This window comes from Paraburkholderia caledonica (assembly GCF_000383275.1).
Classification (GTDB): Bacteria; Pseudomonadota; Gammaproteobacteria; order Burkholderiales; family Burkholderiaceae; genus Paraburkholderia; species Paraburkholderia caledonica.
Genome location: NZ_KB911049.1, coordinates 1 through 114140, shown reverse-complemented (window position 1 = coordinate 114140; position 114140 = coordinate 1). Strand labels below are relative to the sequence as shown.

Sequence of the window (114140 nt, the reverse complement as noted above, 5' to 3'; positions counted from 1 at the left end):
GCGACGCAGGCGCTTGCAGAGCCAATACGCGATGCCGTTGATGCTCGAGGCGTCGCTGCTTCTGATCTTCGGTGTTCTCGGCTCGAACCTCGAATCGCACCACGTGCTCTTCGTGCCGGCTACCGTCTGCCTTCTCTGTTACGTGATGGGACTGCAGAACGCTATGATCACGAAGGTTTCAAAGGCGGAAATCCGGACGACACACGTTACTGGTCTCGTGACCGATATTGGCATCGAGCTTGGTAAGCTGTTCTATTGGAATGTCGGGGCAATGCCCGGCAACCTGGTCTGCGGAGATCGGCAGAAACTAAAGCTTCTCGGATCGCTGTTACTGTCGTTCCTGGTAGGTGGACTTACTGGCGCAGTAGGCTTTAGACACCTGGGATTTGCGTCGACCGTTCCCCTTGCAATCGTCCTCGTTACTCTCGCCGTTGTCCCCATCGTCGACGATGTGCGTGGTTATCGAGGTTAGGCGAAACGCCAGGCTGCATGGCTTGACAGGTTTCTGCATTCGCACGCGAAGCGGACGCAGATCAGCGGTAAGTTCATGCGGACTTCGCCAATCGACCAATCCGCCGCCACGCCATCACGACGAAAGCCAGCCACGCCCGATAGGCCATGCCAGCAGCTTTCTATACACCGCTATGAGACCGCGAGTCAGTGCAGCGCCAGACATCTTCCATAGCGGAGCAACCAGCGCATAGGCTATGCATGCAACGGCGACAGCGCCTGCCATGTCCAGCGGAAAATGCACTCCTACAAACACGCGCGCCCATGCCACGGCCAGACCCGCGAGCAACATCGACAAACCGTAGCGGCGCTCGCCGGCGAGCAGCAAGGTCAGGGTCCCGCTTGCCAACACGGTCACGTGGTCGCTCGGAAACGATGAATCTGGCGCGTGCTCGATAAAGGTATGGCCCAAGCCGATCATGAACGGCCGCGGATGCATCCACCCAAGACCGATCAGCTGATTGATGCCGAGCGCCAGCAGAACCGCGCAACACACTCGCACTGCGGCGGCGCGTCGACGTTCGCCGCCCGAGAGCCACAACGCGGCGAGAAAAAGCGGCACGAGATAGATCACGTCATCGGCGATAAAGCGGGCTACGTCGATGATCCAGGCGGGCGCCGACGGTGTCGCGTTGATCGACAGAAAGAGTGCGCGGTTCAGCGCTTCCAGTGCATTCATCGGTCTAGATCGCAGTGAAAATTAGTCGATCTTAGCCGCCAAATCTTATGGGAAGCTTAGGGCGCCACCAGTACAGTTTCGTCGTCCGGCGAGACCCGGTGTCCGGCCGCGTGCTTCATCACATTAAACGAGTTGATGATTCGGCCTCCTACGGGAAAAGCGCGATCTCGAGTCATTTGGAATTTCGGTACCAAATCAACTGCGTCGAACACGGTATCGACAGGTTGCCAACGGTCGATCAGAGACATCCTTAAGAAAACCTTAAGCAAACCTAACGCTCGCACGCAATTAATTCTTGTGCAACCGGGCAAAATACAGCTAGTTGTAAGTCAACGTTCACGGACTCGACGCAAACACATTGCACATTGATGGTCCGGCAGGTTGTTCTGTTACCCATCAATAAGGACGAGACATGAACCGAAGAAGACCGCAATGGCCGTTGCAAAACGTGTTCTCCACTGTAGCCCTGACGCTGGCAGTATCTTGCGCAGCGAATGCATCTCCCGCCGAGGACCATCATCGCGGGCAAGACGGCGATCACCGCAGGCACAATGAGGTCGAACATGTGCTTCTCATCAGTTTCGACGGTTTGCACGAACAAGACGTAGCGCGATGCATCGCTTCTAACTCGTGTCCCAACATTGCGCTTCTTGCAAAGGCCGGCACCACTTATACGGACGCTCATACGCCGGGTTTGTCGGACTCTTTTCCGGGGCTCGCCGCACTAGTTACCGGTGGGTCGCCTAAGAGCGCAGGGCTTTTCTACGACGTGTCATACGACAGAACGCTATACGCGCCTTCGGATTCGACGTGCAGTGGTCCGCAAGGCTGGAACGTCGTATTCGACGAGACCACCGGCATTGACGCCGAGAATGGCGGCGCACTGACGCATCTCGATGGCGGTGGCGGATTCAATCCACAGGCTATCCCTCACGCAAAAATCGGTGGCGTCTGCAAGCCCGTTTATCCGCACGATTATGTGAAGACCAACACGGTCTTCGAAGTCGTCAAACAAAACCTTCCAGGTGCGCGCACGGCCTGGGCGGACAAGCATGCATGGGGCTACGACTGGCTGAACGGCCCATCCGGGCACGGTGTCGACGATCTCATGCGAACCGAGATCAATTCGATCGACCCCGCGACCGGCACCGACTACACGGACGTCTACAGCCATACCGAGAAATTTGACGACTTTCACGTCGCGGCAATCATCAATCAGATCGACAGCAAGACATCGAAGGGCGATGCAGCGGCCAGTGTGCCTGCGGTACTCGGCACGAACTTCCAAACGCTGAGCGTTGCACAGAAGGCGCCGGTGGCGAAGGGTGGTGGCTATCTGGACGCGAGCTTCACGCCCGGCCCGCAAGTTGCGGCGGCCATCGCGTACATCGACGCATCCCTCGGTCGAATGGTGACCGAATTGAAGCAGCGCGGGCTCTATCAGTCCACCGCGATCATCGTCACATCCAAGCATGGCCAGTCGCCCACGGATCACTCGAAGCTCGTGAAAAACGGCGACACGCTGTCGAAGCTCCTTGAATCGAGCAACTATTTCGATCCGGACGGCAACATTGGACAGGCGAGCACCAAAAGCGGCAACCTCAACGACGGGACCGGACTCACAGGTACGGGCTTCATACAGACCGACGACGTCGGGCTCGTATGGCTGCGCGATCAGAGTCAGCTCGCCGCCGCCGTCAAGACGCTCAAGGACAACCTGAGTTGCAATGCGCCAGGGATCTGCGCGGACGGCCCGCAGGCATATATTCTGTACGGCCGTCCGCTCGCTGCGCGCTTTGGCGATCCAGCGGGCGGTCGAACCCCGGACATCATCGTTCAGCCGAACCCCGGCGTCATCTACACGACGAGCACGAAGAAGGACGAGGAGCACGGAGGCAATGCGCCGGATGACAGCCACCTGGGCCTTGTCGTCTACATGCCTGGCGCGCCGGGTGCAGGCCGGGAGGTCAGTGAGCGCGTGCAGACAACGCAGGTCGCGCCGACCATTCTGCGCTTGCTCGGGCTCGATCCGAAGCTGCTCAATGCAGTGGTAATGGAGGGCACGCAGCCGTTGCCGGGTTTCGACGCGCGAAGGTTCTAGACGGTTCTGCTGCGGACGCCGCTCGCGGCGTCCGCAGCGGTCGGGAATAATAGCGATCCCGAACAACATGTAATCGCCAGCGCGCCGTTGGCGATTGGTCTCGCAGCGGTGCGGGTCCGTTCACTCCGGCCTCGGTTGCGGCCAATGCGGCACTGATCTGTCAGGATGCGCCCGGGGTTGATCGCGCGGAGGTGCATCGCCAGATCGACCATGAGGTCGTGGACTTCTTACGTTCAAATCTATAACTCATCGGGGCGGGTATCGTTTCACGGAGACGGCAGTGTCGACCGCGGCGCCATGACGCGCAGCACCGGACGTCCGTCGACGTTCTTCAGCGGGAAATAGGCACGATGCGTTGATGGATCGACAGCAACCACATGCGCGTTGGGTCCGATGCGGCCTTCGCCGATTTTCGACACCGTTGAAGACCCAACGGCAAACATCGACACGATGCCTGCCTCGCCGGCGATATAAAGCGTGCCCGCACCGGGATCGAATGCAATCACGTCGGGATCGGCGCCAACGTCGAATGACTGGACGACCTGCCTGGTGAGCAGGTTCAGCGTCAGCAGTCTGTCGTTGCCTTCGCACGCGACGAACGCGAGGTGTGGCTGCGAAACGATATAGAGGCCGTGATTGCCTCGCGCGCCCGGCAGATCGATCCGCGCGACGATTGCGTCAGTCGTTGGATCGATCTCGACGAGTTGTCCTCGTGACTGGACATTGACGAAGATATGACGGGACACTGGATCGTACTGGGTGTTGCCGACTTCGCCGCCCAACGGGATCGCCTTGATGCGGCGATTGGACTGGGTATCGATTACGGTTTCAGTCCCACCTGTCTCGTCCGATACATAAAGTTTCCGGGTGTCCGGTGCATAGGCCATTCCGTCCGGATAGACGCCTCCCGGCATGCGTGCAGTGATTTTCAGGGTGGTCTCGTCGATGGCAACAACTTCGTTCGTGCCGGTCGCGGACGCGTACACGCGCGACTGTTCACGTACTACCAGGACGCCATGAACGGCGGCGATGTTGCCAATTCGGGCGACAACGCGTGAGTGTTGCGTGTCGAAAACGATTACTTCGCTGTCGCCAAGGTGCGCGATGAACAGCAGATGTCGATCAGGATCGTAGCTTTCGTAATCGAGCCGGGTGGCGCGACCTGGCAGCGGGATGTCGGCGAGGTGGGTCAACGGTAGGTCGGCCGTGAGTGGAGTCTCCGCAGCGGCCGTGCTGTCATGGATGGCCATTGCAGCAAGTCCGATCATCGAAAGAACGCCGAGCAGCTTCGCAATGCAGCGACGATTCGAGAGAATACGGTCTTTCATGACGAATCTCCGCCGGACCTGGCATGACGAAATGCGGCGAGTACCAGTACCGGGAGAGCATAGGCAATTTTCAGCACAGCGCACGCGAATCGGACGGAATATTTCCAAGCCCGCTCACGTTCTATTACGGAGGTTCGCCTGCATTGGCGAGCACGGTCCTCATCCGCGATGAATTCACGCGCGCAACGCGTGCAAGTCTGCTTGCGCCGTGGCTAGCCTTCGGGGCCGGAGAACCCGGCACCGTGGTTCGACGAGTCTCGCGGCAGCGCGGCCCTTTCGCGGAGAAACATCATGAACGACAGAAGCCATACCGTTTTTGTCCTGGCGGCGCTTGCGCTCGGCGTTGTGCCGCTGAGCAGTCATGCGGACCAAACGATCCACGTCAAACTCTCGGACAACATGATTCAACTCGATCCCGGCACAGCGAAGGCCGGGCGCATCACGTTCGAGGTGAACAACGCAGCGAACGGCAATACCGAACATGAGTTCGTGGTGCTGAGGACAGACCTGGACGACGCGCATCTGCCGGTCCATAAAGGCCTGGTCACGGAGAGCCGGTTCAGGAAGATGGGCGAGGTGGAGGATCTTGCGCACGGTTCGACCAAGCGCTTGTCATTAAAACTTGCGCCGGGACGCTATGTGCTGATTTGCAACCGGCCGGGACACTATGAGATGGGCATGCACACATCGTTCGTTGTTGCGCGCTGAGGTTCGGGCCACAAGCGGCGTGACATCCGCCATGACTGCAAAGACGGTCTGGCATCAAAGGCGGTGATGTGGACATCAGCGTTACGGAACGAGCGGAGCAGGCAGGCACGGAAGGAATCGATGCCAATCCGGGTAAACTGCAGAGAGCCCACTGCCGCACACGGATCCGACAGATGAAAGATGAAAGATTGCTGGAGATGCGTGTCTTCAAGGCGGTCGTGGAGGCCGGGGGCTTCACCGCTGCGGCAAATATGTTGGGAGTGAGCCAACCGTTCGTCAGCCAAAGCGTCAACGCTCTGGAGCGAAGGCTCGGCGTGCAGTTGCTGCATCGTTCAACGCGCACGCAACGGCTGACCCATGAGGGCGAGCGCTTTCTGCTGTCTTGCAACGACATTCTCGAAAGCCTGGAGGAAGCGGAAGCGCAGGTCCGGTCCAGCGAGCCGAGCGGCAACCTGCGCGTCAGCGCGCCTCACGCGTTCGGCATGGATCAACTGGTGGCCGCGCTGCCAGGTTTTCTGTCGTCCTACCCAAAGGTATGCGTGCATTTTTCCCTGTCGGACTCCAACGTCAACCTGATCGAGGACAACTTCGACGTCGCAGTCCGCATGGGCCGGCTGCAGGATTCCTCTTTGCGCAGCCGAAAGCTTTGCGATCTCCAGCGCATCGTCGTGGCGTCTCCGGGCTATCTTGCCGCACACGGCACACCTGTGACTCCGCTCGGCCTGGCGAGGCACGCCTGCCTGACATGGGAGTCGCCGCGCGAGCATCTCAACCTGTGGCCATTCATGATCAACGGCAGGCTCGAACGGGTCGCGGTACAGGGCAGTTTCCGCAGCACCGACGGCACCACGCTTTTTCAGCTCTGCGTGGCCGGCGTCGGCATCATGCGCCTCGCCGAACACCTTGCATTGCCCGCGATCCGCCGAGGGGATCTGGTGCCGCTCCTCCCGGAGTACCAGGCGAAGGACGACACCGCGATCCATGTCGTCTATCTGCCCGAGCGCCAACTGGTGCCGCGCATTCGCGCTTTTATCGACTACTTCGTCGACGTCTTCCGCGAGCCGCCCTGGCAGAAGCCATAGGCGCCGGGGATTTATATGGCGGCGTAATAAATCCTATTGTCCGCCACGCCTAGATCGGCGGCCGGTCTTTCCTTATCGTTAGCGACACACGATCACCGCTACGACAGGAGACAGCATGAGCACCGGCACTGGAAAAATCGATATCAGCGCGCAGCAGGCCGAACTGCGCCGCACGATTTCGCATCCCTCGAACAATTCCATTTATCGCCCGAAGCAGGCAGGGCTGAAGTTTCCCGAGCTGCCCGACTTTTCGTCGTTCGCGCAGGAACGCCAGCACCGCAAGGAACGCCTCGTCGCCGCATGCCGCGCTTTTGCGCTGCATAAGCTCGACTATGGTTTCGCCGGCCACCTCACCGTGCGCGATCCTGAGTTTCCGGAGTTGTACTGGACCAATCCGATGGCCGTGCATTTCTCCCAGGTGAAACTTTCCAACCTGATTCTCGCTGACCATACGGGCAAGGTCGTGGAAGGCAAGTACGCACTCAACCGCGCCGGCTTCGTGCTGCACGCAGCGGTGCATGAAGCCAATCCCGACATTGTTGCGATGTGCCATGCGCACACGGTCTACGGCACTGCGTTCGCGGCGCTCGGACGGCCGCTCGACCCCATTACGCAGGACGCGGCGGCCTTCTATGAGGACCATGTCGTGATAAAGGACGAGGCCGGCGCGGTCGCGGTGGAGGAGGAGGCCGGGCTGTCGGTTGCCGACTATTTCAAGAACGTCAAGGCAGCCATTCACCAGAATCACGGCTTGCTGACAGTCAGCCGCCACAGCATCGAAGCCGCCGCGTTCTGGTTCATCGCGCTGGAGCGCTGCTGTCAGCAGCAGTTACTGGTGGAGGCGACCGGCATCAAGCCCGTCATGGTGCCGGAGCACAGTTCGCGCTACAGCCGTGAACACGTCGGCAGCGAATACATCGGCTGGCTGCATTTCCAGCCGATTTATGACCAGCTCGCGCAGACCAGCCCGGACATGTTCGACTGAACGGCCAACATAGGCCGTCACATACACAACAGACCGCACCGGCGCGACCAGAGCGCGCCGGTGCGGTTCAAGGAGACAACGATGTTGAAGTCCACTTACGGCGATGTCGTCTCGCCGGCTCACAGCGAAGACCGGACCTATGCGAAGGTGACATGGCGGCTGATTCCTTTCCTCTTTCTCTGCTACGTCTTCGCTTACCTCGATCGGGTCAACGTAGGCTTTGCCAAGCTGCAGATGCTGACTGACCTGAAATTCAGCGAAACGATCTACGGCTTAGGCGCGGGGATTTTCTTTATCGGCTATTTCATCTTCGAAGTGCCGAGCAACATCGCGCTGCATCGTTTTGGCGCGCGGAAATGGATCGCCCGCATCATGCTCAGCTGGGGTGTGCTTTCCGGCGCGATGATTTTCGTGAAGACGCCCACCGCCTTTTACGCGTTGCGCTTTTTGCTCGGCGTCGCCGAAGCCGGGTTCTTTCCAGGCATCATCCTCTACCTGACCTATTGGTATCCATCTTCGCGCCGCGGGAAGATTACCGCGATGTTCATGACGGGAATCCCAATTGCCGGCGTCATTGGCGGTCCGCTGTCGGGCTGGATTCTGAACAGCTTCAGCGGCGTGCACGGCATGGCGGGCTGGCGCTGGCTGTTCCTGCTCGAGGCGTTGCCTTCCATCTTCGGCGGCATTGCCGTGCTGCTGTATCTCGACGACAGGATCAGCGCCGCGAAATGGCTGACCGATGAAGAAAAGTCGCTGCTCGAGACGGGGCTAACGAAGGAGGCGGGGCACATCGAGGTGCATAGTGCGAGCGGTGCATTCACCAACAAACGCGTCTGGGTGCTGTGCCTGTGCTACTTCGGCATCATCATGGGCCTTTACGGCATCAGCTTCTGGCTTCCCACGCTCATCAAGGCATCCGGCGTAAGCGACGCTTTCAATGTCGGCCTGCTGACGATGATCCCCTACGGCGCCGCGGCCATCGCAATGGTGCTGCTGGGACGCAGTTCGGACCGGAGCAAGGAGCGTCGCTGGCATGTGGCGCTGCCGGCCGTGATCGGCGCGGCCGGCCTCGTGGCGAGCACGCTGGTACCGCACAACGTCACGTCGGCTGTCGTGTCCCTCACGTTCGCCACGATTGGCATTCTGGGAGCACTGTGCCAGTTCTGGTCGATTCCGCCCGCATTCCTCGGAGGCGTGGCAGCGGCCGCGGGTATTGCACTGATCAATTCGGTCGGCAACCTCGCGGGCTTCGTCAGTCCCTATCTGGTCGGCTGGATCAAGGACATGACGCATAGCACCGACATGGGCCTGTATTGCGTGGCGGTCTCGTTGGTCGTGGCGGCAGTCGTTGTGCTGACGATGCCCAAGGGCGTGGTCAACCGCTAAGGTTGTGCGGCAGCCGCTCGACCTGAAAAGCGCCCATTTCCGGGCGCCTGCTGCCGCAGCAACCGAGGAGCCGCGCTGGCACGAGCATGGCGTTGTGCGAATGCGTCCGCAGTCAGACGACGAACGGCTCGTCCACCTGAACCCTGCATTTGCCAAAGCGGCGATCAAATGCCGTAGATGTTCTCGCAGAATGCAACACTGGCGCCCAGCTTCCGGGACAGATCAGCGGCCGCATCCAGTTGCGGCCGATCCAGCTCGCCCGACGTGTGCGCCGCGCTAAGCCGCGACGCGGGACCGGAAAGCGTCAGCGCCGCCATGAACTTGTCGCCGGCGCCGAAGATCGGTACAGCGAACGCTGCTGTGTGCACATCGCGCGCACCCGCGGTGAAGACGGGCAGTGCTGGCGGCTTGTCGTAGATCGGTTCGCCGAGTCCCCAGAAACGTATCACCTGGCTGATGGCCGTGTCGTCGAGCGGCAGCGTCGTTCCGGCGAGCCGCGTTTCACGCAGACCTTCGGACGGCTCGACCCGAAACAGGCACAGCCGCTGCCCATTGTGGTGAACGTAGTACGATGCGCTTTCTTTCGTCACCGTGGCGAGCGCATGCAGCGCCGGTTCCACGACCGTCGAAAGATGGAACGACTGCTCGTACAGCTTGCCCAGGTACAGCACGCGATGTCCGAGCGAATAGTTGCCGGATTGAGCGCGCACGACATAGCCCATTCGCTCCAGCGAGTTCATCAGTCGATAGACCGTCGTCTTGTGCATGCCCGACGCTTGCGCGAGCATCGCGAGCGACTGTGACTCGGCTCCCGGCTTGAAGCAGTCCAACAGCGAAAGCGCTTTCTCGACTGCGACGACACCTTCGTTTCCCATTCCCGCCTCCCGTCATTCATCCCCGCTGATTGTACACAGTAAAACGACGGTTTATACCGTAAAAGGGTAAACGCCAGTGGATCGGCGTGCCTGCTCTGGCTATAGTGATTTCACTCCGTACACTACTGTTGTACACAGTAAAACTCACGAACTGAGGTTGAATCCATGAGCACTATGTCCGCAGGCACTTCTCCCATTAATCGCAATATCGAGCGCGTGTCGCCGGAACTGGTCGAGGCAGCGGCGCGATATCAGGCCGCCATCCTCGCCGACGTCGCCGGCCGTCGCGGCACGCTGCATGGCCGGGTCAAGCCGCTGTCGCCGACCATGAAAGTCGCGGGCCCGGCCGTCACGGTCGAAGTGCGTCCCGGCGACAACCTCGCCATCCACGCCGCGCTGTCCATCGCGAAGCCGGGCGACGTGATCGTCGTTGATGGAAAGGGCGATCTCTCGTGCGCGCTGATCGGCGAGATCATGGCGACGCAGGCAAAGGCGAGCGGTATCGCGGGCATCGTCATCGACGGCGCCGTGCGCGACGCCCACGAACTCGCCAGAGGCGACTACCCGGTCTTCGCGGCCGGCCTGAATCCCTGCGGCCCGACCAAAAGTGTCGCGGGCCTCGTCAATGCGCCGATCTCGGCGGGCGACACGGCCATCAACCCGGGCGACCTCATCGTCGGAGACGCGGACGGCGTAGTTGTGATTCCGCGTAACGACGTCGCACGCATCATCGAACTCGCGCAGAAAAAGCTCGACATGGAAACAGCGCGCATCGCGGCGATTCATAAGGGCGACGTGCGTCCGGGCTGGATCGAGAAGGAACTGCGTGCTGTGGGCATGCTGGCCGAAGGCGAGGCGCTGTGATGCAAACGGCTTCGCATAAACCCGTCGTCCTCGTGACGGCCGCCGATCTCGCGCCGCAAGCGCTCGACATGCTGACCCAGTTCGACGTCGTGTTCGCGGGCAAGCAGCCCACCGAAGACGACATCGTCGCGCTGTGCGCCGAGCACAAGCCTGTTGCGATCATCGTCCGATACGGCAAGGTGAACGCCCGCATCATGGATGCCGCCGAAAACCTGCAGGTGATTTCGAAGCATGGCAGCGGCATCGACGTGATCGATCAGGCAGCGGCGGCGGCGCGCGGCATCGCGGTGCGCGCCGCCGTTGGCGCCAACGCGGCCGCCGTCGCGGAGCATGCATGGGCGCTGATTCTCGCGTGCGCGAAGTCCGTGCCGCATCTGGATGCGCGCATGCGCCAAGGCCACTGGGACAAATCCACGCACAAGTCCGTCGAACTGGACGGGCGGACCCTCGGCCTCGTCGGACTGGGCGCGATCGGCCGACGCGTCGCAGCGATCGGCGCGGCGTTCGGCATGAACGTGCTCGCGTTCGATCCGTACGCGAAAGAAGCGCCCGCAGGCGTGAAGCTGGTGTCGCTCGACGAGTTGTACGCGGCTTCCGACGTCGTCTCGCTGCATTGCCCGCTGACAGCGGAAAACCGCCAGATGCTCAACCGCGACACGCTCGCGCGGTTCAAGCGCGGCGCGATCCTCGTCAACACCGCGCGCGGCGGACTGATCGACGAAGCGGCGCTCGCCGAGGCGCTCGCCAGCGGCCAGTTGCGCTTTGCCGGTCTCGACAGCTTCGACGTCGAACCGATGACGTACCCGCATCCGTTCCAGCAGATCCCGAACGCAATCCTGTCGCCGCATATCGGCGGCGTGAGCGATGCCGCGTACGTGAACATGGGTAAGGGCGCCGCCGCCAATGTTCTCGCCGTCGTCGAAGAACACGCCCGCAACGCAGCCTGAAGTCCGCAAGAGAAGACCCAACATGTTCTATCTCATCTCGCCCGAAATACGCACTGCGGAAGTCTTCACGCGTATGCCGGACAAATTCCGCAAAGGCGACGTCCAGACCGATTGGGCGCGTGCCAATCGCGGCGGCCTCGCCACGGACTCGTTTCTCGAAGGCCCCGTGTGGGACCCGGCGGGCTATCTGTTCGTCACGGACATTCCGCACGGCCGGGTTTTCCGGATTTCGCCGTCGGGCGAGTGGGAACTCGTCGTGCAATACGACGGCGAGCCGAACGGAATGAAGCGCTTCGACGATGCGCATCTGCTCATCACCGACTATCGCAACGGCCTGATGCTGCTCGACATCGCGCGCGGCGAAGTGCGCCCGTTTCTCGAGCGGCGCAATTCCGAGCGCTTCAGGGGCGTGAACGATCTCACGTTCGATTCGAACGGGAACCTGTACTTCACCGATCAGGGGCAAACGGGACTGCACGATCCGACGGGCCGCGTGTACCGGCTGTCGGCGGACGGCAGGCTCGACTTGCTGCTCGGCAATTGCCCGAGCCCCAACGGACTCGTGCTGTCGCCCGACGAAAAGATTCTCTTTGTCGGGATGACGCGCGGCAATTGCGTGTGGCGAGTGCCGCTTCAGGCAGATGGTTCCGTCAGCAAGGTCGGGCAGTTCTTCACGTCGTATGGCCCGAGCGGTCCGGACGGACTGACCATCGACACGCAAGGGCGACTCTTCGTCGCGAATCCGGGGCTTGGTCGCGCGTGGGTGCTGAACCATCGCGCGGAGCCCGTCGAAATTCTGACCAGTCCGGAAGGCGCTTCGCTCACGAATCTGTGTTTCGGCGGCGCGGACATGAAGACGCTGTTCATGACCGAGTCCGTTTCGGGAACGGTTCTCAAAGCTGAAATGACGATTGCCGGACCGCTTCCGAAACGGGCCGGGCGAACCGTCTGATCGCGCAGCGGGCGCGAGCGCCCGCCATACATCAATACATCTGCGCCGACAGAAGCGCGATGGAGGAGCAAGCATGACCATGTCGCACACCCTGCGCGCCGACGGTGCCACGCGCCAGACAGAAACGCCGCCCATTGCCGGCATGGCGAGCGAGGACTACGCGGCCAGCGAGCGCACGCTCGCCAAGGCGTTCCGGCGAATCCTGCCGTTCATCTTCATCTGCTACGTCATCAGCTATCTCGACCGCACCAATGTCGGGTTCGCCGCGCTGACAATGAACAAGGACCTCGGTCTGACCTCCGAGCAGTTCGGCTTCGGCGCAGGACTGTTCTTCATCGGCTATTTCCTGTTCGAGATTCCGAGCAACCTGATCATGCAGAAGGTCGGTGCGCGCGTGTGGATCGCGCGCATCATGATCACGTGGGGTCTCTTTTCGATGGCGACGGCGTTCGTCGTCGGACCGAAGAGTTTTGCCGCCGCGCGCTTCCTGCTCGGTCTCGCCGAAGCGGGCTTCACGCCCGGCATCTACCTGTATTTCACGCACTGGTTTCCGGGCAAGTGGCGCGCGAAAGTGACGGCCGCGTTTCTGGTCGGCATCCCCGTCGCGAACATGATCGGCTCTCCCGTTTCGGGCGCGCTGCTCGAACTCGGCGGCCTGCATGGATTGCGTAGCTGGCAGTGGTTGCTGCTGATCGAAGGCGGACCGGCCGTGTTGCTCGGCATCGCCTGTCTGTTCGTGCTGGCCGACCGCCCCGAAAAAGCGAAGTGGCTCACCGACGAAGAGAAGTCGTCGCTTGCGAAGCGTCTCGCGCTCGAGCAGGGCGACATCGGCGCACGTCACGGCAGCACGCTGCGCGACGCGATGACCAACTGGCGCGTGTTCGTGCTCGCGTTCATCAACTTCTGCGGCATTGTCGGGTCGCTCGGCGTCGGCCTGTGGATGCCGCAAATCATCAAGCAATTCGGCGTCGCGCACACGGTCGTGGGCTGGCTCACGGCGATTCCGTATGCAATCGGCGCAGTCGTGATGCTCTGGTGGGCGCGCGTCGCGAATCGCTCGCAGAACCGCATTCCGTATGTGGCCGGCGCGCTGGTCGTGGCGGCCGCCGCGCTGTGCGCGAGCACCTTCCTCGACGCGCCTGTGCTGAAGCTCATCGCACTCTGTTTCACGGTGAGCGGCATCCTCGCTTTCCAGGCGACCTACTGGGCCATTCCGTCCAGCTTTCTGACGGGGCGGGCCGCGGCCGGCGGCCTCGCGCTCATCGTTTCGGTGGGCAACCTTGGCGGCTTCGTCGGTCCGTCGATGATCGGCGCGCTCAAGCAACTCTCGGGCGGATTCACCGTGCCGCTGCTCGCCGTCTCGGGTGTGCTGCTGCTCGGTGCGCTGACCATCGCCTGGCTCGGTGACCCGGGCGCCGACGCAGGCGAAGCGCCGTCGGCTCACAAGGTCTGATCCACGCATTCAAAACCAATCCATAAAACTCTGTTTGGAGACTCCATGCTGTTCAAAAAAGCCAGCCACAACGTCAACACGAACGTCCGTTTCATGCTCGGCGCAGTCGCCGCCGCAGGCGTCAGTCTTACCTGCGGCGCTGCGCATGCGCAAAGCAGCGTCACGCTGTACGGGATCGCGGATGTTGGCGTCGAACACATCAACAATACGAGCGCTGGCGGCGCACAGACGCGCGAAGTGTCGGGCAACCTGTCCGGCTCGCGCTGGGGATTGAAGGGTGCCGAAGACCTGGGCGGCGGCATGAAGGCTATTTTCCAGTTGGAAAGCGGTTTCAACATCAATGACGGCACGACCGCTCAATCGACCAGAGGTCTGGGCGCCAACGCTGCGACGACCACCCGGCTATTCGGCCGGCAGGCGTGGGTCGGTCTTTCGTACAAAGGTCAGCAACTGACTTTCGGCCGGCAGAACTCGCTGCTCTACGAACAGGCCGTTGCGTTCGATCCGATGGGTGCATCGTCGCGCTACTCGGTGCTGTCGCTCGACTACGCGATGGCCGGACGCATCGACAACTCGGCGAAGTACACCGGCGTGTTCGGGCCGCTGACGGCGCAGGCGATGTACAGCACGCGCTACGACACCGGCTATGGCGCCGAAGTGCCGGGCGCGCAAATCACGGGGCGCTTCTTCAGCGGCGCGGTGACCTATGCGCAAGGTCCGTTCGCGGCGAGCGTGTCGTACGAGCAGCGCAACAGCAACACGGTCGCGACCAACACGGGCACCGAGCGTCGCGCGACGGCAGCCGCTTCGTATGTGATCGGACCCGTGAAGGGCTTCGCGGGCTACCGCTATCTGCGTGCATCTAATGCGTTCCTGCCGGTGAACCCGATCGTCGTTGCAAACGGCTCGCAAGCCAGCGCTGCAAACCTCTACTGGGCGGGTGCGCAGTACAACGTGACGCCCGCGTTCATTATCACGGCCACCGGCTACTACCAGGACGTGCATTCGACGGGTGCCGACCCGTGGCTCGCGGTGCTCTGCGCGGACTATTTCCTGTCGAAGCGCACTGACCTTTACGCAACCGCGGGCTTCGCTCACAACAAGGACAAGTCCACGCTTGGTGTCAATGGCTACGGTACGGTCGCGCCCGGATATAACCAGACGGGCATCACGATTGGCATGCGCCAGAAGTTCTGACGAGAAAGCGTAATGCAGATAGTCCATGCGCCCCATCTTCCGGTTCGAGAGGAGTGGCTTGCCTTGCGAAAGGAGCCTGTTCTCGAGCCTGAATTGCCGATTGTCGATGCGCACCATCATCTGTGGGACCGCCAGACCGGGCGGTATCTCGCGGACGAGTTCCGCAACGACGTGGCGAGCGGGCATCGGGTCGTGTCGACGGTCTACGTGCAATGCCGCTCGATGTTGCGCGAGGACGGTCCCGAGGCGATGAAGCCCGTTGGCGAAGTGGAGTTCGCCAACGGAATCGCCGCGATGTCCGCGAGCGGCGCGTATGGACGGACGCGCTGCTGCGAGGCGATCGTCGGCGGTGTGGATTTGACGTTGGGCGCGGAACTCGATGCGGTGCTCGAAGCGATGTTGCAGGTATCCGGCGGACGCCTGCGCGGCATCCGCAATCCGCTCGCGTGGCATGCGAGCCCTGAAGTGAGTTCGAGCCCCGTGACGCCGCCGCGCGATCTGATGGCAAATCCGGCTTACCGGCAGGGTGTGAGGGCGCTCGGCCGCTTTGATCTGTCGCTCGATGCATGGGTCTATCACACGCAACTCGACGATCTGTATGAACTCGCGCGTGCCGCGGATCGCGTGACGGTCGTTATCGATCATTTTGGCGGTCCGCTGGGAGTGGGTCCGCACGCCGGTCAACGTGCGGCGGTTCGCGCCGAATGGCAGCAAAAACTCGCGCGCCTCGCGAGTTTGCCCAACACGCGCATCAAGCTCGGCGGCGCGGGCATGAACGTATTCGGCTTCGATTTCGCCGCGCGCGAAGTGCCGCCTTCGTCCGAGGAACTGGCCTTTGCGTGGCGGCCGTATTTCGACACGTGCGTCGAACTGTTCGGCGTGAATCGCTGCATGTTCGAAAGCAACTTTCCCGTCGATAAAGGGATGTTCAGTTACGGCGTGCTGTGGAACGCCTTCAAACGACTCGCGTCCGCGATGTCCGCCAATGAAAAAGCCGCCCTGTTCAGCCGGACTGCGGCGGCAACCTATCGCCTCGCGATTGCCGGAGACAACACATGAAAACGAGTGCAACGGTTGCGACAACCGAATTCAAGGACGGTGCGGAAGCCCGAGGATTGAGGAACATCACGGGCATCGAGTGGCGCTCGCTAACACTTGCGGGACTCGGCTGGACGTTCGAAAGCTACGACTCGTTTTTGCTTTCGCTTCTGCTGCCGACGCTCGCTCTTCAGTTCGGTCTCAGCAAGGCGCAGCTCGGCCTATTCACGAGCATCACGGCGGCAGGGCAGATCGTCGGCGGGATTCTGTTCGGTTATGTATCGGACCGGTTGGGGCGTGTGCGTACCGCGTTGCTCTGCGTCGGCATCTATTCGCTGTTCTCGGGTCTGCTTGCATTCGCGCCGAACGAGCACTGGTTCGCGACGTTGCGCTTCTTCGGCGCGTTGGGCATGGGCGGCACGTGGACGGCGGGCGCCGCGCTGATTGCCGAGACATGGCACGCGAGCCGGCGCGGCAAGGGCGGCGCGCTGATGCAGATGGGATTGCCCATCGGCGCGATCCTCGCCATCACGATTTCGGGCATCGTTAGCGGCGTGAACGACGGACTCGGTGGAAATAGCTGGCGTCTGCTTTTTCTGATCGGTGCGTTGCCGTTCTTTATCCTCTTCTGGGTTGCGCGAAAAACGCCTGAATCGCCGATCTGGCTGGAACGCAAGCAGGCGAAGACATCGGTTAAGAACGTGCACGCGACGAGCAGCGACACGCTCAATGTGCGCGGACTGCTGACGGCATTCGGCTTCATCTTCTTTCTGCAGTACCTGTACTGGGGTGTCTTCACGTGGACACCGACGTTCCTCGTCACGGTGAAGCATCTCGACTTCGTGCATAGCCTGAAATTCGTGCTTGCGCTGCAGTTCGGCGCGATCAGCGGTTTCCTGCTGTTCTCGGCTTTCGTCGACCGGCTTGGCCGACGTCCGATGTTCCTTGCCTATCTGCTGGTCGGGGCGGGGGCCGTGGGCGTGTACATCGTGTCGTCGAATGCGCTGCTGCTGATGGTCGCGATCTTCCTGACGGGCTTCAGTGTGAACGGCATTTTCGCGGGAGCGGGTCCGTTCCTCGCGGAGATCATCGGCAATACGGCGTCGCGCGGATTCCTGATGGGCCTCGCGTATAACGGCGGCCGTCTGGGCGGCTTCATCGCGCCGTTGATTATCGGCGCGCTTGCATCGACTTCCGGCGGATTCGTGCTCGGACTCGCAACGACCATCGTCGCATTCGTCGCCGCCGCCGTCGTCGTGTTCTTCGCACCCGAAACGCGCGGCAAGGCGTTGTCATGACGATGGCCGCGCAAACCGGTTTCGTCAGCAGACTGTTTCCGGCGCTTGCCGAGGCGTCGCTGCGACGCTATCTGAGCGGACAGGTCGCGTCCGTGCTCGGAAGCTGGACGCAGAACGTCACGCTAAATCTGCTCGTGTATCACCTGTCGGGGTCGGCGGCGATTCTCGCGCTGCTCAATTTTCTGCTGTACGGACCGCAACTGATCGTCGCCCCGATCGCCGGCTCGCGCATCAGTTCGGCCAATGCGAAGCGCGCGACGCTGTGCGTGCTCACGGCGTCGCTGGTGCTGACGGCCAGTCTCTTCACGCTGTCGCTGCTCGGCGTGCTCGGCGTGAAGCTGATACTCGCGCATGCGCTCGCCATCGGCGTATCGAGCGCTGTTGAGACGCCCGCGCGTCAGGTTTTGCTGCTGACGAGTCTCGAAGATCCGACGCATACGTCGAACGCCGTGGCGATGAACACGATGGTCTACAACGTCGGCCGGATGGTCGGCCCGACGATTGCGGGTTTCGTCTATCCGACGCTCGGACCGAGAACATCGTTTGTGATTTATGCGGTGGCGCTCTGCTTCATGGCGACATGCGTGCGTTCGATCAGAACGGCCTCGGCGGCTCGGCCCGCGCGCGCGGACAGCAGCCTGCGCGACGCAGTCGGCTACGTGATGTCCGATGCGTTCTCCGCCCGCTATCTGCCGATACTCGCGTGCATCGGTTTGTTCGCCGGCAGTTACCAGACACTCGTGCCGCTGCTCGCGGACCAGGGGTTCCACGACGCGGCGCGCTTTACAGGCGTGTTCTTCGCGTGCGCCGGCGCGGGTTCGCTGAGCGCGGCAATTCTGCTTTCTTCGGCGATCGGCACGTCGGCGTCGCGAAGATTCATTGCGTGGGCGCCGTGGACGGCCGTCGGCGCGCTCGCGTTGCTCGCCGCGACATCGGAGGCGGCAGCCACGGTGCCGGCGTTTTTCGCACTCGGTTTCAGCCTCACGTTCGCGGCCACGTCGACGAACGCGACCATCCAGCGGCAATGCCCGGAACACGTGCGCGGCGGACTCGTCGGCATGTATGGGATGGCCTACAACGGCACGATGCCATTCGGCTATCTGCTCGTCGGGACCGCGTCCGAAGCGCTGGGCGTACGACACACATTTGCATCCATGGCGGTGGTGCTCGCCAGCGGTGTCATCGCCGTCATTGCATGGCAACGATTCACGAATCAGCGCGCAGGCGCACAATAAACGGAGACGACGATGCAAACTGGATTCATGGACAAGTCCGCGATCGAGCGCCGGACGATACGAAAGGTCGTCTGGCGACTCATTCCTTTTCTGATGGTGTGCTATCTGCTTGCCTTTATCGACCGGGGCAACGTGGGCATGGCGTCGCTACAGATGAATCATGACCTTGGCATGTCGGCGAAGGTGTTCGGCTTCGGCAGCAGCCTGTTCTTCATTTCCTACTTCTTTTGCGAAGTGCCGAGCAACCTCGCGCTGCAAAAGTACGGCGCGCGTATCTGGATCGCGCGAATCATGATTACGTGGGGCATCGTGTCGGCGGCGACCGCGCTCGTGCATAGCGCGACGTCGTTCTATGTTCTGCGCTTCCTGCTCGGCGCCGCCGAAGCGGGTTTCTTTCCCGGCGTGCTGCTGTATCTCTCGTACTGGATTCCGGCGTCGTATCGCGCTCGGATCGTCGCGACGTTCATGGTCGCAATTCCCGCCGCGAGCTTCATCGGCTCGCCGATTTCGGCGCTGCTCCTGCAGATGGACGGCTTCTGGGGGCTGCGCGGCTGGCACTGGCTGTTCATTCTCGAAGGCGTCCCGACCGTGCTGCTAGGCGTTGCGTGTCTGTTCATGCTGACCAACAAGCCGGAGAACGCGAAATGGCTCGACGACGACGAGCGCACATGGCTCGTCAATGCGCTCGTCAGCGAGCAAAAGGCTCCGAAGAAGGTGCCGTCGCTTCCGCTCACGCAACTGTTCCGCAATCGCTATGTGTTGTGTCTCGCACTCGTCGACACATGCGCGTCGGCGGCGGGGAGCACGCTCTCTGTGTGGCAGCCGCAACTGCTCAAGTCGTTTGGTTTGTCTGTCATGCAGACAGGCTTGCTGAACTCCGTGCCGTACGCGGTCGCTTCCGTCCTGATGGTGTACTGGGGCCGCCGCTCGGACCGGGTCGGCGAGCGTCGCTGGCACACTGTAGTACCGATGCTGCTGATTGGTGTGGGTCTGTTCGCGACGTCGCTGAGCGGCTCACTTGTACCGACGGTCTGCATGCTGTGCGCGGTACTCGTTGGCGCCTATTCGTTCAAGGGCCCGTTCTGGGCGCTCGCCACGGACATGCTGTCCAATAGTGCCGTGGCAGCAGGCCTCGCGACGGTGAACGCGATTGCAAATCTGCTTGGCGGCGGACTGATGGTGAACGTATATGGATGGGTGAAGGAGGCGACTGGAAGTTATGCGCTGGCGTTGATGCCGCTCGCCATCCTCACGCTCGTCAGCGTCGCGACTTTGTTGCTGTTGACCCGCAATAATTCGGCAAACCGTCTGGTTAGCAAGACGGGGACCGTCTGAGCATGACTGTTCCCACGAGACGCGAATTCCTCCAGTTCGCCGGCGCTGCACTGATTTCGGCAGCGCTGCCGAAGCTGGCCACCGCTGAAGAAACGTGGTCGAGCGGCACGGAGCGGCCGGCGTTCAGCTTGCCCGAAGGCGCCATCGACTGTCACATGCATATTTACGACGATCGTTTCCCGGTCGCGCCGGGCACGACGCTGCGTCCGCCGAATGCCACGGTCGCGCAGTACCGGCTGCTGCAGACGCGCCTGGGTGTGAAGCGCAATGTGGTCGTCACGCCGTCGACGTATGGAACGGATAACCGCTGTACGCTGGAGGCCATCCGGCAGTTCGGCGGCAACGCGCGCGGCGTTGCCGTCATCGACAGTTCCGTGACCGATGCGGAACTGCAGGACCTGGATCGAGGCGGCATTCGCGCGATTCGCTTCAACCTGAGCTATCCGGGCGCAACGACGCTCGACATGCTTGCGCCGCTTGCCACGCGCATAGCCAATCTCGGCTGGCATATCGAACTGGTGGTGCAGGGCGCGCGGCTGCCGGAACTCGAGCGGCATTTGTCGGCACTGCCTTGCCCGCTCGTCATCGACCATATCGCGCATGTTCCGGAACCCGGCGGCCTGTCGTCGGACGCTTTGCGCACCGCGCGGCGCCTCGTCGAGAAAGGCAATACGTGGATCACGTTGTCGGGGCCGTACGTCGACAGCAAGGCGGGCGCGCCAGCATACGGAGACGTTGAGCCTGTCGCGAAAGTGCTGATCGAGATGGCGCCGGAGCGGATGCTGTGGGGTACCGACTGGCCTCATCCGACGGAGAAGACGCATAAGCCGGATGATGCGAGCTTGCTGGACACGATCGCGAACTGGATAGGGCGGCCGGATTGGCAGCATCTGATCTTCGTCGCTAACCCTACGAAGTTGTATGGATTCGCGTAGCGCGCCTCGACCTCGGCACGGATGCGACGCAAAGCGGTGCGAGGCAGAGCGCGAGTCAGTTCGCCGTGAGTCTGGCGCCGGGCGGACCCCACGACGCGACCGACGGCCACCGAGGTCGCCCGATCTTCCAACCGGGACCGGACCGTAACATCAATCGCAAAGCAACGGCGGCATGGAGTCAGAAGGATAGGCCGCCGCACACACTTGCATCACTTCTGCGCGAAACCAGCGATGGGCCGGGTCCTGATCGAGGCGCGGATGCCAGATCGCCGAGACGCTGAAGGCGGGCGTGCGCACTGGAAGCTCAAAGCTGTCGAGGCCGTTTGCTAAGGCATGATCGGGCGTGAACGGGTTGGCCAGACACGAATGCGGGACGACGGCGAGCAGGTCCGACTGGCGAGCAATTTGCATCGCACTGGTATAGGTCGGCACCTCCATCAGCACTGTTCGCTGTACATCCAGTCGTGCCAAAGCCGCATCGACCGCAATGGTGCGTGAGGTGTGCACATGGCCGTATGCACTCCAGCGCTCGAGGCTGATTCCGGTTCCGTCCAGGAGCGGATGGCCACGCCGGCAGACGCCCACGTAGCGATCCCTGAAGAGCAGGCGCGTAATCATCTCGGGAGCCGTGGTCCTCACCGTGCCGATTTCCAGATCGATCGCGCCTTCCCGCAGCGGCTGCGCAGCCCAGTCCGGCTTGGGCGTGAATCGAAGCTGCACACCGGGCGCTGCCCGGTGAATCCTGTCCATCAAGGCCGCGCCGAGCAGGTCGATGAAACCCTCGCCCGCACGCACGACGAAGCTTCGATCCAAGGTAGTGGAGTCGAACCGGCGGCCGGCGGGACTGAGTGCCGCCTCCGCTTCGCGAGCCAGTGAAGAGACGCGCTCACGAAGCTCTTCGGCATACGGAGTAAGGATCAGCGCTCGACCGGCCTGCACCAGCAGCCGGTCTCCAGTGAGGGTGCGCAGCCTGGTCAGCGTGCGGCTCATTGCCGACACGCTGAGGTTCAGCTGCCGGGCGGCTCCTGTAACGCTGCGTTCGCTCAGCAGTGCGTCCAGGGCGGGAAGAAGGTTCAGGTCGACACGTGGCATCTGTCGAGGATAGTGCAAATCTGGCCAGGCAGGGCGTGCGGTGCAATCGTCGATTGCAGGCGAGGCGTCTGGTGCAAAGCAGACGCCTCGATCAGAATTCCTGAGACGAACCGACGAACCGACGAAGAAGGAAAGCCCTATGCCCGAAGCTGCTCAACCTGCTCATGTTCCTTCCATCCTGCTGATCGGCGCCTCTCGTGGCCTCGGTTACGCAATGGCCGCGGAGTTTCTCAAACGAGGCTGGCACGTCATGGGTACGGTACGTGGCGGGCGTACGTTGTTGCATGACCTAGCCGATGCGCATCCGGGACAGGTCGAGATCGAAACGCTGGACATCACCCGGCCAGAGCAGATCCGGGCGCTGCGCGAGCGCCTCGCGGGCCGCACGTTCGACGCGCTGTTCGTAAACGCCGGCACGACCAATCCGGATCCGACGCAAACAATCGGCGAGGTGTCGACCGAGGATTTCGTGAACCTGATGATCACGAATGCGCTCAGTCCCATGCGCGTTGTCGACAGCTTGTGCGACCTCGTCGATGCGGCGGGTTTGATCGGCGTGATGTCGTCGGGGCAGGGCAGCATTGCCGACAATGAGTCGGGCCAGCGCGAGGTCTATCGCGGCAGCAAATCGGCGCTGAACCAGTTCATGCGCAGCTTTGCAGCACGTCGCGCGGAACCGCCGCGTGCGATGGTGCTGATGGCGCCGGGCTGGGTACGCACAGACCTCGGCGGGCCGGAGGGGCGGTTGTCGGTCGAAGAGAGCGTTCCCGGCGTCGTGGATGTACTGCTGGCCAAACGTGGCCGCCCCGGCCTGGAATTTCTCGATTACCGCGGCCGTACCGTTCGGTGGTGAGGCGGGGGCGGCCGCTCGTTACGAAGACCGAGCGGCACCCTCCGCTGGGAGCCGGACGCAACTGTCGGAGCACGCTATTTTTTGCCGTCCACTATTGCGACCACTTCGTCGCGCGTGTACTCCTTGTTCGCAAGTGCGCCGCTCGGCGTTTTCGCAAGGACCGCATCGAGCTCGTCGGGCTTCACTTCCAGCACCGGCATGCGAATGTCGTGCGGCACCTTCTTGCCCGCGAGAACTTGCTGCGTGACCCAGAACGCGAACGACGACGCGCCTGGCGGTATCGTCACCGACATCGTTTCATAGCCGCTCTTGCGCTGCTCCGCCCACCACGCTAGCTCTTCCTGACGGTTACCGAGGATGATGACCGGCGTAGGCCGCCCAGCCGCCTTGATTGCCTGCGCGGCACCGTAGCCGTCGCCGCCTTGCGTGACGACGCCATCGATCTTCGGCAGTGTCGGCAGGATGCCCGCGACCTGTTTTTGCGCAACGGTTTGCGTCCAGTCGCCATGCACCGAGCCGACGATCTTCATGCCCGGATACTTTTTCATTTCGTCGACGATGCCCTGATGAATCTCGTCGTCGACAGAGACACCTGCAAGCCCGCGAATCTCCAGCAGGTTACCCTTGCCGTTCAGGCGCTTCGCCAGATAGTCGACCTGCATCCGGCCCATGCCCTGAAAGTCTACCGCGATGCGATACGCGCACGGCTCGGTGGCGATGCCATCGAACGACACGACGGTCACACCTGCGCCGCACGCCTGCTTGATGACGCCGTTGAGCGCGGTCGGCGATACGGCGTCGACGGCAATCGCCTTGAAGCCTTGCAGGATGAGGTTTTGTATCTGCTGGACCTGCTCGGTCGCCTGGCTTTCCGCGGTCGTGAAGCTGGGCGCAGCCGCGACGACCTTCTGTTTGACTGCGGCGTCCGCGACGTTGGCCCAGCTCTTGAGCATCTGCTGACGCCAGCTATTGCCGGCGTAATTGTTCGACAGCGCTATCTTCACTGATGATGTATCGCCGGTCGCGACCTGCGCCGACGCGGATGCAGCCGCCAATGCCATGCATGCCGCCGTCACTACCTTGATGAAAGTCTGCACGTACCGTCTCCTTTGTTATCGATCAGCGCGCCGCGCCCCGCACGCCTACATGCAGCGCATATACGGATGAAGTCGCGGTTATGAAAAGCCGATTGCGCCGCGGCCCGCCAAAGGTCAGGTTCGCAACGACTTCGGGAATCAGGATTTTGCCGAGCAGCGTACCGTCCGGTGCATAGCAATGCACGCCGTCTTCGGCGCTCGTCCATACGTTGCCGTGCTCATCGACACGCATGCCGTCGGGCACGCCGCTTTGCATCTCCACGAACACGCGGCCATTGCGCAATGCGCCGTTGCTCGCGACATCGAATACGCGTATGTGACGTGGCGCATTGTCGTCGTGCGATGCGGCCGAGTCGGCGATATAAAGCTTCGATTCATCCGGCGAAAACGCGAGACCGTTCGGTTTCACGAAGTCGTCGGAAACGAGGCGCACCTGCGTATCGCCGGGCGACACGCGATACACGTTGCATCGCCCAATCTCGCTGTCAGAGCGATATCCTTCGTAGTCGCTAATGATTCCATAGTCGGGGTCGGTGAACCAGATCGCGCCTTCGGAATCGACGATCACATCGTTTGGCGAGTTCAGCCGCTTGCCTTCGAAATGCGAGGCGATGACGGTGATGCTGCCGTCATGCTCGGTGCGCGTGACACGCCGCTCACCGTGCTCGCAACTGACGAGCCTGCCTTCGCGATCGCGCGTATTGCCGTTGCTGTAGTTCGACGGCCCGCGGTACACGCCGACGCCCATTCCCGGCGCCCAGCGCAGCATGCGGTTGTTCGGAATGTCGCTCCAGATGAGCAGATCGGTCGCCGGAAAATACACGGGGCCTTCGGCCCACAGACATTCGCCGGTTAGCTTGTCCATCGACGCGTTCGGCTGAAGCAGCAGCCTGAAGCGTGGATCATGCACTTCGTATTCGTTGTTTTTCATGTCTCCTTTTCCTTTTTTGCTGTTTGGACTCAGCGCACGCCCTTGCCGCCCGCCGCCACCGTCACGGCGATGATGAGCGCGCCATATACGATGGAGCGCACGCCCGCGTCCGCGCCAACCGCGTTGAGCACGGCGTTGGTGAGAAAGAGGAACATCGATGCGCCCCAGACGCCTGCGATCGTCGCTTTCCCGCCGGCCACGAGGGTGCCGCCGATCACGACGACCGCAATCGAAATCAGCATGTATTCGACGCCCATGTCGAGCGATGCGCCGCCGGACGTCGCCGATATGAGCAACGCAGTCAGCGATGCGATCATCGACGACATCACATACGCGAGGCATCGCGTGCGGTGCACGTCCACGCCCGCAAGCCAGGCGGCGCGCGCATTCTGGCCGATGGCCGACAGCCTGCGTCCATAGACCGCGCGATGCAGCAGCACGGCGAGCGCGATCGACAACGCGAGCGCGAGCAGCGCAATGTACGGCACGCTCAGGAAGCGGCCAGTCGCGAATGCGCCGAGCGCCGGCGGTGGCGGCGGAAGCTGTCTGCCTTGCGTGATCGCGATCGACTGAATAATGAAACTCGAAGACAGCGTCGCGATGATCGGCGGAATGCGCAGCATGCGAATGAGCGCGTAATTCGCGAGGCCAATCGCGACGCCCACGCCGAGCGCCGCCGCGATACCCGCGACGATCTGACCGTTCGCGCCGCCCATCGTATGCATGCCGACCACGCCGGCAAGCGCGATTGTCGAGGGCACCGACAGGTCGATATTGCCCACGCCCGATGTGATGACGAGCATTTGCCCCAGACCCACCAGCACCATGAATACGCCGTACGTGAGCGCCGTTTGCGCGACATTGCTCGCGATACCGAAGCCGAAGATCGCGACGATGGCGAGCCATACCAGCACCGCACCGATAAAGGACCAGACCCACGGCGCCTGAATCGCCTTGATGCGCGACCATGCGCTCGTATTGTTTTCAGCGAGGGTGTTCATCGGCGCTCTCCGCGTTGCAGCAGCACGCGTAGTGACAGGACCACGATCAGAATCGCGCCCTGCATGCCGACCTGCCAGTCGGAGGAGATGTTCAGGAACGCAAGGAACGATGCGGCGAGCGTCAGCGTGATCGCGCCGAGCACCGCGCCGATCACCGACACGCGACCGCCCATGAATTCGCCGCCGCCGAGTATCACGGCGGCAATCGAGAGCAGGGTGTAGCGCAACGCGAGGTTTGCATCGGCGGATGTGGTGAGGCCGAGCAGCGATAAGCCCGACAGCACGCCGAACACACCCGCGACGCCATAGAGCGTCGCCTTGCTGCGCACGAGCGACCAGCCGAAGCGGCGCATCGCGCGCGGATTCCCGCCCGCACCGCGCACGCGCACGCCCGCCGACGAGCGCATCAGGAGCAGATGCCCGATGATCGCAATCAGCACCGACCACACGATGGGCGCCGCGATGAACGGCGTCTGATAGTTCATCGCCGCGCCGAGCCACGTCGGGCTCGTGCCGCCCGGTGAAGGGAGCAGCACGATAGCGAGGCCGCTCCACACGAAAGACAACCCGAGCGTCACGACGATCGACGGAATCTGGCGCAGCTCGACCAACGCGCCGACGGCCGCATAAGTGAGCACGCAGCCGACGAGCGCGAGGGCGCCGAGCCACGGTGTCTTCACGAGCAGCGTCGCGCCGATGCATGCGACGAGACTCACGAACGGCCCGATCGACAGGTCGAGATCGTTGACGGTGATGATCGCGAGTTGCGCGAGCGTCGCGAGGACGATCGGCACCGCAAGATTCAGCAGCAGGCTCGAACCGAAGTAGCTCATTACCGCGGGCTGCATGACAAGGATAGGTATCAGCACCGCGACGAGCGATATGGCGGGAAGCATCGCGCGCAACCGCGCTTGCGTGATGGCGAGTGTCATGCGGCCTGCTCCTCGAAGCTGGCCGCGAGCAGTGCTTCTTCCGTGCATTCGTCGGCATGAAGCATGCGCGTGACGGCGGCCGAGCGGAACACGTAAGTGCGGTCGCAGTGCGACAATTCCTCGTTTTCCGTGGTGTACCAGACGAACGTGCGGCCCTTTGCGGCTTCGTCGTGAACCAGCTGATAGATGTCGCGCTTGGTGCCGACATCGACGCCGCGCGTGGGATCGTCCATCAGAATCAGCTCCGCGTCCGATGCAAGCGCGCGCGCAAAGAGTACCTTTTGCTGATTGCCGCCCGAGAGCGACAGAATACCCGCGTTCATCGCCGCCCCGCGTATGCCGATCTTCGCGCGCCATTCCTCGACGATGGCCCGCGCCGCCGCGAAATCGACGAGGCCGCGCTTGCGCGGCGCACCGCCCGCGAGCCAGCGCAAGTCGAGATTCTGAGCGATGGACCAGATCGGGAAGACGCCGTCGCGCCCGCGGTCGCCTGCTACGAAAGCCACCTTCGCGCGGCTCGCTCCGCGCTTCGTCGCGGCTTCGTAGATCGCAATAAGCGCCTCGGTTTGCCCCTGGCCCGCCAGTCCCGCAAAGCCGATCACTTCGCCGCGCGACGCTTCAATCGACGTATGGCGCTTTGCGCCGATGTTCCATATGAAGTGCCGCTCCCGCTCGCGATCCGCCTGGACGCGAGTTACGACAGACGCCTTGTCGGCTTCGAGATGCTGCCCCATCGCCTGGATGATGGACTCGCGGCTCGACTGTTCACGCGAAAGCACGCTGACGATGCTGCCGTCGCGCATGACCACCACGCGGTCGGCCACGCGCTCGATCTCGCCAAGCATATGCGTGATGAGCAGGCAGGTGACGCCGCTTGCCGCCGCCTCGCGCACGAACGCGAGCAACTGTTCTGCGGTATGCGCATCGAGCGATGACGTCGGCTCGTCGAGAATGACAAGACGCACGGGCGTGTCGGTGACGGTAAAGCCGCGCGCGATCTCGACCATCTGCTGTTGCGTCAGCGTGAGGTCGGAGACAAGTTCATTGCCCTTCAGCCCGTTGCCCGGGAAGATCTCGTCGAGCTTCTCGCGCATCAGCTTCGTGGCCGTGCGGCGCCATCCGCGCCCACGCAGTTGCGGATGCACGATGCACATGTTCTCGGCGACCGTGAGGTTTGCGCAGAGCGACAACTCCTGAAACACGCAGCGTACGCCGGCATCGCGTGCGGCGTTGGCGTCGTAATGCGGCGCGTCTTTGCCTTCGACTTCGATGCGCCCTTGCGTCGGCGCATGGACGCCCGCCAGCACGGCCGTGAGCGTCGATTTTCCCGCGCCGTTATGTCCGGCAATGCCGACGCATTCGCCCTGCATGAAGGTGAAGTCTATGTCGTTGAGCGCGCGCACGCGCCCGAAGTTCTTACTAATGCCTTCGAAGCGAATCAGCGCCTCACGTCGGACAATCGCGTCTCCTGTTCCGCCCATTCACATGCTCCATGCGTGGCGATACTTCGATTCAAAAGATTTATTTCTTCTTGTCCAGAAGCGCGACCGTCTGAGGCAGCGTATAGGTGACGTCGCTGATGCCGCCCGGCGGCGTCGCCGCCAGCTTCGCCGGCAACTCCTGCTGCGAAATTTCGAGCAGCGGCACGTTGATGGTCACGTCCTTCGGGATTTTCTTTCCTGCGAGAACCTGCTGCGCGACCCAGAACGCGAATGTGACCGCGCCCGGCGGATTGGACAGCGACCGCGACTGATAGCCGCTCTTCGTCTGCTCGTTCCACCAGTTGAGTTCGGGATACGTGCTGCCAATGATCATCGGCGGCGTGGTGCGATTGGCGGCTTTGAAAGCCTGCGCGATGCCGAACGACATCTCGCCTTCGGTCGCGACACCATCGACTTGCGGCAGCGTCGGCAAGATGCCCGCGACGGCTTTTTGCGCGACCGACTGCGTCCAGTCGCCGTTCACCGATCCCACGAGCTTCATGCCGGGATGCTTTTTCATCGCATCGAGCACACCTTCATGCATCAGGTTGTCGACGGAAATGCCCGCCACGCCCCGCACTTCGAGAATGTTCCCCTTGCCGTTCAGCCGTTGCGCGAGATAGTCCACACCCTGCTCAGCCCAGCCCTTGAAATCGAAGTTCACTCGATACGCACACGGCTCGTCGACGATACCGTCGAAGGACACGACGACCACGCCCGCTGCGCACGCCTTCTTGATGGTGCCGTTGAGCGCGGTTGGCGACACGGCGTCGATGACGATCGCGTTATAGCCTTGCAGGATCAGGTTCTGCACCTGCTGCGCCTGCTCCGTCACCTGGTTTTCGGCAGTGGTAAATGCTGGAGCCGCGCCGATTTTCTTGTCCGCGACAGCCTGTTGCGAGACCGTGTTCCAGCTCTTCAACATCGACTGCCGCCAGGAGTTGCCCGCAAAGCTATTCGACAGCGCGATCTTCTTTTGCGACGTATCGCCGGTGGCCACTTGCGCGTGCGCTGCGCCCGCGAACATGCATGACGCTGCGGCGAGCGTGATCGTCGCCTGCTTGGCTGAGCGGAACATGGTGTCTCCTTGTTGTTTTGCTGACTGCTCGGACTGCTCGGATCGGCTCCGTCGATTCAATGCGCGCGGAAGCGCCTTCAGGGCGGCGCTGATTGAAAGCTGGACGAAAAGCGGGAGGGGGCGGGTACGTGCGTGACGCGAGCGGACCGCATGCGGGCAAGGCGGCAAGCGCCGGTGCTGAAGCACTGAAATGACATGGTCATGAGCACGCCTTTTTTGAGCGCATCCGCGAAATCGCCGATGCTATGCTTTCAAACGGTTGCTTCCAGGGACTGCCTTCAATTTCATTGCGGTCAGGCCATACGAGTGGTCAGGCCACCGGACCGCCGAGGCAGTATAGCGACTGTCTTTGAGTGATGCAATTCGATCGACGAAACGGGTAAAGGAGCGCGAATGAACCTGCCAATGGACCTGCCCACTCTCAAACCCGAGCGTCTGTATCAGCGAATCTCGAGCCTGATCATCGGGCTCATCGAAGACGGTACTTACGAGCCGGGACAGGCGCTGCCTGCCGAACGCGATCTGGCCCGGCAACTCGGCGTGGGGCGTTCTTCCGTGCGCGAGGCATTGATTGCGCTCGAAATCGCGGGGCGAGTGGAGATACGCACGGGGACCGGCGTTTTCGTGCGCCAGTTGGACAAGTCACGCGAACAGGCGCCGGTGCAAGACGCAGCGTTCAGCGTTGCCGATCTGCTTTCCGCACGCGCGATGATAGAAGGCGAGATCGCGGCGCTTGCGGCAAAGAACGGCACCGGCAAGCAGCGGCGCTTGCTTACGCGCATCATCGGCAACCTGGAGGCGCAGTCGGTGAACGACGCCGCGTTTCTCGAAGAAGACAGGCGCTTCCATCTGCTCATCAGCGAGATGACGGGCAACCCGCTACTGACCGAGGTGATGACAATGCTATGGAACAAGCGCTATAGCCCCGTGTTCACGCACCTCGAAGCTTTTTACGCTGACAAGCAGATTACGCTGGCGATGAACGCGGATCACCGCAGGATTGGCGAGGCCATTCTCAATCGCGATGCACGCGCCGCGAAGACCGCGATGCGGGCGCACTTGCGCAACGTGCATCGCCGTCTCTTCGCGGCGTAGCGAACGGCGTGGGTTAGCGCTGTACTCGTCGCAATCGATACAACCCGAAGCGTTGCCGGTGCGGTGGCAATCGTTCGGCTCACCGAAGTCTGCTGTCGAACAGTCTGCCTCCGGCACGGTCGCGTCGCACAACGAGCAGGACTCCAAGGCCGGAAATCCCCATTCCGATAGCCATGGGCCATGACAGTGGCTCGCGAAACATCGCCCATGCCCAGATCAGCGTGATCGGAGGACTCAGAAAGAGTACGCTCGTGACGCGAGCAGACGACGAGCGCCGTAGACACGTCCAGTAAAGCCCCCATCCGCCAAGCGTCGCCAGAATGGCAGTCCAGGCGACGCTGGCAGCAAACCCCACGGTTGCGATCGGCATGACGTTGCCATGCGATGCCTGCAGCCATAGAAAGACAGGGCAGGAGACAACGCTTTGCAGCCAAAGCATGCCCAGCGGACTCAAACTTCCCGCGCGAGCCGTTGATCGTTGCTGCCAAACCGTAGCCGCCGCGAGTGAAACCATACCTGCAACCGGCAGTGCGTATGCCCATGCCGGCGCTTTTCCGAGCGCGACCGCGTCGCGACAGACAATCAACATTCCTGCAAGGCCAAGCGCCAGTCCGGCCCACACACTCTTCGGGCTGTGCTCACGGAAGACGCAGGTCGAAATGATTACTACGGCCACTGGAAGCAGGTCTGCAATGAGGGCGGCGAGACCGGTCGGAACACCAAGCTCGATTCCTCTCGCGACGCCGGCGAGATACCCCGCTGTCGCGAATACCCCGATGATCGACTGCCGGATCAATACGGGCAAAGGCGCACTCCGAATCTCGCGAGCGACGAAGGGAAAAAGACAGAGCGAAAGTGTTATGAACCGCCACAGCAGCACGAGAAGTACTGGAGCGTAATCCGCAGAGAACCGCATTCCAACAAAGCCGGAACTCCACGTCAGGACCATCCCCGCCTCGAGTATAGGCAGCGGCACGCGATTCGCGTCGCGCGAATTGGGCGTCAAGCTTGCATTGTGTGTCGATGTTCTCGCCATTCATGCAGATTAGACCGCCGGGATGGATTCGAAAATTGAAATATACTGACTCAGTCATTTAACAGAATTAAACCATGAGTACCGTTCTCGACATCGATCTGCTGCGGACCTTTCACGCTGTTGCCCGGCTGGGACGCTTTCGCGCGGCGGCAGAACTGGTCAACAGGAGCCCCGCGGCCGTGAGCGTCCAGATCCAGCGCCTCGAGGCTATCGCGGGCGGGCGGCTCCTCGAACGGGACAATCAGTCGGTCACGTTGACGGCGCTCGGCAAGCGGCTTCTGTCCAGTACGGGCGAGGTGCTTGCGGCGCACGATCGCGTTGTGGAAGACATCAAGGGGAAGAGACTGGCCGGCCGGGTCATATTCGGCATACCGGATGAATACGCTGCGCATGTGATCCGCGATATCTTGCCGGGTTTCGCGACCAGTTGGCCCAACGTGGTTCTCGAAGTCAAGACTGCACCGAGCTTCAAGCTTCGCGATCAGATCAGTCGCGGCAAGCTCGATCTGGCGATAGTCGTTCAGCCCGCAAAGGAAAGCAGGTCTGCGGATGTACTGACCGTGACGACGCCGGTTTGGGTCGGCAGCCCGAGCTATGTCGTCGATGACACCCGTCCGCTTCCGTTGGCGCTTTATGCGGAGCCGTGTCCTTATCGTGCAGCAATGACGAGCTCACTGCAGTCAGCAGGAAGGAAGTGGCGGGTGATCCTCGACAGCGGCTCGACTCAGGTGATCAAGGCTTGTGTCGAATCCGGTCTGGCCGTGACACTTCTCGACCGCGCACGGGTCAGCGCCGATATGCGGGTGCTCGACGGCCTGCCGCAGATTGAAGACCACGATGTGGTTCTGATGCGCGGCGATAGGGGCCGCACAACGGAGGCAATGGAACTCCTCGCAACCACGCTGCGGCAACGATTCAGACTTTAACGAAGGCACTCAGCACAACAGGCATCACAACATGTTTTTCTCGGGACTTCTGGGTGTGCGCCGTTATGGCGATTGCGGCGCACACCTATCCACGATCGATCAAAGTTCAGGCTTCAGCCGATACAACTCCGGCACGAGCGCGAGCAACAGACGCTTCGCGGAAAAGAGGCGAGGCGAGATATGAGTGGCGACGTACCATGTCGCTGCCACGTTCATGCTTCGCAGTTTGAAGTCGGGGCCGACCATCGCGCTTGCGAAATGCAGATCGCCCAGCGTCTTGCCGATGATCTCCTGCTTGATCCTCGCGCGCGCCGGCGGATCGAGCGCAATGAACGACAGTTCCGACATTTCGTGAAGCAGCCGGTACATGCTGTTGTAATGGTGCAGCGTTTTCGTCGTGAACATTGTCGAATCCATTCGCAGGCGTCTTTTGAATAACGCCTGATTCAGCACGGCCACTTTGATACGTTGTTGCAGCAGCAATGCTGCGAAGAAGTGATTGTCTTCGTACACGATGCCTTCCAGGAAGCGGAGGCTTCCGATCGCCGAACGTCGCGTAATGAAGCAGCATGGCGATACGAAATAGCGTCCTTGCCGCAACGACTCGACGACGAACTCATCCGACCAGAACGTCGCGGTTCCGAGCGGCCGCCGGTAACCATTCACTTCCTGCTTGTACATGGGCGCGTCGTTCGGGAACACAGCAGCCTCGAACATGACGGCGTCGATCTCGGGATTGCTGAATTCCCGATGGCACACGCTCAACGTGTCGGTGTCGATAATGTCGTCGCTGTCCATGTAGTACACATAGGAGCCGGTCGCGAGCGAGGTGCCCAGATTGCGCGCCGCGGATTGCCCGCGATTGGGCTGATAGACATAGGTGAAACGCGGGTCGGTATCGCAATAGCGCTGCGCAATCGCGGCGGTGCCATCCGTGGAGCCGTCATCCACGATGATCGCTTCGAAATCCGTGAAGGACTGGCCGGCGATGCTTGCGAGCGCATCGTCGAGATAGGCCTGCACGTTATAAGCCGGCACGATGATGGAAAAAGCTGACATAGGGCACCTTGATTGTTTGATGAACCAGAACCGCACTCAACCCGCATCCGCGCCGCGTGGCTCCTGACCCGCTGACGGCGCAACAGGCGACCGACCCGCACCGCGCGAAGTGGGAGCAACGCCGCGAAAATACAGCCACACGAAGGCCACTGCGCCGACCACTTCGGTCAGGATTACGGCCACGATCGTCCCTTTGGCTCCGCCGTAGCGAGTGAGTGGAACGACATAGAGAAGATGCAGAACTGTTGCGCCGACAAACACATTGGTCAGTGAGCGCGCCCGTCCTTGCGCGAGCAGTCCCAGGTCGCCGAATACAACTGCCACGCTGATGATCGGCGGCAACACGGCCTCTAGTCTCAACAGAGGAATCGACGCGTGAAACTGCGGCCCAATCCACGTTTCGATGCCCCACGCCGCGAGCAACTCGATTCCAATAAAAAGGCTGATCGAAGTCGAGAACACGGCAAGCATTGCCATACGCATCAGACGCTGCGCGGCTTGAGGATCGGTCGCATGGTATTGGCTGATGCGTGGATAGAAAGCCTGGCTGATCACCATGAACATGGCTTGCGCCGCCACGCGGATCTTGTCCGCCATTGCGAACTGGCCGACTACTTCCGGTCCGTGAAAGTAATTCAGCAGAATGGAATTGAAGTTCACATAAAAGCTGATCAATACGAAAGAGAGAAAAAGCGGGAACCCGTCTTTCAGCGCCTCGACGATCTTTCTCGTGGATGTACCGACGAGTTTCACCAGTCGATTGCGATGGAGAATCCACAGCGCACAGATCGCGAGCAGCACATTGCCGAGACTCACACCAAGCGCGGCGAGCGCCGCGTCGCCCGGACCTCTTACTGCGAAGTACACGAAGACCAGTCCGACGAGCCGCGAAAGAAACGTCGGTAAAACTAGCGCGCGCATGCGCTCCAGGCCCTGGAACAACCATATCGGCGTGACGGCGTTGGCGACGATCCCGAGAAACAACGCGGCCAGCACGTCGGCATGCTCTCGCAGGTCCGGCACGAACAACACACCCGCAACGATCAGCACGAGTGCTCCCATGACGAGCACGAGTCGCGCAGCGGAAGTGCTCGTGTAGACCTCTGCCAAACCCCGAGGGTCGCCGCGGTTCACGGAGACGTGCCTCGTTGCCGTGAAGTTGAAACCGTAGTCGGTCAACAAGACCATGTATTGGGCAACCGCCTGACAATAGGCGAGGACCCCGAACTCTCTCGCACCGAGTACATGACCCAGGTACGGCAACATCAGCAACGGTACGATATAGTTGCCGCCCTGGATAAGAATGAGATAAAGCAGCGTCTTACGAATCGGAGTAGTCATAAAAATTGGTCTGATGCGATGTGGCTTTCCTCCTGCGCGAGCCGCTCTACAGGATCAGGTGACGCTGTGCGCGGAATTCGGTGGGCGACATGCCGTACCTTTCCTTGAAAAGACGGCCAAGCCGGTTGCCATCGCCCATTCCGCACCGTCGTGCAATCTTCCCGATAGGAACGTTGGTGGAACTCAGCATTGCGCGGACAACTTCAAACCGCGTGCGCAGCAGGTACTCCAGCGGCGTCATGCCGAACTCCTGCTTGAAGCGTCGCCGAAAATTACGCTTGCTCATCGCGGCAGATTCCGCTGCTTGTGCCACGGAAATAGGCTTGCTGTAGTTTTCTTTTATCCAGCGCGCCGACTCTCGAACCTTGCTCGTCGTGGTGAGCGACTTCGCGTCACCTTCGCGGGGCCTCGTGGGCTTGACCGCATTGGTCTGCAGGTCGAGCGCGACCTTGCGGGCAATCTGCGGGCCCAGGTCGCGCTCGATCTGGGCGACGGCCAGTTCAGCTGGTGTCGCACCGCTCGCGCGGGGTCCCGCAACCTCGTCGTCGAACAGAACGACGGGCACTGCCAGCCGCGACGCGTTTTTATAAACCACCGCGAGCTTCGAGCCTTGCGTAATGCGAAGCGATGCAATGGCTCCCTGACGGGTGATCCACGAATGCAGGCGATCGGTCGGCTCCGTTGTCACCGCCGAGTCGCGGCAGGCCACGAAGAACGCATGGAAGTCGCTGATGCTGTAATGATTAAGTTGTTCGGTGCCAATGCAAATGCCGCAGGAGCTGGTGACAAGGCCCCCCTGGTCGGACAATACCGTTAGACGGTAGGGCGCCTGCTCGCCCCGGGCGAGTTCCGCCGCGTTAGCCAGACGGAAAGCGTCCCCAATGGCGCCCGCGGTCGCCGTAAAGAAGTTCTGGGAAACGAGAAGGCCAATGTGCTTCGACGGTTGTGAGTAGTCGATTTTCTCATTGACACGCAAACTTGAGAATTCAACAAGATCCATCACGATTAGGGCTCCCAATATATTTATCAAATGCACATAGCCGGTCAGACGATAGCTGCATTGTAGTAACAGCTGATTCGACAAACTTCCGCCCAATCGGCGGCACAGCCGCCAATTGCTTGTCGCGCATCGCCAATACGCGGCCCTTCGAAACGCCGTCATTCACGCCGCATTGCGGCCCTGACAGCTGCTGCAATCGTCGATACGATCCGTAGCGGAATCATTACGATCGCCACGACCGCGAAAACGACAATCACCGCCAATACATAAACAGTTGCAAACCCAATCAATATCGACGTGAACGCGAACCTTTCGGCACGCGATGCCAACGGCAGATCACGCCAATTGCCGTGCGGCCCGCCTTCTTCCATGGCTACTCTCGCTCAGGCGGTACCTGTGCGGGCGCGGCGGCGGAATTCTGTTGGCGAGACCCTGAAACGTTTGCGAAATAGCTTCGCGAGCTGCGATCCATTGCCCATGCCACTGCGGCGCGCAATCTTGTCGACGGGCAAATCGCCCTCGGCCAGCAAGCGGCACGAGCGCTCGAGACGCGCTCTCAGCAAATACTCGGAGGGTGTCGTGCCGATCTGCTGGCGGAACCTGCGCAGAAAAGTCCGCTCGCTCATTGCAGCGGCTTGAGCGACCTCGGCGATCGAGATGTCGTGCTCGCAGTTTTCGGTGAGCCATTGCGCGGAAGCGTGGATTTTCTCGTCTTCCTTTTTCGGTGTTCCCGACTTTGCAGAACTTAAGGGACTTGAGTATGGAAAGAAGCTGATGCGTATTTCCGCAGGTCGCGCAATGACTGCGCCATGCTCTGTGTGGTCCAGGATCCATACGGGAGCAATTAAGTCTTGACAATCCAGAGTGGACCTGACGATAGACGCAAGCGTTGCATCCGTATCGGGCGCAATAAGCATTTGCAACTGATCGGTGCCACCGTGCGCGCGGCGGCGAATAGCCGCAGTACTTCCGGCAGCGACGCTTTCGAGATCGATTTCGTCGAGGCCGGCTTCAAGATCACGGCTCGAAACGATATCTATATGTGCATTCGTATTAATTAGACGAAGCACTTGTGCCGCATTATCCGTTGGTAGGAGGCAACTAGCGGGGCCGACTTTATTCATGCTGTCTCCTGTTGTTCAAGGTCTAACTATTTATTGGTTGAATGCCGGTCAGGTATGACAGTGCTTTATAGGGACGTGGGCGAAGAAGCGTCGAGGACGATGCTTACGCAATCTTTCTTCGCTGGGAGTTGAATGAAAGGATACGCTGTAAGGCTGGTTGCGTGCTCACCTAAATTCAGCCTCAAACAGCCAACCTTGGCTGACAACGCAGACGTGCGTTAAAACCTGCCGCTCAGTGCGGGAGAGCGAACGCCGAGGCGTTGAAAGTTCAACTTCATTGCCCTGAAAAAGCCTCTAGATCCGCTGAAAACGCGGCATGAAGAGAGTGTCATCCATAAACCTTAAAGAAATATGAGTAGGAAACCGAAGTAATTTCTGCCGCCGCATGGGTAAGCCAGGTATTACCCGATCGTGTCACCTTCCGACAACATCGGGTGTGTAACGGTCATTGCTTTCATTCCGTACACGGTGTACCGCTCAACCGGCGTCGGTGTGCAATGCAGCCTCCTTTGTGGCGCTGGCCGTCTCCGACGCAGGTAGCGGCAATTCATTTGCCGCTTCGAGTCCTGCGTATTTGCGGATCACGTTGCGGGTAATCTGCTGAACTACGCCATTGCTCTTCGCCGCGCTATCCATTAGCGCGCGAGCCCAGTCGGTCGTGCCTACGTTAAACACTTCTCCCACGCTGCGGCGACCGTCACGAAGCAACGGACGGAAGATGCCGATCGCGCCTGCTCCGCCCATCTCCCAGCCCGCAAGCGGATCTGTAATCGCCAGCGTTTCGAACGCATCGTCACTCCATTCGGGCGGGATGCCGTCGGCTTCATATCCGACGAGACGATCTTCCGCTCCAAACGTGTCATCCTTTTGCAACTGAGTACCGGCGAATATCCAATGTTCTGGCCGCTTGACGGTAAAGCCGACCGCTCGACGCTCGCATTTGACCCACCGGCGACGCCAGCGTGACCATGTACCCCAGTGGCCGCCGCCGTGCTTATAAGTCAGTCCTATCAGATTGCTTTCATTGCCGCTTACACGCGGATCGAGATCGATCCGCTCCTTGAGCACGTCCCAGTTGTCCGCGAGCTTGCGCATCTCGGTGAGCTGACCGGGCTCCGAGCCGACGAACCTCACGGGCCGATAACACGTATTGCCGCTGAAAACCGCAAGGTTTCCGCCTTGCGTGACGAAATACGCGACATGCGCGCGCATTTCTTCGCTCCAATACTCGTGGTGACCGACGCTCAGCATGCAGCGGTAGCGTGTCAGGTCGAGGGCCGTCGCGCTGTGAAGATCGAGATCCGTGTAGAAGTCGCAAGCAATGCCTTCCTTGCGCAGCCATCGGATGAACTTGGCGTCCCAATGTGCGAACTGCTGACGGGTCGAGCGCGTATCGTACGGATCGACTGGTTCGCCGAGCCGTGCACCTAGCCCGCCGCCGGGGCGATGCAGGCTGACTTTATTCGCTGCCCGATAGCGGTGGACGCGATCGTCATAGAAGCTGCCGCCGCCCGTCGAGTTGTACGCGTGATAGGTAGCCGTAGGCACGATGTACGCAAGAGCCGCCGTCGGATTGCGCGGACGCGCGATTACTAACGCCATGCTGTCGCTGTCGGGGCGTGCCGCGAATATCGGCCGATGCGCGGCGCACGACTGCCCAAGCTCGTGAACGGGCTTGCCGTCGGCATCGACCTCATAGGCGATCGCTACATAGGCGCCGGTCTCCAGGTCCGTCACGTTCGGCCGGATTGTGATTGTCGGCCAGTTCCAGTCCTCGTCGAAGCGCATCCGCACGTTATTGCCCGTGGATTCGAACAAGTACTTGCCGTCCTTCAACGTGGCCGTTACACCGTTTTTGCCTTCGACAACAACGCCGCACAGACTCGTCAGCGAGTCGTCGTCCTGTTGCTGATAAAGAGCAACGCTAAAGCGCGTGTTCGGCTGCACGGCGAGTTCGAAGCACGCTCCCGCCGTAAAGCTCGGATTGATCGGATAAATCTGCATGCTTGCTTCCTCGCGCTATCAAGCCGGCGTTGGCCGGCTCAATGAATTTCAATTACATGTGCGGCGCACGTTCGTCGTCATGCATCCGTTTGCTTGTACACACAAACTGTCGACCCTTCTGTGCGCTACGCCTCATTCGACAGTGACCGACTTCGCCAGATTGCGCGGCTTGTCGACGTCGGTGCCGCGCGCGCAGGCCGTGTGATAAGCAAGCAGTTGCAACGGCACCACGTGCAGGATTGGCGACAAACAGCCGTAGTGGTTCGGCATGCGGATTACCCTTAGGCCATCTTCGCTCGCAATCCGCGAATCCTGATCTGCGAATACATACAATTGGCCGCTGCGGGCCCGCACTTCCTGTATGTTCGATTTCAGCTTGTCGAGCAGTGCGTCGTTGGGGGCGATCGCTACAACCGGCATCTGGCTTGTCACCAGCGCGAGCGGTCCGTGCTTCAACTCGCCGGCCGGATAGGCTTCGGCATGTACGTATGAGATCTCCTTCAGCTTCAAAGCGCCTTCCAGAGCGATTGGATAGTGCAAGCCGCGCCCGAGAAAAAGCGCATGCTCGGTCCGCGCGAATGCTTCGGCCCAGGCAATGATTTGCGCTTCCAGCGCGAGGACGCTGTTCAGGCGTGCCGGCAACTGATGCAACTGGTCCAGATACTCGGCCTCCTGAGCCGCCGGAAGGCGCCCTCGCTGCTTACTGAGCGTAAGCGCCAGCAGAAACAATGCGACCAGTTGTGTCGAAAATGCTTTCGTCGATGCCACGCCGATTTCGGGTCCGGCACTCGTCAGATGCTGGAATTGCGCCTGGCGCATCATCGTGCTGCTTGCGACGTTGCAGATAGCCAGCGTGTGCCGGTGTCCCTGCGATTGAGCATGTTTCAGAGCCGCGAGGGTATCCGCCGTTTCGCCCGACTGCGACACGACCACAACTAGCGTATGAGGATTGGCGACACTGCTGCGATACCTGTATTCGCTGGCGACTTCTACCTGCGTCGGTACTTTGGCAAGCGATTCGAACCAGTACTTTGCGGTCATGCCCGCGTAATAACTCGTGCCGCACGCGACGATCAGCAATGAGTCGATTTCGCGGAAAGCGTGCCTTGCGCCGGGTCCGAATAAGTCAGCCGAGATCGAATGGACTGCCTCAATTGCGTCCGCAATCACGCTGGGCTGCTCAAAGATCTCCTTATGCATGTAATGCCGGTAAGGGCCGAGTTCCACCGCGTGGGTGTTCGAATGTTGGAGCTTGACTTCGCGCTGGACGGTATTGCCGCGTTGATCGACGACCCGCACGCCGTCCAGCGTCAATTCCGCCATGTCGCCTTCTTCCAGATAAATGAACTTCTCGACCGTACCGGCGAGCGCCATTGCGTCAGACGCCAGATAGTTGCCCTGGTCGCCGAGTCCGACGACGAGCGGCGAGCCCGCGCGCGCGCCGATCACGCGGTGCGGGTCATTTCTCGCGAATACCGCAATGGCGTATGCGCCATGCAGCCGTGCAAGCGCATGGCGCACGGCCGAAAGCAGGTCGCCCGAAGACTCCTTCTGCCAGGCGTGATGAATCAAATGAGCGACGACTTCTGTATCCGTATCCGATTCGAAAACGTAGCCGAGTACTTTGAGTTCTTCGCGCAGCGACTCGTGATTTTCGATGATGCCGTTATGCACGATGGCAATTTCGCCGCTTGAGAAGATCGGATGTGCATTCCTTGCGACGGGCGCACCATGAGTGGCCCATCTTGTATGTGCGATACCGATCATTCCGGACAAGTTTGCCTGCGCAACTTCTGCGGCGAGATTCGCAACGCGCGCAACACTTCGCACGCGCCGTAGCGCGCCTTGCTGAAGAACGGCAATACCGCACGAGTCGTAGCCGCGATATTCGAGGCGTCGTAATCCCTCGGTCAACATCGAAGTCACATCGCGCCGATCCACTGCTCCTACGATTCCGCACATGAAAAGCCCCTTGTTCGCAGCGGTTCAAACACCAACGGACTGAACTATCAAGTCTGTTGCATTGCAACCAAGCATAGACACCGCAGTGCAAACCGCGTTGAGCGCGGCGCGAAACGTTGAACCGTTGTCCGGTAAATAAGCACGCACCTTTCACGCGCAACAAACATGAAACATAAGCATGCTATTTCGTCATTGAACAAATGATATCGATGCTATCGTGAAATGCTTGTTAAACGGTGAGAATGCGTCGCACTACCGCATTTACCCTTTAAGGAGCGATCGAACATGTATGCGATTACCGGTGTGACAGGGCAGGTTGGCGGCGCGGCGGCACGCGCTCTATTAGCTGCCGGACATGAAGTGCGCGCAGTCTTGCGCGACGAGAAGAAGGCCGCGCAGTGGGAGGAGCGTGGCGCCCAGGTGGCGATCGCATCGTTTGAGGACGCCGAAACGCTCGCCGCAGCCTTTCGCGGCACGGCAGGCGTATTCGTGATGATGGCGCCGAACTTCGCGCCGGAGCGTGGTTATCCAGGTGCACACGCCGGAGCCGCTGTACTCAAAGCAGCGCTGACACAGGCGCGGCCTGAGCGCGTTGCGGTATTGTCTTCGGTTGGCGGCCAGCGTGTGTCCGGCCTTGGCCTGATCACGCAGGTTCATATTCTCGAAGAGGCGCTCGCTGACCTGCCGTTGCCCACCGCCATCATGCGGCCCGCCTGGTTCATGGAAAACTCGCTGTGGGACATCGCGCCGGCTCGCGACACGGGCGTCATGTCGAGTTTTCTGCATCCGCTCGAGCGCGCGTATCCGATGGTCGCGACGGCCGATATTGGCCGTGTCGTCGCAGATACGCTTGCACAGTCCTGGCAAGGGCGGCGCGTGATCGAGATCGAGGGCCCGCAGCGCTACACGCAGCACGAAATCGCGGCGCTTCTTGGGCGGGTACTAGAGCGTGACGTGAAGGCGCAAGCGGTGCCGCGCGATCAATGGGAAGCGCGGTTTCAGGCGCAAGGCACGGCTTGGCCGGCGCCGCGCATTGAAATGCTCGACGGCTTCAACTCGGGCTGGATCGATTTCGAGCCAGGCGTAAACGAGCATGTAGTGGGCAACACTGCCTATGAGACAGTGGTCGCCGAACTCGTCAAGCGCGCTGGCTGATCGGTTCGAAAGGTTGCCAACGCAAACGGCGAAGAGCGCGGCGCAGTGTGTCAACGTCGCGCGGTGACGCGCTATTCGCACTGCGTTAATTCACCCTGAATGTCTGTGCGCCAACGCTCATTGGCAATCAGAAAATTGACTGGCCCGTATAGGTCGTCAACCATTCGAGTGCAAGAACTCCGGCCAGTGAATTGCCATTTGCATCGAGCCCTGGCGACCACACGCACACTGCCATTTCTCCGGGCAATACCGCGACGATTCCGCCGCCCACGCCGCTCTTGGCGGGCAGGCCGACGCGGTATACGAAATCGCCGGCTGCGTCGTAAGTACCGCACGTTAGCATAAGCGCGGAAAGACGTTTCGCGGAACTGGTGTCCAGAATGCGCTCGCCAGTGGATGGCGCCACGCCATGATTGGTCAGGAACAGTGCTGCCTTCGCGAGTTCAACGCAGCTCATGGAAATCGCGCATTGACGGCAATATGCATCGACCACAACTTCCGGCGCCATTTCCATATTGCCGAAACTGGCCATGAAATGCGCCATGGCACGATTGCGGTGGGCGTGCTGCAACTCCGATTGGGCGACGCGCAGATCGTAGTCGATGCTTGCTTCGCCTGTTAAGCGCCGCATGAATTCGACAAGCGCGGTTTCGGCCCGAACGAAGCGCCGGCACAGCACGTCGGTCACGATCAATGCGCCCGCATTGATGAACGGATTGCGCGGCTTGCCGTGCTCCGCTTCGAGCTGAACCAGAGAATTAAACGCATTGCCCGACGGTTCTCGACCGACACGTTGCCACAACTCGTCGCCAAGCAGCCGGAACGCCATTGTGCAGGCGAATAGCTTCGAAATGCTTTGAATGGAAAAGCGCGTGTCTGCTTCGCCGATCGTAAATACTTCGCCGGATGGCGTGACGATCGCCATGCCGAAGCTGTCGGCGGGGACGGTCGCCAGTTGCGGAATGTAATCGGCGACTTTGCCGGTGCCGAGGAAAGGCCGCAAGTCGCGATGGATCTGTTCGAGGATGGATGCGTAGTTCATGAGGCTCAACCCTGTGGAGCCGCGATTCTACTGGCAAGCATCCGCAATGTGTCGAGGCGGGCGCCGCGCGAAGCTTTGAGAGCCGCTGCGACGCCCGCGCTGCCGTCAATGCGCGCCTGCTGCGTCCTGACTGCCGCCCTTTGCGGGCCGGGTGATCCAGATCAGCGGAATGATCAGGATGAAGATGACCGCCGATATAAAGAAGATGTCGTTCAGGCCCATCATCGCCGCCTGCGTATTCACGGTGAAATCGAATAGTGCGTGCGCAGATTGCGTGTTCATATGCAGCAACGACTGCGTCGAATCGATCTGCTGGTTGAACAACGGGTTGTTGACAGATGCGCGTTCGGTGAGCCTTTCATGATGCAGCACTGTGCGGTTGTTCCAGGCATTGCCCGCAACCGAAGTACCCACCGCGCCGCAAAACACGCGAGCGAAGTTCGACAGGCCGGCCGCCGCCGGGATCTTCGCGGGCGGCTGTCCCGAGAGAATGATCGACGTGAGCGGCACGAAGAAGAGCGCCATTGGAATGCCTTGCAATAGCGTCGGTATCACGAGGTGCCAGGTGTCGATTTCGATCACGTACTTCGAGCGCATATAGAAGACGATCGCGAAGCCGACGAAAGCCATTGTCGCGATGATGCGCGCGTCGGAGCGCGGCAGCACGCGGCCCATTACGGGCGCGAGAATCACGGCGAAAATCCCGAGCGGCGCGGTGACGAGACCTGCGTCGACCGAGCGGTAATTCAGGTACTCCTGCATCCACTGCGGCAACAGCACGAGATTGCCGAAGAAAACGCCATATGCGACGGAGATCGCAATCGTGCCGCCCAGAAAGTTGCGCTGCTGGAAAAGCCGCAAATCGACGATCGGGTTCTCTTCTGTCAATTCCCACACAAGGAAGAATGCGAAGCTGATCAGCGCGGTAATGCCGAGAATGACGATAACCGGCGACGCGAACCAGTCGAGATCCTTGCCCTTGTCGAGCATGATCTGCAACGAAGCTACCCATGTAATCAGCAGGCCCAGGCCGACCACGTCGATTGGCGGCTTACGGGTGGGCGACTCGCGAGTGCGATAGATCATCCACGTGACGCCGGCAGCAAAGAGGCCCACCGGAATGTTGATGTAGAAGATCCATGACCAGCTATAGCTGTCCGTGATCCAGCCGCCGAGCGCCGGGCCCGCGATCGGACCGACGGTGGCGGTCATTGCCCATAACGCGAGCGCGGTCGACGCTTTCTCCTTGGGATACGAGCCGAGCAGAATGGCTTGCGACAGCGGAATCAGCGGGCCAGCCACGGCGCCCTGGAAAACCCGCGCGAGCAGCAGGATCGGCAGTGTCGGCGCAATGCCGCACAGCCACGAGGCGAGCACGAACATCAGGATCGCGCCGACGAACAGCTTCACCTGGCCGATGCGCTGTGTGAGCCAGCCGGTGAGCGGAATCGAAACCGCATTGGCCGCAGCGAACACGGTAATGACCCAGGTGCCCTCGTCGACTGAAACGCCCAGGTTGCCCGAGATGGTCGGAATGGCGACGTTCGCTATCGACGTGTCGAGCACGTTCATGAACGTGGCGAGCGCGACGGCAATCGTCGCGAGCACCAGTTGCCCGCCTTGCAGCGGCGGTGGAGGGGCGGGTGGGGCGGACGCGGGCGCGGAAGGCGCCGCGGACGGTGGTTGGCTCAAGAGATTCTCCCGGATCGATGTGCCGCGGACCTCGCGCGCCGATATCCCAGCACTGCTGCGTGGGCATGCGCCGCTTTCTGCCGCTAATGTGCGTCTCAGGTGCCGCTAAGGCGCCATTAAGGTGCGCATTCATGCGCTCCCAAAGCGGCGTTCATGTGACATGCGGCGACATGCATGCGACAGGCAGCGCTATACGGTGAGGCGGGTCCGCTGGATGCTCGCAAAGGATACCTGTATTCATCTTTCGACGTCGCCGACGCGCGCAGGCAGAGGCGGCAAGAGCAAGGCCGACAGCGTATGCTCGCGGCTAGGGCCGATCCAGAGTGCATATGCTGCAGTTTGCGACGCAGCAGGCGGCCGCCATCAACCGCAATTCAAATACAGCAAAGGAAAGCAATATGGCCTGGGAGCAATTCGAACACGGCTGGCGGCGTGCGCCGCTAACTGCGCCTGCCAAGGGACTGGTGGTGCTGATGCACGGCGTGGGCAGCAATGCGCGCGATCTGATGCCGCTCGCGGACATCTGGAGCGAGCGTTTGCCCGACGTGGCCTTCACGTCGCTCGACGGCACCGATCCCTTCGACGGCGGTTTCGGCGGGCGCCAGTGGTTCAGCTTGCGTGACATTAGCGAAGGCAACCGCGAAGCGCGGGCTGCGACGGCCTACGCCGCGCTGCGCCGCATGCTCGAAGCCGAGCTTGCTCATTGGCAACTTTCTTTCGGACGGCTTGCGCTCGTCGGCTTTTCGCAAGGTTCGATCATGGCGCTTCATCATGTGGCGACGAGCGCCGAGGGCGCTGCATGCGTCGTCGCCTACTCGGGGCGGCTTGCGTCGCCCGTCGGCGCGCATAACGGCACACCGCTCACCCTGATTCACGGCGAGGAAGACGAGGTGATTCCAGTTCAGGAGCTCGAATACGCCGCCGACGCATTCAGCGCGGCCGGCTACACTGTCGACGCCTATGCGTTGCCAGGCGTGGGTCACACGATCAGCGCGGACGGCGTCGCGCTCGGCGAGCAGGCACTCGAGCGCACGCTGGGCGCTTTGTCGCGCGATTGATACAGATCGCTTGAAAAGCGGGGCTAAAGATATCGATCTATTTGCCGTTAACTGCTCATAGCACGAAAATCACGCCCGTCGCGGGACTGCGCAGTGCCCGCGGCAGGGGTGACCGGGGGCGCATTTTTCATGCTGCCGTGCATGGGCGCTAACGACGCAAACAAGCGACGCAACTGAGCGAAGCCACGACGCGACGCTACAGAGCGACACAACAGAGCCTTCTTATGGCCAAACCGACGCCGCATCACCCGCTTTTCGACCGACTGTTCCGCCAGGCCGTGACGGTGGACCTCGGCACGGCCAATACGCTCATTTACACCGACGACGGCGGCATCGTGCTGAATCAGCCGTCGGTTGTCTGCTTCGAAAAAGATCACTCGACCGGCCCAAAACGCGTCACGGCGGTGGGCGCCGAGGCGCGCCAGCTTCTCGGCCGGGAGCCGCGCAATCTGGAAGCCGTGCGCCCAATGCGTCATGGCGTGATCGCCAACTTTTCCGCCGCTGAGCACATGATCCGGCAGTTCGTCGATATGGCACGCCCGCGGCAATTGTTCAGCCGCCGCGCAGCATTCACGCTGTGCGTTCCGGCGAGCGCGACTCAGGTCGAACGTCGCGCGATCAAGGAAGCGGCTGTCGCGGCAGGCGCGTGGAAGGTGAGTCTGATCGACGAATCGCTCGCGTCGGCTGTCGGCGCGGGTTTGCCGGTGTCCGATGCGACCGGCTCGATGGTCGTCGATATCGGCGGCGGCACCACTGAAGTCGGCGTGATCACGCTCGGCGGCACCGCGTATAGCGGTTCGATCCGCGTAGGCGGCGACACCTTCGACATGGCGATCATCAGTTACGTGCGGAATCTGTATGGCGTGCTGCTCGGCGAGCAGACCGCCGAGCACGTAAAGAAAAATATCGGTTCGGCTGTGCGCGACGTGCCGGCCGAGCACATGAACGCGACCGGGCGCAGCGTGGACGACGGTTTGCCGCGCACGGTGCAACTGAGCAATCATGACATTGCCGACGCGATAGAAGGACCGCTGCGCCAGGTGATCGGCGCTGTGAAACGCGGGCTCGAAATGGCGCCCGCCGAACTCGCCACCGACATCGCGCACAACGGCATCGTGCTCACGGGCGGCGGCGCGCTGCTCGGCAATCTGGAGCGGCGCCTCTCGAACGAGATCGGCCTCGAAGTGCGCGTGGCCGACGAGCCGCTGACGTGCGCCGTGCGCGGCGCGGGCGCGGCCGCCGCCGCCGGCTTGCTGGAAGAGTTCGCTTACGAGTAAGTCGACCGTAGCCTGCCGCGCGTTTTCGGCAGCACTCCAGCCGCGAATCTGCCGACCGGCACCGCAAGACGGGGCTATGTGACAATACATGTCACGCGGCGCTTGCAGATTCCTGCAAGCGCTCGATCCGCCCACTCAATTCATCCGGCCGGCGTTGCGGCGCTGCCGCGAACCATCTGTGAATCGATCCGCTTCTGAGTCCTTCGGTACTTCCGCTTCCTTCATCGAACTGGAAAGCGGTTTGCGCATGCCCTATGTCGAGGCTGGCGAAGGCGAACTGCTGCTGTTCGTGCACGGCTCGCTTTGCGATTATCGATACTGGCAGCCGCAACTCGCCGGCCTTTCGAAGCATTACCGTTGCGTCGCGGTGAGTCTCACGCACTATTGGCCGATGACCGATACCAGACCTGACGCCCCGTTCAGCTGGAGCGCGCATGCGGATCAGGTTGCGCAGTTCATCGAGCGTTTCGGCGTGGGAGCGGCCCACGTGGTCGGTCATTCGCGCGGCGGCTGCGTCGCGTTTCATTCCGCGCGTCGTTACCCGCAGCACATACGCACCCTGACCCTGGCGGACCCGGGCGGCCCGTTGCAGATCGCCGGGCGGCCACCCGCAAGCGTGCCCGAAACGGTCAATGCGTTACGAGCGCGGGCGGCACAGTTGATCGAGAGCGGCGACGTGGAGGCAGGCCTGCAACTGTTCGTGGATTCGGTAAGCCGCCCCGGTTTCTGGGCGATGAGCACGCCGGCTTTTCGCCGGATGGCAACCGACAACGCGGCCACGCTGCCGCTGCAACTGCGCGATCCGTTGCCGCCTTACGTGCCCCAAGAGGCCGCCGACGTGCGTTGCCCCGTGCTGCTGATAGACGGCGAAAAAAGTCCGGAGATGTTTCGGCGCACGGCGGCCGCGTTGCAATCGTGGTTGCCCGACGCACGGCGCGAAACGGTGCGCGGCGCGTCGCACGGCATGAATCTCGCGCATCCGTCGGCCTTCAATCGTTACATCGACGAATTCATTCGCGCGACGAACGCCAGATGACCGGCGGATCTTTCAAACGGATTGCTTAGGCCTTGCGATGCGCGTCCTTGTCGAGCGCGCGTTCCGCCGCTTCGCCAACCAGGCCGTGATAATAGAGATGCACGCCGATCGCGAGCGAGTCGTTGCGGATCTCGTGAAACGCTTTCCACGCTTTGGCCGGATCCTTGAACAGCAGGTAGTGCGCTTCGTGCGCGATCAGATCCGCGACTTCGTGCAGCCCGTGCCCATGCAATACGTCGACGAGCGCGTCGAGGCTGCGATGCGTGCGCGCGTCGGTGCGCGGATACAGCATGTGCAGCACTGCGACGTCCTGCGTCTTCAAAGCCGCCGAGAGGGCAACGACGATGTCCTGATGGTTCAGCGCGCTGACGGCGCTGTCTTCGCTATGGACGTGGTCCGGAAAAAGCGTTTCAAGAGAGGCGTTCATTCGGGTTCTTCCTGTTCTTCTGGCTGATTAAAAAGGCCCGCCTAAGCGCGGCGGGCCATGACAGCGATGTGTCCGCCGGGCAAGCAGAACACGAATTCAGTATCGCAGATGCATCGCTGCGTACTCAGTCCTGCCAAAGCAAAACATTGTTGCTGTTTAGCGTCTCAAGGCAGGTCTCAAGGCAGCGACTGATCGACCCAGGCGGCGCGAGGTTGCGGGTGCAACAGGTCCGCAACGCGCCAGAACGCGGGGCGCTCTGCACGTCCTGTGCCACCGAAAAAAAACCGAAACTCCCCCGCGAGAAGTTCGTCTGAAGAGACCAGACCTTCTACAATCGGAAGCGACCGGGCACCACCCGCCGCAACCGGAAGTGAAGCGAAACGCAGCAGCGAACCATAGGAGCGACCCTGATGCAGCAGCCTGAAGCCCTCGGCGGCCTGTCCCACTCGGGCGGAATCGATCACCGCGAACCCGAGCAGGACGGCGTTTTCATCCCGACGGAAAACCTCAACGTTGCCAGCGCCACGCAGCACGTGCTGAAGTCGGGCGACACCTTCATCGTCAACGATCCTCTCGGCGATATCACCGGCCACGACGACGGCCTGTTCGTCAACGACACCCGCGTGCTTTCGCAACTGCGCCTCACGTTCGGTGGCCGCGCGCCCTCGCTGCTGTCGGGCAGCGTCAGCAGCGATAACACGTCGTTTACCGCGCATCTGACCAACCGTCCGTTGCCCCCGCTCGGCGGCGACAGCACGCCTGAGGGCGTGATCCACGTGGAGCGCGTGCGCGTTCTGTCGGGCACGGTGCTCAACGAAGCAATCGAACTCACCAACTACGGCGCGAGCGACGCGATCGTGCCGCTGTCCATTTCGTTCGGCAGCGACTTTCGCGACATGTTCGAGGTTCGCGGCCTGAAGCGCACGAAGCAGGGGCGCATCGAGGCGCCGCGCGTGGAGAACGACGAAGTGCTGCTGGGTTACGTCGGTCTCGACGACGTGGCGCGTAATGTGCAGATCGCTTTCGCGCCGCAGCCGGACAAGCTGTTCGCCGACCGCGCCGACTACACCGTCAAGCTGCCGGCTCAGGCGTGCGTGTCGATCTATCTGTCGATCGCGGTTCAGGTGGTTGCACAATCGCCGGATGCGCCAAGCGCCGGCGTGTCGTCGCCGACTCATCCGGTGAGCGAAGCGCATATGTCGCAGATCGACACCGAGCGGCCGCGCGTCGGCCGCACGGCGGTGCGCGCCGCGCTGGTCGATGCGCACCTCGTCATGCGCGAACGGCGGCGCGTGACCGCGCGCGTGCGTTCGAGCAACCCGCTTTTCAACGCGTGGATCGACCGTTCGCTTGCCGATCTCGGCTTGCTGACCACCGACCTTGCGACCGGCCCGTATCCGTATGCGGGCATTCCATGGTTCTCCACGCCGTTCGGGCGCGATGCCGTGATTACGTCGTTGCAGACGCTCTGGTTGCAGCCGCAACTCGCGGCCGGCGTGCTGCGTTTTCTTGCCGAGCATCAGGCAAGCGAGAACTCGCCGTTTCGCGACGCCGCGCCCGGCAAGATCATGCATGAGATGCGCAAGGGCGAGATGGCGGCCACCGGCGAAGTGCCGTTCGCGCTGTATTACGGCGGCGTCGACACCACGCCGCTCTTCATCGTACTGGCCGGCGCTTATGCGGCTCGCACGGGCGACATCGCGCTGATCGACGAACTGTGGCCGGCGCTGGAGCGCGCGGCAGGCTGGGTCGCGGGTGTATGCGACAAGAATCGTTATGGGCTGCTCGACTATCAGCGCGAGTCGGACGGCGGCCTCGCGAACCAGGGCTGGAAGGACAGCCACGATTCCGTGTTTCACGCCGACGGCCGCTTCCCCGATGGTCCGATCGCGCTCGTCGAAGTGCAGGCTTATGCGAGCGCCGCGTTCGACACCATGTCTCACTTTGCAAAGCTGCGCGGCTTGCACGACGCAGCCGCGCAATACAAGGCGCGTTCGAAGAGACTGCGCGAGTGTGTCGAAGAAAAGTTCTGGATGGAAGAGTCCGGCTTCTATGGGATCGCGCTCGACGGTCACGGTGAACTGTGCCGTGTGATGGCGTCGAACGCGGGTCACCTGCTGGCTTTCGGTTTGCCTTCGCGTGAGCGTGGCGAAGCGGTGGTTCGCGCGCTCGACTCCACGCTGTTTCACACAGGCTGGGGCGTGCGCACGCTGGCCGCGAGCCAGTCGCGTTTCAATCCGATGGCGTATCACAACGGCTCGGTCTGGCCGCATGACAACGCAATCTGCGCGCGCGGGCTGTCGCACTACGGCGGCAAGGCAGCGGCGGTGCGGCTGTTGCAGGCGCTGTTCCAGGCGGCCGTCAATTTCGACATGCGACTGCCCGAGCTGTTCTGCGGCTTCCCACGCCGACGCGGCGAGCCGCCCACCGCCTATCCAGTCGCCTGCCTGCCGCAAGCGTGGGCAGCGGGGTCGCCGTTCATGATGCTGGAGGCGTGCCTCGGCATCACGATCGACGCCGAACGCCGTGAAGTGCTGATCGAGCAACCCATGCTGCCTGAGGGCATCGACTGGCTCGAAGTCGGCGATCTGCGGGTCGGCGACGCGTCGGTGTCGATCACCTTCCGCCGCATCGGCGAGAAGGTGGTGGCCTCCGCTGAGCAGGGCGACGTCCGGGTCGTGGCGCTTCTGTGACGTCACCCGCGTCATCCGCGGCGGTACGGCCCGCCGCCGGTTGGCAGCAGGTTCTGCGCCCTGAGTGCGTCCGTTATCCAGTCTCGGCTTAATCGGGCTTCTTCAGGCCGCTTGGATTGGCAGGCGTGCCGGGCGATGCGTCAGGGCGCGGCGGGCGGGCGCCTTCGTCTGGGGCCACGATAATGCCCGAGCCGACGGGCAGCGACGCACTGCCGGTCGCCGGCGCGGAAGCGGGGGCTTGTGGCTTCGCGCTGCCCGTCGAGCTTGCGTCCGTGCGTGCGCGGCCGGTCCCTGAGCCCACCGTGCCGCCCTGTGCATGTGCTGTCCCTGCGAACGCGAGCGCCAATGCGATTGCGACGAGTCTCGTGAGCATGACGGCTTCCTCCGTCTGAAATCGGCGATGGCGCGCGGCGGCACGCATGTGCATCGCCGGATATGCATATCGGATTCATAGCCCAGCGCAGAGGGTGGGTCAATCAGGGGGAAATACTCCGTTTTAATTGCAGGCCGTAGCGCACGGCAGGCAGGCCTGCGCGGGTTGCGCTTCGTGCAGCGGCATGCGGATTGCGCAGCGGCGAACGCAGAGGCGCTGCTTGCGCCGAGGTCTTCGACACGGGCGGCATTAGCCTACGTGTGAATGGAGTGACCGTCGCGAGAGTCACTATTGAAGCGTCGTGCGCACTCACGCTGTACCGACGCTCGCATCCCGATCCGCGTCCGGTTCCGTTTGCAGCTCGGTTTGCCCATGCGAAATGCGGTAAGTCCCTTTGCCGGCCTTTTTTGCGCTGTACATGGCCTCGTCGGCGCGCCTGATCAGGTCGTCGACGGGTTCCTGGGTCTCCGCCAGCGCAATACCGATGCTCGTGCCGATATGGATGGTGCCGCCCGCCGTTAGCGGATAGGGCTTCGCTATTTCGCGGATCACGCGCTCGGCGATTGCAACGACCGCATGCAGAGCGGCATTCTCGACGATCACGGCAAACTCGTCTCCGCCGAGGCGCGCGGCAAATTCGCCATGCCGCAGCGTTTCGATAAGCCGCGTCGCGACTGCTTCGAGAACTTCATCGCCGGCGGTATGGCCATGCCTGTCGTTGACCTGCTTGAAGCCGTCCAGATCCAGGTAGAGCACGGCGGTACGCGTATCGCTGCCGCGGCGCGCGCTCGACAGAATCTTCCCAAGCCGCTCGCGCAGTTCGCGCCGGTTCGCAAGTCCGGTAAGCGAGTCGTGGCGAGCCAGATACAGCACCTTCGCTTCGCTGTGCTTACGCTCGGTCACATCTTCGATAATCACGACGGCGCTGCCGTCCGGCACAGGATTTCGCGTCAATTCCAACTGGCGGCCGTTGGGCAATGCGAGTGCGAGGGGGCGCCGTTTTTCGCGGAGCCACGCGGAGCATTTTTCCGTGAACTGCTGACCCAGCCGTTCGCCGAACTGCACAAAGCCGAGATGGCCGATGAACTCGGGTAACGGCACGTTCAGTTTCAGCGTGTCGAGCGTCGCGCCGAACAACTGGGCGGTGCGGCTATTTGCAATGGCCACCTTTCCCGACCTGTCGATGGTGCAAAGCCCATGCGGCATGTGCGTGAGCGCGGCGTCGAAGCGCACTGCGAGTTCGGCGTGCTTTTGCTCCGCGATCATGAGGGCGACGAGTCCCCTGTAGTGGCGCTGCACGATAGATATCATGGCGCCGACGTAGAGAAGCAAAGGGGGCACGAGGATCCACGAGCCGGCGATAGGCGAGAACAGTGCGCCCAACCCGATGGGTATCGTGACGAGGCATATCTGTGCGATGGCGAGGCGCGGTACCGAAGCGTTCCGCGAAGCGACCCCGCCCAGAATGCCCGATGCGACCATGAGGGCGAGCGATGCCAGAGTGGTGTCGGCGGTGCCGACGCACCCCATGGTCCCCAGTCCGAGCATGAGGCTAGTCGTGAGGCACAACGGGGCGTACGTCGCCGCCCACGGACGCGGGTTGAGCGGGCTGCTCCGGTTATGCGACGTGTACGCGTGGATGATGCTCAGGCGTCCTAGCAAAACCCACGCGTCCGCGAGCAGCCAGAGAATCGCCCACGGCTGATGCAGGCGCGCGTAGGCCACGGCGGCGACGAATGCGCTGGCAACCACTGACATGAGCAGAGGCCGCCTGTTGTCGAAAAGCGTCGCCAGCAGCCGGGCACGAATGGACGGCGATACGGCCGCGCCAAGTTCGGGCGGAGTCGCGAGAATCGACTTCGAAACGGAAAGATTTACTGCCATGGTACCGCTGGGGTCAGTGCTGGGGCGGAGCTACATTGCCTGTCTTAACGGCGAAGGAGGGCGGTTCTTTATGGGGAATTGCCCGAGGGGCGCGCTCGCGGTTCTTGGCAGGTTGCAAACTGAAACTGGTGCGGTTCGTTCCCGTCAGCGTTGCCGAATTGCGCGCGTTATCGGCTACGCAACGACTTGCTCCGGTTAGTCAGTCGCTGCCTTGCGTCGCGAACAGGGACATGGGCTTGGGGGCGTGACGCATCATTAGCGAACGACAGGCATCCACGAGGTGTTCCGCATCCATCGGCTTCGTCAGGAAATACCCCTGGACGTGGTCGCAATTTGCGTCGCGCAGCGTGCGTAGCTGCTGCTCCGTTTCGACACCTTCGGCCGTCACTTGCATACCGAGTTCGTGCGACATCTGGATGATGCCCCGGATAATCGACGCGGTGGCCGCGTCGCGACCCAGCCCCGCGGTAAACGAGCGGTCGATCTTCACCGTGTCGGGCGAGAAGTCGGCAAGATAGCGCAGGCTGGAATAACCGGTTCCGAAATCGTCGATGGCAATGCGCACGCCAAGGCGCTTGAGTGCCATCAGCGTTTCCTGCGCGAGCGACGGGTTTTCCATCAATGCGCTTTCGGTCAACTCGATTTCGAGGCAACGTGGCGGCAATGCATGCTTGCGCAGCGCGTGGTCGACCACCGCGACTATCGTGTCGTCCCTGAGTTGACGCGCCGACACATTCACCGAGATGCAAAGCCCCCTGCGTCCGGCAGCGCGCCAGATTGCCAGTTGCGCGAGGGCTGCATCCATGACCCATGCCCCGACTTCGACAATGAATCCGCTTTCTTCCAGTATGGGGATGAAGCTTCCCGGTCCGACCATTCCTCGCGTTGGATGATTCCACCGAACGAGTGCTTCAACGCCTTTCACCGCCAATGAAGCCGTCTCGTGAATACCCTGGAAATGAAGGACGAACTGCTCTGACGCAAGCGCCATAGGCAAACTGCGCTCGAGTTCGAAATCGCCAAGTACATCGCTCGACGCCTTGTCGGCAAAGCGGAAGCCGTTGCGGCCACCCTTTTTCGCCGCATACATTGCGATGTCCGCGCTTGTGAGGAGCGCCTCGTGATCCCGGCCGTGCTCGGGAAAGAGAGAGATGCCGATCGATGCCGTAACGAATGGCGCAGCGTTGTCTTTCCGGACGTCGGTAGAAAAGACCTTGAGAAGTGACTGGGCCAACGCTGCCAACGCAGCCTTGTCAGTCTCGCCGCTGATGATGACCGCGAATTCGTCTCCTCCGAGACGCGCAATGCATGCGTCGGAAGGCAGTGCCTGCTGAATAGTATTCGCGATGTCCTGCAACAGACGGTCGGCGGCCGTATGACCCAACGTATCGTTAAGCACCTTGAACCGGTCAAGGTCGATAAACATGAGGCCGAACGGAACGTTCTGTCTGCACAGTGTTTTCATCCGCCGAACGAGGGCGGTACGGTTGGCGAGACCGGTGAGTCCATCGGTGTAGGCTAAACGGTCGAGTGCCGCGAGGCGTTCCTGCTCCGACGTGATGTCCTCGCTCACGCCGATAATGCGCACCACGGTTCCGGACCCATCGCGGACCGGATAGGCCGTGCTTCTGATCCAGCGCAGGCAACCATCGGGGCGCCGGATGCGGTATTCCGAGCGGCCTTCGACCCCTTCCGACGCGATACGATGCATTTCAGCCAGCAACGGCTCCAGGTCCTCAGGCAATACCAGGTCGAGCCACGCCGAGGGCCTCGTGCTGAGCTCTTGAGCTTTGATGCCGAACACGCGCTCGACGCCCGCACTCACATGATAAAAGTGTTCGAAATGCGCGCTGTACGAGTAGAACACGAGCCGAACATGCGACTCCATCTCGTGCATGAGTTCATTGCGTTCGCGGAGTGCTTTTAGCAACTCGCACTGCTGAGTGACGTCTTCGGATGCACACAGAAGCGCGACTACCGCGCCGTTCTCCGCAGTAACGGGTGTCAGCGTCGAATTCCACCACTTGGTGCGTCCCTTGGTCGTCGGGCAACTGCCGGTGAAAGAAGCGCTCGTACCGGCAAGAGCGGCACGCCACGCGTGCTCGGCGGCCGTGCGCTCGTCGCCGCTCCAGAAATTGAGCCAGTCCGCGCCGCTGAGTTGTTCCGGCGACTCGGCTTCCATCAACGCGGCTCCGTGCTCGGACACCCGCAGCATTTTTGCATCGGTATCGAGCACCTTCAGGCAGTCGCGATTCGCGTTGAGAAGCACACTCGCGAGTGCAATTGCGGCGCGCTGCCGGGCGTGGTCAGAAGCGAGCTTTCGACCGATAGCCACGAGCCCGACGACGCCTGCGGCCAGTGCCAGTGCAAGACGCACGGTGGTTGCCGCTTCGCTGGCGACGCGATGCGCCAGAATGCCTAAGCCGATGCCGGCGGCGGCAGCAATGAGGAGACTGGCAAGCGGTAGAGTGCTGCGTTGACCGTACTGGCCAAGAAAATAGGAGAGAAACTGCTGGTTGCGGGCCGACGAACTAGTGACGCCTGCGTGAGCATTGCCCTGAGACCGCTCTCGACTGGAAGGTTTAGGGCGCCATGCCGCTTTGATTCTCACGCTGTTCTCCGACTGCCTGTTCGCGTGACCGTTCGAATGCCGCGTGCCACTACGTCCCTAGTATTACGGTCCATTTGCGCGAATCTTTAATGGCGGGGTGCCTGAGAACGGGCGGTTCTTCGTCGGGGCGCGTGGGTGCGCGCCTCTGCTTTGTTGGAGGGCCGCTCTACAGATCTATTGCCGGGCGCCGATAAGATGCTTAATGCGTGCAGTTGCTAACAATGGACGATAAGTCCAAAGCTGTGCGGATAAGCGAGCGAAGCTCAACGCCGAGCGGCGAGATACTGTGACTTCTGGCGTTATCGGCTCGACGCCGAAGCAGACAATGACGGTAAATACGAAATGGCTTCTTTCAAGATTCACGATCACGCGGCCGAGCAGCCGCAAAAATGTTCCGGGTGCCGGGACACAACGCGCCCGCCCGTTGAGATCGGGTTCGCGTTTCAGCCCATCGTCGATATAAGCGCAAGCACCGTGTTCGCGTGCGAGGCGCTGGTGCGCGGCCCAAATGGCGAATCTGCCTATTCGGTGCTCTCGCAAGTCGACGACGCAAACAAATATCAGTTTGACCAGCACTGCCGGCAGATCGCCATAGCCAGTGCAGCCGCGCTCGGTCTAGACGCATTTCTGTCCATCAATTTCATGCCCAACGCGGTCTATAAGCCCGAGGTTTGCATAAGGAGCACCCTCGATGCAGCGCGAACGCATGGCTTTCCTATTGAGAGAATTATCTTCGAGACGGTGGAAGGCGAGCATTTGACTGATCGCACCCATCTCGTCGACATTTTCCGGACGTACAAGCAGTTTGGCTTCCTCACAGCAATCGATGATTTCGGAGCCGGCTATTCCGGGCTTTCCCTACTGGTCGATTTCCAGCCTGACATCATCAAGCTCGACATGGGACTTTTACGCGGCATCGACACTGACGGTGTGCGTCAGCGCGTTGTGCGAGGCGTGCTATCGATCTGTCAGGATTTAGGTATTCGCGTGGTTGCGGAGGGCATTGAAACCAAGGGCGAGCGCGACTTCTTCATTGCGCATGGCGTCACTCTCATGCAAGGCTATTTCTTCGCTAAACCGGGCTTCAAGTCTATTCCGACCGTCGATGCGTCCGCGTATTTGACCTGACGGCGGGCAGCTCAGCGCGGACTTTCCAGGCCAGACCATCGGCAAGGCGCCGCAAGCGCCGTACCCGAGGCGAGCTTCCGCTCGCTTTTGATGCTTCGTGCCATGCCGCTCGTGCGAGCGGCATGCGGCCTCGTGCGCCTTCCTCTTCTCCCTACACAAGCCAGCAATTACTCTGTGCCGCTCCACGATCCGGCGGCAGGCATAGCGGTTGCGTATCGCTTACCGCCCATACGACGTGATGCATGCCAGGTCGATCAGAGTACGACTGCGGCCAATGGGTCGACGACGCGCAATGTCGGGCCTGCACCGACGGCGCTATCTCACGTGCACGAAAAGGAGCGCCGACCTGGAGACTGGTTCGGGCGTTCGAATACTCAGGGAGGTAATCATGGAAGCAATGAAGAAAGCAATGCTCTGTTCAGTGTTGGTGGCAGCTTCTGTTGGCGCCGCATTTGCGCAAGGCGCGGGTGGCGGCGGGAGCGGCGGTGACGGTGGCGGCAGCGGCGGCGGAACCGGCGGCACCAGTGTCGGGACAGGCGGCGCTGGCGTAGGTGGCGCGAACGGCGCGGGCCAGGGCGGCGCGGGAATGAGCGCACCCAATACGGGTGGCGGAGCGACGTCCTCGTCCAAGGGCTCCCATTCGACGATGGCGCCTACCCGCAAGCCGCAGAAGAACGCACAGGGCAAGGGCGCGTCCGATACGGCTGCCTCCAGCGCGCAATGAGCGGCCTTTAGCGTCGCTCGCGCAGGTGCGCGAATCTGATGCGTTGTAGAAGAACAGCGGCCCACCGAATGGTGGGCCGCTGGCGGTGAATTGCGTCAGTTTGTTCTCAACCGCCCTCGCTACGATTTCCTCACGCGCGCTCGACCGAATCCCTGTTCAGCATGCTTCGCGGAATCGACAGAATGAGGACGCAACTGACGAGCAGGCACGCGCCAAGAGCATAGGTGCCATTGTTGATATTGCCGGTCAGATCTTTAGCGACACTGGTAATCATCGAACCGGTGAAGCCGGACAGGTTTCCAACGGAATTGATGAGTGCAATGCCGGCGGCCGCCGCGGTGCCAGAAAGAATCTGTCCCGGGAACGTCCAGTAAATCGGCATCAGACCAAGAATCGCACACGTGGCAATCGTCAGGAAAACAATCGACAAAGCAACGTTGTTCGCGAACGCGGCACTCAGGATCAGGGCGATACCACCAATACAGGCAGGAATAGCGGCGTGCAGTCTGCGCTCCCCGGTCTTACGCGAGTGCCAGGCGTTCCAGATCATTGCCGCAACCGCACTGAGGTACGGAATAGCGGTCAAGAGGCCAATGTTCAAAGTACTCTTTACACCAGAAGCCTTGATGATTGAAGGAAGCCAGAACGCCAGGCCGTAGAAGCCAGTGTTGAACGTGAGAAGAATAAAGGTCAGCAACCAGACACGTGGGCTCTTCAACGCAGCTGCAACGCTGTGGGTCTTTTTCGAGCTTTCCTGTTCAAGATTCCTTTGCAGCAGAGCTTTCTCGGAAGCCGTCAGCCAGTTCGCCGATTGAATTCCATTTCCCATGCGGAAAAGCACGACGAATGCGACCAGAATAGAAGGAATACCCTCAAGCAGAAGCATCCATTGCCAGCCTCCCATGCCGAGCAGGCCGTGCGTGTTTTCCATCAGCCAGCCGGAGATGACGCCGCCGAGTGTCAGGCTGACCGGAATGGCAATCAGGAAGCCCGACATGGCCACGCTTTGGCGCCTCGCGGGAAACCAGTAGTTCATATACAGGATGATCCCCGGGAAGAACCCGGCCTCGCACACTCCCAGCAGAAACCGGAGAATGTAGAACATCGTCGAAGTCTGTACATGGAAGAAATGCGAAAGAGGCGAGATGAACGCCAGTGACGAGGAGACAATGCCCCACGTCACCATAATGCGTGCAATCCAGAACCGCGCACCGTATTTGTGAAGAAGAAGATTGCTGGGCATTTCAAAAAGAAAATACCCCCAGAAGAAGATGCTGGCGCCCACGGCGTAAATGCTGTCGCTGAAGCCGAGCGCGTCGAGCATCTGCAGTTTTGCAAAGCCCACATTGACACGATCCAGATACGCGACCACGTAGCAGAGAAGCAGCAGCGGCAGGATGCGCTTCAATACCTTTCGATACAACTGTTCTTCGACCTCGCTGGCTACGGCGGGTGCCGCCGCTGCCTGAGTAAGGGTTGGCATTGGGACTGTCTCCTTTTGGTATGTCCTCTGCGAGGAATGCCCGACTTGATGTTACCGATAACATCGGCGGGCAAAGCTTTCCCTCGTGGGAAAATGTTATCGGTAACGAAGGTAGCATGATGCGCCCTCGAACGGCAAGCCAGGGGAATCTACCTAGGCGCGCAATATCGGGTGCCGTATCATGCTGAGTCGTTGCGAGTCGTTTATGCCGCAGTTCCGGCTGACTCGCTCATGAAAGCAAACCACCCCGAGACCGATGGGCAATCCCCGCATCAACGACCGTACCGTCAGCGACCCGCATCCCGGTCCACCTCGCATGTCGGACGTCGCGCGTATCGCGGGCGTTTCGAAGATGACGGTGTCTCGCGTACTGGCGGGGCACAGCGTGGCGCCGGCAACCCGGGAGCGCGTACAGCAGGCAATCGACGACCTCGGCTACGTGGCCGACGCCGCCGCAGGCGCGCTGTCGTCCGGGAAGTCGGAATTCGTCGCCGTGCTCGTACCGTCTCTCGCTAGCTCGAACTTCTCGGATACCGTGCGTGGGCTATCCGCCGCGCTAGAGCCTCATGGCCTGCAGATTCTTCTGGGAGACACCGACTACGATCTCGCTCGCGAAGAGCGACTGGTTCGTTCGATGCTCAGATATCAGCCTCGCTGCATCGCGCTGACCGGGTCGCAGCATACTGAAGGAACGCGGCAAGTACTCGAGCGCTCGCGTATCCCCGTGGTGGAAATGTGGGACCTGCCAACCAACCCGATCGACATGGCGGTCGGCTTTTCAAACGCCCGGGCAGCGCGTGAGATGGTGCGATATCTGAAGGACCGGGGTTACCGCAAAATCGGTTTTCTGGCCGGCGCAAGTGACCTGGATCGACGCGGTCTGGAGCGCCTGAAGGGTTACCAGCAGGAGATGAAGGCACAAGGGCTCGGCGAGCCCCGGGTGATCCGCTTTGGCGAATCGCCTATCACCATGAGTCACGGCGCTCCCGCGCTAGATGCTCTTCTCGAACGATGGCCCGATACGGATGCTGTCATGTGCGTGAGCGACATGTCCGCGTTTGGCGCCATCATGCAATGCCACCGTCGCGGACTTCGCGTTCCCGACGATATCGCAGTGGCGGGCTTCGGTAATTTCGAAGTGTCCGTTTGCTGTAACCCGACGATTACGACGGTGTCGGTCGACGCCTACGGTATCGGCTCCCGCGCGGGGCAGCTGTTGCTGTCGTCGGTCGCGTCGGCTACTCCGCGCGCGATACCCGAGCGCCGCAAATTCACTATCGATTACACGGTGATTTCGCGCGAAAGCGCGTAACCTTTCCTGGTGCACAGCGTCTGCGCAGCGTGATAACATCAATGGATGTTACCGATAACAGATCTGACGGATCTGACGGATCTGACCGATCTAACCGATCTGTCTGCACGGAGACCGCAGCGAGCGCCTCGGCGCTAACGCTGTCGCAGCAACGGCGATAGTCGCTATCAGATTCCACGACATCGTCACGACATGGACACGACGGAGTACAACGCATGACTCAGCTCAATGCCAGGCGCTTGCGCAGCCAGGAATGGTTTGACGACCCTGCCAACGCGGACATGACCGCGCTTTACGTAGAGCGCTTCATGAACTATGGCCTCACGCGGGAGGAGCTGCAGTCGGGGCGGCCCATCATCGGTATTGCGCAGACAGGCAGCGATCTGGCGCCCTGCAACCGTCACCATATCGAACTCGCGACGCGCACTAAAGCAGGCATTCGTGACGCAGGCGGAATTCCGATGGAGTTTCCGGTTCACCCCCTGGCGGAACAAAGCCGCCGTCCTACTGCCGCACTCGACCGCAATCTCGCTTATCTTGGTCTCGTTGAGATCCTGCATGGATTTCCTCTGGATGGCGTCGTGCTGACAACAGGCTGTGACAAGACTACGCCCGCGTGCCTGATGGCCGCCGCAACGGTCGACATGCCGGCCATCGTACTGTCAGGCGGTCCGATGCTGGACGGTTGGCATCAAGGCAAACGAGTGGGCTCGGGAACGGTGATCTGGCATGCGCGCAATCTGCTCGCGGCGGGCGAGATCGACTACGAGGGGTTCATGGAACTGACCACCGCATCGTCTCCGTCCATTGGGCATTGCAATACGATGGGAACCGCGTTGTCGATGAACAGTCTCGCCGAAGCGCTGGGTATGTCGCTTCCGGGTTGTGCGAGCATCCCGGCAGCCTACAGGGAGCGCGGACAGATGGCGTACGCAACGGGCAAGCGTATCGTCGACCTGGTGCGAGACGACGTGCGGCCGTCGAAGATCATGACGAAGGCGGCGTTTGAGAACGCGATTGTCGTGGCATCGGCGCTAGGCGCATCGAGCAATTGTCCGCCGCACCTCATCGCGATTGCTCGTCATATGGGCGTTGAGTTGAGTCTGAACGACTGGCAACGTGTCGGCGAAAAAGTACCGCTCATCGTGAACTGCATGCCGGCCGGCGAGTATCTGGGCGAGAGCTTTCATCGCGCGGGCGGTGTTCCGGCGGTGCTGCGGGAGCTCGACCGCGCTGGGCTCGTGCATCGTGACTGCCTGACCGTTTCGGGCCAGGTGATTGGCGCTATTGCCGACAATGCGGCTCAACCCGACCGCGACGTCATCAAGACGACCGACGAGCCGTTAAAGCACGGCGCTGGATTCATCGTGCTCTCCGGCAACTTCTTCGACAGCGCCATCATGAAGATGTCCGTGGTCGGCGATGCGTTCAGAAATACCTATCTGAGCGAACCCGGTGCAGAAAACAGCTTCGAAACAAGGGCAATCGTGTTCGACGGACCCGAGGACTATCACTCTCGCATCAATGATCCGTCGCTCAACATCGACCAGCATTGCATTCTGGTGATTCGCGGTGCGGGCACCGTGGGTTACCCAGGCAGTGCCGAGGTCGTGAACATGGCGCCTCCTGCCGAACTCGTGCGTCAAGGCATAACGTCGCTCCCCACAATGGGCGACGGCCGGCAAAGCGGAACGTCGGCCAGCCCGTCGATTCTGAACATGTCGCCGGAAGCGGCCATTGGCGGCGGCCTCGCTCTTCTGCAAACGGGCGACCGCATTCGCGTCGACCTGAATACGCGGACCGTGAATGTTCTGGTCGATGAAGACGAGCTTGCACGCCGTCGTGAGACGGTGAGCTTCGACATTCCGCCGGCGCAGACACCGTGGCAAGAGCTTTATCGACAGACTGTCGGTCAATTGTCCACGGGCGGATGCCTCGAGCCCGCAACGCTTTACCTCAAAGTCATAGCAGAACGCGGCAACCCGCGACATTCCCACTAAACCGGCAGCGCTGGCATCGCATCGCGATGCCAGTCCGGCCGACTCGATCTGCCTGTGTGAACGGAGACAACCCTCATCATGACGTCACAAAACCCCACCAGCTATCTGCCTGACGACTTGCAGCGGGCGCTGCTTGTCGGTCGTGTCTGGCGCAAAACGGCCGCATACGAAGGGCCGTCTGTCGTCGTAGTGCGTAACGGCGAAGTACTGGATATCACCGCGAGTGTGGCGACCACTGCCGACCTGTTCGATCGTGAAGACGTCGTTCAGTTTGCCCGGACGGTTGCGGGTGAGGCGCTTGGTTCCGTTGTGAAACTGGTCGAAGCAAACCTGGGCGCAGTGCAAGAGGACGCGCCCCGGTTGCTTGCTCCCAATGACGTACAGGCAATCAAGGCGTGTGGCGTCACGTTTGCAGTGAGCCTGATCGAGCGGGTGATCGAAGAGCAGGCGGGCGGAGATCCCGCTAAAGCCGAGGAGGTTCGAGGAACCATCGCCGCCACCATCGGCACCGACCTGTCGAAAATCAAGCCGGGTTCGGAAGCAGCAATGAAACTCAAGGCGGAACTCGAACGACGCGGCGCATGGTCTCAGTACATGGAAGTCGGCATCGGGCCCGACGCCGAAGTTTTCTCGAAGTCGCAGCCGATGTCCGCGGTAGGTTTCGCGGCCGACGTCGGCCTGCTGGCGGCGTCGAAGTGGAATAACCCGGAGCCGGAAATCGTCCTTGCAGTGAATAGCCGTGGCGAGGTTGTCGGCGCAACGTTAGGCAACGACGTCAATCTGCGCGACATAGAAGGGCGCTCGGCTTTGCTGCTGGGCAAATGCAAGGACAACAACGCGTCATGCGCTATTGGTCCTTTCGTGCGTCTGTTCGACGACTCGTTTGACCTCGACTCCGTCCGCAAGACCAGTGTTTCCCTGCGCGTGGAAGGTGCGGACGACGGCTTCGTCCTGGAAGGCGTCAGCCATATGAGCGAAATCAGCCGGGACCCGGCGGATCTCGTCGCGCAGACATGGGGACGTCATCACCAGTATCCGGACGGTTTCATGCTGTTCCTCGGCACGATGTTCTCGCCGATCAAGGACCGCGACACGAAGGGCGGCGGCTTCACGCATCATCTTGGCGACAAGGTGACCATTTCGGCTCCCGAACTCGGCGCGCTGATCAATACCGTGCGATTGAGCACGGAGGTCGCGCCATGGACTTTCGGTGTGCGCGCGCTTTATCGCAATCTGGCTTCCCGGGGCGTGCTTTAAGCTACCTTTGAGCGGCTTCGTGCGGGCGCACGAAGCCGGGACGTCTTATTGCGCCTGTGCGGCCTGACGTTGAGCGGCCTGGTGTTGTGCGGCCTGCTCCTGAGCGCGCTGTTTGGCGAGGTGCCTGCCCACCATGCAGCCGCCGACCGCGCCGACGACAGCATGGTGCCCCGCGTAATGCCCGGCGACGCCGCCCACTACCGCACCCTTGATGCAGCCCGCGGCGTTCGCCGTGCCTGCCGCCCCGAAGACCAGCGCGGTTGCAACGAGGGCAATTCTTATCGGCCTAGCTTTCATTCGAAGATACTCTAAAGTTGGATGGTGGGATCTGGCGCCTTCGGGCGCCATTTTCAATACCCGCGCCATTCATGACGTTCACGCCACTCATGCTCGCGCCATTCGTGGCGACGCCATTCACGTTCACGCCATTCGCGACGCTCACGCCATTCACGCGCCCGCCAGTCATAGTCGCCGTATGCGACGGCGACAGGGGCGGGAGCATACACGACCGGAGGCGGCGGTGCGTACACCGGTTCAGCCGGCGCATACACTCCCACCGGGATGCCAATTCCAACGCCGACGTTGACGTGAGCCGACGCGGCCGTCGACGCTGCCAATGCAGCAAGACCGAGTACTACGCCGAAAATTTTCTTATTCATTTTCGCTACTCCCTTGCACGCGTTGCGTGCCGTGTCGGTGAACATGGCTCGAAGTGTAGGAGACGAGTCCGGACACAGGTGCAACGGCTCTGCGAGATTGGTAACACGACATTACGCGCTCGTCGGGACTGTCCGCCCGCGTCGCAGAAAGCCTGTTGCAATGTCACGTCACGGCGCCACAACTTTCGTCTGCCGATGTGCCATGATGGCAACAGAAGAGAAGGCGTAAGACGGTCACGTGGCCAATCGGGCAAGGGAGGCAAAAGTGACGAATGACGACAACTTGTTGGGCGAGCAGTCGGCGCAGATACCGGAAGCGCTCCAGACACTCGCTGGATACCTGGAACGGTCTCTTGACGGCGCTAGCAGCGTCGTCATGATGCGGCACACGAACGATCTCTGTACCGTCTATCTGGGCAATCCCGAGGGGCCGCGTGAGGAACTCAGGCAGATTGGCGCGATATCCACGGCGCTTGCCAATGAGATGCTCGAGTCGACTTCTTCGGGGGTGAATCTCATGCAGATCGACGGTCAAACGTATCGCTTTGCTCGCAGCTTCACCGAGGTCGGCGGCGTGGCGGCTGTTGTCTTTTCAACCGAATGATGTTGCTCGCGGCCATCAAGGGAGAACGCTCGGTGATCGTTTCAAATGGCGTCATGCGCCTGATCGGTTAAAGGAGGATTGGTGCGTTCGAGAAAGTATTTCGGCCTTCTGCTGTTCACGGCAGCCCTCGCTTCGACGCGTGCGTGGGCGAGTGACATTCAATGCGCTGCAACCCGCCAGCCGGCAGAGCGCGTCATATGCGACCACGCCATTCTGAATAACGAGTACGACGATATCGTCGCTGAGCAGCAAGCGCTGCTCAGCAGCGGAAAGCTGTCATCCGGGCAACTCGCGCAATGGCGGCAAGCGCGTAATGCTTGCACCGACGTCCACTGTATCGACACAGTGTTCGCGCAATGGAAAACGATGGCCCGGTCCATTTCGGCGAACGCCGCGGCTGCTCCGGCGATCGCTTCGTCAACAGATTTCGCTCCTGTCGGACCGGCATCCGATGCGGCTGCTCTCACGTCCGACGCCGGAGCGTTGCCTGCGTCACAGGCATCGCCGACATCCGAGGCATCGCTCGTGCGTCAAGGCAGTGCGGCCGGCGTAGCGCTGCCGCAACCTGTCGCCAGTCAGGCGTCGTCCCCGGCGGCCGCTGCGGTTGCCACAGGCGCCCGCGAACCTCGAAGTGCGACAGGGTTGGCAACCGCACTGACGGTGCTTGTCCTTATCGCGGCCGCGTTTGGCGCGTTTGTCATCCGTCGTAAGCGAAGTGGCGGCTCGCCTAGGCGTCGTTGATAAACGGTCGCAAGAGAACCGTCATCAAGCCGCGAACCCGGCACACGAGTAAGCTTGCGGGTGCGCAGCGCCGCCTTCTCAGGGCGAGAACAACCTCCGCAACGAGCAAGGGCGGCCCGCGCGACTCCTCGCAAATCATCGACAACTGACAAATGGACCTTTGGATTCAACCCTGTGCACGGTGCGCCGACCTCTACGGGATGCCGGCGACCGAGCCCCCGCATCAAGACCTGACGCTCAACGGTGCGGGCGCCGTTAAAGATGCGCGAGCCGAGGAACACTACACGTGCCTTCGTTGTCGCGGTGTGTTTGCGCGAATCCTCGCGGGTCCGCCGACGCGGCGGATCTGGATGCTGCTGAACGCCGGACAGCATTGATGCGTGTGTCTTTAGTGCGTGCTCGCAGAGTCTTTCAACGTCACTGAGGGGAAAACTATTTCCCGGAATCGACTGCGACAAGACGAGGGAGCTTCGATGCAGGCCGGCGAGCCGACCTTCCACTGTGCTCAGACCGGTGCAGCGAACGTTTCGTTTACCATCTGCTCGCTCTTACGCCAGAGCGCCGCTGCGTTGGCCGGGTCGAGCGCATAGCTTCGAACGCCCTCGCTAACAGGGGTAATCACGGCATCGTCAGGAACAACTCCGCTCACATGACAGTTCTCGCAGTACCGGCCGCCGATGTCATCGGCCGACGCGACTGCAGCAGTCCACACAGACGTCGCCGCGCCTTGTGGGATGGTCTTGAACTGGAAAGGCGCCTTCCCTTCAGAAGCGAGCTGCTTGTTGATCGCCTCCACCATATTAGTCAGCTGTTCTTCGCCCATGTGTCGTCCCAGTTCAGTCTGGATTCCACCGGGATGGACAGCCGCCGCTCGTACGCCTCGGGCTCGATGACGCTGGTCGAACGCAACCGCGAAAAGAATGTTTGCTGTTTTGGATCGGCCATATGCCACGAACGGGTCGTAGGGCGTGCGCTCGAAGCCCGGGTCATCGAGGTCGACATTCGCGAACCGGTGCCCCGAAGATGCGAGCATCACCACGCGTCCTCCGTCCGGGAGCAGGGACGCGAGCCGGTTCACGAGCACGAAGTGCCCGAGGTGATTGGTGCCGAACTGCGTCTCGAAGCCGTCCGCGGTCTTTCCCGGAGGTGTAGCCATGACGCCCGCATTGGCGATGATGATGTCAAACGGCTTGGCCTCGGCGAGCAGTTTGTCACTGCAGGCCCGAACGCTGGCAAGGCTCGCCAGGTCCAGTTCAACCAGTTCGATGCTGCCACCGCCCGCAGCGGCTTCCTGCCGCGCACCGGCGATTGCACGTGCTGCTTTGTCCAGATCTCTCGCAGCGCCGACCACGGTCGCACCGTGTGCCGCGAGGGCTCGCGCGGTCTCAACGCCAAGCCCCGCGGATGCACCCGTGACGAGAATCCGCTTTCCATCGAGCCGTATGCCCGACAACACATCGTCAGTCGTCGATGTCGCTCCTAACTGCTTCGTCATGCCTTCTCCCGTCACTGTAAGATGAGGCCACTTTTACAATTCAATAAAACGGAGGATGTCTCCGTTTTCAATATACTAAGCGGAGTGTCCCTCCGTTTGCAAGTGCGAATTGCACCATGACTGCGTCCACGCCTAAAGAGAAAAAGCCACGAGCCGACGCGCTACGCAACCGTGAGCGCATCCTTGAAGAGGCAAAGAAAGCCTTCACCAGTGAAGGAGGTGACATTAGCCTCGAGGAGGTTGCGCGGCAGGCTGGCGTAGGCCCCGGGACGCTCTATCGCCACTTTCCAACCCGCGAGGCGTTACTCGAGAGCGTCTACCGCGCCGAGGTCGAAAGCCTGGCGGAAGAGGAGCGACGGCTTACCCAGGAGTTGCCTGCCGACGAGGCGCTGAGAGAATGGATGCTGCTCTTCGTCGACTACATTGCGACCAAAAAAATAATTGCGCCGGCGCTGAACTCGATCGTCGGTGGGGCGACGAGCGAGCTGTTCGAGTATTCCGGAAAGCAAATCAAGGCGGCAATCCAGACGCTTGTGTCACGTGCGGTCGAGAGTGGAGACGTCCGGGCAGACCTGGAACCACTTGATTTGCTGCGTGCACTGGTCGGCGTGTCGAATGTCGCTTCGGCTCCCGACTGGCAGCAAAGTGCGAAGCGACTGGTGGACATTCTGTTGCTCGGGTCAAAACCGGGTAACTGACACCTGCATACCTGGCTGTTTTCCGCATGCGTTAGCAAGCGCTTGCGTATCCGCAAACAATCAGCGGAATAAGGCACGAACTATGCGCCGAGGATCGTGTGCACGGCAGACGCTTGCACGAGACGTTTTCTTTCCAGGTGCATCATGAACTACATCGTTAAGACTTTTTGCGCTTCAGTTCTCGCGGTCGCGCTGTCGGTCGCAGCGTACGCACAAACTGGCCGGCCTGCGGGCGGGACGGCAACGCCCGGTGCCGGCGCCGGTTTGGCAAAGGCTCCAACCGGGAGTACCGACAGCTCTCCTGATGCCAAGGGCACTGGCGCCAATGAGGCGCGCATTGGTCCGTCGATAGGTCGTTCCACTCACAGCAAGACTAATGGTCTCAATATGGGCACTCGTAGTGGCGCGAACAGCGACGTCAATATGCCGCGGAACGCCCCGAAGCAAGGCGGCCAGTAGCTTGAGCGCCACGAGGGCAGTGGGTCAACGCGTTGTCTTCGGGTCGGGCCAGGGCCAGCCCCTTCGCGCCTGGGGCGCATTCTGCGCGTCGGACGGCGCGGCCGCGACCGAAGTTACCGCCTCCGCGGCGCTATGCGATCGTTCGTCCCCCGCGTCATCCGCTTTGCCGGCAAGCCGGTCCCCAAACCATGCGACCTTTTTCCGAAGGTGGCCGACATAAGCGTTCCAGCCGTCGGGGTTCCCGTCAAAGAGCTCGTGCTGAACGGTCGACGCAAGAGCTTTGCGGTTGAGTTCGGTATCGAGCAGTTCCTTTGGCCACAGGAAGAACGCGCTGGCGACGCGTGCGCTGAAATCGGCCACCGTCATGTTCGGCGCGAGCGTTCGCAGGAACCCAAAATCCCGGAACAAATGCAGTTCCGCGGCAAGGTGTACCACCGGCGTGTCGGGTGTACCGGCGCGGCTTAGGCAGCCCAGAGCTTCGAGCATGTCTCCGAGGTGCAGTAGCAGTTCTCGTCTGTCAAATCGGTCGTCCATCGAATATCTCCATTCGCTGCATCCGCTTCAGAATAGATCAGCCTTTCCGGCGCAACGCTTCGTCCCGCAGCATCTTATCCTTGCGCGTCATCGTCGGCCAATTGCGACGCCATGCTCCGGTTGAAGAACTGAGTTCCGCTGCCCCGTAGACGAGCCATGAAGCCTGGGACCTCGCTAGCCGGATTACGCATATCGTTGTCGCGCGGTGCGCAGGCGGGACTTAGTCACTGAAGCTTCAGTACAAGTTCTCGCATACAGAGGACTCCAGGCACGACCCATGCGCGCCTGCAAAGCAGTTATGCGGGGAAGCCATGAGCAGAATATTGTTGGTAGGCAAAGAGCCCGATCTGATTGAGGTCCTGCGACTTTCTCTGGAGGCCGACGGTCATCACATCATGACGGCGCTCGATTGCCTGGAGGCGTTGGAAATGGTGGCAGGGAGACTTCCGGACATCGTCGTCACTGACTCGAAGACGGTAGACGCAATCGCCCTTTGTAAGTTGCAACGACACGCGCAGCCGGGCGAACGCTTCCGTGTCATCCGGCTCTCCGATGGCCCGCAGCCGACCGACACCCACGCGTCCCTTTTCGACGCCTACGTTCAAAAGCCGGTGGATGTTCAGCAGTTGCTATCGCTGGTTTCGCAACTGACAATAGAGAGACAGAATTTGAGTTCCGACAGCGATATCGACATGAGATCACGCTGAAGTCCGCGGATGATCGTGTGGGCTTTGTTGTCGTAATGCGAACTCGCTGGTGAGCGCCGGACGAGTTTGTGAGGGTGCGCACATAATTCGCCGCCACCCATTGCTAGCCTTGCAGACTTGGGAGGTACCTAGCCATGCACGCAACGCCGGTCGAGTACGCGGGCGCAACCATAGTGCCCGTCGCGTCCCTATCCGGGAACGGTTATGCCGCGATTGCCATCGTTACCACCAGCCTCGGCAAACAGCGCGCCTATGGGCCGCTGAAACGCTTTCCTACCGAAAAAGCCGCGTGCGAATACGCCGTGTCTTACGCGAAATCCCGGCTCGACCGCCGATGGAGGCGCGCCAAGAAATGACAGGGCGCGACGGCGCTGCCTGCTGAGACAACGTCCGCTTGACGGCTTTGCGGCGTGGCAGTGCGCTCCCGTTCGCGAAGTGACAACGCGTTGCGCGTTGGCTGCGCCTAGTCGCGCAATCTGCGAAGCGCAAATTGATGTTGTCCGCGCCTCGAGTTGCGCTGCGTGCGCAGCGACCGTCCCCGCGTCAGCGAAGCGAGACGTTGATTTCTCCCGAGGCTACAACCGCAGACGGAACAGTAAAGCAACGCGACTTGTTCAATGCCCTTCAGAAAACAGCACGCCTTGCGCGCTGGCGTGCGAAGCGGCTTTCTTGTCCGTTAAGAACTCATTGCGATCCTTGCCTGCAATCCAGGCGGGTGCTCGCCCACGGCCGCTCCACGTCGAGCCGCTTATGGGGTCGCGGTACTTTGCTTCCAGCTCATTTGCCTGAACGCCTACCTTGCGCCCCGTCAGCTCGGAGACGGTGATGCCATACTCACCCATCTTTTGCACGATTTCGTTCAACACGAGGAGGGTCTCTCGTTCCCTGGCTTCAGCCAGTTGCTTGTCCAATGCTTCTTGTTGCGCGCGCAGTTGAGCGATTTCAATACCCTGATATGCCATATGTTCTGAACTCTGTTGCCGATTTCCCCGTCGATCGATTTCGGCGGATGGTTTGCAAGTATAGGCGGTTTAGATGCCCGCACGTGATACGGTCGAGCGATACGAAAAGAGGGCAGCGGTGTCGCCAGCCCGACAACCATAGCGATCGCTTGAAGTGATTTCGTGAGTAATCGAACGCATGGCCAGCACAGACGGACATTGCGTTGAGAAAACGTAAGTTTTCATACTGAAGCTCACTTGCAGTGAAATCAGTTGGACGGGTCGTGATGATGGTGATGCGCGTTGTCATGAGCGGCGTGATGCCCATGAGCGGCGTGTTCGTGCTCGCCTCCCTCCATCATGCGCATCATGCGGGGACCGCCGGTTCTGAAAAAGACAATGCCGAGAGCGATGAATACGACGCCGAAAACGATGTCCAGCACGGTGGTGTAGTTGAAGGTAATTGCTGCGTCCACGACTGCTGTATGCCGTTGCGTCGGGACCCATCCGAGTGACTGGAACAGTGCTTCGACCACGAGGGCCGCTGAGACCATCGCAAGATAGAAGGTCACAGCGAGGAACACCGTCATCCGGCCGCCGTAGTATTTCCGGTAGATGTTGAGAATAGGAAGGATGATGAGGTCGCCAAAGATGAAGGAGGCGACACCGCCGAAGCTGATACCGCCATTCCACAGCACTGCAGCGAGCGGCACATTTCCAACGGAGCAGGTGAACGACGCAACCGCAATAAAGGGGCCGACAAAAGCGCCCCAAATCATTGCCACCGTCGGATGACTGACAAGGAAGAATTTCTGCCAGAAGCTGTCCGGCACCCAGGCGCCGAGTGCGCCAGCGATTAGCAACCCGATCCCGATGTCGCGCCACAGCATCGCCCAGTTCATCACGTAACTATGGCTGATTGCTATCCACCCGTCTCTCGATGAGAGACGTTCCTTCCAGGTGCCGTGCTGTTCGCCCATCGACATGGCCGCATGCCCCTCCATACTGCCCGCGATGCCCTTATCTGCTTGCTCAATAGCTTCCTTCTTCAGCGACTGCCTGAGGAAGAAACGGAAGAGCAGCACTAGCACGATAATCATGATGGGGCCGCCGATGAATTCAGCAGCGGCGAACTGCCAGGAAATCAGCACCCACATCAGCACACCAAGTTCGAGCACTAGATTCGTGGCTGCAAACTGGAACGCCATCGCGGAGGTGAAGTCGCCCCCTTTACGCACAATGGAGCGGGCCATCGCGACGGCCGCATAAGAACATGATGAGGACGCGGCACCGAGGAGGCTGGCGATCGTCAGCGAGCGAGGCGACGCGTCAGGCAGAAGCTTCGACATCTCAGACTTCGAGACAACAACTTCAATCACAGCAGAGAACAGGAAGCCGAGACTCAATCCCCAGAAAATCTGCCACAACATCGTGAAGGCCATCCACAGCGCATGACCCAAGGCAGTGACAATCTGCATCGCAACCTCCTGGTAGACATCTATACCAACGGCGCCCGGTTGTAGAAGTAAATGCCGTGATGTTCATGCCGTCGGCTTCGCAGATGTCTTCGAACCCCCCTCAGCGATCGAGAGGCCAGAAAGGTGGATGCTGGCACCGACATAGTCACATTAAAGTACGGCGCACTGGAGGACGCCCGGATGCCGTCTATCAGGAAGGCGGATATTGCTCCAGAGCGGGGAATTGCCGCACCTTTTCGAGTAGACGTTCCAGTGCCATCAAGAAAGATGAAATTTGGTCGATATTTAGCCTGTTGTATTTACTGACAGAGAGAAGACGTGGAGGACAACGATTATCTGGCGGCCTTCGCATTCTGCGTGACCGTCGACGCCATTCGGAAGGCGCAAGGGAAGATGATGCCAGAGGACCTTCCGGTTGGCTCTATGGAGCGCATGCAGGCGGAGGTCGACCTCATAGAAGACACGCTTCGCATGCTTGGCATAGCCCCGGACGCGGCGAACGGCTTCCAGGACGGGCCGGAAGAGTAGTTGGCGCACTCGATGCATCAGGCTCTTGCGGAAACTTCTCCCTCTTCTATCGCATGTCCCCAGAGCGAGTATAGGTTTTCGAGCAGGCCAGATATCGTTTGCAACTGCTTCCTCGCAGGCCAGTTTTGTTTGCAAGCGCTTCCCGCGAACCTATTGATTGCACGGCGGTTGGCGTTGGCCGAATTTCATCAAGCACCAAAAAAACCCGGCCCACCCCAGTGGTAACATTTGTTGTCACTCATCCCCCGTTCTCAACTCTGCTCCGGGCCATCGCATGCCAGACAGTTTCGACCAGCTCGCCGCCCTGATCCGGGCGCGCTTTTCCGAACTGAGTCCGCAATTTCAGATGGGCGCGGCATTCCTGCTTGACCATCCGGACGAGGTCGCGGTCTCGTCGATGCGCAAGGTCGCCGAGCGTGCGCAAGTGCAACCGGCGTCGCTCGTACGCCTGTCACAGCAACTCGGCTTTCCCGGCTGGAACGAACTGCGCAACCTGTTCGTCGCGCGCGTGCGCACGCGGCCCGAACCGCTCACGAGCCGCGCTCGCTCGCTGGTCAAATCGAAGGACGCGCTGGCCAACGATCTCCTCGTCGCGCAGCAACATAATCTCGAAGTCACCGCGGCACACAACGGCCGCGTGATCGTGGAGGCAGCGCGCTTGCTGCGGCGTGCGCCGCACGTTCATGTTGCCGGTTTCCGCTCGTGCTATCCGGTCGCGTTCGGACTCGTGTACGGCTACCGGTTTTTCCGCTCGTCGGTGTCGCTGCTCAACGGCGAGGCCGGCACGCTCGAAATGCAACTTCGCACGGTGGAGCGCGATAGCGCCACCATTGTCATCAGCTTCGCGCCGTATTCGGTCGAAGCCGCGCGCGTCGCGGAAGCCGCGCTCGAAAAAGGCAGCAAGCTCATTGCCATTACCGACAGCGCCGTTTCGCCGATTGCACTGAACGCGGACAAGGTGCTGATCTTCGCGCACGAAAGCCCGTCTTTCTTTCCATCGCTAGTCGCGGCCACGGCGATCGCAGAATCGCTCGTTGCGCATCTTCTTGCACTGGAAGGCGCGGACGCCGTCGAACAGTTGAGCATCGCCGAGCAGTCGCTGCACGCGAAAGGCGTGTACGTGCCTTGATGGTGTTCGGCATGCGCGCCATCGGCCAGCAAAGCCTGCCGTTCGCCGAGTAGCCTTCAACGGCCGCGGCGCGGCGGCGCATGTCACCGTCACGGCATTGGCACACGGAAGCGCCTATCATGAAGGTCGGTCCACGTCCGCGCCTGTCACGCAGCGCCGCACTCGCGACCCATGCCAAAGCCGCGGAAAATCCGGGCGGGACCGTTGCGGCGGGCATTGCGATCAGTCGTGCAGCGCGTGAAGCAGGGCACAACAGGAGAGAACGATGAAGCGCAAGGCATCAGCAGTCTGGCAAGGCGGTCTCCAGGACGGCAAGGGCTCCATTTCCACCGACAGCGGCGTCCTCAAGGAGACTCAATATTCGTTTTCCACGCGTTTCGCGGACGGCATCGGCACGAATCCGGAAGAGTTGATCGCGGCTGCGCACGCGGGCTGCTTTTCGATGGCGCTTTCGGCGGAGTTGGGTAAGGCGGGCATTTCGCCGGAACGCATCGGCACCACTGCAACGGTCACGCTCGACAAAGACGGCGGCGGCTTCACGATCACTGCCGTGCATCTGGACGTAGCGGTGAAAATTCCTGGCGGCGACAAGGCTGCGTTCGACAAAGCCACCGCGGACGCCAAGGCGGGTTGTCCGGTGTCGAAGGTGCTGAACGCCACCATCACAATGGACGCGAAGCTCGAAACCTGAGCCGGGCATCGGCAACCGGCGACGTGCAATGCTGCCCTGCATTGTTCGCCGCGCATCGAAACTTCCGCGCAACCCACGCCGCAGTGCCGGCATCTTTCGCCGGCGCGGCGCTTTTCCAATGGCATCGCCATGACAACCCAGGCCGAAAAAGCAGCGCAATTCCAGGCGCTGCATGCAGCGCAGGACGCGTTCGTTATTCCCAACCCGTGGGACATCGGTTCGGCGCGGCTCCTCGCGCTGGCCGGCTTCAAGGCGCTCGCGACCAGCAGCGCAGGCTACGCGTTTTCGCGCGGCTTGCCGGATAACGCCGTGGGCCGCGCGCAGATGATGATTCACCTCGCTGAAGTCGTGGCCGCGACCGATTTGCCGGTCAGCGCCGATCTGGAAAACGGTTTTGGCGATGCGCCGGAAGACTGCGCGGAAACCATCCGCCAGGCGGCCCGGGCAGGCGTGGTGGGAGGCTCGATCGAAGACGCGACCGGCCGCGCCGACGAACCGATCTACCCATTCGAGGCGGCTGTCGAACGCGTGCGCGCCGCCGTCGAAGCGGCCCGCGCACAGTCTTTTCCTTTCACGCTGACCGCGCGCGCGGAGAACTACCTCGCTGGCCACCCGGATCTCGACGACACGATTCGCCGCCTGCAGGCCTACGAGGCCGTCGGCGCCGACGTGCTGTACGCGCCAGGCCTCAAGACGCGCGAGGAAATCGCCGCCGTGGTCGGCGCGCTGAAGCGTCCCGTCAACGTGTTGATGGGTTTGCAGGGCGTTCTGCTCAGCGTCGACGAATTGCGCGCGATGGGCGTGCGGCGCGTGAGCGTCGGCGGTTCGCTCGCGCGCGCGGCCCTTGGCGCGTTACTGCGCGCCGCGCATGAGATACGCGATCACGGCACCTTCGGCTACACGAAAGACGCGGCGAGCGGCAACGAACTCAACCAGCTTTTCGCCAAGGCCGAAGAAAAGTGGCCGACGCCGGGCTAGGCGGGCTGCTGTCCCTGATCGACAGTCAGCGCAACGGCAATGCGGAAGTTATCGGTCGTTTGACCGGTACCGCCGCGGTTGCTGACATGAGATCCTTTTGCCGTTGCCGCCGCGCTCGCATTCTCTTCTAACTCTTCACGGAATCATCAGGATGGACGATAAGGATATTCCTCTTGCCAATAGCAACGTCGCATATCAAACCTTGCTACGGGAGAACGGCTACACCGTCGCTAAAACGACTGTCCGCGCGGGCGGCGAGACGCAATGGCATCACCACAGCAACGTCAGTGACCGCTTTCTCGTAGTCAGCGGAGTGCTGACTGTGGAGACGAAAATCGGCGGCCTGGTCAAGAGCACAAGAGTGCGTGATTTCTTCAACGTCGATCCGGGTGTCGTTCATCACGTCAAGAACGAGACGGAAGACGATGTCGTCTACATCATGGTTCAGGCGGGAGGCGCCCCGGACATCGTGCTAGCCGCGGCTCCAGGTTGAGCGTCGGAGCCGCTGCACGAGTCGAGCGATCACAGCAGGCCCATTGCCGATGCCCTGAGCGTGGCCACCGCGCGCGTTGAGCATTCGAGCTTGCGAAACACGCTCTCCACGTGCGTGCGCACCGTGCTCGGGCTGAGCGCCAACTCCTGCGCGACTTCCTTGTTGCTCGCGCCTCGCGAAATGGCGCGCAGCACATCGATCTCGCGGGCAGAGAGGCGTGCACCTTGAGACGTGCCACTGGGAGCGCGTCGGGCGGCGGCCGCGCCGTCACCCAGCACTGCCTCCACCGCGTGGCCATCCAGCCGGCCGCTTGCCGCTTCGTCGCGCAACTGCTTCGCCGCTGCGTCGGCGGAAAATGCCGCACGCCACGGACGCGCCGAGCGCAACGCGACCCACACCACCGACGCCGCTAGTATCCGCGCCTCGAGCGATAACGCCGCATTGCGCGCCGCACGAAAATAGCCGGAGCCGTCCAGCCGTTCGTACGCATGCGACGCAAGCTCGGCCGCTTCGCCGAGCGCCCCGGCCTGCTGGCCCGCGCGCCATGTCCAGTAAGGGACGAGGCGCACTTTTTCCCAGGCGCTCGGCGGCAGGCCTCGGGCCATGTTCCAGACATTGTTTGGAACCGCCGCGCGGCCGATACCGTGAATCAAACCCGCGCGATAGACGCGCCGGTGCGCCGCTTCGTCCGGCGTGAGCCGCGCACAGCCTGCCGCTGCCGTCGCGGCCACTGCGCGCGAGAAGCCGGTCATCCACGGCAGCTTCAGGTCGATCACGTCGGCGATCAATTCAGCCGACGTCGCCTGTTGCATTCGCGATGTCGTCAACGCGGCGTCGAGATCCGCAGGGGACAGCTGATCCAGTTCCGTCAGCCAGGAGGGCGCATGGCGCGCGGCGGTGTCGACGAGCCGCGCCGGATAGCGGGTGTCGGCGCGTTGTGCAAGCAGCCCGAGCGCCCGTTCCACACCATACGTGCGGGCGAAGACCTCCAGATCGCCGGCGAGCCCGATTACGTACACCGGAACCGGCACCGCCGCTCCCTCCAGGCGCGCGGGGAGCCCGTTGCCGTCCCACGTTTCGAAGATGTGCCGCAATGCAGTTTCGGTTGCGGGTGCCAGACCGAGCATGCGCGCGATTTCGCCCGACACCTCACAGTGAATTTGCGCGAGCGGCGTGAGCACCGCGGCGACGCCGCCTAGCGCCTCGAGCGGCTCGATCCAGTCGACGCGACCTTCGAGCATCGCGACGCGGCTTGTGATGTCATCGCCGAAAACGTCTGCGAAGCCCGCTGCGTTCGCCGTGCACCCTGACCAGCGCAGCATCGACGCCTCGCGGACGGTGTCGCATGCCGTCGCGTCGATGCCGGCGGCCTCGGCAAGGCGCGCTGCGAGCCATCCTGTGCGCAGCGAATGGTCGGTTGGCTGGCCCATGCTCAGATCGCCGATAAAGGCGAGCGCCTTCACGGAATCGAATACGCGCAGCGGCGTGTGACCAGCATCGTCGTCGATCGTTGGGGTCATGTGAACAATCACTTTGGGAACGACTGGTAACTATATGCGATCCCGCGTTGTGAGGAAGGGTCGGTCATCTGACCGATGCCGCCGAAGAGCGCGAAATGCGATGCTGTCACGCGATTGTTACCACCGATCAGACCCGACTACACACGGAGTATCCATGTCTTTCCGACTTCAACTCGTCGTTTCGGCGATTGCCCTCACGCTCGCTAACGCCTCGTTCGCTCAACCCTCGGCGGACAAGCCCGAACGGATCAGGGGCACCATCCAGTCGTATTCGGCCGGCACGCTTCAGGTACACCGGCGCAGCGGCGAAACGGTCAGCATCGCAGTAGACGATTCAACCGGCCTGAATGCGGTGAAAGCCGTACAGCTTTCGGATATCAAACCCGGTACTTACGTGGGGGCCGCCGCAATGCCAGGCGCCGACGGCAAGCTCGTGGCGAAGGAAGTGCTCGTGTTTCCCGAGGCCGCGCGAGGAACTGCCGAAGGTCACTATGCCTGGGACCTGGGCGCGAATAGCTCGATGACAAACGCGAACGTCGATACGGTCGTGCAGGGTACCAGCGGTCGCGACCTCAAGCTTTCGTACAAGGGCGGCAATAACACCGTTACGGTGCCCGCGAACGCGCCGGTCGTCACGCTCATTCCCGCTACACGCGACGAACTGACCTCGGGCAAGCGGGTGTTCGTCGTGGCGAGCCACGGCGCAGGTGCCGCCTACAAGGGGCTGCAGATCGTCGTGGAGAAGGACGGAGTGGCACCCCCGATGTAAGTTGGGCCGTCACGAGCGTTACGTATGAAAGCCGCTGACGAGGCGCCACCGTAGCGGAGATCAGAAAAGGAATTGCAATGAATGAACATCCCATGAATGCCAATAGCGTTCGAGAAGAACACTGGCTAACGCGTTACTACTTTATGCGGACCGCGTTTTCAGCGGTTTGGGTCGCGCTTGCTTTTTCGGTCGGGCAACGCTCACCGGAGGCGACAGCGGCTCTACTGTTTCTTTATCCCGCATGGGACGCGCTGGCCAATTACTTCGACATGTCGCGCAGCGGCGGAATGGCGGAAAGCCGCACGCAAGCAATCAACATTGTCATCAGCGTCATCACGGCGATCGCAGTAATTCTGGCGTTGAGAACCAGTATGAGCTGGGTGCTTGGCGTCTTCGGGGCGTGGGCGATACTGTCAGGGCTCTTGCAACTCGGAACTGCGCTGCGCCGCTGGAAGCGCTCTTCGGCGCAATGGGCGATGGTTCTGAGCGGCGCACAATCGGCGCTGGCAGGTGCTTACTTCATCGTGCAAGCCGGAGTGGCGATGCCCCCGGCTATCTCACGCATAGCAGGATACGCCGCGGTGGGCGCAATCTATTATCTGGTTTCCGCGGTTTGGCTCTATGCACGCCGGCTGCGCCGCAAGGTCGCCTGAACGGCGGAAAGAACTGGCCATTCTCACGACGCCATTCCCTCTGCATGTGCTTCATGAGTCGTTCGATATTGGCCGGATGTTCTATTTCCGCCGCACCTAGAACCGCTTTATAGAGGCGAGATTCCGCTGACGCCGGCCTTGCCGCCGACGTCGGGCGAACGTTCGCCTGAGAGAAAACTCGCATCGGCCGAGTCGGACATCGAATCGTGGCCGTCCGTCGTCAAGTGGCTGCGTCGCCAACTGGCGGGCGGCAAACCGAATTCCCGCTTGAACGCGCGATTAAACGCCGCCTCCGACTCGTAGCCGACCCGCTCCGCAATAGCCGTAAGCGACTGCGCTCCGTCACGTAACGCCTGTGCCGCGATTTGCAGACGCCAGCGCGCCAGATATTGCATCGGTGGCTGGCCGAGCAATTGAGTAAAGCGCTGTGCAAGCGCCGAACGCGAGAGGCCCGCTTTGCGGGCAAGTTCATCGACCGTCCAGCCATGCGCCGGTTGCGCGTGCATCAACGCGAGCGATCGTCCCACGAAACGATCGCTGACGCCGGCCAGCCATCCTTTGCGGTCCGCAGGCAGCGAATCGACACAACGCCGTACCGCCTCCACGAAAAGCAGTTCGGACAAACGACCGAGCACGATCGCGCTGCCTACGCGCCATTCAGCTGCTTCTAAAGCCGCGAGTTTCAACGATGACTCAAGCCACGCGGATCTCGCGTCGTTGCGCATGTCGATCTTGAACATACGGGGCAATGCCGACAGCACCGGATTGGTCAGCGTGTCGTCGCAGGCGAGGAAGCCGCAAATGAGCCGCGTCTTCGCACCGCCCCCACCGTAACTCAACCTGATCACGTCGCCCGGTGTGGTTTCCAGATACTGCGACAGCATCTGGTGAGAGGGCGCCGGTTCGAGTTCGAGCGAACTGCCCATTAGATGCGCTTCACCCTGCGGCACCACGAGAAGTTCTCCGGCATCGACGCAGATAGCGGAGGAGGGGTCGTCGACGAGTCGTGCGCGACAGCTTCCTTCGGTGATGAGGTGATAGGAGACGATGCGCTCCGCACGCGGAAGAAACGACACGCACAACTCCCGGGTCGCCTCGCCGAAAACACACCAGGGTGCAGTGAAGTCTGCGCTTAGATACACCGCTCCACTTAGATGCACGAGGCGAAGTACGTCGGAAAGAGCATCCATGGTGTTGTCCATCAGTTTCGGCGTCCTGCGCAAAACATCTGGACGACCGGTCATTCACCGATATGGCTTGCGTCCCGATACTAGCACTCACGCGAATCCGCAACAACGAACGGTATAGCGTCGACTTACACCATCAGGAGAACGACATGAGTTACCCAGAGACTTATCGCGGTCAATGCTTTTGCGGCGCAGTGCAATTCACGGTAACCGGCGAGCCTGCGGGCATGGGCTATTGCCATTGCGAGTCGTGCCGAAGCTGGTCGGCGGCGCCCGTCAATGCATTCACGCTGTGGAAGCCCGAGGCGCTAAACGTTACTCGCGGCGCCGATGATATCGGCACTTACAACAAGACGCCGCATAGCTATCGCAAGTGGTGCAAGTCATGTGGTGGACATCTCTTTACCGAACATCCCGGGCTCGAACTGATCGACGTGTACGCCGCGGTCATCGCCGACTTCCCATATGAACCCGGTGTGCACGTTCATTACACGGAGTCGCGCCTTCGAATGAAAGACGGTCTGCCCAAGCAAAAAGATCTGCCGGGGGAAATGGGCGGCTCGGGTATCAGCGTCGCCGAATAACCATTGCACCTCGCGGTTCAGGTTCGATTCGCCCGATCGTCGCGCGGGCCTTCTCGCAGTGCAAGTTCGCGGCGTCATCTGAATGGCAGCAACTTCGAGCATTGACTCACCGCTGCCCTTGGTTCTCAGGAGTCGTTTATGTCCGCAGTCGATTCTTCTTTTTCGCCCGTCGCAGACTTCGCTGCCGTCAAGGTCCGTCAACAGGCCGCGTGGTCGACCGGCAATTATGCTGTCGTCGGCACGACGCTGCAGATCGTCGGTGAAACTCTGTGCGAAGCGCTTGACCTACGCGCCGGTTCGAGCGTGCTCGACGTTGCAGCAGGCAATGGCAATGCAACGTTGGCGGCCGCGCGCCGCTGGTGCGATGTCACCTCCACTGACTATGTCGCCTCACTGCTGGACGCCGGCCGTGCCCGGGCACAAGCAGAGGGTCTTGCCGTCAAGTTTCAGGAAGCGGACGCGGAAGCGCTGCCGTTCCCGGACGCCTCGTTCGATATCGTCATGTCGACGTTCGGTGTGATGTTCGCTCCGGACCAGGAGAAGGCAGCGGCTGAACTGGCTCGTGTGTGCAAACCGGGCGGCCGCATCGGCCTCGCGAACTGGACACCGGATAGCTTCATCGGACAGGTGTTCAAGACAATCGGCATGCACATTCCGCCACCCGTGGGCGTGGCATCGCCTGCGCTGTGGGGCACGAAGGCGCGGCTGGAAACACTGTTTGAAGGCAAGACCCGGAAGATCGACGCGAACAGCCGCCATTTCACGTTCCGTTACCGCTCCCCAGAACATTTCGTCGAAGTCTTCCGCACGTTTTATGGACCGGTGAACAAGGCATTTGGCGCACTCGACGGCGAGCGGCAAGCAGCGCTTCTCAGCGATCTGATGACCTTGATAAAGAGCCGCAACCGGTCCGGCGACGCGACCCTCGTGCTGCCGAGCGAGTATCTCGAAGTGGTGGTGGAACGATCATGAACGGCGTCGAGCGCAGCGTCGCCGTCCTGCTCGGATCCGCCTCGCGCCTCTGGTCGATCGCTTGCGTGATCGGTCTCCGGCACGGTTCGGTGATGATTGCGTTGCCACTGTGCTCGTCGGCGTGCTTTTTCGGTCTTCGGTTCGTCCTGACGGTGTTGGGTCTTTCGGCTTGACTGCCGCTTCATTGCAATCTGCTGCTTTACCGCGCCTTCGTGCGCGGTAAAGCCCAATTCATTTCCTCATACTACGCACCCCACGCATGACGCCCATGCGGAGACGCAGCGCATTCGTGCTGTCAAAAATGATGCGTTTACTGCTGCGAAAAAACTTGCATTTCACGCGGGAAAAACTACCTTGATTAAACAAAGCAGTTCGGGCTCGGCAGCGGAGGAGACACATGCCGGCTACACGTATGATGATTGCGCGTCGCGCGGGCGTGAGCGTTGCCACGGTCGATCGTGTGTTGCGCGACGACCAGGCCGTGCGTCCCGAAACGGCAGAGCGCGTGCATCTGGCACTCGCGGCGCTGCGAGACGACCGCGCGAGTCGCGGTCGTCCCGCCAAGCTCAATTCCTATCGCGTCGCCTTCGTTCTCCCTCAAGTCAATTCGCGCTTTCTCGATCACGTCGAGCGCGACATCGCACTGTCCGCGAGCTTCTTTCGCGAGCACCGGATCATTCCGTCGTTTTACCGGTGCGACTTCTCATCTCATCGCGACACCATTGCTTTCGCGCAGCAGGTCATCGACTACGACGCGCTGGTGCTCGTGCCGCTCGACTACCCAGCGGTCGAACGTCTTATCGAAGACACGAGCGATGCAGGCGTGCCCGTTGTCACTGTCTTCTCCGATTTGCCCGCCAGCCGTCGCGCAGCATATGTCGGCGTCGATAACCGGATCGCAGGACGCATGGCCGGTGCGTTGATGGGCCGCTTTCTCGGTGCGCGCATCGGCACGGTGGCGGTCCTGTCGGGCTCATCTCGCCTGCACGATCAACTCGAACGGCGTACCGGGTTTTCACAGGTGCTCGAAGAAGACTTCCGCAATCTGCGCTGGATCGCCGAACCGGACTTCACTGAAGACGACGACGGCGCGGGCCTCGCCGCGCAAGGTCTCATTGCGCGTCACCCGGATCTGGTTGGCGTTTATGCGACAGGTGGCGGCATTTCGGGCATCGCAAGAGCATTGCAGGAATCCGGCGACAAGGCTCGCCTCGTGTTGATCGGCCATCAATGCACTGCGGCGACGCGCACGCAGTTATCAGAACGTGCTATCGACGTGATCCTCGATCAGGACGTGCGCGGCATCGTCCACTGGTCGGGCCTCGTTGCGATCAATTGTCTTAACGACGTGCGTGGCGCGCTCGCCATTCCAACGCCGGAAACCAGAATCTATCTTCGTGAGAATGCGCATGCCTGAAGCTCGCGACACGCGGATTGCAGTGCGAATCCGCTGAGCTCAAATACAGCACCCGGCGCATGGGCGCTGTTCCACAGCAGGTTGGAGACCCGGGAAAGACAAGGAGAAGACAAATGTTACGTCTTACGTCAGCAAGGGTAATAGCGGCGGGCATCATTGCGTTGGGACTCGGCATGGCACCGGGCGCGCAGGCACAGGACAAGCAGTTGACGCTATGCTGGGCAGCATGGGACCCGGCCAATGCACTCGTCGAATTGTCGAAAGATTTCACCACGAAAACCGGCATCAAAATGAAGTTCGAGTTCGTGCCGTGGACGAGTTACGCGGATCGCTTCATTAACGAACTTAATTCGCATGGCAAACTATGTGACCTGATCATCGGCGACAGCCAATGGATTGGCGGCGCGGCAGTCAACGGGCACTATGTGAAGCTCAACGATTTCTTTGCGAAGAACAAGATTTCGATGAACGACTTCGTGCCGGCGACTGTAGTGGGTTACGCGGAGTGGCCGAAGAACACGCCTAATTACTGGGCGTTGCCGGCCATGGCGGACGCAGTGGGCTGGACGTATCGAAAGGACTGGTTCGCTCGTCCTGAACTGCGTGCCGAATTCAAGCAGAAGTATAAACGCGAACTCGAACCGCCCACCACACTGGACGAACTCAAGCAAACCGCGGAGTTCTTCCAGGGCCGCAAGATAGACGGCAAGACGGTCTACGGTGTCTACATCTTCACGGAGCGCGGTTCCGAAGGCATCACAATGGGCGTGACCAATGCGCTTTACAACTTCGGCTTCGAGTATCAGGACCCGAAGAAGCCGTACCACCTCGACGGCTTCGTCAACTCGCCGGGCGCGGTCAAGGGATTGGAGTACTACAAGGCGCTTTACAAGTGCTGCACGGCGCCGGGCATGACCAACGCGTACATGCAGGAAGGGCTGGATGCCTTCAAGTCCGGCCAGGTGGCCATGCAAATGAACTGGTTTGCATTCTTCCCCGGACTCTACAAAGACCCGAATGTGGGCGGCGACAAGATCGGCTTCTTCGTCAACCCGCGCGAAACGAAGCAGTACACGCAGCTTGGAGGGCAGGGCATTTCTGTCGTCGCTTATTCGGATCATAAAGACGATGCGCTCGAGTACATCAAGTGGTTCGCGCAACCAGACGTCCAGAAGAAGTGGTGGCAGCTTGGCGGTTATTCGGCGGCGAAATCAGTGGTCGATGCGCCCGACTTTCCGAAAAGCGCGCCCTTTGCGCCGGCGTTCCTGAAGTCGATGTCGATCGTCAAAGACTTTTGGGCCGAGCCCACTTATGCGGAACTCCTGCTCGACATGCAAAAGCGGGTGCACGACTACGTGGTGGCCGACAAGGGCACGGCCAAGGAAGCGCTGGACTTGCTCGTCAAAGACTGGAACAAGGTCTTCAAGGCGGAAGGCAAGAACTAGCGCGTATCGAGGACGGGACCGGCGGCGCCTGCACGGATGCCGCCGATGCCTTTAAAGGAGCGAGGCATGCTGGCAAACAAGCCTTTTTCGTCGGCGGAAATGAAGTCGCCGGCGGCGGCGCGCGCGCACACGCGTCTGACTGGATTGTCGGACAGGACCATTGCGTGGCTGTTCATTCTTCCAACAATTCTGCTGCTGCTCGCGATCAACATCTTTCCGTTGATCTGGGCGTTGCGTCTGTCGTTCACGAACTTCAAATCGAATATGCCGAGCGTGCCGGCGCGCTTTGTCGGAATCGACAACTACGTGGACATTCTCACCGACGAAGACATCTGGTACGCAATGCAGGTAACGGCGCGCTTCGTGTTCTGGTCGGTTGGCCTCGAAGTGCTATTGGGTTTCGGCCTCGCGTTGCTCATCAACCGGCAGTTCCGCGGCCACAGCTTCTGGACCACGCTGATCCTGCTGCCGATGATGCTGTCGCCGGCGGTGGTCGGTAACTTCTGGACCTTTCTGCTGCAACCGCAAACGGGGTTGTTCAACGATATCGTCGGCTTCTTCACCGGCATTGCGCCGGGCTCGTTTCAGATGATCGGCGACGTGTCGCTCGCGCCGTGGACCATCGTGATGGTCGATACATGGATGTGGACGCCGTACGTGATGCTCATCTGCCTCGCGGGCCTGCGCTCGATTCCCGACTATATCTACGAAGCCGCCGAGGTGGATCGCGCCACACCGTGGCGGCAGTTCTGGTCGATCACGTTGCCGATGACGTTGCCGTTCCTGATGCTGGCCGTGCTGTTTCGGGGCATCGAGAACTTCAAGATGTTCGACATGGTGAACCTGCTGACTTCGGGCGGACCCGGTTCGGTAACCGAAACCGTATCGATCACACTGAAGCGCGCTGCTTTCGAGAAATGGCAGACAGGCTACTCATCCGCATTGGCAATCATTCTGTTCGTGACGGTATTCGGTGCGGCGAATATTTACGTCAAGGCGCTCAACCGGGTGAAACAGCGATGAGACCGACTACCGCTCAACATTCGGTGGTGGCTTCTTCGCCACGCGGCAAGCGCTTTGCCGCTGCGATTGTCATCACTTACGCATTGATCGCGATCTTGCCGATTCTGTGGATCTGCCTGACCAGCTTCAAGACGCAGGAAGATGCCATTGCATATCCACCAGTCGTGTTGTTCCAACCGTCGATGGAAGGCTATGTGAATCTGTTCACGATCCGTTCGCGGCAAACGCCGGAATTCATTGCGAGTCTTCCGCCCGCGCAGACCTGGTATGAGCGCGACGTACGCAAGCGAAACATGGTGATTGCCGGCCCGTCCAAAGTATTGCCGCGCTTCGTCAATTCGTTGGTGATCGGTTTTGGCTCGACTTTTCTCGCGGTATTTCTCGGCACATTGGCGGCCTATGCGTTCTCCCGTTTCAAGGTGCCGCTTGCCGACGACCTGCTGTTTTTCATTCTGTCGACGCGCATGATGCCGCCGATTGCAGTCGCCATTCCGATTTACCTGATGTATCGGGCGCTCGGCCTGAGCGACAGTTACGTCGGCATGATCGTGCTCTACACAGCGGTCAATGTATCGCTGGCGGTCTGGCTTCTGAAGGGCTTCATGGACGAGATTCCGCGCGAGTACGAAGAGGCCGCGCTCGTAGATGGCTACACGCGGCTCCAGGCGTTCGTTAAGGTCGTGCTGCCGCAGGCCATCACGGGCATTGCCGCGACCGCTATTTTCTGCCTGATCTTCGCATGGAACGAGTACGCATTCGCGTCGCTGCTCACGAGCGGCGATGCCCAGACCATGCCGCCGTTCATTCCGTTCATTATTGGCGAGGGCGGTCAGGACTGGCCGGCCGTCGCGGCCGCGACGACGCTTTTCGTGGTGCCTATCCTCATCTTCACTGTCGTGTTGCGCAAGCATCTGCTGCGCGGCATCACCTTCGGAGCGGTGCGCAAATGAAACGAGAGTCCGTTTTGCCACAAAGACATTATCTGCGCCGCGGTTACAGCGAGGCAGTGTCGACCGCACTGATCGGTCTCGGCATGGCAATGCTGGTGCAGCCGTTTTCGCTGACACTGTTCACGTGGTCGTTTCCCGTGGTCCTGGTCGGTGCCCTGGCGTTTGTCGTGACCAGTCATTTCCCGGACTGACGCCATGTCGACGATCGTTCTTGCCAACCTTCACAAGCGTTTCGACGACTTCGTCGCTGTGCGCGACACCAGTTTGACTATTGGCGCGGGGCGCTTCGTCGTGTTGCTGGGTCCGTCGGGCTGCGGCAAAACTACGACGCTGCGCATGATAGCGGGCCTGGAGTTACCCACCTCCGGCCAGATCCTGATAGACGGTGACGATGTGACGCAATTGCGCGCGCGTCAACGCGACATTGCATTTGTGTTCCAGATGTTCGCGCTCTATCCGCATATGACCGTGCGTAACAACATCGCTTTTCCGCTCAGGAACGAGCATGTGTCGCGCAAGGAGATCGCGGCGCGTGTGGATGCCGCCGCCCACATGCTGCGCATCGAGAACATTCTCGATCGCAAAACAGGTGGCCTGTCCGGCGGCGACCGGCAGCGCGTGGCGCTGGGCCGGGCGATTGTTCGGCAGCCAAAAGCGTTTCTGATGGACGAGCCACTCGGCACGCTCGATGCGGATTTCCGCGAGCTGATGTGTCTCGAGTTGCGGAAGCTACATAACGCGCTGGGCGCGACGACCGTTTATGTCACGCACGATCAGAGCGAAGCGATGGCGATGGCGGACGACATTGTCGTGATGAACAAAGGCGAGTTGCTGCAAGCCGGACCCCCTCACGAGATCTATCACTTTCCGGCGACGGTGTTCGTCGGCAATTTTATCGGCAGTCCGCCCATGAATTTCCTCGCGGCAGATGGGGGCGTGAATGCGGGCGACGAACAAGTCCTGCTGCACGGCGCAGCAGTGCCGGTGCCGCGCTCGGAGGCTGGCGCTGAACGCGTGCTGCTGGGCATTCGTCCCGAGCATGTGACGATCGATGAGCACGGCCCGCTGCGCGGCAAGGTCATTGCCGATGAATACCTCGGTTCGCATCAGGTGCTGGTGGTGGAAACCGCGCTGGGCGTCGTGCGGGTGCGAGTCGGCAAAGACGATGGCTTGCCGGCCGGATCGCCGGTCGGTTTGTCGTTTCGCAAGGACCGCACGCTGCTGTACGACGCGCAGAGCGGCCGGTTGCTGCCGGGCGCCGCTCGCACGATTCCTGCACACGGAGAAGCTCATGGCTGAAATCCAGTTGCGCAACGTGTCCAAACGCTTCGGCGACATCGCGGCGGTGGACGATATTTCGATCGACGTGGCCGACGGCGAGTTCGTGGTGCTGCTCGGACCGAGCGGCGCGGGCAAGACCACGACGCTGCGTCTGATCGCCGGACTCGAGCGGCCCGACGCGGGCGACGTGCTGATCGACGGGACGATCGCGACGGGTGTGCATCCGTCCGATCGCGATGTCGCTTTTATTTTCCAGCAATACTCGCTTTACCCGCACCTGACTGTGTTCGGCAACCTGGCGTTTCCGCTGCGCTCGCCGAGACGGCGCAGCAGCGAAGCGGATGTGCGCGCGCGGGTTCACGCGGTCGCGGAAATGCTGCATATGGAAGCGAAACTCGACAACATGGCCACACATTTGTCCGGCGGGGAGATGCAGCGCGTGGCGATTGGGCGGGCGCTCGTGCGGCAGCCCAAGGCGTTTCTCATGGACGAGCCGCTGTCGTCGCTCGATGCGAAGCTGCGTGAGGAGTTGCGCATCGAACTGAAGCGCCTGCATCGTACGATTGGTGCCACCATCGTCTATGTCACGCACGATCAGGTCGAAGCGACTACGCTCGCGGATCGCATCGGTATTCTCGATCATGGGCGTCTCGTGCAACTCGGCACGCCGCGCGAGGTGTATGGCAATCCGGTCTCGCTGAGCGCCGCGCAACGGCTCGGCTCTCCGCCGATCAACCTGTTGCCGCCCACACTGTTCGACTCGGCACACATGCCGGCGGGCACGGCGACCGTCGGGATCCGTCCCGAGGACATCGTGCTGCACGACCCGGCTGAAGGTCACGCGAGCGGCGCACAGGATGCACTCGATCTCACGGTGCTCGAATATTCGCCGCTGCGTCATCTGCTGATTCTGGATCGCGCCGGAACCGCCGTGGTCGCCACGACCGTCACCGAGCGCAGTTTCTCACCGGGGCAACGGGTCGGCGTGTCTTTGCCTCCGCGCAGCCTTTTATATTTCCATGCCGACGGCAGGAGGATCCCGACATGAACGGCGAAACGGTCATGGCGTGCATCGACGCCGCGTATGCGGCGTTGAAGGAGCACACCGACGAGATTGCGTCGCTCGACCAGCAGATCGGCGATGGAGATCACATTTTCAATCTGCTGCGCGGCATGGAAGCGCTCCTCGCGGTGCGCGCGGAGATCGCGGCGCAAGCACTCGGCCCCGCGCTCGAGATCGCGGCGTCCAAGGTGCTGTCCACGGTGGGCGGATCGTCGGGTCCATTGTTCTTCTCATTGCTCAACGGTATGGCGAAAGCGTCCGCGAACAATGCAATGGATGTGGCTGGCTTCGCTCGCATCTTTGCGGCGGGGGTCGAGGCCGTTGGGCAACGAGGCAAGACCGGCGTCGGCAGCAAGACGATGATGGACGTGTTGATACCGGTCGCGCAGCGCTTCGAGCAGTTGGCGACAGAAAACGCAGCGGCGCGAACGGTGCTCGCCACCTTGCCGCGAGTCGCCGAGGAAAACATGCTGGCAACGCGCGACATGCTGGCAACCAAGGGACGCGCATCGTTTCTCGGGGAGCGCTCGCGCGGGCATATCGATCCGGGCGCGCGCTCCAGCCAGATCATGATTGCCTCGGTATGCGCGCGACTCGCGCAACACAACGGACAAGGAGCATGACGATGAAAAAATTCATCAATCATGTGGACGACTTTCTCGCCGAGAGCCTGGCGGGATTCGCCGCGGCGCATGGCGACCTGGTCGTACTCAATCGCGAACCGGTGTTCGTGCGGCGCAAGGACCTGAAGCCGGGAAAGGTCGCGCTTATCTCGGGCGGCGGCTCCGGGCACGAACCGCTGCATTCGGGATTTGTCGGCCACGGCATGCTCGACGCCGCGTGTCCAGGCCAGATTTTCACGTCGCCGACACCCGACCAGATGATGGCTGCCGCCAAGGCCGTCGATACCGGCGCGGGCGTGCTGTTCATCGTGAAAAACTATTCGGGCGATCTGATGAACTTCGAAATGGCCTCGGAGATGTCCGAGGTGCCCAACGCGATGGTGCTGATCAACGACGACGTCGCGGTGGAAAACTCCAGCTATACGACCGGGCGCCGTGGGGTTGCGGGCGCGGTCATCGTCGAGAAGCTGGTGGGCAGCCTCGCGGAAAGCGGCGCGAGCCTCGACGAATGCAAGGCGTTTGGCAATCGCATCAACAAACGTACGGCTTCGATGGGCGTCGCATTCTCCAGTTGCACGGTGCCGGCAGCCGGCACGCTGACCTTCAAGATCGGCGACGATGAAATCGAAGTCGGTGTCGGCATACACGGCGAGCCGGGCAGGCGGCGTGCGAAATTTGCGTCCGCCGATACGATCGCGGCGGAGTTGCTCACCGCGATAGTCGACGATTTGAAGCCGGCTGCGGGCGCGGGCGTGCTGGTGCTGGTGAACGGCCTTGGCGGCACACCGCTTGGCGAGCTTTATCTGCTCTTCAATTCGACGCGCGCGTGGCTCGAAAAGCGGGATCTGAAAATCGCCCGTGTGCAGGTTGGCTCGCTGACCACGTCGCTCGAGATGGCCGGCGCTTCAATTACGCTTTGCATGCTCGACGAACAGATGACGAAGCACTGGGACAGCGCAGTGCATACGCCGGCGCTGAGGTGGGGCGTGTAACACCGGGCGGCGGCGCGAGCCGCCGCGCTTTGTTGTCGCTTCAAGCCGCCGCGCCGCGTAAGTCCCTGATATGTTGGTAGACGGTGGCGCGTCCCATCCCCAGCACATTAGCGACGTAGTTGGCCGCGCTTTTACCTTTGAATGCTCCTTCCGCCCAAAGCGCCTCAACAATCTCGCGGCGATGGTCTCGAGTCAGGGAATTGAGTGCCAGCTGACGCTCCTGAAGCCACGCGTGAAGGAAAGTGTTGATGCGTTCCTGCCAGTCGTCCTTGAATAGCTCTTCGGGCTGTTTAACCACGCCGGCGCCGGAAATCACGCGATCTATGACACTCTTGACGTCTTCGAACACGGAGATGTTGTAGTTCACGCACATCATGCCTACAGCAGTTCCAGCGTCGTCGAACAGGACGGTGCTCACGCAGCGCATCCGCCGTCCGTCCCAATTGGTTTTCTCGTACGGACCGACCGTACCGGAGTCCGCTGAGTGATCGATTTCTTCCAGTGCAGAGTCGTCGCCCAGTTCGCGCTTTGAAAGGTTATTGGCGATGTAGGCGACCGTCTGGCTAGCGAGGTCGTGGATCACGATCTCGACGTATGGAAAGAACAGTAGGGCAATGCCATCAGCAACGCGACTGTATCGATCGAGGAGTAGCCGACGGCTGGCCGTTGTCTTAGGTTTTCGCATTGGGGTGACTGCTCGCAATTTTCTCAAGATTCGCACGGGCACAGAGTCCGCATTTTGCCACGATGGGCGCCCCCATCATTCCAGCGAGCAGGTGCTTTCATCGTCTTCATTTGGCAGCCACTTACACGCGAGCTCGCTTATTCAGGTACGTAAAGAGTTCATAGGCAATGGCGACGTCTTCAAGGCCCAGACCGATCGAGCGGAAGAACGCATGCTTTCGGTACGATGGTTTGGCCGCCTTGCCACACATCAGTTCCGCGAGATCACCCACAATCGATTCGGCGCGCCAGCCATGGTGTTCAGCGGCCAGTTTCATCTCGCCCGCGCTCGAGGGTGTGGTGTTGCGGTAGTCGCAGTAGACGTCCATGCTGGCAAGCCAGGCGGGTGGGACTTCGTGAGCGTTCGCGACGTTGGTACTGATAGAAGTGATAAGCGCTGGCTTGTCCAGCATGCTTTCGTGCAGAACCGGTGTGGCGGAGGATGTACACAGCGCAATCACGTCAGCGGCAGCGACACACTCCTGAATTCCGTCACAAATGGCGACTCTGTGATCGAGCGCCGCCAGCTGCGCACACTTCGTTGTGTCGCTGGCAAGCTCCGGCGAAAAGATTCGAATCGACTCCCATGGCCTGACCGGTGCGAGGTGGCGCAAATGAGCCTGTCCTACCGCGCCCGAACCAATGATCGAAAGGTGGGTCGCCGTGCCGCTGGCAAGCTGCTCCACCGCCAGTGCCGTTGCGCCGGCTGTGCGCTCCACCGTCAGCAGGCCCGAGTCACACCACATCAGCGGTTGTCCCGTTTCCATGGACATCAGGGCCGTCCATGCGGTGATGACGGGCTTCGCCTGCGTGACGATGTACGGCGAGAGCTTTGCACCGAACACCTTCGCATCCGCCATCACGCCCAGGTAGGTAATGAAGTCACCGGCGCCTTGCGGAAACGGAGTCAGCGTCTGCTCCGGTTGCACGGCCATATCACTTCCAAGCGCGCGAAACATGCGTGCAAGCACGTTGCGCACGTCGAGATGAGGCAGTGCTTCCAGCACTGCGTGTTGATCGACGATCAGGGGTAACCCTCTATCTGACATGCTCATTGACTTGCGCTCCGCAATGTTGCCGGGGTCGGCGATGAAGGCATTCTAAGTCAAAACGTCCAGACTGGACTTTTATTTTAGAAAACACTTGATTTTCTGTTTGTCCAGAATAGACTGTCATTCCAGAGCAAGTGTGAGGCGACGATCCTGCCGCTTCATCCGATGTCTCAAACCAGGCCTATCGGCCGTTGTCCATGCAGTCAACCGTCGCCGCCCGACCACACAGGGGACCTCTCATGTTCCGGAAGCTCCAGCTCTCACTTCTCCTTGTCGCTGCCACCGCAGCTTCTCTGAGCACCGTTACCACCCAGAGCCAGGAAACCCTGCGCTTTGGAATAGAGGCGGCCTACCCGCCGTTTGAAAGCAAGTCCCCCACTGGGCAACTGCAAGGCTTCGACGTCGATGTGGGCAACGCAGTTTGTGCAAAGCTGGGCATGAAGTGTGTGTGGGTCGAGAACGCGTTCGATGGACTGATCCCGGCGCTGCAAGCGCGAAAATTCGATGTGATCAATTCGGCGATGAACATCACTGAGAAGCGCAAACAGTCGATTGAATTCACGAAACCAATCTACGTAGTGCCGATCGTGATGGTGGCCCGACGCGCATCTGGCTTGCTGCCGGACGTGAAGAGTCTGCAGGGCAAGCGTGTTGGCGTGCTGCAGGCCTCCTCACAGGAAGACTTCCTGAAGCGTCATTGGGCGCCTGCCGGCGTGACCGTCGTTCCGTATGCGGACCAGGATCAGGTCTACGCCGATCTCGTTGCCGGACGCCTCGACGCCGCGGTTCAGGAAGCACAAACGGTGCAGGATGGATTCCTCGTAAAGCCCGCAGGTCACGAGTATGCGATCGTCGGCAAGCCGCTGAGCGATCCTGCTACTCTGGGAGAAGGCACCGGTTGGGGCCTTCGCAAGGGCGACAAGGTGTTGGTCGCGAAAGTCGATGCCGCGCTTGATGCGCTGAAGAAAGACGGCACGTTGAGCAGTCTTTCGCAGAAGTACTTCAAGCAGGACATCATCGCCAGATAACGCATCGACGTGCCGACGGAAGGTCATCGCGCAGCCCGCTGCCAGGTGCACGAAACTTTCGCCGTGCGCCGTCAGGGACACTAAAGCAACTCTATGGATTTCGACGTCATCGTGCTGGGCGGGGGGATAGTGGGCGTGTCGTGCGCGCTACATCTTCAGGACCGCGGCCGCCGCGTGGCACTTGTGGACCGGCGCGCTCCTGGCGAAGAGACCAGCTTCGGCAACGCGGGGCTGATTGAGAGGGCCGCCGTGGTTCCGTACGGTTTCCCTCGGGACCTCAGAACGTTGCTGCGCTTCGCAAAAAATCGTTCGACCGACCTGTACTGGGATTACCGTGCGGTGCCGCATTTCGCGACGTGGCTTGCGCGTTTCTGGTGGGAGTCTTCCGCCGAGCGATTGATGGCTGCCGCGCGGGACATGTTGCCGTTAATTGAGCGAAGCGTCACGGAACATGAGCGCTTGATCAAGCGTGCAGAGCTTCAGCATCTCGTGCGCGCTACGGGCTGGATAGACGCCTATCGCACGCCGGCAAGATTGGCGCGCGAGGCGGCGGCGGCCGAGGCCACGGCCGGGAGCTACGGTCTGCGGGTTTCGGTACTCGATGGTGGGACGCTCGCCGCGCGGGAACCGGGCGCGGTTGGCGGATTTTGTGGCGCACTGCATTGGCAGGACCCAATGAGCGTCGTCAATCCTGGCGAGCTGACAAAAGGCTACGCACGCCTTTTCGAAGCGAGCGGCGGAGTGGTCCTTACTGGAGACGCTGCCACGCTAAGCGGACGAGCGGGCGCATGGACGGTCCAGACGACGTCCGGGCGAATCAGCGCAAAGGAAGCCGTGGTGGCGCTCGGTCCGTGGTCGGACTGCGTGTTCGCGCCGCTTGGCTATCGCATCCCCCTTCGCGTGAAGCGCGGCTATCACATGCATTACCGCCCGACCCGGCCCATGCTCTCGATGCCGTTCGTCGACGCGGAGCAGGGCTATGTAGTGGCGCCGATGGAAGGGCGTCTGCGGCTGACCACCGGAGTGGAGATCGCGCGGCGCGACGCGGAACCGACGGGCATCCAGCTTGGAAGGGCGGAACGTTTTGCGCGGCCGAGCTTCGGTCTCGGCGAGCGGCTCGATGACAGTCCGTGGCTCGGCCTGCGGCCTTGCACGCCCGACATGCGTCCTGTGATCGGACGCGCACCGCGTCACACCGGGCTCTGGTTTGCCTTCGGACACAACCACCACGGGCTGACGCTCGGGCCCGCGACTGGGCGATTGCTAGCGGAAATGATGACCGGGGCACCGACGTTTGCAGATCCGCATCCGTTCCGTGTCGAACGGTTCAGTCGTTAGCGCTATGAAAATGCTTCGCTGCGACGGGCGGCGTGGCGAGATGTCCTGATCGTTTTACCGCCTTCGGTGAAACGGCTATTCGATGTATGTCCTGGGAGTATGAGATGAAGATCAAGGATTTCGGGGTTGAGCGTTGGATGGATGAGTATGAAACGAAATGCACCTATAACCTTGCGGAGACGTGCGTCGAGTCGCTCACGGTCGACCAGTTGCTCACGCTCGCACACAAGCAGGACAGCATCCTGGACGAGTTGCGCTCGCTGAAGCTCACCTATGGCGCGATTGAAGGATCGGCGCGCTTGCGCGAAGCAATTTCGACAATGTACGACCGTCAGTCGCCCGAGAATGTGATAGTGACGCATGGCGCGATTGGCGGAAACGCGTTGGTGTACGAGACGCTGGTCGAACCGGGGGACACCGTGATTTCAGTGCTGCCCACCTATCAGCAGCACTACTCGATTCCGGAAAGCTACGGTGCTGATGTACGCATTTTGAAGCTGCGCGAAGAGAACGGTTTTCTTCCTGATCTCGCGGAACTGCGCAGTCTGGTGAATGACAGGACACGGCTGATCGCGATCAACAATCCTAACAACCCCACCGGTTCGTTGATGGACGAGAAATTTCTAACAGAGGTGGGAAACATCGCGCGCTCGTGCGGCGCGTATGTTTTGTGCGATGAGGTTTATCGCGGCACGGATCAGCAAGGCAGCGGCTATACGGCGTCGATGGCCGACCTCTACGAGCGCGGCATCAGCACGGGCAGTATGTCGAAGACGTATTCGCTCGCCGGACTGCGTCTCGGCTGGATCGCCGGGCCGAAGGATCTTATCCGCGCAGTAGCGATACATCGGGACTACAACACCATTAGTGTGGGGATGATCGATGATCATTTTGCATCGATCGCGCTGGAAAATCGCGCGGCCATTCTTGCCCGCAACCAGGACATTGTGCGGACGAACCTTGCTATCGTGGATGCGTGGATCGCAAAAGAACCTGCTATCAGTTATCTAAAGCCGAGGTCGGGAACAACTGCACTTCTGAAGTATGACCTGCCCATGTCGTCGCGCGAGTTTTGCACCGCGTTGATCGAGCAGACGGGTGTAATGCTGACACCTGGCAGTGCGCTCGATATGGAAGGCTACGTGCGGCTTGGCTACGCCAATAACCGCAGCGTGCTAGAAGCGGGGCTCGGTAGGTTGTCGGAATTTCTCGCTGGTCAGAGTCATTGAGTTGGCGAGGTGCGCTAGATCGCACCTCGGTGACCGTGGGGCCTCATGACATGCGAGCCTGAATGACCGGGCTAGTCAATGCGCAGCAGCAGTCGAGGTTCCGGGCAAAGCAGAAGCGCCGCTGGCGTCGTCCACGTCGTCGAGCCTTTTCATATCCCGAACCACGTGAAAAAGATCGCGCATTGAATCGAGATCGATCAGTCGCACAAACGCAAAGGTTTCCTGATAGGCACGCATCCAGGGGATCATTGCTGAAGCTACGGCTTTTCGGCCTTCGGTCGTCACGACGAGCTGGCGTTTGCGTCGATCTCCTTCGTGGGCAATAGCGGCGATAAGACCGCGGCGGAACAACGGCGCCAGATTGGCCGACAGATTCGATCGGTCCATTTCCAGTTGCGCTGCCATGTCGCCGAAAACGAGTGGTTCGCGTAGATGTAGCAAAGCGAGCATGCAGAACTGCGATGCGTTGACGTCCGTATGCCGCAGTGCTTCGTCGAAATGAGCCCCGAATGCGCGCATTGCGCGCTGGGCGAAGAAGTGATTGAGCGCGAGCGCGGAGATCTCTGCGATTGCGGGCATCGACGACTCGCAATTCTGACTTTCCATATCTGCGATTCCGGCCATCTTGCGACAAAAAGAGGACATCACGCGAGCCCAAATGTCTTCCTCAGGCTGGCGTCGACCTCGCCTCGCAAACTGTTCGTCGGTGGCGCGTCCGATACCCGACGACACGCCGGTCACAACGACAACCGTGGAATTCGACATGAACAACTCCGTTTGGTGAACTGATGGTTGTTTAACGCGCGTCGACTGCATCCTGCGTTATCGGTTCATAACGCGATGACAGGTGATCCGGGCTCTTGTGCGCACCCGCAGGGCTGCCGGGGCGGATCTTGAACCAGATCGCGAACATGGCCGGCAGGAACACGAGTGTGAGAATCGTCCCGGCGAACGTGCCGCCGATCAGCGTGTAAGCGAGGGTTCCCCAGAACACCGAATGCGTGAGTGGGATGAAGGCCAGGATCGCCGCCATCGCCGTGAGGATCACTGGGCGTGCACGCTGCACAGTGGCTTCGACGACCGCATTGAACGGATCGAGTCCTGCATTTTCGTTCTGGTGAATCTGCCCGATCAGGATCAGCGTGTTGCGCATCAGGATGCCCGAGAGCGCAATGAGTCCGACCAGTGCGTTGATGCCGAACGGCTGCCCGAACAGGATCAGTGTCGGCACTACGCCGATCAGGCCGAGTGGGCTCGTCATGAACACCATCACCATCGCAGAGATCGAACGCACCTGAAAGATGATGATGACCAGCGTGATCGCCAGCATGATCGGGAACAGCGGCAACATGGCGGTCGTCGCCTTGGCCGATTCCTCGATGGAGCCCGCCTGCTCGATGCGATAGCCGCTGGGCAGCTTCGCGATGATCGGCTGAAGCTGCGTGGTGATAGCCGTTGAGACGTCCGGTGGCTGCAGGTTGTCGGCAATGTCGCCGCGTACCGTGATTGTCGGCACGCGGTCTCGCCAACGCGAGATCGGCTCCTCCATGCGTACATCGACCTTACCCACCTGCGACAGCGGAATACGCTGCCCGGTCGCGCCGGCCAGCGTGAAGTCGCCGAGCCGGGCAGGGTCGAGACGCACATCGCCGGCCGAACGGGCGATCACCTGCACGGTACGGATATCTTCACGCACCGCAGTGACAGGTGTGCCGGTTAGCAGGAACTGCAACTGTTGTGCGACGGCGCTGGACGTCAGTCCCACCGCCTGCAAGCGGTCCTGTTGCAAGACGAAATGCAACGCTGGTGAGCGCGTGCCCCAGTCGGTATTGACCGTGCGCATCATCGGACTTGCCTGCATCACCCGCTCAACTTCAGCCGCGATTCCACGCAGCTTGTCCGGGTCCGGACCGGTGACCCGATAGGCGACCGGAAACGGCGAATACGGCCCGAACACGAGTTGCGTGACGCGCACGCGTGCTTCGGGAACAAGACCGTCGGCGATGGCTCGCCGCAGTCGCGCCTTCAATGCATCGCGTTCCTCCTGACTGTCCGTGCGGATCACGATTTTCGCGAACGACGGGTCGGGCAGTTCCGGTCCCATGGCCAGGAAAAAGCGCGGCGCACCTTGTCCGACGTAAGCCGTGACGATCCTGGCTTCCTTCTGTCCGGACAACCATGCCTCCACCTTTTGCGAGGCGGCGCTGGTCTGTGAAATCGATGTGCCGTAGGGCATCTGCACTTCGACCAGCACTTCGGGCCGGTCGGAGATCGGGAAGAACTGCTTCTTGACCACGCCCATGCCGAGGATGGCCAGGGCGAAGAGGGCAACGACCGAACCGGCGACCAGCCATTTGCGCGCGATGACGCGCGTGAGCACCTGACGGAAGCGGTTGTAGCGCGGCGTGTCATAGATTGCGTCGTGCCCGCCATCGACCTTTTTGAAGTCGGGCAGCATCTTCACGCCGAGATAGGGCGTGAAGACCACGGCCACGACCCAGGATGCGATCAGCGCTATGCCGACGATCCAGAACATGTTGCTCGTGTATTCGCCTGCGGTGGACCTCGCGAAGCCGTTGGGCATGAAGCCGACCGCGGTCACCAGCGTGCCCGACAGCATGGGTGCGGCAGTATGACTCCAGGCATAGGCGGAGGCGGCCACACGGCTGTAGCCTTCCTCCATTTTCACCACCATCATTTCAATAGCGATGATCGCGTCGTCCACCAGCAGGCCCAACGCCAGAATCAGGGACCCCAGGGTGATGCGGTCGAAGTTCTTGCCGGTCGCGGCCATCACCACGAACACGACGGCCAGCGTCAACGGCACGGCGGCGGCAACCACCAGGCCCGCGCGCCAGCCCATGCTCACGAAGCTCACGAACATGACCACTAGCAGGGCGACGAAAAACTTGAGCATGAACTCGTCGACCGCCGAATGAATGTTGACGGCCTGATCGGTGACCTTCGTCAGACTCATGCCCAGCGGCAGCCCGCCGTTGATTGCGCCGACCTCGCTGTCCAGTGCCTTGCCGAGATCGAGCCCGTTCCAGCCGTCGCGCATGACGATGCCGAGCAGCAGCGCGGGTTCGCCGTTGTTGCGGATCAGGAATGTCGCCGGATCTTCATAACCGCGCTCGACGGTGGCAATGTCCGACAACTTCAGCGTGCGGCCCTGCACGACGACCGGCGTGTCGCGGATCTTCTGCAGGTTGTCGAAGGCGCCGTCGAGGCGAATGAACACTTCCGGACCTTTGGTCTCCACCGAGCCGGCCGGCGTCAGCGCGTTCTGGCCATTGAGCGCGGCGAACACGTCCTGCGGGCTGACGCCGAGCGTTGCCAGCCGGTCATGCGAGAACTGGACGTAGATGCGCTCGGCCTGCTCGCCGATGATGTTGACCTTCTTCACCCCCGGCACGTGGAGCAACCGCTGGCGCAGCGTCTCTCCATCGCGCACGAGCAGCCGTTGCGGTTCGCCCCGCGCCTTCAGTGCAAAAAGCGCAAACGTGACATCCGCGTATTCGTCGTTGACCATCGGGCCGATCACGCCAGCCGGAAGGTTGGCTGCCTCGTCGCCGATTTTTTTCCGGGCCTGGTAAAACTCCTCCTGCACTTCCGACGGAGGTGTGCTGTCGAGCAACGTCAGCGTTGTGAACGCCAGGCCGGGCCGCGTGTAGGTCTCGGTGCGGTCGTACCAGCGCAACTCCTGCATGCGCTTTTCGATTTTCTCGGCGACCTGATCGTGCATCTCCTGCGCGGTGGCGCCCGGCCATACACTGACGATGGTCATCACCTTGATGGTGAACGCCGGGTCTTCGGCGCGGCCCAGCTTGAAGAACGACAGGAGCCCGGCCAGCGAGATCAGGCAGATCAGGAACAGGGTGATGGAACGCTCGCGCACGGCGAGCGCCGAGAGATTGAATCGGCCTTCGCTCACGGACGTGCTCCTTCGTTCGCCATCGCTACGGCCTGTCCGGACACGCGGACCTGCTCGCCTTCGCGCAGCAAATGGGCACCGAGGGCAATGACGCGATCGCCTTGCTCCAACTTACCGGACACGCGCGCACTGTCGTCGCCCAGGTGAAGGACCGTCACCGGCCGCCATGCAACCTTGGCCGGCTCGCCGTTGACGACCCACACGCCGGACCCTTTGCCCGCGTCGAGCACCGCGCCGATCGGCACCTGCATGCCGTCCTGGAGCGCCACGCGTGTGTCCGGTATCTCGATCGTGACGGTCGCGCCTAGCGGCGCGTCGGCCAGCGCACCCTGCAACACATAACGCGCTTCAAAGGTGCGGGTACGCGGATCTGCCGTATCCGAGAGCTGGCGCAGCGTGGCTGGCACGCTGGCGCCGCCGTCGCCGAACAGGGCCGCCTGGGCGACCGACCCGATGACGGGACGCAGAGTTTCCGGAAGCTGGATCACCGCCTCGCGACGGCCCGCGTGGGCCAGTCGCACCACGGGCTGTCCGGCGCTGACGACCTGGCCCGGTTCGGCCAGCGTTTCCATCACGACGCCATCGCCGTCCGCCACGAGATCGGCGTAGCCCGTCGCATTACGCGCCACGTCGGCGTCAGCCTCGGCCGCGCTGAGCTGCGCCTTGGCTGCGTCGGCGGCCGCCTTGGCCTGGTCGTAGGCCGAAGCCGAAATCGCACCCGTGCCGCGCAGGTCACGATATCGCGCCTCGTCCTGCGCGGTCTGCTGCGCTCGCGCCCGCGCAGCGGTGACCGCCTCCTGCCGGGCCTGTGCGGCCAGCTTGAGATCGATGGGGTCGAGGCGCATCAGCAGCTGGCCGCGCCTGACCGTTTGGCCGGCGTCCACCCGTCTCTCCAGCACCTTGCCGGAAACACGGAAACCCAGGTCGCTTTGCACGCGTGCCGCGACGGTCCCCGTGAATGAGCGGGACGCCGGCACGGCGCGCTGAACGATGGCGGTGCGCACCAGCGGCACCTCGGTGCGCGGATCAGACGGTGCTTTTTCGCCGCAGGCCGTTAGCGCAAACGGCAGCGCACAGGCGAGTGCGGAAGTGGCGAGGCGACGCGAGAACATGAAAGTCCCATCGGTGAGGTGATGAAGGACTTCATTCTGGTTCTAGTGACCAATTAAGTCAAGAGTCACAGCTAGCGATCGCATCAGGGCGACAGACTTCGCAGTACCAGACTGGACAGCTGTGCAGGCGCGACATCGGTGGTGTCGCGGTTGTATTGCAGCAGCAGCGGGTTGAGGTAGGGGCGCAATACCAGGTAGATCGCCATCGCGGTTTCGTCCAACGGTGTCTTGCGCTCGAAGTCTCCGCTTTGCCTGCCTTCCTGCAGAATTTCCTGGAGCAACTGCTGAACACGCGCTTCATAGGCTTGCACGGCCTGCCAGTTTTCCGTGGCGGCCGACGCTGCGATGTCATAGAGCTTGCGGTCCCGGAAAAACAGCCTGAGGCTCGCATCGGTAAAGACTTTGAAGATCCGTCGTAACTTCTCAGGCGGCAGATCGGTCTCTGCGACGGCTGCACGCACCTCGCTTTCTATTTCGCGCAGGCAGTTGATGCAGATCATCTCGCCAATGGCCTGCTTGGACTCGAAGAACTTGTAGATATAGGCCTTGGAAAAACCGATTGCCTTGGCAAGGTCGGAGACCGTTGTTTTCTCGTAGCCATACCGGCTGAAGTGCTCGGTAGCGGCGGCAACGATCTGGTCCCGTACTTCGTGATCAGCCGGGCCGCGCGCGGGAACTGCGGAAGGCGTGGGAGTGTTTTTCATGGACTAAGCATACAGGAATGGACAACTAGTGACTATTTGGTATTATAGTCACAGTCAGAATCACGCAGAGACGCTCATGCTACCCAAACATCTCCTTGCCGCGCTCATTGCTGCCAGCCTGTCGGCGGGCTGCGCTGTCGGTCCCGACTATAGCCGGCCTGATGTGGCCATGCCGGACCATTTTCTGGGCCAGGCTGCGGTAGATCACCGCCGGGCAGCCGGGAGTGCAGACTTGATCACGTGGTGGACGGGTTTCGGCGATCCGCAACTTGCACGATTCATTACGCTCGCGCTGGAGCAGAACCTGGACCTCGCGCAAGCCGCCGCGCGCGTCTCGCAGGCGCGCGCGGGACTCGGGGCAGCGAATGCGGCGCTGCTGCCTTCTGGCAATGTCAGCGGCCAGGCGGCCCGGGTCTACCAGTCGGTTGAAACTCCGCTGGGACGTGTGCTGAATTCAACGCCCGGATTCGATCGCTACGGCAACGACTACGAAGCCAATCTCAGCGCGAGCTGGGAACTGGATGTGTTTGGCGGCCTGCGCCGCGGGCGGGAAGCGGCACTTGCCGACTATCAGGCTTCAGAGGCGGGCGAAGCGGCCACGCGCCTCGCTGTGGCAGCACAGACTGCCGATATCTACATCACGATTCGCGGATTGCAGGCTCGTCTGCAGGTGGCCCGCAAGCAGTTGCAGACGCAGCAGGATTTGCTCTCGACCATCAACCTTTTGTACGGAAAGGGGCTCGCGGCCGATCTTCAGGTGAGCCAGGCAGAAGGCGCGCTGGCGCAGGTGAAGGCATCCATCCCGGTGCTGGAGGCCGGTCTCGATGCGGCCATGAACGCGCTGGACGTGATGCTGGGTGCACAGCCCGGCACGCATTGGGCGGAACTCCTCGAAGGCGGCGATATCCCGGCCGCTCCGCGAATCGCAGACACCGGATCGCCAGGCGAGTTGCTCAGGCGTCGCCCCGATCTGATCGTGGCCGAGCGGCGCCTCGCTGCATCGAACGCGCGTATCGGCGTGGCAATCGCTGAGTATTACCCCAAGCTGTCGCTCAGTGGACTGATTGGGAGCGCCACCTCGGTGGCCAGCGGCAACCTGTTCAGTAGCGGCGCCAGTCAGGGCGCCGGCGTGCTGGGCCTGCGCTGGCGTCTGTTCGATTTCGGCCGCATCAATGCGCAGATCAATGCAGCCAAAGGACAGGACGCCGAGTTGCTCGCCGCATATCGGCTTGCCGCATTGCACGCAACGGAGGACGTCGAGAATTCTTTCTCTGCACTTGTGAAGCGCGAGGAGCAGGCCGCCGTTCTCGCGCAGGGTGTGAACTCGCTCGGCCGTGCGCGAGCCGCCTCGTTTGCGGCCTACCAAAAAGGTGTCGTGAGCCTGATCGAGGTCCTGCAGGCCGACGACAACCTGCTACGCGCGTCGGATGCGCGGGTGCAGGCGCAAACGGAATCGGCACGCGCAGCGGTTGCCGCGTTCAAGGCGCTCGGAGGAGGGTGGCAACCTACCGATCCTGCGGCCGTTGCAAGCCGATAGGACTACCGCTGCCAGCGGGCTGCAGTCGGCACTTCCGTTTGGAAAAAGCCTCCTTGAACGCCGCGTTGTCGTGTTCCAACTGACCGATACGCCGAAGCCGCGCATCCATATCAGCGATGCGAAAGCGCCTGCGCCGACTGAAGTAGATCCTCCAGCATCGACTGACGGCGGTCGGGATCTGTGTCGCGGCCCGTCATGAAGCACAGCGCCGCGATCGGTATGCCCGCGCGGTCGCGAACGGGCGCGGCCATGCAAAGCCGGAACGCGTTGGACAGGCCTTCCGTGCAGCAATAGCCAAGTGCTTTCGCGTTCTGCACATCGCGCATGAATTCATCGAAATCGATGCGCACACCGTTGTCGAGCACGAAGTCATCTGCAGGAATGAGGGTGCGGATGGCGTCGGCGCTCATGTGACCGAGCAGCAGGCGTCCCGTCGCGGTCCACGGAATCGGCACGCGCACGCCGATATCCGAGCTGATGTTGAACGGCCGCGCACTGTTCTCCGATAACACGACCGAGTACTTGTTCCCTTCGAGCATGCACAACTGCGTGGTCTCGTCGTACTTGCGAACGAGGGCGAGAATAGACTGGTGCGCACGGCTGATGAGGTCGTTGTGCGTCGCGTAGTCCGAGCCGTAGTAATGCATCTCGCGCCCGAAGAACACATTGCCGTCCGCCGATGTTTCGAGCCAGCCCACTTCGGTGAGAATGGCAACGAGTTCGTAGATGCTTGAACGCGGGGAGCCGGTCGCTTCGATCAGCTCGCGCATCGTCATGGGCCGCTGCGCCTGATGCAGCTTTCTGAAGATATCGATGACACGGTCCACGCCTCGCGCGCGCGACGATTCCGTTACTGCCATTCGTTCATCCTTCAATGATCGAGCACACGGCTGAGAAACTGCCGCGTGCGTTCGTTCGACGGGTTGACGAAGATTTGCTCCGGATCGCCTTGCTCTGCAATTACGCCCTTGTCCATGAACAGGACGCGGTCCGCCGTCTTGCGCGCGAAGCCCATTTCATGCGTCACGACGACCATCGTCATGCCGTCGCGCGCGAGGCCGCGCATCACTTCCGTCACTTCGCCGACGAGTTCGGGATCGAGTGCGGATGTGGCTTCATCGAAGAACATGATGCCGGGTTCGACCGCAAGTGCCCGCGCAATCGCGACACGCTGCTGCTGTCCGCCCGACAACTGGCTGGGATAATGCGATGCGCGATCCGCGAGGCCCACGCGGTCGAGCGAATCCATTGCGCGTTTGCGGGCATCGGCGGGCGACATGCCGCGCGCCTTGATCAGCGCAAGGGTGACATTGCCGAGCGCGGTCTTATGCGGGAACAAGTTGAATTGCTGAAACACCATGCCGACGTGGCCGCGAATTTCTCGCGCGCGCTTCGGATCGTGCAGGGGCACTTCGTTGACCCACACTTCGCCGGAGTCTGTGGTCTCGAGTCCGGCCATGATGCGCAGCACCGTGCTCTTGCCCGAACCGGATGCGCCGATCAACACGAGTACTTCGCCTGCGCGCACGTCGAGATTGATGTCGTTGAGAACGCGCGTCGCGCCAAATGACTTGCTCACGCCCGACAGCGAAATGACGGGCTTGTTATGAATGGAATCGCTCACGTAAGTCTCCGGCGGTCATGATGGCGCACCCATTGCGAAAGCGGGAAGCACACGACGAAATAGATCAGCGCGACGAGTCCGTAAATCTCGACCGGCTTGCCGACGCGGTCCACGATCGCCTGGCCACCGTGCATCAGTTCGGACATGCCGATCATGCTGACGATCGACGTATCCTTGATGAGGGACAAATATTGCCCGACGAGCGGCGGCAACACGATGCGTCCGGTCTGCGGTAACACGACCGAGGCGAAGGTCTGTATGCGCGATAAGCCGAGAATCTGCGAGACTTCCCACTGTCCCTTCGGCACTGACTCAATGCCCGCGCGAAAAACTTCCGCGATATACGCGCCCTGATACACGCTCAATCCGATCACGCCCGCGGCAAAGACATCGATTGCATAGCCGAAGTACGAGACGCCGAAGTAGATGAACATCAGCGTGATGAGTACGGGCGTACCGCGAAACAACTCCGTATAGAGCTTCGCGATCCGGTCCGTGCCCCACGGCCCGAACGAACGCAACACCGCAGCGAGCAGGCCGATGAGCGTGCTCCCGACGATCGCCGCGATCGATAGGAGCAGCGTCGTCACGAGACCTTGCAGCAGAATTGACAGACTGTTTTTCAGCAGTTCGAGTGACATGACTCAATCCTCATGCACGATTCGCACGACGCAGCGTGAAGCCGGCCCAACGCGCACCCGGCCTCACGATGAGCGGCGGATGAAACATGCGTGCGCCGAGTTGACTGGCGATCCAAGACAGCACATTGCTCAGCACTAGATACGCGACGAGCACGACCGCAAACGTCTGCACGTACAGGAGCGTGCGCGAATTAATGACGGTTGCGGTGCCGGTGAGTTCGGGCAACGCAATTGCCGACAACAGCGAAGTGCCGAGCAACAACTGAATCAGATAATTGACGATGGCCGGATACACCGCACGCGCCGCCTGCGGCATCACGATCTCCTTGAAGATCTGCCCGCGTTCCAGCCCAAGAATGCCGGCTGCTTCAATCTGTCCGCGCGGCACCGATTGCATGCCCGCGCGAAACACTTCCGACAGATACGCTCCCACGTTCACGCCCAGCGCGATGACACCGGCCCAATATGCATCGAGCGCGATACCCATCGACGGCAAGCCGAAGAACACGATGAAAATCTGCAGCAGCACCGGCGTATTGCGAATGGCTTCGACGTAAGCTCTCGCGATGAACCGCACGATGGCCGACGGCGACATGCTGGCAAGCGCCGCGATCAGACCGAGCGCGAGCGCCAGCACGAACGACAGCAATGTGACCTGCAAGGTCAGCCAGCCGGCCTTCAGAAACTCGGGGACGTAGCCCCATAGCGTCAGCCATTGATAGTTCATCTGCGCCTCCGCTTCAGAACTGCGGATTGAGCGGATATCTCGGATCGACGCCGAACCACTTCTTGTACAACTGCGCATTCAGCTTCGATGCATTGATGTTGAACAGGAACAGGTTCAGATAGTTGAGCCACGCCTGGTCGCCGGCTTTCACGCCGAACGCGTTGTACTCGAGCGGCACGAGTGCTTCGTTCGTCACGGTCAGTTCCGGATCGAGCTTCGCCTGATACGCAAGGAAGTTGTTGTCCTCGATCATCGCATCGGCCTGGCCCTGCTTGACGGCGAGAATGGCCGCCTGCGAACTGTCGTATTCCTGAATCTTGACGGGGATGCCCATCGAGCGGACTTCGTCGCCGTTGGTCGAGCCTTTCACCGTGGCGATAGTGCGCCCGTTCATGTCCTTCGCCGACTGGATGCCGCTGCTCTTCTTCACGAGCATCGCTTCGCTCGCGACAACGTACGGCGACGTGAATTCGACGACCTTCGCGCGTTCGAGGTTGCGCGTGAAGTTGCAGAACACGACATCGACCTTGGCGGTCTGCAGGTTCGGGATGCGGTTCGCGCTAGTGGTGTTCACGACTTCGAGCTTCACGCCCATTTGCTTCGCCAGTTCCTTGGCAAGGTCGACGTCATAGCCGTCCGCATTGCCGTCTTTGTCGTAGAAGCCGAACGGCGCGAACGTAAGGCAGTCGCCGACGCGCAGCGTGCCGCGCTGAAGCACGGCTTGAAGCGTCGATGCAGGCGCCGCCGCCGCTGGACCCTGCTCGGGCGTCGCCACTTTCGTGCAGGCGGAGAGCGCGAGCAGTCCGCTCACAGCGGTTGCGGCAAACAGCAAGGCGGCCTTGGCGCCCTTGGTGGCGAGCTTCATGTTCAGGTCCTGATCGAGGGGTTGGTCTGAGAACCGCTCCCAGCGTGGCCTCGCGTTCGCGACATTTACCGTCGAAGCACTAGGTTGTCCGATATATCGGACAGTTATCTGGCGAGCCGGATTGATGGCCCAGTGTTGGACGCTAAAAAGGGCCGCGCAAGCGGCCCGAACCCTTATTGCTTCTGGAATTTTGTCGGGCTAGCTAACCATCGCGTTCGCGCGTTTGTCCATGAGCGGGCGCTACGGCAGATAGATCGACTGACGGCTCAAACCGCTGCAATGCAATCTATTTCGATATCGAAACGTCCGGGCCATGCCGGCACGTTCACGAAGATCCGTGCCGGTGGCTGCGGGCCAAAGAACTCTGCATAGATTTCATTGACGATCGGGAACATCTCGACGGATGTGCAGTAGACGTTGCACTTGAGCACCTGGTCGAGCGACGACCCGCCGGTCTCGACACAGAGCTTCAGTTGCTCCAGCACGCGTCGAGTTTGCTGTTCGATCGGCGCATCCAGCACCTCGCCGGTCTGCGGATCGAATGGCGGCAAGCCCGACACGTAAAGCGTGTCGCCGTGACGCGTGGCAACGGAGGTGGGTGCCTTCCAACGCTCGAGCCAGCTGGACAATGGTTCGACACGGACAATTTCGCGAGCCATGTGCTTCTCCTTGAGTGAAGATCGATGTTAATGGCGCGCGTCAGGCGTCGCCAGCGAACAGCGCATTGAGTTCCGAACCCGATGGGGCATCTGCGAAGCCGTCGAAACGTCCTTCCGAAAGCGCCTGGGCGGAGCGCATGAGGCCGCTCCAGGCGCTCCGTGCGAGTGCGCCGCCCACGCTGACGCGCCGCACGCCCAGCGCTGCCAGTTCCGGCAATGTCAGGAGCGAGTTCGCGCCAACCAGTACGTTCACCGGTTTGGGCGAGACCGCCGCTACGACGGCCTTGATCTGCTCGCGCGTCCGGATACCCGGGGCGTACAGGCAGTCCGCGCCGGCCGCTGCGTAAGCTTTCAGACGCTCGAGCGTGTCGTTCAGGTCGGGCACACCCACGAAAAAATTCTCCGCGCGGCCGATCAGCAGCGTATCGCCACCGCTATCGTCGATCGCTTGCCGCGCCGCTGCGATCCGCGTCACGGCGATCTGTATCGGCAACAGAGGCGCGGCGGCATCGCCGGTTGCATCTTCGATCGACAGGCCAGCCACGCCGGTGGCGACCGCGAGTTTCACGCTCCCGGCAACGCCGGCCGCATCGTCGCCAAAGCCGCTTTCGAAATCTGCATTGACCGGCAGATCGGTGGCTTCGACCATCGCGCGCAAGTGCGCGAGGATGTCGTCGCGGCTCACCTGGTTGTCGGCGCGGCCGGTCGACCATGCATAGCCCGAACTCGTGGTCGCGATAGCGTGAAAGCCGAGGCTCGCGAGATAACGTGCGCTACCGGCGTCCCAAGGGTTCGGCAGCGTGAAACAACCGGATTCGTGTAGCGCCCGGAACGCGGCGCGCTTTTCGGCAGTGGTGCGTGGCATGGCGAACTCCAGGAAGTGGGGGAAGCCCTGGCGGGCTTCCAAACGCGTCAGGCGATTTCCTTTTCGACCACCGGGAAGTCGATCTCCGTGTCGAACACATTGTTGATGAAATTCGTCAGCATGAACTGCGCACTCAGCGCGATGATCTCGACGATATTGGCATCGGTGTACCCGGCGGCTCGCACCGCGTCGAGGTCGCCCGTCGCTACTTTGCCGCTCGTTTGTATCAGCTTGCGCGCGAACGCCACTGCGGCCGCCACGCGGGGCACGTCCGACTCCCCGAGTCTGTTGCGGCGAACTTCATCACTGGAAAGGCCGGCAAATTCGGTGGCTACGTAGCTGTGGGCGCTGAGGCAGTAATGGCAGCCGTTGACCTGCGACACGGCCAGTGCAATGCCATCGCGCGTTTTCATGTCGAGTGTTTTGGAGAGCGCGCCCTGCAGGCCGGCCCACCCGTTCAGCGCCTGGGGGCTTTGCGCCATGATGCGGAAGAGGTTCGGCGTGAGCTTGAGTTGTCGCGACACGGCGTCGACGACGGCCTTGGACTCGGCGGGAATATTCTGCGGAATTGCGATGCGGCTCATAGTACTGCTCCTTGGGTTCGGTTCGAACTGCGGATGATGGCTGCGGGAACAGGTGTTCCTGCATTGAGAAGCAGTCTAGGAGCGATCGCCGCGCACAGGATCCGGCAAATGTGCGCAAAAGTCCGGCTCGCGGGTCGCCAGTCAGCGCTTCGGGCGTCGAGCGGGCGAGTCGATCCGCGCGGTGCGGATCAGGATGAGGAAGGTGTTGCCCGATACTCGGCGGGCGCCGCGCCATAAATTTCGCGGAAGGCGCGTATGAAAGCTCCGCGGCTCGCGTAGCCGGCGTTGTGCGCCACCTGGTCGAGCGCGAGATCCCCGGCGCGCAACTGGGCGGCGGCCTGGCGCATACGGATGTCGCGAAGCACCTGCATCGGCGCCTGGCCGAAGGCCGCCGAGAAGCGCGCCATGAACGCGGAGCGGCTCAGACAGGCGATCTGCGCAAGACTTTCGACCGTGTGCGGCGCGGAAGGCCTCGCGGTCATGTCGGCAAACGCGCGCGCGATCTGGGGGTCACCGAGCAGTGCAAAACGTTCCATCCACAGCGCGCTGGTTTTGAGCGAGCGGCGCACGAGCGCAACGATCACCTGCTTGAGCAGCGCGCCCGACATCGCACCGGCGCCGATTTCCTGTGCCATCAGCTCCTCGAAAGCAGTGCGCAGATAGACGTCGAGCCGGTCGGACGGATCGAATTGCTCGACGATCGGCGTCGAGAACATTTCGAAGAGATTGATCGAGGCGCCGAAAGCCGCTGTGAAGTAACCGCAGATCATCACGGTCATGGGCTCAGTCGATCCGGCGCGGAACCGGTTGATGGAATCGACGACTCGCTTATGCTCGCGGCCGGATACGACGACCGGCGCGATGCCCGCCCGGTTTGCGGGCACCTCGAGCTTCAGCGGATGCCGCGGTGGAACGATCAGCAGCGTGTGCGGCGTAAGGGGTACCGGATCGGCGCCTCCGATGTGTAGAAGCCCGCTGCCGGAAAGAATGTAGTGGATCCCGGGTGCTTCGTTGCCGTCGAGTTCGAGCACGAACCCCTCGCTGACGAGACACTCGGACAGGCCCAGGACGCGGATCTCGAGCAGCGCGATGAGTTCATCGAGGTGTGCTGCGCTGATGCGCGCGGACGACGACAAGGGCGTTGAGATGGACATTCGTTCGAAAGAACGCGGCAATGCCGGCCAAAGCTGGAAGGCGATGACGGATTGTCGCACGACTGCAGCGGCCTGAACCCGACGCGCACGAGCCATTCAACGCTCGTTTTTCGGCTACTGGCATCAGCGTATGTAACCGAGCGATGTCAAGGTAGTAGTGACTTAGGTTCGGCTCTTCCTAACCAGTCCGGCGATCCTTTCGAGAAACTCGCCTTAGGGCTAATTCCTTCATCGCTGGTCCCAAGGTGGCTCGTCGCCGAACGCTTCTGCCAGATAATCGACAAAGCGGCGCACTTTCTCCGGTATGCGCCGCGCGCTCGGGTACACCGCCTGGATTGCAAGTTCAGCAGCATGATATTTCGGTAAGAGCGCGACCAGTTCGCCCCGGCGGATATGCTCGCCAAACACAAACGTGGGGCCATACGCGATTCCAGTTCCTGCAACTGCGGTGGCGAGCAGCATTTGAGTGTTGTTGGCAGCCATTCTGCAAGGCCCATCGATCAAATGCGCGCGTTTCTTTGCGTCGAACAAAGTCCAGTCACCTGTCGACACAGCTTCGCTGAATGCAAGGCGCTGCGCGCGACGCAGATCATCGGGTGTCCGCGGCATTCCGTGTCGTTCCAGGTAGGCAGGCGAAGCGCACACGACCATTTTGCAAGGCGCGAGACGCCGCACCACAAGACCCTCGTCGCGCAGGCGTCCGATACGGATCGCCACGTCAACGCCGGCATCGATCAGATCGATATAACGATCTTCAAGCTGTATTTCCACATTCACTTCGGGATGATCGTCCAGATAGCGTCCGACGACCGCACCCAAATGCATCGCGCCAAAAGTGACGGGAGCCGCAACGCGCAGCACGCCCCGCGCAGCGACTTGTGAGTCACTTGCCTCGCGGTTTGCTTCGTCGTAAGACTCGAGAATGCGCTTACAGCGTTCGTAGTATGTCTGCCCCGTATCGGTAAGACTCAGGCGGCGCGTTGTGCGATGAAACAGCCGCGCGTTCAGTTCCGTCTCCAGCGCACTGACATGCTTTCCCGCCATGGCTGCCGATAGTCCGAAACGTCTCGCGGCTGCGGCGAAGCTGCCGTCCTCCACGGCGGCAACGAAAACACCAAGACTGGTCAATCGGTCCATTCGCCATTCCAATTCGATAATCACGTTATCGACTGTACGTACGGAACCGGGAATTATCAAGCTACGGGTTTGAATCTACGATTCGTATATTCCCAAACAGAAAAAGGTTCGAACATGGAAATCGAAACGAACGGCACGCGGATTCATGTGTCGCTGCGTGGCGGTGGCAACGTGACGCTGGTTTTCCTGCATTACTACGGCGGCTCATCCCGGACATGGGATCGGGTTGCTGACGACTTGTCGGATCAGTACCGTGTCGTCGCGCCTGATCATCGCGGCTGGGGCCGTTCCTCTGCACCGGCAACCGGTTACCGGATCGCAGACCTTGCCGACGACGCCGAGGGTGTAATTGCGGCGTTAGGTCTGCAGCGTTATGTGTTGGTCGGACATTCGATGGGCGGCAAGGTAGCGCAACTCATCGCGTCCAGACGGCCAGCCGGGCTGATAGGTCTGGTCCTCGTTGCGCCGTCGCCTCCGTCTCCGACCTTGCTTACCGAAGAGGCGCGTGCAACTTTGGCAGGCGCGTATCAATCCCGTGAGTCAGTCGAGTTCGTAATCGATCATGTGCTCACGTCCAGGACAATTGATGAGGAACTCCGGGCACAGGTGATTGACGATAGCCTGAGAGGCGCGCCGCAGGCCAAGGCGGCATGGCCCAACGTCGCGATGAGCGAAGACATTACAAAAGAAGTAGCGTCGATCAACGTGCCGACGGTTGTCATTTCGGGCGAACTTGACCAGGTCGATCGCATCGCAACGTTGCAGGCTGAACTGCTTCCCCGCATTCCTCATGCGGCCATGCAGGTCATCCCCGCAACCGGGCATTTGTCGCCTCTGGAAGCTCCAGGAGAGGTCGCGCAAATCATTGCCGGATTCGTTAAGGCAGTCGTAGATGAGCTTGTCGTGTGACCGTGTCGACGACGATTGACGGGAACAGCATCACGACGACCACGAAGGCGTCGGCGCTCGCTGTCTTTCCCTCGCAGCAGGAATAGGAGCTATTCCCGGCCCGCTACTTCCGCGTGAGGTCGCGCGAGCGGAGGATACGCATCAACCAATGCACGAAATCATTGGCTCTCATGCAGCAGTACCTTTCGGCCGTCCAGGCGAGAGGATCGCTTCCAAACCTATCTGTTGAGGAAAACCATGACCCAAGCTCTGAAAGGCAAGCTCGCCCTCGTTACGGGCGCTTCGCGCGGAATCGGCGCAGCCATTGCGGCACGTCTTGCGCATGACGGCGCATCGGTGATCGTTCACTATGCGGCAAGTCAGGCGCGGGCCGAAGCCGTCGTCAAGGAGATCCGCGATGCCGGCGGCGAGGCTGAAGCTGTGGGCGCCAACCTGTCGGAGCCGGAAGGCGTCAAAACACTGATCGATTCGTTGGACGGTGCGTTCGGTGGCCGCTTTGAGGGGCGGCTCGACATCCTCGTCAATAACGCAGGCACGGTCGAGTATGGACCGTTTCTCGAGTCTTCCGAAACGTCGTACGACACGCACTTCAACCTGAATGTTCGTGCGCCGATTGAGCTGGCAAAAGACGCGGCGGCACGAATGGTGGCGGCGGGCTGGGGACGCATTATCAACGTGGGCTCGGCCTTCGGCGAAGCCGCTCCGCTACCTGGCGTGACGCTGTACATAGCGTCGAAGTTCGCTCTCAGAGGCTTCACTCGCGGGTTGTCCCGCGAAGTCGGCAAGTACGGCGTGACCGTGAACGCGGTGCAGCCTGGTCCGATCGACACAGAACTCGCTCCGCAGCCCGGCACTGAAGATCACGCAACCATGACGAAGCTCGCAAGCGTGGGCCGTTTCGGCAAGCCGGCGGAAATCGCGGCGGCCGTAGCTTATCTTGCCAGCCCGGAAGCAGGCTATACGACCGGCGAGAGCCTGACTGTCGACGGTGGATGGATTGCCTGAACCGGGCTGCCAAGCTGAGTGCTATCCGAATGCCACGTGCATTTCGGAAAGCGTCGAACGGGTAAGAGTGCCAACGCGTGCTGACTGAAAGCGCGCGAAAAAATCCCGCCGGGCGGAGTGGCCGGCGGGCTCTTAGATCCGAACCTCGGTGACAAGTCCCGAGAATTCGGAAGGATGACGAACTACAATGGCTGGACCAACCGCCTGGTCTTGCCACTGCGCTTCCCTTGTATGAAGCTGTCAGACACTGTAAAGCATCCGTCATGCGATCCGGGATTACGACTCCCGATCCGTGGACTCACGCCTTGGCAAGCTGCAGGCCGCCGAAATTCTGGATCGTGGGGATCTCGACTTTCGTGTACGTGTCAGTCTGCGTGACGGGTGCGACTACGACGCCCGGGCTGGCGAAGCCGCCGCCATAGGCAACATTGGCGTTGCCGAAGTTGTAGTTGCTGCCGCCGCGTACAGCGGACAAGGCCTTGGCGGACAGTTCTTCGGTATGGGCGATATCTTTGATGGTCAGTGAGGTCATGATAGGTCTCCTGGAGCTGTTTCAGTTTCGGTTTAACGAGTGTGGTTCGACGTGCAAGCGGGGAGAGCGCACCTCGACGGGATCGAACGGCATCC

Annotated in this window: 108 protein-coding genes (1 of these 108 running past the window's edge); 58 read left to right on the top strand and 50 right to left on the bottom strand. The window is 61.2% G+C overall.

Going from position 1 to position 114140, the window contains the following annotated elements; translation table 11 throughout:
* On the top strand, nucleotides 1-472 hold the 3' portion of the coding sequence (locus H281_RS0130685) for a YoaK family protein (protein WP_020070955.1). Its footprint begins 272 nt before the window's first position; the window shows 472 of its 744 coding nt (coding positions 273-744); its start codon lies beyond the left edge, outside the window; the stop codon is at nucleotides 470-472.
* Between the two features lie 114 nt (nucleotides 473-586).
* Here the strand turns inward: H281_RS0130685 and H281_RS0130680 are convergent, their stop codons facing one another.
* Nucleotides 587-1189: a phosphatase PAP2 family protein gene (locus tag H281_RS0130680; protein ID WP_020070954.1), complete on the bottom strand. Its 603-nt coding sequence runs from the start codon at nucleotides 1187-1189 to the stop codon at nucleotides 587-589.
* A 412-nt stretch (nucleotides 1190-1601) separates the two neighbouring features.
* Between H281_RS0130680 and H281_RS0130675 the strand changes: the two genes are divergently transcribed.
* The gene (locus H281_RS0130675; protein WP_027805088.1) at nucleotides 1602-3290 is read left to right on the top strand and encodes an alkaline phosphatase family protein; all 1689 of its coding nucleotides are present in this window, start codon (nucleotides 1602-1604) and stop codon (nucleotides 3288-3290) included.
* 266 nt (nucleotides 3291-3556) lie between these two features.
* Here the strand turns inward: H281_RS0130675 and H281_RS0130670 are convergent, their stop codons facing one another.
* A complete protein-coding gene (locus H281_RS0130670; RefSeq protein WP_020070952.1) occupies nucleotides 3557-4618 on the bottom strand; it encodes a YncE family protein in 1062 nt (353 codons plus the stop codon).
* Between the two features lie 291 nt (nucleotides 4619-4909).
* Between H281_RS0130670 and H281_RS0130665 the strand changes: the two genes are divergently transcribed.
* From H281_RS0130665 to H281_RS0130650, 4 genes are all read left to right on the top strand, one after another.
* Nucleotides 4910-5326 (top strand): cupredoxin domain-containing protein, encoded by a 417-nt coding sequence (locus tag H281_RS0130665; RefSeq protein WP_020070951.1) that lies wholly within the window; start codon nucleotides 4910-4912, stop codon nucleotides 5324-5326.
* 173 nt (nucleotides 5327-5499) lie between these two features.
* On the top strand, nucleotides 5500-6408 hold the full coding sequence (locus H281_RS0130660; RefSeq protein WP_020070950.1) for a LysR family transcriptional regulator: 909 nt from the start codon (nucleotides 5500-5502) through the stop codon (nucleotides 6406-6408).
* Nucleotides 6409-6523: 115 nt separating this feature from the next.
* A complete protein-coding gene (locus H281_RS0130655) occupies nucleotides 6524-7393 on the top strand; it encodes a class II aldolase/adducin family protein (protein ID WP_020070949.1) in 870 nt (289 codons plus the stop codon).
* Between the two features lie 81 nt (nucleotides 7394-7474).
* The gene (locus H281_RS0130650; RefSeq protein ID WP_020070948.1) at nucleotides 7475-8779 is read left to right on the top strand and encodes an MFS transporter; all 1305 of its coding nucleotides are present in this window, start codon (nucleotides 7475-7477) and stop codon (nucleotides 8777-8779) included.
* A gap of 164 nt (nucleotides 8780-8943) precedes the next feature.
* Here H281_RS0130650 and H281_RS0130645 read toward each other — a convergent pair whose 3' ends face one another.
* A complete protein-coding gene (locus tag H281_RS0130645; RefSeq protein ID WP_020070947.1) occupies nucleotides 8944-9654 on the bottom strand; it encodes an IclR family transcriptional regulator in 711 nt (236 codons plus the stop codon).
* A 165-nt stretch (nucleotides 9655-9819) separates the two neighbouring features.
* Between H281_RS0130645 and H281_RS0130640 the strand changes: the two genes are divergently transcribed.
* From H281_RS0130640 to H281_RS0130595, 10 genes are all read left to right on the top strand, one after another.
* Complete coding sequence (locus H281_RS0130640) at nucleotides 9820-10518, top strand: RraA family protein (RefSeq protein ID WP_027805086.1); 699 nt, start codon at nucleotides 9820-9822, stop codon at nucleotides 10516-10518.
* On the top strand, nucleotides 10518-11465 hold the full coding sequence (locus tag H281_RS0130635) for an NAD(P)-dependent oxidoreductase (RefSeq protein ID WP_020070945.1): 948 nt from the start codon (nucleotides 10518-10520) through the stop codon (nucleotides 11463-11465). The genes H281_RS0130640 and H281_RS0130635 overlap by 1 nt, the downstream gene beginning before the upstream one ends.
* Before the next feature lie 22 nt (nucleotides 11466-11487).
* On the top strand, nucleotides 11488-12417 hold the full coding sequence (locus tag H281_RS0130630; RefSeq protein ID WP_020070944.1) for an SMP-30/gluconolactonase/LRE family protein: 930 nt from the start codon (nucleotides 11488-11490) through the stop codon (nucleotides 12415-12417).
* A 73-nt stretch (nucleotides 12418-12490) separates the two neighbouring features.
* The gene (locus H281_RS0130625) at nucleotides 12491-13870 is read left to right on the top strand and encodes an MFS transporter (protein ID WP_020070943.1); all 1380 of its coding nucleotides are present in this window, start codon (nucleotides 12491-12493) and stop codon (nucleotides 13868-13870) included.
* 45 nt (nucleotides 13871-13915) lie between these two features.
* Nucleotides 13916-15067 carry a porin gene (locus H281_RS0130620; RefSeq protein WP_020070942.1) on the top strand — a complete coding sequence of 384 codons (1152 nt, stop codon included), beginning with the start codon at nucleotides 13916-13918 and terminating at the stop codon, nucleotides 15065-15067.
* 12 nt (nucleotides 15068-15079) lie between these two features.
* Nucleotides 15080-16126, top strand: a complete 1047-nt coding sequence (locus tag H281_RS0130615; protein ID WP_027805085.1) for an amidohydrolase family protein — start codon at nucleotides 15080-15082, stop codon at nucleotides 16124-16126.
* Nucleotides 16123-17403 (top strand): MFS transporter, encoded by a 1281-nt coding sequence (locus tag H281_RS0130610; protein WP_020070940.1) that lies wholly within the window; start codon nucleotides 16123-16125, stop codon nucleotides 17401-17403. Before H281_RS0130615 ends, H281_RS0130610 begins: the two co-directional genes overlap by 4 nt.
* A complete protein-coding gene (locus H281_RS0130605; protein ID WP_020070939.1) occupies nucleotides 17400-18638 on the top strand; it encodes an MFS transporter in 1239 nt (412 codons plus the stop codon). The genes H281_RS0130610 and H281_RS0130605 overlap by 4 nt, the downstream gene beginning before the upstream one ends.
* 12 nt (nucleotides 18639-18650) lie before the next feature.
* Entirely contained in the window at nucleotides 18651-19973 is a 1323-nt protein-coding gene (locus H281_RS0130600; protein ID WP_020070938.1) for an MFS transporter, read from the top strand.
* 2 nt (nucleotides 19974-19975) lie between these two features.
* On the top strand, nucleotides 19976-20908 hold the full coding sequence (locus tag H281_RS0130595) for an amidohydrolase family protein (RefSeq protein ID WP_020070937.1): 933 nt from the start codon (nucleotides 19976-19978) through the stop codon (nucleotides 20906-20908).
* A 150-nt stretch (nucleotides 20909-21058) separates the two neighbouring features.
* On the opposite strand, the gene H281_RS0130590 is transcribed toward H281_RS0130595, so the two are convergent.
* Entirely contained in the window at nucleotides 21059-22000 is a 942-nt protein-coding gene (locus H281_RS0130590) for a LysR family transcriptional regulator (RefSeq protein ID WP_020070936.1), read from the bottom strand.
* Nucleotides 22001-22139: 139 nt separating this feature from the next.
* On the opposite strand from H281_RS0130590, the gene H281_RS0130585 reads away from it, so the two are divergent.
* Nucleotides 22140-22853 carry an SDR family NAD(P)-dependent oxidoreductase gene (locus H281_RS0130585; RefSeq protein WP_020070935.1) on the top strand — a complete coding sequence of 238 codons (714 nt, stop codon included), beginning with the start codon at nucleotides 22140-22142 and terminating at the stop codon, nucleotides 22851-22853.
* Nucleotides 22854-22927: 74 nt separating this feature from the next.
* Here the strand turns inward: H281_RS0130585 and H281_RS0130580 are convergent, their stop codons facing one another.
* Genes H281_RS0130580 through H281_RS0130555 form a run of 6 tightly spaced genes read right to left on the bottom strand, consistent with a single transcriptional unit; the run spans nucleotide 22928 to nucleotide 29373 of the window.
* A complete protein-coding gene (locus H281_RS0130580; protein ID WP_033379735.1) occupies nucleotides 22928-23914 on the bottom strand; it encodes an ABC transporter substrate-binding protein in 987 nt (328 codons plus the stop codon).
* Between the two features lie 58 nt (nucleotides 23915-23972).
* Nucleotides 23973-24881 carry an SMP-30/gluconolactonase/LRE family protein gene (locus tag H281_RS0130575; RefSeq protein ID WP_020070933.1) on the bottom strand — a complete coding sequence of 303 codons (909 nt, stop codon included), beginning with the start codon at nucleotides 24879-24881 and terminating at the stop codon, nucleotides 23973-23975.
* A 29-nt stretch (nucleotides 24882-24910) separates the two neighbouring features.
* Nucleotides 24911-25882 carry an ABC transporter permease gene (locus H281_RS0130570; RefSeq protein ID WP_020070932.1) on the bottom strand — a complete coding sequence of 324 codons (972 nt, stop codon included), beginning with the start codon at nucleotides 25880-25882 and terminating at the stop codon, nucleotides 24911-24913.
* Nucleotides 25879-26814, bottom strand: a complete 936-nt coding sequence (locus H281_RS0130565; protein WP_020070931.1) for an ABC transporter permease — start codon at nucleotides 26812-26814, stop codon at nucleotides 25879-25881. Before H281_RS0130565 ends, H281_RS0130570 begins: the two co-directional genes overlap by 4 nt.
* Nucleotides 26811-28295, bottom strand: coding sequence for a sugar ABC transporter ATP-binding protein (locus H281_RS0130560; protein WP_020070930.1), 1485 nt, complete (start codon nucleotides 28293-28295; stop codon nucleotides 26811-26813). Before H281_RS0130560 ends, H281_RS0130565 begins: the two co-directional genes overlap by 4 nt.
* Nucleotides 28296-28335: 40 nt before the next feature.
* A complete protein-coding gene (locus H281_RS0130555) occupies nucleotides 28336-29373 on the bottom strand; it encodes an ABC transporter substrate-binding protein (RefSeq protein WP_020070929.1) in 1038 nt (345 codons plus the stop codon).
* 393 nt (nucleotides 29374-29766) lie between these two features.
* Between H281_RS0130555 and H281_RS0130550 the strand changes: the two genes are divergently transcribed.
* Nucleotides 29767-30468: a FadR/GntR family transcriptional regulator gene (locus tag H281_RS0130550; RefSeq protein ID WP_020070928.1), complete on the top strand. Its 702-nt coding sequence runs from the start codon at nucleotides 29767-29769 to the stop codon at nucleotides 30466-30468.
* A 79-nt stretch (nucleotides 30469-30547) separates the two neighbouring features.
* Here H281_RS0130550 and H281_RS0130545 read toward each other — a convergent pair whose 3' ends face one another.
* Nucleotides 30548-31417, bottom strand: coding sequence for a DMT family transporter (locus H281_RS0130545; RefSeq protein WP_277394747.1), 870 nt, complete (start codon nucleotides 31415-31417; stop codon nucleotides 30548-30550).
* A gap of 161 nt (nucleotides 31418-31578) precedes the next feature.
* On the opposite strand from H281_RS0130545, the gene H281_RS0130540 reads away from it, so the two are divergent.
* On the top strand, nucleotides 31579-32430 hold the full coding sequence (locus H281_RS0130540) for a LysR substrate-binding domain-containing protein (protein ID WP_020070926.1): 852 nt from the start codon (nucleotides 31579-31581) through the stop codon (nucleotides 32428-32430).
* Nucleotides 32431-32529: 99 nt separating this feature from the next.
* Here the strand turns inward: H281_RS0130540 and H281_RS0130535 are convergent, their stop codons facing one another.
* The 7 genes from H281_RS0130535 to glmS form a co-directional block, all read right to left on the bottom strand.
* Complete coding sequence (locus H281_RS0130535; protein ID WP_020070925.1) at nucleotides 32530-33489, bottom strand: glycosyltransferase family 2 protein; 960 nt, start codon at nucleotides 33487-33489, stop codon at nucleotides 32530-32532.
* Nucleotides 33490-33525: 36 nt separating this feature from the next.
* A complete protein-coding gene (locus H281_RS0130530; protein ID WP_020070924.1) occupies nucleotides 33526-34830 on the bottom strand; it encodes a flippase in 1305 nt (434 codons plus the stop codon).
* 46 nt (nucleotides 34831-34876) lie between these two features.
* A complete protein-coding gene (locus tag H281_RS35500; RefSeq protein ID WP_020070923.1) occupies nucleotides 34877-35830 on the bottom strand; it encodes a GlxA family transcriptional regulator in 954 nt (317 codons plus the stop codon).
* Between the two features lie 158 nt (nucleotides 35831-35988).
* The gene (locus H281_RS0130520) at nucleotides 35989-36201 is read right to left on the bottom strand and encodes a hypothetical protein (protein WP_020070922.1); all 213 of its coding nucleotides are present in this window, start codon (nucleotides 36199-36201) and stop codon (nucleotides 35989-35991) included.
* 12 nt (nucleotides 36202-36213) lie between these two features.
* Nucleotides 36214-36954 carry a helix-turn-helix domain-containing protein gene (locus H281_RS0130515; RefSeq protein ID WP_027805082.1) on the bottom strand — a complete coding sequence of 247 codons (741 nt, stop codon included), beginning with the start codon at nucleotides 36952-36954 and terminating at the stop codon, nucleotides 36214-36216.
* Between the two features lie 477 nt (nucleotides 36955-37431).
* Complete coding sequence (locus tag H281_RS0130510) at nucleotides 37432-38958, bottom strand: N,N-dimethylformamidase beta subunit family domain-containing protein (RefSeq protein WP_020070919.1); 1527 nt, start codon at nucleotides 38956-38958, stop codon at nucleotides 37432-37434.
* A gap of 132 nt (nucleotides 38959-39090) precedes the next feature.
* Nucleotides 39091-40920 (bottom strand): glutamine--fructose-6-phosphate transaminase (isomerizing), encoded by a 1830-nt coding sequence (gene glmS / locus H281_RS0130505; RefSeq protein ID WP_027805081.1) that lies wholly within the window; start codon nucleotides 40918-40920, stop codon nucleotides 39091-39093.
* A gap of 285 nt (nucleotides 40921-41205) precedes the next feature.
* Here glmS and H281_RS0130500 point away from each other — a divergent pair, with 285 nt between their 5' ends.
* Nucleotides 41206-42075 (top strand): NmrA family NAD(P)-binding protein, encoded by an 870-nt coding sequence (locus H281_RS0130500; protein WP_020070917.1) that lies wholly within the window; start codon nucleotides 41206-41208, stop codon nucleotides 42073-42075.
* 127 nt (nucleotides 42076-42202) lie between these two features.
* On the opposite strand, the gene H281_RS0130495 is transcribed toward H281_RS0130500, so the two are convergent.
* Both H281_RS0130495 and H281_RS0130490 read right to left on the bottom strand, forming a co-directional pair.
* Nucleotides 42203-43117, bottom strand: a complete 915-nt coding sequence (locus H281_RS0130495; RefSeq protein ID WP_020070916.1) for a glutaminase — start codon at nucleotides 43115-43117, stop codon at nucleotides 42203-42205.
* A gap of 105 nt (nucleotides 43118-43222) precedes the next feature.
* Nucleotides 43223-44809, bottom strand: a complete 1587-nt coding sequence (locus tag H281_RS0130490) for a DHA2 family efflux MFS transporter permease subunit (RefSeq protein WP_027805080.1) — start codon at nucleotides 44807-44809, stop codon at nucleotides 43223-43225.
* 398 nt (nucleotides 44810-45207) lie between these two features.
* Between H281_RS0130490 and H281_RS0130485 the strand changes: the two genes are divergently transcribed.
* From H281_RS0130485 to H281_RS0130470, 3 genes are all read left to right on the top strand, one after another.
* Nucleotides 45208-45867 carry an alpha/beta hydrolase gene (locus H281_RS0130485; RefSeq protein WP_027805079.1) on the top strand — a complete coding sequence of 220 codons (660 nt, stop codon included), beginning with the start codon at nucleotides 45208-45210 and terminating at the stop codon, nucleotides 45865-45867.
* A 224-nt stretch (nucleotides 45868-46091) separates the two neighbouring features.
* Nucleotides 46092-47144 carry a rod shape-determining protein gene (mreB, locus tag H281_RS0130480; protein ID WP_020070913.1) on the top strand — a complete coding sequence of 351 codons (1053 nt, stop codon included), beginning with the start codon at nucleotides 46092-46094 and terminating at the stop codon, nucleotides 47142-47144.
* A gap of 247 nt (nucleotides 47145-47391) precedes the next feature.
* Nucleotides 47392-48180 carry an alpha/beta fold hydrolase gene (locus tag H281_RS0130470; protein ID WP_020070911.1) on the top strand — a complete coding sequence of 263 codons (789 nt, stop codon included), beginning with the start codon at nucleotides 47392-47394 and terminating at the stop codon, nucleotides 48178-48180.
* Between the two features lie 25 nt (nucleotides 48181-48205).
* On the opposite strand, the gene H281_RS0130465 is transcribed toward H281_RS0130470, so the two are convergent.
* Nucleotides 48206-48607 carry a hypothetical protein gene (locus tag H281_RS0130465; RefSeq protein WP_020070910.1) on the bottom strand — a complete coding sequence of 134 codons (402 nt, stop codon included), beginning with the start codon at nucleotides 48605-48607 and terminating at the stop codon, nucleotides 48206-48208.
* A 410-nt stretch (nucleotides 48608-49017) separates the two neighbouring features.
* On the opposite strand from H281_RS0130465, the gene H281_RS0130460 reads away from it, so the two are divergent.
* Complete coding sequence (locus H281_RS0130460; RefSeq protein ID WP_020070909.1) at nucleotides 49018-51300, top strand: amylo-alpha-1,6-glucosidase; 2283 nt, start codon at nucleotides 49018-49020, stop codon at nucleotides 51298-51300.
* Nucleotides 51301-51388: 88 nt separating this feature from the next.
* Here the strand turns inward: H281_RS0130460 and H281_RS0130455 are convergent, their stop codons facing one another.
* The 3 genes from H281_RS0130455 to H281_RS0130445 all read right to left on the bottom strand — a co-directional run bounded on the left by H281_RS0130455 (nucleotide 51389) and on the right by H281_RS0130445 (nucleotide 56168).
* Nucleotides 51389-51673: a hypothetical protein gene (locus tag H281_RS0130455; protein WP_027805078.1), complete on the bottom strand. Its 285-nt coding sequence runs from the start codon at nucleotides 51671-51673 to the stop codon at nucleotides 51389-51391.
* 309 nt (nucleotides 51674-51982) lie between these two features.
* Nucleotides 51983-53557 (bottom strand): sensor domain-containing diguanylate cyclase, encoded by a 1575-nt coding sequence (locus H281_RS0130450; RefSeq protein WP_020070907.1) that lies wholly within the window; start codon nucleotides 53555-53557, stop codon nucleotides 51983-51985.
* Nucleotides 53558-53756: 199 nt separating this feature from the next.
* Complete coding sequence (locus H281_RS0130445) at nucleotides 53757-56168, bottom strand: putative bifunctional diguanylate cyclase/phosphodiesterase (protein ID WP_020070906.1); 2412 nt, start codon at nucleotides 56166-56168, stop codon at nucleotides 53757-53759.
* A 342-nt stretch (nucleotides 56169-56510) separates the two neighbouring features.
* Between H281_RS0130445 and H281_RS0130440 the strand changes: the two genes are divergently transcribed.
* Both H281_RS0130440 and H281_RS37060 read left to right on the top strand, forming a co-directional pair.
* Nucleotides 56511-57296, top strand: coding sequence for an EAL domain-containing protein (locus H281_RS0130440; protein ID WP_020070905.1), 786 nt, complete (start codon nucleotides 56511-56513; stop codon nucleotides 57294-57296).
* Nucleotides 57297-57684: 388 nt separating this feature from the next.
* A complete protein-coding gene (locus tag H281_RS37060) occupies nucleotides 57685-58020 on the top strand; it encodes a hypothetical protein (protein ID WP_020070904.1) in 336 nt (111 codons plus the stop codon).
* A 130-nt stretch (nucleotides 58021-58150) separates the two neighbouring features.
* Here the strand turns inward: H281_RS37060 and H281_RS0130430 are convergent, their stop codons facing one another.
* Nucleotides 58151-59503 carry an MFS transporter gene (locus H281_RS0130430; protein WP_020070903.1) on the bottom strand — a complete coding sequence of 451 codons (1353 nt, stop codon included), beginning with the start codon at nucleotides 59501-59503 and terminating at the stop codon, nucleotides 58151-58153.
* 256 nt (nucleotides 59504-59759) lie between these two features.
* Between H281_RS0130430 and H281_RS0130425 the strand changes: the two genes are divergently transcribed.
* The 3 genes from H281_RS0130425 (at nucleotide 59760) to H281_RS0130415 (ending at nucleotide 64072) form a co-directional block, all read left to right on the top strand.
* A complete protein-coding gene (locus H281_RS0130425) occupies nucleotides 59760-60815 on the top strand; it encodes a LacI family DNA-binding transcriptional regulator (RefSeq protein WP_020070902.1) in 1056 nt (351 codons plus the stop codon).
* 215 nt (nucleotides 60816-61030) lie between these two features.
* Complete coding sequence (locus H281_RS0130420) at nucleotides 61031-62815, top strand: IlvD/Edd family dehydratase (RefSeq protein WP_020070901.1); 1785 nt, start codon at nucleotides 61031-61033, stop codon at nucleotides 62813-62815.
* 78 nt (nucleotides 62816-62893) lie between these two features.
* Nucleotides 62894-64072 (top strand): fumarylacetoacetate hydrolase family protein, encoded by a 1179-nt coding sequence (locus H281_RS0130415; protein ID WP_020070900.1) that lies wholly within the window; start codon nucleotides 62894-62896, stop codon nucleotides 64070-64072.
* A 45-nt stretch (nucleotides 64073-64117) separates the two neighbouring features.
* On the opposite strand, the gene H281_RS0130410 is transcribed toward H281_RS0130415, so the two are convergent.
* Nucleotides 64118-64369 (bottom strand): hypothetical protein, encoded by a 252-nt coding sequence (locus H281_RS0130410; protein ID WP_020070899.1) that lies wholly within the window; start codon nucleotides 64367-64369, stop codon nucleotides 64118-64120.
* Nucleotides 64370-64422: 53 nt separating this feature from the next.
* Complete coding sequence (locus H281_RS0130405; RefSeq protein WP_027805075.1) at nucleotides 64423-64731, bottom strand: hypothetical protein; 309 nt, start codon at nucleotides 64729-64731, stop codon at nucleotides 64423-64425.
* Nucleotides 64732-64996: 265 nt separating this feature from the next.
* Here H281_RS0130405 and H281_RS0130400 point away from each other — a divergent pair, with 265 nt between their 5' ends.
* On the top strand, nucleotides 64997-65335 hold the full coding sequence (locus H281_RS0130400; protein ID WP_020070897.1) for a hypothetical protein: 339 nt from the start codon (nucleotides 64997-64999) through the stop codon (nucleotides 65333-65335).
* Between the two features lie 1246 nt (nucleotides 65336-66581).
* Here H281_RS0130400 and H281_RS0130385 read toward each other — a convergent pair.
* On the bottom strand, nucleotides 66582-67571 hold the full coding sequence (locus tag H281_RS0130385; protein WP_020070894.1) for an SDR family NAD(P)-dependent oxidoreductase: 990 nt from the start codon (nucleotides 67569-67571) through the stop codon (nucleotides 66582-66584).
* 116 nt (nucleotides 67572-67687) lie between these two features.
* Between H281_RS0130385 and H281_RS0130380 the strand changes: the two genes are divergently transcribed.
* Complete coding sequence (locus H281_RS0130380; protein WP_020070893.1) at nucleotides 67688-68269, top strand: TetR/AcrR family transcriptional regulator; 582 nt, start codon at nucleotides 67688-67690, stop codon at nucleotides 68267-68269.
* A 483-nt stretch (nucleotides 68270-68752) separates the two neighbouring features.
* On the opposite strand, the gene H281_RS0130375 is transcribed toward H281_RS0130380, so the two are convergent.
* Nucleotides 68753-69262: a hypothetical protein gene (locus tag H281_RS0130375; protein WP_020070892.1), complete on the bottom strand. Its 510-nt coding sequence runs from the start codon at nucleotides 69260-69262 to the stop codon at nucleotides 68753-68755.
* A gap of 311 nt (nucleotides 69263-69573) precedes the next feature.
* Between H281_RS0130375 and H281_RS0130370 the strand changes: the two genes are divergently transcribed.
* Complete coding sequence (locus H281_RS0130370; RefSeq protein WP_020070891.1) at nucleotides 69574-69969, top strand: DNA-binding transcriptional response regulator; 396 nt, start codon at nucleotides 69574-69576, stop codon at nucleotides 69967-69969.
* A 134-nt stretch (nucleotides 69970-70103) separates the two neighbouring features.
* The gene (locus H281_RS0130365; protein WP_020070890.1) at nucleotides 70104-70325 is read left to right on the top strand and encodes a hypothetical protein; all 222 of its coding nucleotides are present in this window, start codon (nucleotides 70104-70106) and stop codon (nucleotides 70323-70325) included.
* Nucleotides 70326-70583: 258 nt separating this feature from the next.
* On the opposite strand, the gene H281_RS0130360 is transcribed toward H281_RS0130365, so the two are convergent.
* Together H281_RS0130360 and H281_RS0130355 are read right to left on the bottom strand one after the other, a co-directional pair.
* A complete protein-coding gene (locus H281_RS0130360; RefSeq protein WP_020070889.1) occupies nucleotides 70584-70931 on the bottom strand; it encodes an H-NS histone family protein in 348 nt (115 codons plus the stop codon).
* A gap of 248 nt (nucleotides 70932-71179) precedes the next feature.
* Nucleotides 71180-72388 (bottom strand): permease, encoded by a 1209-nt coding sequence (locus H281_RS0130355; protein ID WP_020070888.1) that lies wholly within the window; start codon nucleotides 72386-72388, stop codon nucleotides 71180-71182.
* Between the two features lie 318 nt (nucleotides 72389-72706).
* Between H281_RS0130355 and H281_RS0130350 the strand changes: the two genes are divergently transcribed.
* The 5 genes from H281_RS0130350 to H281_RS0130330 all read left to right on the top strand — a co-directional run bounded on the left by H281_RS0130350 (nucleotide 72707) and on the right by H281_RS0130330 (nucleotide 76207).
* A complete protein-coding gene (locus H281_RS0130350; protein WP_020070887.1) occupies nucleotides 72707-72916 on the top strand; it encodes a hypothetical protein in 210 nt (69 codons plus the stop codon).
* 274 nt (nucleotides 72917-73190) lie between these two features.
* Complete coding sequence (locus tag H281_RS0130345) at nucleotides 73191-74045, top strand: MurR/RpiR family transcriptional regulator (RefSeq protein WP_020070886.1); 855 nt, start codon at nucleotides 73191-73193, stop codon at nucleotides 74043-74045.
* 265 nt (nucleotides 74046-74310) lie between these two features.
* Nucleotides 74311-74736 (top strand): OsmC family protein, encoded by a 426-nt coding sequence (locus tag H281_RS0130340; protein WP_020070885.1) that lies wholly within the window; start codon nucleotides 74311-74313, stop codon nucleotides 74734-74736.
* A gap of 129 nt (nucleotides 74737-74865) precedes the next feature.
* Nucleotides 74866-75714, top strand: a complete 849-nt coding sequence (locus tag H281_RS0130335; RefSeq protein ID WP_020070884.1) for an isocitrate lyase/PEP mutase family protein — start codon at nucleotides 74866-74868, stop codon at nucleotides 75712-75714.
* A 151-nt stretch (nucleotides 75715-75865) separates the two neighbouring features.
* Complete coding sequence (locus H281_RS0130330) at nucleotides 75866-76207, top strand: cupin domain-containing protein (RefSeq protein WP_020070883.1); 342 nt, start codon at nucleotides 75866-75868, stop codon at nucleotides 76205-76207.
* 29 nt (nucleotides 76208-76236) lie between these two features.
* On the opposite strand, the gene H281_RS0130325 is transcribed toward H281_RS0130330, so the two are convergent.
* A complete protein-coding gene (locus H281_RS0130325) occupies nucleotides 76237-77727 on the bottom strand; it encodes an HD domain-containing phosphohydrolase (protein WP_020070882.1) in 1491 nt (496 codons plus the stop codon).
* A 154-nt stretch (nucleotides 77728-77881) separates the two neighbouring features.
* On the opposite strand from H281_RS0130325, the gene H281_RS0130320 reads away from it, so the two are divergent.
* Nucleotides 77882-78496 (top strand): hypothetical protein, encoded by a 615-nt coding sequence (locus H281_RS0130320; protein WP_020070881.1) that lies wholly within the window; start codon nucleotides 77882-77884, stop codon nucleotides 78494-78496.
* A 77-nt stretch (nucleotides 78497-78573) separates the two neighbouring features.
* Entirely contained in the window at nucleotides 78574-79149 is a 576-nt protein-coding gene (locus H281_RS0130315; RefSeq protein ID WP_020070880.1) for a DUF308 domain-containing protein, read from the top strand.
* A 107-nt stretch (nucleotides 79150-79256) separates the two neighbouring features.
* Here the strand turns inward: H281_RS0130315 and H281_RS0130310 are convergent, their stop codons facing one another.
* Nucleotides 79257-80339 (bottom strand): AraC family transcriptional regulator, encoded by a 1083-nt coding sequence (locus H281_RS0130310; protein WP_051121059.1) that lies wholly within the window; start codon nucleotides 80337-80339, stop codon nucleotides 79257-79259.
* Between the two features lie 146 nt (nucleotides 80340-80485).
* On the opposite strand from H281_RS0130310, the gene H281_RS0130305 reads away from it, so the two are divergent.
* From H281_RS0130305 to dhaK, 12 genes are all read left to right on the top strand, one after another.
* Entirely contained in the window at nucleotides 80486-80920 is a 435-nt protein-coding gene (locus H281_RS0130305; protein ID WP_020070878.1) for a GFA family protein, read from the top strand.
* Nucleotides 80921-81058: 138 nt separating this feature from the next.
* Nucleotides 81059-81892 carry a class I SAM-dependent methyltransferase gene (locus H281_RS0130300; protein WP_020070877.1) on the top strand — a complete coding sequence of 278 codons (834 nt, stop codon included), beginning with the start codon at nucleotides 81059-81061 and terminating at the stop codon, nucleotides 81890-81892.
* On the top strand, nucleotides 81889-82065 hold the full coding sequence (locus H281_RS37055; RefSeq protein ID WP_020070876.1) for a hypothetical protein: 177 nt from the start codon (nucleotides 81889-81891) through the stop codon (nucleotides 82063-82065). The genes H281_RS0130300 and H281_RS37055 overlap by 4 nt, the downstream gene beginning before the upstream one ends.
* Nucleotides 82066-82289: 224 nt before the next feature.
* Nucleotides 82290-83309, top strand: a complete 1020-nt coding sequence (locus H281_RS0130290) for a LacI family DNA-binding transcriptional regulator (protein WP_027805071.1) — start codon at nucleotides 82290-82292, stop codon at nucleotides 83307-83309.
* A gap of 113 nt (nucleotides 83310-83422) precedes the next feature.
* A complete protein-coding gene (locus H281_RS0130285) occupies nucleotides 83423-84754 on the top strand; it encodes an ABC transporter substrate-binding protein (protein WP_020070874.1) in 1332 nt (443 codons plus the stop codon).
* A 66-nt stretch (nucleotides 84755-84820) separates the two neighbouring features.
* The gene (locus H281_RS0130280; protein WP_020070873.1) at nucleotides 84821-85777 is read left to right on the top strand and encodes a carbohydrate ABC transporter permease; all 957 of its coding nucleotides are present in this window, start codon (nucleotides 84821-84823) and stop codon (nucleotides 85775-85777) included.
* Complete coding sequence (locus H281_RS0130275) at nucleotides 85774-86727, top strand: carbohydrate ABC transporter permease (protein ID WP_027778467.1); 954 nt, start codon at nucleotides 85774-85776, stop codon at nucleotides 86725-86727. Before H281_RS0130280 ends, H281_RS0130275 begins: the two co-directional genes overlap by 4 nt.
* Complete coding sequence (locus H281_RS0130270; protein WP_020070871.1) at nucleotides 86724-86918, top strand: hypothetical protein; 195 nt, start codon at nucleotides 86724-86726, stop codon at nucleotides 86916-86918. Before H281_RS0130275 ends, H281_RS0130270 begins: the two co-directional genes overlap by 4 nt.
* 4 nt (nucleotides 86919-86922) lie before the next feature.
* The gene (locus H281_RS0130265) at nucleotides 86923-88026 is read left to right on the top strand and encodes an ABC transporter ATP-binding protein (protein WP_020070870.1); all 1104 of its coding nucleotides are present in this window, start codon (nucleotides 86923-86925) and stop codon (nucleotides 88024-88026) included.
* Nucleotides 88019-89056, top strand: coding sequence for an ABC transporter ATP-binding protein (locus H281_RS0130260; protein WP_020070869.1), 1038 nt, complete (start codon nucleotides 88019-88021; stop codon nucleotides 89054-89056). Before H281_RS0130265 ends, H281_RS0130260 begins: the two co-directional genes overlap by 8 nt.
* Complete coding sequence (dhaL, locus tag H281_RS0130255; RefSeq protein WP_020070868.1) at nucleotides 89053-89694, top strand: dihydroxyacetone kinase subunit DhaL; 642 nt, start codon at nucleotides 89053-89055, stop codon at nucleotides 89692-89694. Before H281_RS0130260 ends, dhaL begins: the two co-directional genes overlap by 4 nt.
* Nucleotides 89695-89696: 2 nt before the next feature.
* Nucleotides 89697-90686: a dihydroxyacetone kinase subunit DhaK gene (gene dhaK, locus H281_RS0130250; protein WP_027805070.1), complete on the top strand. Its 990-nt coding sequence runs from the start codon at nucleotides 89697-89699 to the stop codon at nucleotides 90684-90686.
* A gap of 40 nt (nucleotides 90687-90726) precedes the next feature.
* Here the strand turns inward: dhaK and H281_RS0130245 are convergent, their stop codons facing one another.
* The gene (locus tag H281_RS0130245) at nucleotides 90727-91371 is read right to left on the bottom strand and encodes a helix-turn-helix transcriptional regulator (RefSeq protein WP_020070866.1); all 645 of its coding nucleotides are present in this window, start codon (nucleotides 91369-91371) and stop codon (nucleotides 90727-90729) included.
* A gap of 121 nt (nucleotides 91372-91492) precedes the next feature.
* Entirely contained in the window at nucleotides 91493-92464 is a 972-nt protein-coding gene (locus H281_RS0130240; RefSeq protein ID WP_020070865.1) for an ornithine cyclodeaminase family protein, read from the bottom strand.
* Between the two features lie 236 nt (nucleotides 92465-92700).
* Between H281_RS0130240 and H281_RS0130235 the strand changes: the two genes are divergently transcribed.
* The 3 genes from H281_RS0130235 (at nucleotide 92701) to H281_RS0130225 (ending at nucleotide 96056) form a co-directional block, all read left to right on the top strand.
* Nucleotides 92701-93489, top strand: coding sequence for an ABC transporter substrate-binding protein (locus H281_RS0130235; protein WP_027805069.1), 789 nt, complete (start codon nucleotides 92701-92703; stop codon nucleotides 93487-93489).
* Nucleotides 93490-93582: 93 nt separating this feature from the next.
* Entirely contained in the window at nucleotides 93583-94827 is a 1245-nt protein-coding gene (locus tag H281_RS0130230) for an NAD(P)/FAD-dependent oxidoreductase (RefSeq protein WP_020070863.1), read from the top strand.
* A 104-nt stretch (nucleotides 94828-94931) separates the two neighbouring features.
* Entirely contained in the window at nucleotides 94932-96056 is a 1125-nt protein-coding gene (locus H281_RS0130225) for an aminotransferase (protein ID WP_020070862.1), read from the top strand.
* 75 nt (nucleotides 96057-96131) lie between these two features.
* Here H281_RS0130225 and H281_RS0130220 read toward each other — a convergent pair whose 3' ends face one another.
* From H281_RS0130220 to H281_RS0130205, 4 genes are all read right to left on the bottom strand, one after another.
* Nucleotides 96132-96821 carry a MarR family winged helix-turn-helix transcriptional regulator gene (locus tag H281_RS0130220; protein WP_020070861.1) on the bottom strand — a complete coding sequence of 230 codons (690 nt, stop codon included), beginning with the start codon at nucleotides 96819-96821 and terminating at the stop codon, nucleotides 96132-96134.
* Nucleotides 96822-96852: 31 nt separating this feature from the next.
* Nucleotides 96853-99990 carry an efflux RND transporter permease subunit gene (locus tag H281_RS0130215; RefSeq protein WP_020070860.1) on the bottom strand — a complete coding sequence of 1046 codons (3138 nt, stop codon included), beginning with the start codon at nucleotides 99988-99990 and terminating at the stop codon, nucleotides 96853-96855.
* The gene (locus H281_RS0130210) at nucleotides 99987-101102 is read right to left on the bottom strand and encodes an efflux RND transporter periplasmic adaptor subunit (RefSeq protein ID WP_020070859.1); all 1116 of its coding nucleotides are present in this window, start codon (nucleotides 101100-101102) and stop codon (nucleotides 99987-99989) included. The genes H281_RS0130215 and H281_RS0130210 overlap by 4 nt, the downstream gene beginning before the upstream one ends.
* A gap of 83 nt (nucleotides 101103-101185) precedes the next feature.
* Entirely contained in the window at nucleotides 101186-101806 is a 621-nt protein-coding gene (locus H281_RS0130205; RefSeq protein WP_020070858.1) for a TetR/AcrR family transcriptional regulator, read from the bottom strand.
* A gap of 76 nt (nucleotides 101807-101882) precedes the next feature.
* Between H281_RS0130205 and H281_RS0130200 the strand changes: the two genes are divergently transcribed.
* Nucleotides 101883-103343, top strand: coding sequence for an efflux transporter outer membrane subunit (locus H281_RS0130200; protein ID WP_020070857.1), 1461 nt, complete (start codon nucleotides 101883-101885; stop codon nucleotides 103341-103343).
* A 110-nt stretch (nucleotides 103344-103453) separates the two neighbouring features.
* Here the strand turns inward: H281_RS0130200 and H281_RS0130195 are convergent, their stop codons facing one another.
* The 10 genes from H281_RS0130195 to H281_RS0130150 all read right to left on the bottom strand — a co-directional run bounded on the left by H281_RS0130195 (nucleotide 103454) and on the right by H281_RS0130150 (nucleotide 111599).
* Nucleotides 103454-104203, bottom strand: a complete 750-nt coding sequence (locus H281_RS0130195) for an IclR family transcriptional regulator (RefSeq protein WP_020070856.1) — start codon at nucleotides 104201-104203, stop codon at nucleotides 103454-103456.
* 11 nt (nucleotides 104204-104214) lie between these two features.
* Nucleotides 104215-104967: an amino acid ABC transporter ATP-binding protein gene (locus H281_RS0130190; RefSeq protein ID WP_020070855.1), complete on the bottom strand. Its 753-nt coding sequence runs from the start codon at nucleotides 104965-104967 to the stop codon at nucleotides 104215-104217.
* Nucleotides 104964-105608: an amino acid ABC transporter permease gene (locus H281_RS0130185; protein WP_020070854.1), complete on the bottom strand. Its 645-nt coding sequence runs from the start codon at nucleotides 105606-105608 to the stop codon at nucleotides 104964-104966. Before H281_RS0130185 ends, H281_RS0130190 begins: the two co-directional genes overlap by 4 nt.
* Before the next feature lie 10 nt (nucleotides 105609-105618).
* Complete coding sequence (locus H281_RS0130180) at nucleotides 105619-106335, bottom strand: amino acid ABC transporter permease (protein WP_020070853.1); 717 nt, start codon at nucleotides 106333-106335, stop codon at nucleotides 105619-105621.
* Nucleotides 106336-106348: 13 nt separating this feature from the next.
* Entirely contained in the window at nucleotides 106349-107200 is an 852-nt protein-coding gene (locus H281_RS0130175) for an ABC transporter substrate-binding protein (RefSeq protein ID WP_020070852.1), read from the bottom strand.
* A 266-nt stretch (nucleotides 107201-107466) separates the two neighbouring features.
* On the bottom strand, nucleotides 107467-107859 hold the full coding sequence (locus tag H281_RS0130170) for a RidA family protein (RefSeq protein WP_020070851.1): 393 nt from the start codon (nucleotides 107857-107859) through the stop codon (nucleotides 107467-107469).
* Between the two features lie 40 nt (nucleotides 107860-107899).
* Nucleotides 107900-108724: an isocitrate lyase/PEP mutase family protein gene (locus H281_RS0130165; protein WP_020070850.1), complete on the bottom strand. Its 825-nt coding sequence runs from the start codon at nucleotides 108722-108724 to the stop codon at nucleotides 107900-107902.
* A gap of 47 nt (nucleotides 108725-108771) precedes the next feature.
* Entirely contained in the window at nucleotides 108772-109308 is a 537-nt protein-coding gene (locus H281_RS0130160) for a carboxymuconolactone decarboxylase family protein (RefSeq protein ID WP_020070849.1), read from the bottom strand.
* A gap of 188 nt (nucleotides 109309-109496) precedes the next feature.
* Entirely contained in the window at nucleotides 109497-110462 is a 966-nt protein-coding gene (locus H281_RS0130155; protein ID WP_123282723.1) for an AraC family transcriptional regulator, read from the bottom strand.
* Between the two features lie 228 nt (nucleotides 110463-110690).
* Nucleotides 110691-111599, bottom strand: a complete 909-nt coding sequence (locus H281_RS0130150; RefSeq protein ID WP_020070847.1) for a LysR family transcriptional regulator — start codon at nucleotides 111597-111599, stop codon at nucleotides 110691-110693.
* Between the two features lie 114 nt (nucleotides 111600-111713).
* Between H281_RS0130150 and H281_RS0130145 the strand changes: the two genes are divergently transcribed.
* Nucleotides 111714-112508: an alpha/beta fold hydrolase gene (locus tag H281_RS0130145; RefSeq protein WP_020070846.1), complete on the top strand. Its 795-nt coding sequence runs from the start codon at nucleotides 111714-111716 to the stop codon at nucleotides 112506-112508.
* Between the two features lie 237 nt (nucleotides 112509-112745).
* Entirely contained in the window at nucleotides 112746-113513 is a 768-nt protein-coding gene (locus H281_RS0130135; protein ID WP_020070844.1) for an SDR family NAD(P)-dependent oxidoreductase, read from the top strand.
* Between the two features lie 298 nt (nucleotides 113514-113811).
* Here H281_RS0130135 and H281_RS0130130 read toward each other — a convergent pair whose 3' ends face one another.
* Nucleotides 113812-114045, bottom strand: a complete 234-nt coding sequence (locus tag H281_RS0130130; RefSeq protein ID WP_020070439.1) for a hypothetical protein — start codon at nucleotides 114043-114045, stop codon at nucleotides 113812-113814.
* Nucleotides 114046-114140 lie beyond the last annotated feature (95 nt).

Coding starts and splice junctions, on each gene's coding strand:
- H281_RS0130430 (WP_020070903.1), bottom strand. CDS start 59,503: ATGCCAACCCTTACTCAGGCAGCGGCGGCACCCGCCGTAGCCAGCGAG.
- H281_RS0130485 (WP_027805079.1), top strand. CDS start 45,208: ATGGCCTGGGAGCAATTCGAACACGGCTGGCGGCGTGCGCCGCTAACT.
- H281_RS0130645 (WP_020070947.1), bottom strand. CDS start 9,654: ATGGGAAACGAAGGTGTCGTCGCAGTCGAGAAAGCGCTTTCGCTGTTG.
- H281_RS0130510 (WP_020070919.1), bottom strand. CDS start 38,958: ATGCAGATTTATCCGATCAATCCGAGCTTTACGGCGGGAGCGTGCTTC.
- H281_RS0130185 (WP_020070854.1), bottom strand. CDS start 105,608: ATGTCACTCGAACTGCTGAAAAACAGTCTGTCAATTCTGCTGCAAGGT.
- H281_RS0130515 (WP_027805082.1), bottom strand. CDS start 36,954: ATGAATAAAGTCGGCCCCGCTAGTTGCCTCCTACCAACGGATAATGCG.
- H281_RS0130355 (WP_020070888.1), bottom strand. CDS start 72,388: ATGCAGATTGTCACTGCCTTGGGTCATGCGCTGTGGATGGCCTTCACG.
- H281_RS0130135 (WP_020070844.1), top strand. CDS start 112,746: ATGACCCAAGCTCTGAAAGGCAAGCTCGCCCTCGTTACGGGCGCTTCG.
- H281_RS0130160 (WP_020070849.1), bottom strand. CDS start 109,308: ATGAGCCGCATCGCAATTCCGCAGAATATTCCCGCCGAGTCCAAGGCC.
- H281_RS0130370 (WP_020070891.1), top strand. CDS start 69,574: ATGAGCAGAATATTGTTGGTAGGCAAAGAGCCCGATCTGATTGAGGTC.
- H281_RS0130375 (WP_020070892.1), bottom strand. CDS start 69,262: ATGGACGACCGATTTGACAGACGAGAACTGCTACTGCACCTCGGAGAC.
- H281_RS0130605 (WP_020070939.1), top strand. CDS start 17,400: ATGACGATGGCCGCGCAAACCGGTTTCGTCAGCAGACTGTTTCCGGCG.
- H281_RS0130320 (WP_020070881.1), top strand. CDS start 77,882: ATGTCTTTCCGACTTCAACTCGTCGTTTCGGCGATTGCCCTCACGCTC.
- H281_RS0130625 (WP_020070943.1), top strand. CDS start 12,491: ATGACCATGTCGCACACCCTGCGCGCCGACGGTGCCACGCGCCAGACA.
- H281_RS0130130 (WP_020070439.1), bottom strand. CDS start 114,045: ATGACCTCACTGACCATCAAAGATATCGCCCATACCGAAGAACTGTCC.
- H281_RS0130365 (WP_020070890.1), top strand. CDS start 70,104: ATGCACGCAACGCCGGTCGAGTACGCGGGCGCAACCATAGTGCCCGTC.
- H281_RS0130595 (WP_020070937.1), top strand. CDS start 19,976: ATGACTGTTCCCACGAGACGCGAATTCCTCCAGTTCGCCGGCGCTGCA.
- H281_RS0130655 (WP_020070949.1), top strand. CDS start 6,524: ATGAGCACCGGCACTGGAAAAATCGATATCAGCGCGCAGCAGGCCGAA.
- H281_RS0130635 (WP_020070945.1), top strand. CDS start 10,518: ATGCAAACGGCTTCGCATAAACCCGTCGTCCTCGTGACGGCCGCCGAT.
- H281_RS0130275 (WP_027778467.1), top strand. CDS start 85,774: ATGAGACCGACTACCGCTCAACATTCGGTGGTGGCTTCTTCGCCACGC.
- H281_RS0130235 (WP_027805069.1), top strand. CDS start 92,701: ATGTTCCGGAAGCTCCAGCTCTCACTTCTCCTTGTCGCTGCCACCGCA.
- H281_RS0130180 (WP_020070853.1), bottom strand. CDS start 106,335: ATGAACTATCAATGGCTGACGCTATGGGGCTACGTCCCCGAGTTTCTG.
- H281_RS0130420 (WP_020070901.1), top strand. CDS start 61,031: ATGACTCAGCTCAATGCCAGGCGCTTGCGCAGCCAGGAATGGTTTGAC.
- H281_RS0130265 (WP_020070870.1), top strand. CDS start 86,923: ATGTCGACGATCGTTCTTGCCAACCTTCACAAGCGTTTCGACGACTTC.
- H281_RS0130300 (WP_020070877.1), top strand. CDS start 81,059: ATGTCCGCAGTCGATTCTTCTTTTTCGCCCGTCGCAGACTTCGCTGCC.
- H281_RS0130175 (WP_020070852.1), bottom strand. CDS start 107,200: ATGAAGCTCGCCACCAAGGGCGCCAAGGCCGCCTTGCTGTTTGCCGCA.
- dhaK (WP_027805070.1), top strand. CDS start 89,697: ATGAAAAAATTCATCAATCATGTGGACGACTTTCTCGCCGAGAGCCTG.
- H281_RS0130340 (WP_020070885.1), top strand. CDS start 74,311: ATGAAGCGCAAGGCATCAGCAGTCTGGCAAGGCGGTCTCCAGGACGGC.
- H281_RS0130640 (WP_027805086.1), top strand. CDS start 9,820: ATGAGCACTATGTCCGCAGGCACTTCTCCCATTAATCGCAATATCGAG.
- H281_RS35500 (WP_020070923.1), bottom strand. CDS start 35,830: ATGGATCTTGTTGAATTCTCAAGTTTGCGTGTCAATGAGAAAATCGAC.
- mreB (WP_020070913.1), top strand. CDS start 46,092: ATGGCCAAACCGACGCCGCATCACCCGCTTTTCGACCGACTGTTCCGC.
- H281_RS0130450 (WP_020070907.1), bottom strand. CDS start 53,557: ATGGCAGTAAATCTTTCCGTTTCGAAGTCGATTCTCGCGACTCCGCCC.
- H281_RS0130245 (WP_020070866.1), bottom strand. CDS start 91,371: ATGCGAAAACCTAAGACAACGGCCAGCCGTCGGCTACTCCTCGATCGA.
- H281_RS0130580 (WP_033379735.1), bottom strand. CDS start 23,914: ATGGCATTGGCGGCTGCATCCGCGTCGGCGCAGGTCGCGACCGGCGAT.
- H281_RS0130590 (WP_020070936.1), bottom strand. CDS start 22,000: ATGCCACGTGTCGACCTGAACCTTCTTCCCGCCCTGGACGCACTGCTG.
- H281_RS0130200 (WP_020070857.1), top strand. CDS start 101,883: ATGCTACCCAAACATCTCCTTGCCGCGCTCATTGCTGCCAGCCTGTCG.
- H281_RS0130535 (WP_020070925.1), bottom strand. CDS start 33,489: ATGTCAGCTTTTTCCATCATCGTGCCGGCTTATAACGTGCAGGCCTAT.
- H281_RS0130260 (WP_020070869.1), top strand. CDS start 88,019: ATGGCTGAAATCCAGTTGCGCAACGTGTCCAAACGCTTCGGCGACATC.
- H281_RS0130345 (WP_020070886.1), top strand. CDS start 73,191: ATGCCAGACAGTTTCGACCAGCTCGCCGCCCTGATCCGGGCGCGCTTT.
- H281_RS0130335 (WP_020070884.1), top strand. CDS start 74,866: ATGACAACCCAGGCCGAAAAAGCAGCGCAATTCCAGGCGCTGCATGCA.
- H281_RS0130310 (WP_051121059.1), bottom strand. CDS start 80,339: ATGGATGCTCTTTCCGACGTACTTCGCCTCGTGCATCTAAGTGGAGCG.
- H281_RS0130620 (WP_020070942.1), top strand. CDS start 13,916: ATGCTGTTCAAAAAAGCCAGCCACAACGTCAACACGAACGTCCGTTTC.
- H281_RS0130555 (WP_020070929.1), bottom strand. CDS start 29,373: ATGTTCCGCTCAGCCAAGCAGGCGACGATCACGCTCGCCGCAGCGTCA.
- H281_RS0130330 (WP_020070883.1), top strand. CDS start 75,866: ATGGACGATAAGGATATTCCTCTTGCCAATAGCAACGTCGCATATCAA.
- glmS (WP_027805081.1), bottom strand. CDS start 40,920: ATGTGCGGAATCGTAGGAGCAGTGGATCGGCGCGATGTGACTTCGATG.
- H281_RS0130615 (WP_027805085.1), top strand. CDS start 15,080: ATGCAGATAGTCCATGCGCCCCATCTTCCGGTTCGAGAGGAGTGGCTT.
- H281_RS0130610 (WP_020070940.1), top strand. CDS start 16,123: ATGAAAACGAGTGCAACGGTTGCGACAACCGAATTCAAGGACGGTGCG.
- H281_RS0130385 (WP_020070894.1), bottom strand. CDS start 67,571: ATGACGAAGCAGTTAGGAGCGACATCGACGACTGACGATGTGTTGTCG.
- H281_RS0130325 (WP_020070882.1), bottom strand. CDS start 77,727: ATGACCCCAACGATCGACGACGATGCTGGTCACACGCCGCTGCGCGTA.
- H281_RS0130170 (WP_020070851.1), bottom strand. CDS start 107,859: ATGGCTCGCGAAATTGTCCGTGTCGAACCATTGTCCAGCTGGCTCGAG.
- H281_RS0130680 (WP_020070954.1), bottom strand. CDS start 1,189: ATGAATGCACTGGAAGCGCTGAACCGCGCACTCTTTCTGTCGATCAAC.
- H281_RS0130470 (WP_020070911.1), top strand. CDS start 47,392: ATGCCCTATGTCGAGGCTGGCGAAGGCGAACTGCTGCTGTTCGTGCAC.
- H281_RS0130565 (WP_020070931.1), bottom strand. CDS start 26,814: ATGACACTCGCCATCACGCAAGCGCGGTTGCGCGCGATGCTTCCCGCC.
- H281_RS0130530 (WP_020070924.1), bottom strand. CDS start 34,830: ATGACTACTCCGATTCGTAAGACGCTGCTTTATCTCATTCTTATCCAG.
- H281_RS0130500 (WP_020070917.1), top strand. CDS start 41,206: ATGTATGCGATTACCGGTGTGACAGGGCAGGTTGGCGGCGCGGCGGCA.
- H281_RS0130415 (WP_020070900.1), top strand. CDS start 62,894: ATGACGTCACAAAACCCCACCAGCTATCTGCCTGACGACTTGCAGCGG.
- H281_RS0130285 (WP_020070874.1), top strand. CDS start 83,423: ATGTTACGTCTTACGTCAGCAAGGGTAATAGCGGCGGGCATCATTGCG.
- H281_RS0130660 (WP_020070950.1), top strand. CDS start 5,500: ATGAAAGATGAAAGATTGCTGGAGATGCGTGTCTTCAAGGCGGTCGTG.
- H281_RS0130570 (WP_020070932.1), bottom strand. CDS start 25,882: ATGAACACCCTCGCTGAAAACAATACGAGCGCATGGTCGCGCATCAAG.
- H281_RS0130460 (WP_020070909.1), top strand. CDS start 49,018: ATGCAGCAGCCTGAAGCCCTCGGCGGCCTGTCCCACTCGGGCGGAATC.
- H281_RS0130585 (WP_020070935.1), top strand. CDS start 22,140: ATGCCCGAAGCTGCTCAACCTGCTCATGTTCCTTCCATCCTGCTGATC.
- H281_RS0130280 (WP_020070873.1), top strand. CDS start 84,821: ATGCTGGCAAACAAGCCTTTTTCGTCGGCGGAAATGAAGTCGCCGGCG.
- H281_RS0130550 (WP_020070928.1), top strand. CDS start 29,767: ATGAACCTGCCAATGGACCTGCCCACTCTCAAACCCGAGCGTCTGTAT.
- H281_RS37060 (WP_020070904.1), top strand. CDS start 57,685: ATGGAAGCAATGAAGAAAGCAATGCTCTGTTCAGTGTTGGTGGCAGCT.
- H281_RS0130165 (WP_020070850.1), bottom strand. CDS start 108,724: ATGCCACGCACCACTGCCGAAAAGCGCGCCGCGTTCCGGGCGCTACAC.
- H281_RS0130600 (WP_020070938.1), top strand. CDS start 18,651: ATGCAAACTGGATTCATGGACAAGTCCGCGATCGAGCGCCGGACGATA.
- H281_RS0130575 (WP_020070933.1), bottom strand. CDS start 24,881: ATGAAAAACAACGAATACGAAGTGCATGATCCACGCTTCAGGCTGCTG.
- H281_RS0130150 (WP_020070847.1), bottom strand. CDS start 111,599: ATGGACCGATTGACCAGTCTTGGTGTTTTCGTTGCCGCCGTGGAGGAC.
- H281_RS0130405 (WP_027805075.1), bottom strand. CDS start 64,731: ATGAATAAGAAAATTTTCGGCGTAGTACTCGGTCTTGCTGCATTGGCA.
- H281_RS0130465 (WP_020070910.1), bottom strand. CDS start 48,607: ATGAACGCCTCTCTTGAAACGCTTTTTCCGGACCACGTCCATAGCGAA.
- H281_RS0130205 (WP_020070858.1), bottom strand. CDS start 101,806: ATGAAAAACACTCCCACGCCTTCCGCAGTTCCCGCGCGCGGCCCGGCT.
- H281_RS0130195 (WP_020070856.1), bottom strand. CDS start 104,203: ATGGCAGTAACGGAATCGTCGCGCGCGCGAGGCGTGGACCGTGTCATC.
- H281_RS0130520 (WP_020070922.1), bottom strand. CDS start 36,201: ATGGAAGAAGGCGGGCCGCACGGCAATTGGCGTGATCTGCCGTTGGCA.
- H281_RS0130155 (WP_123282723.1), bottom strand. CDS start 110,462: ATGTCCATCTCAACGCCCTTGTCGTCGTCCGCGCGCATCAGCGCAGCA.
- H281_RS0130410 (WP_020070899.1), bottom strand. CDS start 64,369: ATGAAAGCTAGGCCGATAAGAATTGCCCTCGTTGCAACCGCGCTGGTC.
- H281_RS37055 (WP_020070876.1), top strand. CDS start 81,889: ATGAACGGCGTCGAGCGCAGCGTCGCCGTCCTGCTCGGATCCGCCTCG.
- H281_RS0130650 (WP_020070948.1), top strand. CDS start 7,475: ATGTTGAAGTCCACTTACGGCGATGTCGTCTCGCCGGCTCACAGCGAA.
- H281_RS0130270 (WP_020070871.1), top strand. CDS start 86,724: ATGAAACGAGAGTCCGTTTTGCCACAAAGACATTATCTGCGCCGCGGT.
- H281_RS0130545 (WP_277394747.1), bottom strand. CDS start 31,417: ATGGTCCTGACGTGGAGTTCCGGCTTTGTTGGAATGCGGTTCTCTGCG.
- H281_RS0130665 (WP_020070951.1), top strand. CDS start 4,910: ATGAACGACAGAAGCCATACCGTTTTTGTCCTGGCGGCGCTTGCGCTC.
- H281_RS0130145 (WP_020070846.1), top strand. CDS start 111,714: ATGGAAATCGAAACGAACGGCACGCGGATTCATGTGTCGCTGCGTGGC.
- H281_RS0130305 (WP_020070878.1), top strand. CDS start 80,486: ATGAGTTACCCAGAGACTTATCGCGGTCAATGCTTTTGCGGCGCAGTG.
- dhaL (WP_020070868.1), top strand. CDS start 89,053: ATGAACGGCGAAACGGTCATGGCGTGCATCGACGCCGCGTATGCGGCG.
- H281_RS0130315 (WP_020070880.1), top strand. CDS start 78,574: ATGAATGAACATCCCATGAATGCCAATAGCGTTCGAGAAGAACACTGG.
- H281_RS0130225 (WP_020070862.1), top strand. CDS start 94,932: ATGAAGATCAAGGATTTCGGGGTTGAGCGTTGGATGGATGAGTATGAA.
- H281_RS0130290 (WP_027805071.1), top strand. CDS start 82,290: ATGCCGGCTACACGTATGATGATTGCGCGTCGCGCGGGCGTGAGCGTT.
- H281_RS0130455 (WP_027805078.1), bottom strand. CDS start 51,673: ATGCTCACGAGACTCGTCGCAATCGCATTGGCGCTCGCGTTCGCAGGG.
- H281_RS0130230 (WP_020070863.1), top strand. CDS start 93,583: ATGGATTTCGACGTCATCGTGCTGGGCGGGGGGATAGTGGGCGTGTCG.
- H281_RS0130560 (WP_020070930.1), bottom strand. CDS start 28,295: ATGGGCGGAACAGGAGACGCGATTGTCCGACGTGAGGCGCTGATTCGC.
- H281_RS0130540 (WP_020070926.1), top strand. CDS start 31,579: ATGAGTACCGTTCTCGACATCGATCTGCTGCGGACCTTTCACGCTGTT.
- H281_RS0130440 (WP_020070905.1), top strand. CDS start 56,511: ATGGCTTCTTTCAAGATTCACGATCACGCGGCCGAGCAGCCGCAAAAA.
- H281_RS0130240 (WP_020070865.1), bottom strand. CDS start 92,464: ATGAGCATGTCAGATAGAGGGTTACCCCTGATCGTCGATCAACACGCA.
- H281_RS0130425 (WP_020070902.1), top strand. CDS start 59,760: ATGGGCAATCCCCGCATCAACGACCGTACCGTCAGCGACCCGCATCCC.
- H281_RS0130630 (WP_020070944.1), top strand. CDS start 11,488: ATGTTCTATCTCATCTCGCCCGAAATACGCACTGCGGAAGTCTTCACG.
- H281_RS0130360 (WP_020070889.1), bottom strand. CDS start 70,931: ATGGCATATCAGGGTATTGAAATCGCTCAACTGCGCGCGCAACAAGAA.
- H281_RS0130380 (WP_020070893.1), top strand. CDS start 67,688: ATGACTGCGTCCACGCCTAAAGAGAAAAAGCCACGAGCCGACGCGCTA.
- H281_RS0130670 (WP_020070952.1), bottom strand. CDS start 4,618: ATGAAAGACCGTATTCTCTCGAATCGTCGCTGCATTGCGAAGCTGCTC.
- H281_RS0130220 (WP_020070861.1), bottom strand. CDS start 96,821: ATGTCGAATTCCACGGTTGTCGTTGTGACCGGCGTGTCGTCGGGTATC.
- H281_RS0130675 (WP_027805088.1), top strand. CDS start 1,602: ATGAACCGAAGAAGACCGCAATGGCCGTTGCAAAACGTGTTCTCCACT.
- H281_RS0130210 (WP_020070859.1), bottom strand. CDS start 101,102: ATGTTCTCGCGTCGCCTCGCCACTTCCGCACTCGCCTGTGCGCTGCCG.
- H281_RS0130495 (WP_020070916.1), bottom strand. CDS start 43,117: ATGAACTACGCATCCATCCTCGAACAGATCCATCGCGACTTGCGGCCT.